The sequence below is a fragment of the Fictibacillus sp. 5RED26 genome (assembly GCF_015903895.1).
GTDB lineage: Bacteria > Bacillota > Bacilli > Bacillales > Fictibacillaceae > Fictibacillus > Fictibacillus phosphorivorans.
The window spans coordinates 1-115,343 of record NZ_JACZDU010000002.1 but is presented as its reverse complement, the minus strand read 5'-3'; the positions used below and the strand labels follow the sequence as shown (position 1 = coordinate 115,343).

Genomic DNA, 115,343 nt, shown 5'->3' with positions numbered 1-115,343 from the left:
TTAAACTTTGCTTCTGTTTGTTTTTTTGCTTCTGTTTCTGTCAGACCTTTTGAACTCATCAGGTCATAGATGCTTGCCCAATATTCGTACGCCCCGACCGTTTTGTATTTGCCGTAACGGTCAAAATAGATCGAATCGTCTCCAACATGGTTGAATACACCATCAAGAATCAAGTGCATCTTGCGTTTTTTCAGTTCTTTTGTAAAAGCCTTAAATTCTTCTGGTGATCCAAACATCGGATCCATCGCTTTATAGTCCGTCGCATCATACTTATGATTGGATGCTGCATGTGCAACTGGATTCAGGTACAGCGTATTTACGCCAAGTGACTCGATATAGTCTAATTTCTTCTGGATACCAGCAATATCGCCGCCAAAGAAATCGTTCGACCAAATCTCGTCTCCATCATAGCCTTCTGTTTCTGCTTGACGAGGGTTATCTGGCAGCTCATTCCAATCTCGGTGCTCGATCGGTTCAGTGCCACGTGCTGTTGTTTTTGCTTTGTCGTTCTTTTTGTTTCCGTTATAAAAACGATCAGGGAAAATCTGATATACAACAGACTCTTTCATCCAGTCAGGTGTTTTATAAGACGGGTCGTATACAGTCATCTGGAAGAGAGCAGCGTTCGTATCGGCTGCTGCTCCTTTGCCACCCTCACCTGTGTCTTCTCCGTATTCTTTTACCGCATCTCCATCTCGGGCAGTGAATTTATAGCCGTACACCCCTTTTTCTTCAGGTGTAACCGTAGCTTCCCACAGCTCGATGTCTTCGCCGTTTACAGTCGTCCAGCCAGCGTTCACCATATCTTTTACCGTCGTATTGCCGGAGTTATAGTTACGAAAATATAGCTTTGCGCCAGTCAGGTCGCCCTTTTTCGTTTGCAGGCGCAGTGTTACGTCTTGTCCAGCTTTGATCGCTCCAAACGGCGCACGAAATGCTTCGTTCCATGTATCATGGTGAAGCTTTCCTGCGTTCACGCTGCCATCCGGAAGACCCGCGTCATAGTTCGTGTACACTTCTTTTGTGTCATGGTTGTAGAAAAACGTGATCTCTGCGTCTTTCAGTACGTTCAACTTCATGTTGTCTGCCGGATAATTTGGCGCATCCCAATTGTTGCCGAGCACTACTTTAAATTCGTGCTTTCCTTTTGGCACTTGTGCGGTGTACGTATAGATGTTGTCACCGTCTTCATCTTGTAATAGTGCAGTCGATTCACCAGGTGTCCACTCGCCTCCTGCTCCGATATCCGGCTGGATGTCACCTACGATTCGTGGTGTTTTTTCAGCAGGAAGTGGTTCTGAAATCGTTAATTTATGAGTCGTGTCATCATAAACAAATGTAACTTCTTTTTCCGTGTCGATCGTCAACTTGTAGTTATCCCCACCTTGTTTTCCATCCACTCCATAGTTCTCGTCCCATGAACCATTGATCGCAACCTTGTATTCATAGGTCCCGGCAGGAAGAGTACCTGTTAGTCGGTATTTTCCGTTCGATTGCTGTTCCATTTTTGTAGCAGTGTCAGCCGGGTTCCAGTCACTAGAACCGCCAAGTTCAGATTGTAGATCTCCAACAAGCGTTACGTTGCGCTCCACAGCTTTTGTTGAAGAAGGTTGTATGAGTAATGCAGATGCAAACGTTTGCAAAATAAGCGTAAAAAGCAATAACCAAGAAACCGTGTTGCGAGTTTTCATTTTCCTCACTTCATTTCCCCCTTTATTGTTGTGCAAATTAGCGAAAGCGTTTGCACAACTGCTTTTAAGATAACGCTTTCATTCCTTTATTATGCCATGTTTTCTTTTCTTGGAAATGAGCCGTTCGGCTGATAAAACTGTTTATAAATAGTTAAATATTCTTATGTTTTCGACATTTCCAAGGCGTTAGAGGGTTTGGAAATATGAAGTTGATAGCTGTTTACTTGTTTTTTTAAGTCAAGAGTGAAATCTGAGGGTTATGGAGCGAAACCAGGGGTTTATTGAGCGAAACGATGGTTAATTAGAGCGGAACAAGAGATGTTTGGAGCGAAAAGCGGCCATGTTTGAGCGAACGTGTAATAAATACAAAAACACGTACCGTGAAATTTTATAAGATGCACGCACCTTGCAGTGAAATTTGCTCGTCCCATATCAAATTACTTCAAACAACAAAAAACCGGGTCCTCTCTGGTAGGTAGAGGCCCGGCACTTCTTTTATCTTATTCAGCTGACTCTTCTGTTGATTCCTCATCTGTTGAAGTTTCTTCTTCTTGAGTATCAGATTGTTCTGTGCTTGTATCTTCTTCAGTATTTGTGTCTTCCGAGTTGCTACATGCAGTGATCAAAAATATTGCCAAAAGAGATGCTCCGATTTTAGCCAAAAACGTTTTGCTCATTGTTCAATTGCTCCCTTCGGATTTTCATTATGATTTTTGCATGAGTATGGGATTTCTTTGTCCCTGTTCAGAATATATCATGAAAAAAAACCGAAAAGACGCAATTTACCAAGTCATAACCAACACTTTACAATACTAAAATCAGCTTTATATTAGCTTAATAATTATAGATCATAATGCAGCACATATTGCGGCCCGACTGGACCAGGTTTGATCTGACCGCGATCTACAAAACCTACTTTTTCGTAAAGCTTTTTTGCAGAATCGTTCTTAAAGTTTACGGCTAAAATGAGCTCGTTTACTTCCGGAAAGTGTTTGGAAACAAACAGAGGAAGCTGGAGCATCGCAACTTTTGCATACCCCTTTCCTTGCTCAGGGTGATTGATGGATAAAGCACGAATGACCATAGCGTTCGGGTTTGCGGTAAAATCTCCAATGTTCTCACCCTTATGCAGAACGAAAAAGCCGACTGTTTTGTTGTCACCCTCAATAACTACAGGATGACGCCCCTGATCTTTTTCACATTTCTTTAAAGCATCATTCGGCATAGCCGTGAATTTTTCTTGCTCCTGTGGTAAATAAAATGCATTTAACGCTTCTCGATGTATCTCGTGAAAGAATGTTAGTGTTGTGTTTGCCATCTATGTAACTCCTGTTCAGTTTTATAGGGTAACGAGTGATTCTGCCGCTTCCAACCAAGTTTTTGCCATAAGTTCGTTTCCTTTTCGTCTCATATGTACACCGTCTGTTGTTAAGGACACATCTGGCTTTTTGTTTAGATGGTTGAGAAAAATTTCATGCGTAGGTACGAGCACCGCATCAAATTCTGTTGCTAACTTTCGGACCACTTCCACGTACGGCATCAACAGCTGATTTCCTTGAGATTCTGTGTTTTCCTTTATAATCGTAGGTTCCATTAAGACAAGTTTTGTTTTTGTTGAAAGTTGAGATAACAAGCCTCGGTAAACCTCTTCAAACTGAGTAACATCGATCTGCTGCATTTGAGGGCTGTCGAGCTGTCTCCACACATCGTTGATTCCAATGGAAACAGATAAAAGATCAGGCTCAAGATCGATTACATCTCGCTGCCACCGAAAAGCGAGGTCTGTCACGCGATGTCCGTTCACACCTTTATTGATCACTGTTACTTCCTTTGGCAAGACTTCTTTAATCATGCGAACGTAACCGTCACCCAGTCGATCTGCGTCTGTGTTTTTATTTGAAGCTGTAATGCTGTCACCGATAAAAATAATCTTCATCTCCATTTCCCTCCCTGTTTTCTTTATTCTATTTTATCACGTTGAAGCGAAATGTTAGGTTTTAAAGGATTTTACATTCTTTCTTTGAATATCTATAAAAAATCCTTTTTTAAGGAGGTCGTATCATGCTTGAAACAGCAGTTCAGCAACCGAAAACGTTAGGCCAAACGGAAATGCGGCCGTCATACCGAATGGATCTGCGACAGTATAGAGACAGAAAAGAATATGAAAAGTTTGTAAAAGTAAATACGGTGAACGATTGGTCCACCGTGACTTGGAAAGACATTGGTAAGCCGTATGAGGTAACTTCTTTTTCAAAAGAAAAAACAGAGTGGGAACAGACGCACGGTGGGATGCTCCCGGTCCATACCTCATGGACGATGTTCAACCAGTCCTTTCACGAGTGGTTCTCTAAGGATGTACCCACTGAGATTGGAGATAAAAAGAACGCTTTTTTTAAAAGTTTAACAAGCTTCAAGCCTAGTGAAGTAAAAACGGCACTTGGTGATTACGTGCGGATTCACCTCTGGAATTATGTGCACCGCATTCAAGACGGCATCTGGGATCCGCGTGGAAAGAGAGCTTTGTTCGAGGGACTGGACGTTCTGAAACCTCGCATTCTATTTTTGGGTGCAGCTGAAGGCTATGAAGCGATGCAGCTGTCAGCGATGTACCCTGACGGTGAGGTAGTGATGGTGGATTATGATCCCTTCTGCCGAGATACACGGTTCGCAGAGTTTCCTGAGTCTTATCCGTTTTTGGGGAAAAATTCACGGACTGGCGGAGACAAAGTTTATTATAAAAATGACTTCAATATCTCGTATGTCGTGGATGATATTCGCAATCTCCCATATGGCAAAGAGTTTGATATCGTGCTCAGCGTAGGGTTGTTAGAACATTTTCCAGACGCTATGAAAGCTGAAGTCGTTGAGTGGCATCGAAAATTCTTGAAACCAAGTGGCTATATCGTGATGACGACACCTCGTGCGCAAATGCGTTCCAAGCTATATTACGAGATCATGGCTGATGTGATGAATCATACGTATCGGGAGCTGATGACGTTAGAGCAGATGGGGCTCTATCTGCATGAAAATGGTCTGGACATTATGCGACACGGTTACATTAAGGTGCATAATGGAATTGTGGCGAGGGCGAAATAGGAATATGTGAAACCTGGAGAAGGCTCCAGGTTTTTTTGATGTGTTCTTTTATTGTAAGGTCTTTAGAATATTTGATGTTAGTTAACAGATTGATAGCGAAACATGTCGAAAATCGGATAAATCATTTTATACACGTAATTGTTGAGCTTAAACCCGGAATTATTGAGCTTATCTGCGGATATAAAAGGAATTACCTCGTAATAATTTTACAGCGACCATCTTATGCGGACATATCGGATTAGTGTATTTTCCACATGTACACTTAATCCAATTATTTTCAGCTCTGGATTTGAATAGTTGTGTTTTTCAATATGACTTCCCTTAATTCTGAGACAGTTTTAACAATAGAAGTAGGTTTTGCATTTGTAAGTTCTTCCATTGAACCATATCCGTATGTAACTCCTATTGAATCGATACCTGTGTTATGTGCGCCGATAATATCATGCTTTCTGTCACCAATCATGATGAACGTTTCCTTTGGTTGATCGCTGTAATGGTGAAGGATGTGCTGGATGATCTCCGTTTTACTTGTACGCGTCCCATCGAGATTGCTGCCAACGATCAGATCGAAATAGTGGCAGATGTTGAAGTACTTTAAGATTTCTTCCGCAAATACGGTAGGTTTAGAGGTTGCGACTGCTACTGTATGGCCATTGTCTTTGAGTTCTTGAAGAAGTGAAGGGATATGTTCGTAAAGTGTATTCTCGTACATGCCTCTGTCCTTGAATCTTTCACGATAGTACGTGATGGCTGTTCGGATCTGCGTTTCATTAAAGGAATAGAATTCTTGGAAAGATTGCTGAAGTGGTGGTCCGATGAAAGATTCTAAGTGATCAAGGTTCTCTTCTGCAATGCCCATTCTTCTCAGGGCAAACTGAACAGATTTTGTGATACCCTCTTTTGGATCAGAAAGAGTGCCGTCTAAGTCAAACAAGATATATTCATAATTCTTCATCCTGATTTACTCTCCTTCGCAGCCATATTTTGAAGCTCAAATTTAAAATAGCATAAAAAGAAAGCTTGAAATAGGACATACACCCTAAGGGAATGCTCCATTTCAAGCTTTTATGATAATTGTGTGGGGTCAGACCCCTATTTGCCCTATTTGCCTAGTGCGAAGGTGATCTCGACTTCGCAGGCTACTTGGCCATCAACCGTTGCGATTCCTTTGCCCTTACCGATCGAACCACGCACACGTGTCATCTCAACTTCTAGACGCAGTTGGTCGCCTGGTACGACTTGTTTTTTAAAGCGGCAGTTATCGATGCCCGCGAAGAATGCTAGGCGTCCACGGTTTTCTTCTTTTTTCAGCATCGCAACTGCACCTACTTGAGCGAGTGCTTCCACGATTAATACCCCTGGCATAACCGGATACTCCGGGAAGTGACCGTTGAAGAATTCTTCGTTCGCTGTAACGTTCTTGATGCCGACAGCGCGCTCTCCTTCTTCTACTTCTAAGATGCGGTCAATCAGCAGGAACGGATAACGGTGTGGGATGATTTCTTTGATTTCTTCAATCGTTAACATATACAAACATCACCTTTCTTTTTTCACTCATGGTTTCTAATCTATTTTTATTATACTTGGTATTGTTACCTGGTACTAATTTTACATCAAAAGAAAACAATGACTATATTCATTGCCATTGTTTTTTTATTATATCTTTACCCATCTTTTTCTACAAGGTCGATGATGTGTGTCCATGTTTCTTTTTCAAACACGTTCATCGGTTTGCCGTCACCAATCACGCCATAGCCAACCATCGTACCAACAGCAAAGCAGACGATGATTCCACAGACGAGGAGCAGAAGACGAAGCCAAATTGGAAAGCTTCTTTTCGTTCGGCGTTGGTACCACTGTTTCTTCTCTTCTTTAGTAGACGTTTCTTTTTCTTGGTAACGCTGTGTTTTCGGTTTTTCGTTTTTATTCAACTCTTGCATCTTATTCGTCATACAAACCTACCTCATTTAGCGAAGCCCGTTTACTAACCCCATCATTTGGTCAGCAATTGTAAGAGAACGCGCATTAAATTGATAAGAACGTTGTGTTTGAATCATTTCCGTCATCTCGGTGGAAATGTTTACATTCGAGGATTCGAGTGCCCCTTGCTGAACGAAGTTACCTGCTCCAGCATTTACTTCCTCTATCAGTTGATTCAACGGAATGTCCTGTGGCGCTTGCAAGTTCTGCCCGACAGATACCATCAACTGCGGCCGAACCATGTTCACAATCGCTAGCTGTCCTGATTCAACAATCGCTCCATTATTTAACGTTACCGAAACTTGGCCGTTTTGTCCAATGGTAATTTTGCTATGATCAGCTGGAATCGTAATCGGTCCGTCTACACCCATTACTTTATTGCCTTCTGATGTAACAAGTTCCAACTGATTCGGGTTGTTAGCAGACGGTGATAAATAGAACGCGCCGTCCCTTGTGAACTGCTGCGTTTCGTTTCCGTTGTTATCCACGGCCGAAACCTGAAAATAAAAGCTAGGCTGTGTGAGCGCTACATCAAGAAGTCGTCCAGTCTGTTGCAGCGTGCCCGCTTCTAAACTAAGTGCAGTTGAAGAAACACGCGCTCCGCTGCCCAGTCGAATTCCGTTGGGCGTTAGTCGGCCCGCTTCAGTCGGATTCAGTGCTTCACTATTGATCTGCTGAAAAAGAATATCCGAAAATTGCGCCTCGCGTCTTTTATAGCCGTTCGTCGTGCTGTTCGCCATATTATTTGAGATGGTATCAAGCTTATGCTGCAGCTGCCCCATCGTTACTGCTGCTGAAATCATAGACTGGTTCATTTTTGATCCCCCTAGCCGATTCGGCCAATTTCGTTCGATGCTTTTTCCATGGTACGGTCATAGGCTTGAAGTACTTTTTGGTTGGCTTCAAACGCACGATAAGCCGTCAGCATCTCTGTCATCGTCTGTTCCGTGTTCACGTTCGAACGTTCTACAAAACCTTGCTGCACGTTGTACGTGATGTTCGGATTCCCAAGAGCACTCGGCGCATCCCCGTTTCCATCCAGTCTGAATAATCCTGAGCCTTCTTTTACAAGATCGTTAGGGTTCGTGATGTACGCAACATCGATCTGCCCCGCAACTGCACCGTTATCGAGCACCGTGCCGTCTTTGTTCACTGTAAAGTTGTCGCTTCTCACCGTGATTCGGTTACCATCGGTTCCAAGCACATAATTTCCTTCCGGCGTTACAAGACTACCTTCTGCATCCACTGAAAAATGACCATTCCTCGTAAAGCGTTCTTCTCCGTTCACGTTCAATCTAAAAAACAGTCCGCCCGGCTTACCTGTTTGCGGGTCAAGTGGAACTTGTCCTTGAAGAAGCGCCATATCTGTTTTGATTCCCGTTTCGCGCATGTCACCTTGCAAAAAGTTAGGTGCAGTTTCCTGAACGTATACACCTGTTGAGAGTGCCGCTGGTCCGATCGGGTAATTGTTCGGCAGCTTCTTACCGTTCATTTCCGTCTCTCCCATATGCTGAAGCAGCATCGTTGGAAACGTGCGCAGACTCGCATTGTCCGCTTTATATCCAGGCGTATTCGCATTCGCCATGTTGTTTGTTAAAATTTCTTGTTTGCGCTGCTGTGCCAGCATGCCAGCTGCAGCATTATAAAAGCCTCTTAACACGGAGTATTCCTCCTGTATTTGTAATCTGGACACAATATGTCTCATCCGTTGTATCGACAGTTTTTTACAATTATTAATAGATTTCTGTAAAAATTGTGAGATTCTTTTTTCATGATGACGGACTTGCTTTAGGAGTGATGAAGGAAGCTTGAAGTTTTCAAGAAGAGGTGCGAACCCGCTTGTTTGTCGAAAAGCCTATAAATGAATTTGAAGGACTATAAATTTTTTCAAAGGCCTATAAAATAATTTCAAGGACTATAAATTATTTTGAGGGCCTAGAAAGTTAGATTTACGGCCTAGAAGCTGTTTTTCGCGCTTCTCTAGCCTTCCATTTCTTCATACAAAAACAAAATGCCACCCACATTGGGCGGCATTTCCATCATTAAAATACTTTTCTTTTCGCGATCTTATCCATATGTTCAAGCATTAAGCCTGTTCCGTTCGCTACGGCTCTCATCGGCTCTTCTGCGATCAATACAGGTACTTTTAATTCATCTGCAAACAGCTGGTCGATTCCGTGAAGAAGCGCTCCACCACCTGTTAGCATGATACCACGGTCGATAATGTCAGCGGATAATTCAGGCGGCGTTTTTTCTAGAACGCTCTTTGCCGCTTGAACGATCACCATCACTGGCTCCATCAATGCGCGTTGAATTTCTTTTGAACCTACTGTAATCGTACGTGGAAGTCCTGATACCATGTCACGGCCACGGATCTCGAGCTCTTCGTCACGCTCGTAAACGGTAGCTACGTTCAATTTAATATTTTCAGCCGTACGTTCACCGATCAACAGCTTGTACTCTTTTTTAATATATTGAAGGATTTCAGTATCGAACTTGTCCCCAGCCATTTTAATAGAAGAGGACGTAACGATATCTCCCATGCTCAAGACCGCAATGTCAGTTGTGCCACCACCGATGTCCACAACCATATTGCCGCTCGGCTGGAAGATATCCATCCCCGCCCCAATTGCAGCCACTTTTGGCTCTTCTTCAAGAAAAATATGTTTCGCTCCGCACTTTTGCGCAGCTTCTCTGATCGCTTTTTGTTCAACGGACGTAATGTTCGTTGGTGTACAGATCAAGATTCTAGGCTTGGCAAACATGCCTTTTACGTTAATCTTATTAATAAAATGTTTCAGCATCTGCTCAGTTACTTCAAAGTCAGCGATAACGCCGTCTTTTAACGGGCGGATCGCCACGATGTTCCCAGGCGTACGGCCTACCATTCGGCGGGCTTCTTCTCCTACAGCGAGTGCTTTTCCGGTATTCGTGTCGATCGCAACGACAGATGGCTCATCGAGTACGATCCCTTTTCCTTTTACATAAATCAGTACATTAGCGGTACCAAGGTCAATTCCAACGTCCCTTGAAAACATGTTATATCCTCCCTGTTAACATCCATACGATATAATGACATTTTTAGTAAAAAATCGAAGTTCTATCCAATTTATCATTATATCACAAGTCTGTCGAACAAGGTGAAATATTGTCAAAAATTAATTATTTGATACTGGAACGATGCGGCACATAATGTAATTTTGTTTCATCTAACATCCTTCATTCTCATAAACTTACTGAACAACTTCCTCTGTGCCTTTTTTGTACTTTACGCGAGTCGCTTCTCCACCTCTCAAGTGGCGGATGGACTTATGGTATTCGAGGATCTCTTTTACGTTGTTTGCAAGATCTGGATTAATTTCAGGCAGCCGCTCGGTGAGGTCTTTATGCACCGTGCTTTTGGAAACCCCGAATTCTTTTGCGATCATGCGGACTGTTTTTCTTGTCTCCACGATATACCGTCCTATCTTGATGGTTCGCTCTTTGATGTAATCGTGCACACCACTCGCCTCCCTAAAATGGATGTGAGAGATGCGATAGAGACTTGTATGAACAAGCTACGTGACAAGTTTCGTTGTCATCTTCGGCTTATAAGTATTGCTTCCATTCCCCTTTTTCCACCGCAGCCATAGTACGATTTCTCACCGCTCACCCTCAATTGAATTATTGTAGGTTTTGTAACATCTTATTAACCAAGTTTTCGTTATATGCCTAAATCTCAACTGGGACAAGGGGAAATGTCCATATTTGTGAAAAAACCTTCATAAACAGTTGGAAAATTAAGTTATTTAATTGATAAGAATGATGGAAATATTTTTTACGGTACGTGTTTTTATATGTATGATGCGTTCGCCGGTAACCGTGCTTTTTCACCGGTAAAACTTCTGTGACCACCTGAGAACTGCTTCGTTACACCGGTAATGCAATCGAGACCACCTAAAAAAGTGAATTGGTTCACCGATAAACGGTTGAACTTTAGATAAAAATAAAAAAACTGCCTCGGATTGAACCGAGACAGCTTCCTTTTTGCTATTATTCGTTAGCGCCAGAGTCGTCTGCTGCAGGAGCATTCGTATCTTCGGCTGATTGAGATGATGATTCTTGCTCACGATTGGCATCTTTTCCATCTTTGCCATCCTTCGTGTCTTTCGTATCTTTTGTATCTTTTGTACCTTTAGAATCTTTTGTGTCCTTAGTGTCTTTAGAACCTTTGTCTTCAGCCTTTGGTGCTGGCTTCTTTTCTTCAGCAGGCTTTTTCTCTTCAGCTTTCTTCTGCTCTTCTACTGCTTTTTTCTCTTCCGCTTTTTTCATCTCTTTACGAGAGTCATCAACAGCGGTTGCAAGTTGTGCAACAGATTGATCCCAAGCCATCACTGGGTCGACTGCTTCTCCGTCTTTACGAACTTCGAAGTGTGCGTGGATCTTCGCATCAGTATCGTATGCGTTCTCACCAGCTTGTCCTAAAACTGCGCCTTGCTTCACTTGGTCACCTTGCTTAACAGAGACAGAAGCAAGTGATGAGTAGTGTGTGACTACACCTTTGTCATGCTCTACTTCTACTACGAATCCTAGTGCAGGATCTTTTGCAACTTTTACAACGTTACCACTTAATGCTGCAGTTACGTCGAATGCTTTGTTATCAGCAGTTGCTAGATCGATACCTCGGTTTTGGTAGTAGATATTGTTATAGAATACAAGAGCTGCTTCTTGTTCTTGAGCTGGAGCTTCTGGGCTAAAGAAATCTTTTACCACTTCAATGGCTTCAGGGTCAGAAACGGGCATCTGGAAAACTTCTTTTGTAAGGGATACAGGCACTGCTGCTCCATTGTCCTCTAATGCGCTATCTGGAGTATTATTATTCTCCGTATTCTTCGCATCATTTTGATACCATAGAACAGAAGTTAAAATGACTGCTGCAAAGCTTAAATATACTGCAGGATAAACCCAACGTTTTTTCATAGCACTCTTACCTTTCATCGGTACTGTTTTTTTGTTTTGTTTTTCTTCTTCTTTCATTTTTCATCACCTCAGCAACAAGTTTGAACAGAATTCTGAAAATATATACTTTGGTGCAAAACTTTTTTGAAGATTTCTTTCGACAATTGAAAAACCGCCGAATGCCTTATGACATCTAGCGGTTTCCTAACAACGATAAAGAGGGGGTCTGACCCGGGTCAGACCCCCTACAATTTCCACACAATTTACTGAGGCTGATACGCGAGCCCCTTATCAGCGAGCGGTTTATAATCCGTTATCTCTATCCCTTTGTAATAATGATTCACGATCTCTTTATACGACTTCCCTTCCTTTGCCATTCCGTTCGCGCCATATTGGCTCAACCCCACTCCATGACCGTATCCTCTGGTTGTCACGGTAACTTGCTTTCCTTTTTTCTTCATCTGGAAATCCGTCGACCGCAGCTCCAGCTTCTCTCGTACTTCTTTTCCGGTGAACTCTTTTTTACCAATCACCCACTTGCCGATTCGTTTTCCACTTGTTGTGGCTACGACTTTTCCGATCTGGCCATCTTTTGTTAGCGAAACGCCGAGTTTCTGTTCTACCGTGCTGACAGGCAGCTGGACGGTCTCTGTATATTTCGGAGACTCTTTTTTATCCCACGGACTTTCTACACTTCGTAAATACGGATATTCGTTTTTCCAATAGTCCTCGGAATTAACGGTAAAGCCATTGCTTGTGGAAAAGAAACTCGCTTGAATCGGATCTCCTTCATACGTTAAAATCTGTCCTTTTGTCTCAGAGACCGCTTTGATGATCTTCTCTATCTTTTTGTTGAAATCATCTCCCCAAAGCGTCTCTAGCTCTTCGTTTCCTTTGTACACTTGATGCATCACCGTGTCTGACACGACCGCACCTTCTGGCAGACTATCGTCTTTGCCGCGGTTTAGTAGAGCTTTTACAATAAACGTCCGTGCGGTTAACGCTTGTGCTTTCAGCGCTTCTAGCTCAAAGTCTGCAGGCATTTCAGAAGCGACCACTCCGGCTACATACTCTTCTAACGGGATGTTTTGAACCGTATCCATCGATTTTCTGAAAACAGGCACGACGATGTCTGAATGCGGGACTTCTAAAGCTAGCACTCTCTCAGATGGGAGTGCAGACTTCTCTTCTTTCCACTGGGGAGGTGCTGACGAAAATGGTAGTACGAGTATCGTCGGGAGAAGGACGATGATAGCGACAAAAATAGCTAGAATCCAAATCAGCGGCTTGATATTTACATTCACGTTCCCATGCCCTCCTAGATTGTTATCTACCATACAACTTATACAAAAAGGCGGGAATTTAGAACACGAAACTAGCATTTTTACAATGAAGAACATACCGGTTTACAAGTTTTATATACGCAGACTGAGACAGGCATTTCCTCGCATAATATGAAGAGATGATCGGCACGAAAGGGTGAACAGCATGGACAGTTTTCAACCTCCTGTCTTGGTTCGTACGCTCACGTATGCACCTGGCAATATTAAGATTTACTACCCGCAGATCGAAGGAAAGATCAATCCTCGTATTGAGCAGCAAGTAAACCGAAGAATCGTTCAGATCAACGAGCAGCTCGCGAATTACCAGAATCCCGAGGCCCGTCCAGGCATGTATGGGGAGTTTGCCGTCAAAACGAACGAAAAGAACATCTTGAGCATCGGTTTCTTAAATTTTGCCTATACGCCCATGGCCGCTCATGGAATGACGTATATCAAATCAGAGACGTGGGATCTTTCTTCAGGAAAAACGTATCAGTTAAAAGATCTATTTAAATCCGGAAGTAATTATGTGGAAGTGATCAATCGTCATATAAAAGAACAGCTTAAAGCCAGGCAGATTGACACGCTCGAACCATTCAAAAGCATCCGGCCAGACCAAGATTTTTATATCGCTGATAAATCACTCGTGATCTATTTTCAGCTATACGAGATCACCGCCTATGTATATGGCTTTCCCATGTTTCCTATCTCTGTTTTTGATCTACAGGATATCATTGATGAGAACGGACCGCTCGGAAAAATGGCCGTGAATGGTCTGTAATTTATGGGACCAGACAAAAAACATCCAGATTTTTAAGTCTGGATGTTTTTTATATCCTATCTATTTCATTAAAACTTAATCTGATAATAAATAAATGATAATGCCCATCCTGCCATATGAATCAATAAAAGCGTCCCTAAAACAGGTGCAACAGATAACTTAATTCCCATTACCAATAAAATAAATAAAACAGAAATATAAACTAAAGTGACTCTCCACCCATTCGCAAGAGCCTTCACGGCAATATTTTCATACCTTTCATCGATTCCTCTCTTTCGTGCTGCTAACTTTCTCCCCCACCAGAGCCCAAAAAGACCGCCTAATACCCCAAGTAACAATCCTAGTAATGCTAACAACTGGTCTAAACCCACTTTTTCAGTCACTCCCCTTCTCGAAAATAAAAACTTCTTCGATGCTAAGCCGAAATAATTGTGCGATGTTATAGGCAAGCTCTAATGAAGGATTGTATCGGCCGTTCTCGATTGATATTACGGTTTGTCTGGAAACCCCAAGTTTTTCGGACAGTTGTTCTTGGGTCCAGCCACATCTCGATCTAAGTTCTTTAATACGATGTTCCAAATGAATCACCCTTACGTAAAGCTAACTTTACGTAAAGTATACTTTACTTTTACATATTTTGTAAAGTGAATATTGAAATCTCAACAAAAAATCGCAACGGATTCCGTTACGATTTCAGCTCTATCTTTTTGAAACATACAATTTTTTATCTTGATCAACAGTTGCCAAATACACGGACTCCACGCAGTCCACTTGATGTGTTTTCAAGTTTTCTTTTAGCCACGTCAGATCTACGTTTGCTGTTTTAAGATTCTCTTCAAAAAGTTTCCCATCATTTATCACCACTAACGGGATGTCAACTGGAGATACTGCAGTTTTCATATCTGACGCTGTAACTGGATCGTGTGCACTGTATTTCATGATGCTCAGCTGACCATTCGGCTCTAACATGCAATACCTAACCTCTGATATATCGAAAACTTTTCTAATCCTAAGCTCAGCTAGCAAAAGATCAATATTCATAAAGTGTTTTTTTAAATGTTTCCTGATGATTTTCCCATCATCAATAATCAGCAATGGTTTTCCATTAAAAAAATGAGCAAAAGACCTGCTCTTTAAAGAAATCATACTGAGTGCGGTATGCCAGAAGAAAAGCGTTAATATAGGGGTGATCGTCCTTGTAAAAGTCACATCCCCTTCTAATAAGGGAGATACAGTAAGGGCTCCTAGTATCCAGATCAATGCAAAGTCAAAGGTCGTCATTTGGCTAAAGGACCTTTTCGTCACAAACCTTCCGACCAAGAAGACTATAACCCCTACAAGAATTGTTCGAATAACATACCCCATCAATGTAATATCTTTTAACTCACCAAAAACTTGAGGCATCTTAAACCTCCTGCCGGTTTATGTAAAGTGTTTTCTCAGGAGTGAGAATCCCAACGAAAACATCATTTATCGCTTGAATATTAAGTATTTGTAACTGCTGGTTTAACCAATCATGGTCAAGGTTGTTTTTCTTCAGCACCCGCTGATCCACTCTCCCTTCATATATGACAAGTTGAGATAGCTCATTTGGAGTCGTTGGTATACCCACAGAAGATTTAGTTACGGGCTGATCTTTACTGTCGATGGCAACACTAAAATCACCGGTTGTTTCTGCTACTAGAAACTTCACTTTTTCAAGATTAAAAGCATCTTTCACTCGTAAAATGGATAATACATTATCAAGTGTTAGCCTCGTTTTCTTTAAATTTTTCTTTATGATTTTCCCGTTTTTTACGATGATAGTAGGCGTTTGCGATACAATCGACGGTAGCTTAAGGTACCCAAAGTAAGTAAAACAAAGCATAAAAATGGTATAAACAATGATTATTGCAAAAGCATCGATCGGCCTTGAATCAGGAACTACGATTCTAGTAGCAGAAATATGACTGATACCAGCTGCCATTATGAAGTTATAAGGAGTCGTAATAGCATTCTGCTTAAAGCCCATTGCTTTATCAGACGCGAATAACAAAAAATAGAGCAAGGAAGTTCTAAAGACTTGTTCAATAATACTTAAATCCTCTGCTTCAAATAAAACATGTTTCAATTCCATATTTCATCTTCCTTTATGGGTGACCTATTAAATTTGTAACTACAGGTTAAACTTCCCAATTCTCCTAATAATTATTTGATAACGATAAAAAACCCTGACCTCTCACACAGAGATCAGGGTTTGGCAATAAAATTTAGTTCACACCAACTGCATCATACGATTTTTTAACCGCTGCTACTTCTGGAGAGGTTGCTCCATAAAGGTCAGATGCTGATTGAACAAGAGCTGCTCTTGCTTGGCTGAAGTTTGATGAAGCTGTTAAGTATACCGTGTTCGCGCGGTAGTAGATCGCTCCAACTTTTTGGTTGCCGATCGCCGGAACCGTTACACCATAATGCGTTCCACCGACTGCCAGCAAGTATGCCGCTTTGTTGATGATACCGCTGTTGATATGCACTCCGCCATTGTCACCTGTTCCTGTATAGCGAACCGAGTAATGATCAGGATCTTGGTATTTCGTCGGATCGCTCATCGAACGAAGCGCGTCATTTGGCGTTCCTGGTGTGTAGATATCTTCTCCGATCTCATAGTCCGGGTTGTTATTTTCATGGTGCTCGACTAATGTTCCGAAAATATCGGACATCGCTTCGTTCAATGCACCAGACTCGTTTTGATAGATCAGATCTGATGAGAAATCCGTAACTGCATGTGTTAATTCATGGGCGACAACATCCAACCCGCCTGATAATGAGACGAACGTCGATCCGTCGCCATCACCGTAGACCATCTGCTGTCCGTTCCAGAACGCGTTGTTGTAATTACGGCCATAGTGAACCGTTGATTTTAATGCTGCTCCTTTATTGTCATACGAGTTGCGGTTGAAGACTTCTTTATAATAATCGTACGTCGCACCTGCATAATAGTGAGCATCTACAGCCGCTCTGTCATAGGTCGCGTTCAGCTTGTTATCCGCATCTGCCCAAAGTGTGCCCGGTAGCTGTTGACGGTTCTTGGCATCGTATGTAAATACGCCGTTTCCTCGTGTGTTATCTTGCAGGTAGTACTTACCGCTCGATAATAATGTGTTGAGTGATTTCGTATCGCCAAGGACACCCGTCCCTGTACCAATCGCATTCGTTCCTACTAACGATCCTCCACCCGTTGGCGGTGCTTTATGATCACCATGCGCTTCATCCAAGTCGTTATAAGAATTCAGGATCTTGCCTGTAACGGCGTCTACAAAATAATTATAGTTTCCTGGTTCAGGCGATAAAAAGTTCAAGTTCACCAAGTAGGCATAAGTGGCTTTATCTCCATTTGTATACACAACCAGTTCAGATGTTGGATCTGCTTCATATTCCGGTGTGAAACCGAGGTCTTTAACAGCAACTGTTACCGCTTTTGCAGCTGTAATCTTTTTAGCGAACCCTAACCCTGGTTTACTTTGAAGATCAGGAGTAACCGTTCCTGAAAATACAACGAGCTCTCCCTTTTCGTTAACATGCGCAACTTGTGTCGAGCCCCAAATTGGAACTCCTTTATAGGTTTGCTGGATTCGCACTAATTGTCTGCCCAACTCATCCTTTGTAACAGACTTTACCTTGAACGAGTCCTGTGCTTTTTGAGTTCCTAATTTAAATGTTTTCGATTCTTTTTGAAGGTAATTGAATACAACATCCTTTGCCGATTTTGAAGAAGCCTCAGACAGTTTTCCAGATACAAAAGACGGTGTGCCCGTTATGCTGTTCATCTTTTTTGTTGATAAAACATTCACAGGTGCCTCCGCTGATACTTGTCCTGCTGCTAACGGACTTACGGCAAGACCAAGCGCTAAACCCCATACTGATAATTGCTTTTTCATCCCTTCCCAATCCCCTTTGCTTCATGAATTTTAAAGCCAGTGGATTTATAATAGCACCTTTCTTTTTATTTTCAAACTATTCTTAAAATTTTGATTATATCGTACTAAAAGCAAAAATTTTCAACAAAAAGCAGGTAATAAGAACTGTTTTTTTGTCTTTGTTCGAGAAAATAAGACAAAAATTTTCCATTAAAAAAAGCTGACTATGAAAGCCAGCTTTTACAGCTATTTCGATTTTCGGCCTTTAATAAAATTTAAAACAAAAACGATCAAGGCGATTACAAGTAAGATATGAATGATACCGCCGGCTACTTTAAAAATGACACCTAATAACCACAGTACAACTAATATTCCGATAATGGTCCAAAGCATGAGCTCGACATCCCTTCATTAATATAAAAAAGTATAAGTATACGGTTTAGATTTCCCGAATACGCTATGAATTAAACGGATGACGCCTCTAAAATCTTGGATCTCGGTGGAAAAATATCATTTTCAGGTGGTTGAACATGAATCACCGGTTAAAAGGGGCTGCGTTCAGGTGGAACTACACACTTTTTCAGGTGCTCACCACAAGTTTACCGGCGAACGTGTAACAAAATATAAGAACGCGTACCGTAAAATTGAAATACAGCTTTCATAACTACAGGATCACTAAGAAAACAGAAAAACCCTTCCTCCAACAATGAGAAAGGGTTCCTCTTATCATATATTATGCTAAATTACTTTTTAATGATTGCTCTTCTTTTGCAGGCGTTGTTTTCACATCTTCGTTTACACGCTCGATGTCAGCACCTAATGCAGCCAATTTCCCAGTGAAATCAACGTATCCACGGTCGATGTGCTTCAATTCAGTTACACGAGTGTAACCATCAGCGACAAGCCCAGCAAGTACCAAAGCAGCACCTGCGCGAAGGTCAGTTGAAGCAACCTCAGCACCTTGCAGATTTACAGGTCCGTTGATTACAGAAGAACGGCCTTCAATTTTAATATCACCATTCATGCGGCGGAATTCTTCCACGTGCATGAAACGGTTTTCGAATACAGTTTCCGTGATTACGCTTGTTCCGTTCGCACGAAGCAATAGCGCCATCATTTGCGACTGAAGGTCAGTCGGGAATCCTGGATGTGGCATTGTTTTAATATCAACAGGTTTCAATTCACGAGGTCCGCGAACACGAAGTCCGTTTCCTTCTTCTTGAATCTGTACACCCATCTCTTCCATTTTTGCGATTAAAGGACGTAGGTGTTCTGCGATTGCATTTTCAACTAAAACGTCACCTTGTGTGATCGCTGCTGCTACCATATACGTACCAGCTTCAATACGGTCTGGAACTACAGTGTGCTCAGCACCAACAAGTTCTTCAGCTCCGACGATGCGGATCGTACCTGTTCCGGCACCGATTACTGTAGCACCCATCGCGTTCAAGTAGTTAGCTAGACACACGATTTCTGGTTCTTTTGCAGCGTTTTCGATGATAGTCGTTCCTTCAGCAAGTGTTGCAGCCATCATGATATTCTCAGTAGCTCCTACACTAGGGAAGTCTAAATAAATCTTTGCACCTTGCAAGCGGCCATCAATTTTTGCTTCGATAAATCCGTTCCCAATCTTTACTGTTGCACCCATCGCTTCAAATCCTTTTAGATGCTGATCGATCGGACGTGATCCAATCGCGCATCCTCCTGGAAGTGCGATACGAGACAATCCAACACGAGCAAGCAACGGTCCCATAACTAGGAATGATGCTCTCATTTTGCGGACATACTCAAATGGTGCTTCAGTTTTCAATTCGTTTGTAGCATCAACAGAAATTTCACCGTTTTCAAATGCTACATCAATATTTAAATAACGTAATACTTCGTTAATCGTAAACACATCAGCTAGACTCGGCACGTCTTTAATTGTGCTTTTGCCCTTACTTGCTAAAATGGATGCTGCGATGACAGGAAGTACGGCATTCTTAGCTCCTTCAACTCGAACAGAGCCTTCTAACCGCCTACCACCACGGACAATGATTTTTTCCAACGATATTCCCCTCCGCGTCCAATTTGTATATTAATATTCAGACGTAATTATTGGTGTGCCAATTGTGACAGTTGTTCCGCTGCCCAATCCTTCAGATCGCAGTGCCACCTGAAGATTCATTTTATGTTGATGACCGGTATAAATCGCTTGTTCCCACTGCTCAGTATATGCAGAAAGCGACACAAACGTCTCTTCTTTTAGTTCCTCGACAGGATCACCAGAAAAGGCGCGTACCAATTCATTTGCTTGCGAATACAAATCAACCACCATTTTATCACCGTATGTACCGGTAACACAAGAGAAAATTTTGGGATTTCCTCCAATTGATTGTTCAACACGGCTATCAATCAGGTTCTGGATATCTTTCCAATTTTGATTTGCATTTACAAGTCCTTCAACCGCATAAATAAAATACGATGCAGTTTGTTCTTTTTGGGGGTATGTAATGACGGTCATTTTCTCTCTAACCCCGATATCATTACGTTCAAATAGTCCGGTCATTTTATAATGTCCGGCTTCATCTTCAGTTACCACCCAGCTAAATTCAGGATAATTACGTTTTAGCTCTTCTGCTTGTTTTACATACCCTAGTCCTTTGGATGCAAAACCTGTTTGACCACGAAAATACATAGTCCATTTGTCAGGCGTTGCCCCGCTCTTCTTTAGAACGTCTATTATATGTGTAACTTCATTTGTTTTTTCATCTGTTTTTGCATATCCAGAAGTAATCATAACCAATAGCAAAATCGCTGTAATCGTCATCGTCCATTTTTTCATTCCCCAGCACATCCTCTCTATTTCTCATTGTTGCCAATGAAACAGAGGATATCCGTGGAAGTTGTAGTCATATTCCGACAAGTCCACTACTTCTGTAACAGTTGTGAAATCATCCAAATAGCTGACTAAGATTTTTGGAATACTGTAGATACTTAAGAAAGAAATCGCTCGCAATGCTTGCTAAGCTGATCACTAAAAGTATATATAACACTCTAGCTTGCATGACCTTTCCTTTTTTGATCCATTTATCAAAATGAACGGCCTGCAATGCCCACCAAGAGATCACGAGAAACAATAGATGTACGATGATATGTAACAAAGCTTGTTGTCCGATTGGAATCATTTAAAAGTCTGACCTCCTCATTACATATTTCGACATCTTAAGCATACGTCTTTCCCAACATTTTAGATAGATACTTTTTCCCTAGTAAGGTGTTTTGAAAGCCCTTTCTTTCGATAAGTTCAAAAAGTTGTAACGACTAATAAATGTAAGTTCATAAAGATAGTCGTTTCACTATGATTAGACGAAGCAAAACGTAAGAAGTTACGGTAGTTTTGGCTTATTTTTTTGAGGATTTTTTTCGGGTAGGGTCGAGATTTACTTTAAAGCTGTTTTCATAAGCTTTGTTGTTTTTGGAAGTAGTTGATTTCCGTTTCAGATACTCGCTTTCCGCGGGGCAGGCGGTGAGCCACATTCGTACGTTTCACTCTTAAGTGTCTCACCTGGCTAGTTGCAGTCGCTAGCCCCTCGAGGTCAAAAGTTAAATGGTTAAGAAGGCAAAGTGCGCCTTCAAACCCATTCACCTTTTGCTTGTCGGGACTGAACGAGCCACCTCTACTTTGAGGACTGCCCACCTGTCCCGCAGGAGTCTCGCATCCTTCACTTCAATCGACAGTCAAAGTAGTAAATAAAAAGATTTAAAAGGGAACAACCTTCAGATGTATTAATTCGGCGCGGTTTTAATATAATACGGCGAATCTTCAAAAAATCGACAACGATCGATTAGCGGATACCCCTTAAGAAAACAAAAAAAAGCCCACCAACCTCCAACTAAGGAGAAGGTTGATGGACTACCTTTTGTGCTCAGCAATCAATGATCATGTGTATGAACTTCTGTTTCGATCTGCATAAAGAATTCATTCACATCAAAGTTACCGTAAAAGAAATCGAGTGCGAGATCTGGCATTATCCCTAAAATTAGAACGGATGCTGCACAGAAAGCGAGTACGGCAGCCATTCCACCTGGGATTGAAACCTTCGTTCCTTCACTGTCTCGGAAAAACATGATCGCAATGATGTTAAAGTAATACACGTACGATACGAGCGTGGTTGCCATCATTACAGCAGCCAGCCAATATTGTGGCTGCTCAAGTCCAAGCGCGCCCATAAAGATTCCAAACTTACCGATAAATCCAGCTGTGATGGGAATTCCAGCAAGAGAAAGAATAAAGAACGTCATCGGAACCGCGAGCCACGGGGAGCGTCGAAACAATCCGCGGAAAACGCCGATATCATTTGAACCTTCTTGACTTGTTAAAAGCTGAATGACGGTAAACGCGCCAATGTTCATAAACAAGTACGCCAGCAGATAGAACCAGATCAGTTCGAAAATTAATGACGAATTTGACACGAACGGTACTAAAATGTAACCCGCTTGTGCGATAGACGAATACGCAAACATTCTTTTTATATTTCGTTGACGAAGCGCTGTAACGTTACCAATGATCATCGTTGCCGCAGCCAATACCATCACATACGGCTGAACTTGCAGCAGGATTGGTTCACTATCAATGCCTGGAGCCGCAATAAAACAGATGATGATTACTCGTAGCAAGATCACAAAGCCTGCTGTTTTGGACACGACACTCAAGAATGCTGTAACCGGAACAGGCGCACCTTCATATACATCTGGTGCCCACATGTGTAGTGGAGCAGCCGCGATCTTGAACGTTAGTCCGGCAAACGTGATGATGAACGCAAAGACGATGAGAAAGCTGTGCTCTAACAACTCAACGTTCCCCATGTTCTCTGCAATCTTGAACAGATTCGTCTCTCCGGTAAGCCCAAAAATGTAACTCATTCCAAAAAGGGTGATAGCCGTAGCGATTCCGCCAGACACAATATACTTGAACGCTGATTCGTTGCTTCGTTTATTGCGCCTCTCAAGTCCCGCCATTACATAAGAAGAAAGAGAGAGAAGCTCCAGACCGACAAACAATGTGATTAAATCAGCACTAGATGCCATCATCATAGCTCCTAATAATGCTGCAAGGAGTAAGTAATAAAACTCTCCCCGGTTTTCCTCGAGATCTTCTTTTTTATAATTAGAAGAAAGAACAATCACTAATAACGTTCCTAACAAAAGCAGAATCTTAAACGCTTTTGAGAACGAATCAAGTCTGTACGTATCATACAGAATGGATGTTACTTCTATATCGAGCTGCATAAAAATGGTGATGAGGGCAGCTAGAATACCTGCTCCAGCAAGCCAAGCTAGCGGTTTCCGGCTCGATTCTTTTTTCATAAAAAGATCGATGACAGATAAAAGGGTCGCAACACCTAAGATAATAAATTCAGGAAGCATGACGCTCCATCTAAACGATAATAAAGTATCTAGATCCATGATTTAGCCCCCTAACCCTAGCAGAATACTATCTAATGTTGGACGGAGCATATCACTTAACCATGCAGGATAGATGCCGATGAACAAAATCGCTGCAAGCAAGATAAACGCCGGAATTCGTTCTGTTGATGAAAGATCATGTACGTTCGATAGTTCTTTTTCAGTACCAAACGTTATCGCTAACACCGCGCGGAGCACATAGACGGCTGTTAAGATCAGCCCTAACGTTCCTACAGCTGCTAACACGGGCATCGTCTCAAACAATCCTAAAAACGCCATGAACTCACTGATAAAACCTGACATTCCCGGAAGTCCTAATGATGCGAGTCCCCCTGCGAGCAAGACTCCTGCAAAGATCGGCATCCTTTTGGCTACCCCACCAAAGTCTTTTAACTGAGATGAACCCGACCGTTCATACAGAACGCCTACTAAGAAGAACAACAGCGCCGAGATCAATCCGTGTGAAACGACTTGGAACACTGCACCCGTCATACCCGCTTCGTTTAATGCGGCGAGCCCGATCAGAACGATTCCCATATGCGAGACAGATGAATACGCTAAGACGCGCTTCATATCACGTTGTGTGAGTGCCAAGAATGCTCCGTAAAGCAGATTGATCACGCCAAACAATCCGATGATAAAAGCGAGTGACTCAAACTGATCCGGAAACAGCCCTGCCCCAAAAACGATCAGACCGTACGCCCCAATTTTCAAAAGAATTCCTGAGTGAAGCATAACGATCGGCGGTGGCGCTTGAACGTGGACCCTCACCATCCAAGAGTGAAGCGGTGCAACCGGCAGCTTGACAGCAAACGCGAGTAGAAGTGCAATCAGCATCCCCATCTTAAAACCCTTCGTGATGTTCATCTCGTTCAGTTCAGATTGCGGAAGCGAGAATGTGTAAGCCAGCTGCTCAAAATTCATCGTTCCCGTCTTCATGAACATCGCCACGAACGCAATCAGAAGGATGGCTGAACCTACCCCGTTATAGATCAAAAAACTGTACGCAGCTTTTTCTTTTTCAAGATAACCCCATCGTCCGATGAGAAAGAACATCGGAATGAGTGTGATCTCAAAGAAAATAAAGAACAAAAATAAATTTTGTGCGGCGAACACGCCAATCATGCCCATTTCAAGCAAAAAGAACAATATGAAGTAACTTTTCCAATTCTTTTTGATCGAAAAGGATGCAATGGCAGCAAGGACACTCACTACCGTTGTTAATAAGATGAGCACCATCGATAGACCGTTAACACCGACTTCATAAAAGATCGGATAGCTCACATCACCATTCGTTTGAAAGACTTCATAAGATACCCACTGGAATTTCTCAGCTAGTTGAAGACCTTTACTCGACATATTAAAGGCCGACAATGTAACAAGTGCGGTACCTAGCGGAAACAACGTTCCTAAGATTCCAATCCATTTGATCGATTTCTCATCTTGAGATGGAGTAAAGATCAAAACCAAAACGCCTAACAAAGGGGAAAGGATTAAGATCGATAGAAGCCATGTGTTCATGTGAAGTACCCCCCTGTTAATGCGACGATCAGCAATAAAATCACGATGCCAAAGATGGCGAAAGTTCCGTAAGATTGGACCTGCCCATTTTGAAGGCGCGACCCCAGCTTACTCAGTCCTTGAACAGCACTCACAACGGCTGCCACGAGTCCGTCTACGATATATCTATCAAACAAGACACCAAGCTTGCTCAAACCCTTCGTTCCTTTAACGAAAGTTGCGTCGTATCCTTCATCAACGTACCACTTGTTGTAGATCACGTTGCTAAGTCCTGGCAACGATCGAGTGATCCAATCGCGTGAAAGCGCTCCTTTTTGGTAGATCAGATAAGCAAGCCCGATTCCTAAAAGAGACGCTGCTGTCGCCACGATCGGAATCCAGCTAGGACCGTGATGATCTCCATGCGCTAGTTCAACAGGACCTCCTGCTAAGTAATCCGTTAAAAACGTACCGAACCAAGCTGTATTCAGATAGCCTGCCACGATTGCTAGAACACCTAGTACAATCATCGGAAGCGTCATAACACTTGGTGACTCATGTACCCCACTCTGATCACCGCGTGGTTTTCCTGTAAACACAAGGAAAAATAGACGGAACATATAAAACGCCGTCATAAAAGCTGCCACGACTGCCAGCCAGAACAATCCGTAACGACCATCTGCGTACGTACTTGCTAGGATCTCATCTTTTGAAAAGAAACCGGATAATAGCGGAACTCCTGAAATCGCGAGTGCACCGATTAAAAAGAGAGGTCCTGTCAGCCGGAGCTTTTTCCAAAGTCCGCCCATCTCATCGATGTTTTGTGTATGTACAGCATGGATCACGCTTCCTGCAGCTAAGAACAATAACGCTTTAAAGAATGCGTGCGTCGTCAGGTGAAAGATACCTGCCACATAGCCGGATGCGCCAAGTGCGAGCATCATGTACCCTAGCTGACTGACCGTTGAGTACGCCAGCACGCGTTTGATGTCTTTTTGCATAAGTCCGATCGAAGCTGCAAAAATCGCCGTTACTCCCCCTACTACAGCAACGACCGTTAGTGCCGTTTCTGAAGCTTGGAAGAGCGGATACATCGCAGCGACCAAGTACACCCCAGCTGCAACCATCGTTGCCGCATGAATGAGCGCTGATACTGGTGTTGGACCTTCCATCGCGTCCGGAAGCCACGTATGAAGAGGTAGCTGACCTGATTTTCCGATCGCTCCTACAAAGATACATAAAGCCGTAAGTGTCAGCATGCCAGAAGATATATCACCATTTCGAACTGCAGCAAAAATTTCGTCATATTCAAAACTACCAACTTGCCAAAATAGCAAAACCATACCGATAAAAAGACCAACGTCCCCAATTCGGGTCATCACAAAAGCCTTTTTCGCTGCGGCTTTTGCTTCTGGTTTAAAATAGTAGAATCCGATCAACAGAAACGAACCAAGTCCTACAAGCTCCCAAAACATATAGAGCTGTAATAGATTCGGAGATAGAACGAGGCCGAGCATCGCAAACGAAAACAATCCTAAATACGCAAAGAACACAGGAAACCGTTCATCGCCATGCATGTATCCTTTTGAATAAAGATGTACAAGAAAACTGACGAGTGAAACGATCACAAGCATAAGAGCATTAAGCGGATTGACTTCATATCCCATCGTGATGGCCTGCTCACCAATCTCAAACCAAGTGCCTTCAACCTTAATTCCGTCACCTTGCCACACCGCCATCCAAACCCCGATAGAAAGAATGAGCGATAATCCGGTTAGAAGCACACCGATCCATGCAGTGCCCTCACTTTTTGATTTTCTGAAAATCAGCAATAAAACGAAGGATAAAAGCGGGAACAACGGTATAAGCCAACTATTCTGCAACATAATCGTCCATCTCCTTCCTTATCGCTTCATCGTATCCATCTCATCCACGTTAACCGTCTGTCTGTTGCGGTACAGTGCTATGAGAATCGCAAGTCCGACTGCCGCTTCTGCCGCAGCAACCGTGATCGTAAACAGCGAGAAAATCTGACCTGTTAATCCAGGGTTTATTGAGTATTTAGCAAATGCTACGAGATTGATATTTACCGCATTCAACATTAATTCGATCGAAATCAGTACGATGACTGCATTTCGTTTCGTTAATGCTCCAAACAAACCGATACAAAAAAGGATTAAGGCAAGCGTTAAGTAAGCTGCTAAAGGAACAGAGCTCATTTTTTTGCCTCCTTTTCATCGTCATCCTGCTTTGCCAGAATGATAGAACCGATCAAGGCAACAAGCAGCAAGACGGAAGTTAACTCAAACGGAATCACATAATGCGAATACAGTTCAATTCCGATCTTTTTCGTATTATCGATGTGAAGCTCTGCGTTCTGCTGACCAAAATCAAGGTCTTTGATCTTGCCGTACATGATCAGGAAGAAAAGTCCGATCGCTAGCCCCGTTAAGATGACTTTTAACCGTGGTGCACGCTTTTCTTTTTCCTGATGACGAGTGAGCATGATCCCGAACAGCATGATGATGGTAATCGCTCCTGAATAGATCAGAACCTGCACAACGGCAACGAACTCTGCTGATAGTGTGATATAGATTCCTGCAATGGCAATGAACGTAAAAATAAGAGCAACAACCATGTGAACGACATTGGATAGGTTAATAAGAAGAACGCCGCCGGCAATGGCTGTTAAAGCGAGAAAGAAAAAAGCGATCATTTCACCGGTCATGCTTTGTTCTCCTTTCTAACATTCTCGTCGTTCTCATCGAGCCACTCGAGGTTTTTGAAAAGTTCATCACGGCTGTATTCAGCAAGCTCAAACTGATTTGTCATAACGATCGCTTCAGTCGGACAGACTTCTGTACACAGATCGCATAAAATACAGATTTCGAAGTTAATGTCGTACGTATCAATGATCTTCCCTTTTTTCGCAGGATCTGGGTGCGGCTTCCCTGTTAACTGAATGCAGTCGGTCGGGCAGATCTGCGCGCATTGGTTACAGACGATGCATTTTTCGGGATAGAATTTTTGAATGCCGCGGAAACGGTCAGGCATCTGAATCGGCACGTCTGGATAGCTTGTTGTAATGTTTTGCTTTGTTAGGTTTTTGACGGTATAGCTTAAACCTTTTACAAGACCTTTCATCCTGAGATCACGCTCCTTATGCGTTGGTCTTTCGATTAAAAAACTTTTTGAGTGATTGAGCTCTGTCGTTTATGAAAGTGTTGATTTCCGCTCCAGGTTTCTCTGTAGCATTTTGAAACTGTTGATCTCCGCTCCAGGTTGCTCGCTTTCCGGGGGGCGTGCGGTGAGCCTCTTAGTGCCTTGCACTATTAAGAGTCTCACCTGTCTAGTTACAGTGGCTAGCCCCTCGAGGTCAAAAGTTAAATGGCTAAGAAGGCAAAGTGCGCCTTCAAACCCATTTATCTTTTGCTTGTCGGGGCTGAACAAGCCACTTCCACTTTTCGAACTGTCCCGCTGATCCCCCAGGAGTCTCGCACCTTGCGCTCCAATCAACTAGTCAATGAAGTTATATACAAAACCTTGATTGTAAGGAAATCTGCCTCAACTACTTAAAAAGATAGCAATGCCCAAGATCGTTCTATAAGGCTTTTTTAAAGGATTGTTGATTTTCAATATTTTTTTGTCTTCTTTGAACAGTTGATTGTAGTGGAAGATGCGAGACTCCTGCGGGACTGGCGGTCAGGTGAGACACTTATACGTGAAACGTACGAATGTGGCTCACCGCCTGCCCCGCGGAAAGCGAGCATCTGTAACGGAAATCAACACCCCTCTAGAACACCAGAGCATCTACAATACCTCTCTTATAAAAACAATTCCTTTACTGCTGCACTGACAAAAATGTTTAGCAGTGCGAGCGGCAGTAGGACCTTCCAGGCGAAGCCCATCAGTTGATCGGCGCGGAGTCGTGGAAGTGTTCCACGGATCCAGATCATGAAAAATACGACGATGCTGAATTTGACGCCGAACCACAGCATACCTGGAATAAAATCTAAGAACGGAATCGGGTTCCAGCCGCCGAGAAACAGGACAGTCGTTAAGGAAGCCATTGCAAACAGATACACATATTCTGTGAGCATGAAGAACGCCCAGCGAAACCCTGAGTATTCGACGTGATACCCTGCAACGAGCTCTGACTCTGCTTCAGGTAAATCGAACGGTGTACGGTTCAACTCAGCGATGGAAGAAATCAAGAAAACAAAAAAGCCGATCGGTGTTAAAAAGATGTACGCAATGTTTTCTTGTCCTCTTACGATATCGTTTAAGTTTAGACTTCCAGCGAACAGAATCACCCCGATCACAGAGATGACGAGCGGGATCTCGTATGAAATCATCTGTGCTGCAGCACGCATGCCGCCGAGTAACGAGTATTTATTATTCGATGCCCAGCCACCCATTAAGATACCGATCGTTGAGATTCCCGAAACAGCTACGTAATACAGAAGCCCGACACCGAGGTCTGCGAACTGCATGTTTTCTGAGAACGGAATCGTCGCGAGCACCATGAACGCTGGTGCAAATGCGATGACCGGTGCCAAGATGAACAACGGCCGATCAGCTAGTTTCGGTATGGTGTCTTCTTTTATCAAAAGTTTAAAAACATCTGCTACCGTTTGGAGAAGACCGAATCTTCCTCCAACCCGGTTCGGTCCTGTTCGCATCTGCATGAACCCGAGCACTTTTCGTTCGGCTAGAATCGCGTAGGTTACGAAACCGAGCACCGTGACGAGTAATGCCGCGCCGAGCGCAAAGAAAATCGCAACATGCGTCCAGCCTGGCTGTGCATATAAAAGCTCCTCCATCAGCCATCAACCTCCCCGAGAACGATATCAATCCCGCCTAAGATGGTAATCAAGTTGGAGATGTTTTCACCGACTAAAAGTTTTGGCAGAATCTGAAGGTTGTAAAAAGATGGCCTGCGAAACTTTAAGCGGTACGGTTCTTTTTTTCCTTCTGACGCGATGTAGCAGCCGATCTCTCCGCGAGGCGACTCAATGCGAACGAATGCTTCACCCTTTGGCGGCTTGATGATTCTTGGCACTTTTGCCATGACCGCGCCCTCTTCTGGAAACTGTTTCACCGCTTGTTCTACAATCTTGAGTGATTCTTCGATCTCTTGCATGCGGCACTGATAGCGCGCCCATGCATCGCCTGTATGAAAGACCGGTACATCAAAATCAAAACGGTCATAGATCGAATAAGGCTCATCTTTTCTAAGATCCCAATTCGTACCCGTGCACCTTAAGTTCGCGCCGCTTAATGAAAAGTTCAGTGCTTCTTCTTTCGTGTAGTAGCCGATTCCTTTAACACGGTTCAAAAAGATTTCATTGCCTGTCACAAGATCGTGATAGCCAGCAAGCTCTTCTCTCATGTACGGAACAAAATCTCGGACTTTCTCGATCCAGCCTTCTGGTGCGTCCCACTTCACACCGCCAACACGCATATAGTTGAACGTAAGGCGTGCGCCACAGATCTCGTTCAGCATATTAATGATGGCTTCTCGTTCACGAAACGCGTATAGAAATGGGCTCATCGCCCCGATATCCAATAAATATGTACCGAACCAAACGAGATGGCTTGCGATGCGGCCGAGCTCCATCACAATCACGCGCAAATATTCCGCTCGTTCAGGTATCTCTAAACTCATCATCGTTTCAACAGCATGGCAGATCACATAGTTGTTCGTCATCGCGGCTAGATAATCCATGCGGTCTGTGTATGGAATAATCTGCGTGTACTGAAGGTTCTCTGCTAATTTCTCGGTGCCTCGGTGAAGATATCCGATCACTGGCGTAGCTTCGATGATCGTCTCTCCGTCAATTTTTAGTACGATTCGAAAAACACCGTGCGTACTCGGATGCTGAGGCCCAACGTTGAGGAGCATCTCTTCTGTTCTGATCAATGTCTCTACACCTCCACGTCATGTGGTTCGTAATCTTTTCTAAGCGGATATCCTACCCAATCGTCTGGCAGCATGATGCGCGTTAAGTTCGGATGACCTTCAAAATGGATGCCTAAAAGATCATATGTTTCACGCTCTGGCCAGTTTGCTCCCTCCCATAACGGGGTAATGGAATGGGTAGTAGCGCTCGTTCTGTCTATCTTTACTTTTAATGCAACGGACTGGCGATGATTGTAGGAATACAAGTGGTTATAGACTTCAAAATGTGTTTCAAAATCGGTGCCGTGCATTTCAGATAAATAATCAAAACGAAGCTGGTCGTTATATTTTAAAAACTCCGCAATTTTATAATAGGATTCAGGTTTTGCAACTAAGGTAGGGACGTCTTTTGACAGTCTGTTAATATAGGAATCTTCGAGTACATCTTCTCCTAGATGTTCTTTGATGACTTTTGTGTAGGTATCGAGGATAGGTTGGTTTGGTGATGGTTTTTCTTCTGCGACAGGTTCAGTTGCTGCACCTTTTGCATTCGCGGCAGCACGTGCTTTTGCGGCTGCAGCTGCTTTTGCTTTGGCTGCGGCGATCGCTTTCGCTTTTTCGTCATCACCTGCTGGACTAGTTGGTGCATCTGATCCTGCTTCACGGGAAGCCTTCGCTTTTGCAGCGGCGGCAGCTTTTGCCTTGGCTGCAGCGACAGCCTTTGCTTTTGCCGCTGCTTTCGCTTTTTCATCGTCTGAAGCGGGTTCGGTGGATGCGTTGCCTCCACTCTCTCTTGCTAGTTTTGCTTTAGCGGCAGCTGCTGCCTTCGCCTTTGCTGCTGCGGCTGCTTTCGCTTTCGCGGCGGCTAGTGCTTTTTGTTTCGCAAGATCGTCTGTTGGCTCATCGATTTTTGGAACTTCTGATGTTTCTGCTTTCTCAGCCTGACGCTGTTTTGCAAGTTCAAGCGCTTTTGCCTTCGCTTCTGCAGCAGCCTTCTTTTTTAGCTCTTCTTTTGTTAGCTCTGGCTCGGCTGCGGTCGGCTCTGTTACTTCTGCAGCTTTTGCCTTTTCAGCCTGGCGCTGTTTCGCGAGCTCTAGGGCTTTCGCCTTTGCTTCTGCGGCAGCCTTCTTTTTTAGCTCTTCTTTTGTTAGCTCCGGTTCGGCTGCGGTCGGCTCTGTTACTTCTGCAGCTTTTGCCTTTTCAGCCTTACGCTGTTTCGCGAGCTCGAGGGCTTTCGCCTTTGCTTCTGCGGCAGCCTTCTTTTTTAGCTCTTCTTTTGTTAGCTCCAGTTCGGCTGCTTTCGGCTCTGACTGTTCAGCCGCCTTTGCCTTTTCAGCCTGACGCTGTTTCGCAAGCTCCAACGCTTTTGCCTTCGCTTCTGCGGCTGCTTTTTTCTTTTGTTCTTCTATCGATAATCCTTCATTAGAATCATTTTGCTTATCTGTCATTCGCTCATCACCTTCTTGCCTGTCTTCGCTTCATAACGGATTTTTTCTTGAAGCTTATTGATGCCATAAATGAGTGCAGCAGGGTTAGGTGGACATCCAGGTATGTATACATCCACGGGTACGATTTGATCGACGCCTTTTACAACCGCATACGATTTGATGTAAGGGCCGCCAGCTGTAGCGCATGAACCCATCGCGATGACCCACTTTGGTTCTGGCATCTGTTCATATAATCGTTTTAATACGGGCGCCATTTTCTTCGTCACGGTTCCTGAAACGATCATTACATCAGATTGACGAGGTGACGTACGGAATATGCTTCCGAAACGGTCTAAGTCATAATGAGACGAACCTGTGCCCATCATTTCGATCGCGCAGCAGGCGAGTCCAAAGGTTAACGGCCATAGCGAGTTACTTCTGGCCCAGGCTTTCACTTGTTCGAGTGTTACCATGAATACGTTGCGGTCTAGTTCGGCGCGTTCCTCTGCCGTAAGTTCCCACTTTATGTCCATTTCAGCACCTTCTTTTTCCAAGCGTATACAAGACCTAACGTTAAAAGAACAACAAAAATCCCCATCTCAATCAGAGCGAACACACCTAGCTCTTCATAGGCAACGGCCCAGGGGTATAAAAATACGGTTTCAACATCAAAAATAACAAACATGAGCGCAAACAAATAATAGCGGACATTGTACTGAACCCAACTTTGATGAAAAGGTTCGATTCCGCTTTCGTACGTGGTGTATTTTTCTGCTGATGGTTTATAAGGGCGCAATAAACGGCCTGCAGTCAATGCGACAACCGGCAAAAGGACCCCTAAAAATAAAAATACAGCCACAATGAGGTAATTGTTTTGATACAGATGATAAAAATCCATTCTGACTACCTCCTAATCTTCAGAATTTTTTAAATTCTGTAACCGCTTTAATTATAGCAAATTCCATATTTTGTGTCGATGTGCTTCTTCACATATGGTACTTACACTATATTAAGGTCTACCCCTTATTTTTCTATAGAAATGTTCATAATCCTGTAAATTTTTTGGATGTGACGATACACTGTTAGCAGTATGATAGGTGTAAAGGGGAGATTCGTAATGGATATATGGTGGATTGCTTATTTCTTGATTGTCGTAATCTCGATCGCTGGGTTAGTCGGTACGATCATGATTTCTAAAACACAGGACGAAAAATACGGAAGTTCAACGCGTCAGAACCTCGTGCGCCTTACACTCATCTATGCAGTGGTGATCCTTGTTTCGATCATCGCACTTGCTCTCTACATTTATCTTTAATGAAATGTCGTTATTAAAGGATGTGATCTCAATTGAAAAAAGAGACCGAGCAGCTGTGGGCGAGTGAAAAATACACCGTGATGGCTAAGGGATATAACCTTTATAAAGAGGTTCAAGGGCAGATGAGAGAGGCTCAATCTGACTCTGACTATGAAAAAGTTAAGCTGTTGATTGCTGAGTATAAGGAAAAACCTTTTGAGCGTCGTGCTTTATGCAACACATTAGAACATGTTTGGGGTTATTTTAAAAAATCTGCTGAAGAAGTGGATAAGCAGCACTTTTTTTCACTGTTGGACACGTTGAGAGAGTCAGATGAAGAGTATTATGATGAAATGCCTTATGAAATGGATCTTTTTTTGCAATATTTGCTGCAAAAATATCCTTCAGATTACTTATCACGTTCAACATTTATCAAGAATTGAGGATGCTCCCGTCGTGTTGTGGGATCATCCTTTTGTTTTGTCTAATATAGGTGCAGTTTCGGTGAACGAAACTGTTTGTTATATATACCCTGTTGGGTATCTTTGAGAACCAATCCATAAATTTTAGCCTCCAATCCACAAAATCCAGTGTGCAATCCACGAGTTTTTAGCTTGAATCCAAAAGTTTTGGCTATTTATCCTCAAGTCGACAAACCTCGACACCTGTCAGACACAAATAACCCCTCATATACCCCACACATAAAAAAACACCCCGCTCAACCAAGCGGGATGCCTTTCTGCTTTCTGCCATACCTATATACTTTTATCAGATCGCCTCAACAGACAATCGTAATTGCTCTTCGAAATCTTCTGCATGCTCACGTTTTTGTTCTGCGTTCCAGCCCAATTTGTCGGCCATGCAGTTGATCACATTTTCTTTCCACTCATATACCGTATCGATGTCAAAGTATAGAGCAGACGTACGGCGGATCAAGAAGTCAGATGGCGTGGACGTCATCTCATACTCTAATGCATAAAGTAGGGATGCGTACAAACTTACTGGTAAGTTGTAGCTCTTCGCTTCTGCACCGCGTTCTTTCATGTAACCATATACGATATCAATGTTCGTTCCGTAGCGCTGAACGAGCTCGCGAGCTTTTGCTTCATCTAAACCTAACGCTAAGCCTTCTTGTACTTTCGTACGAAGGAAATCTGCAAAGTTTTGACTTCCACCCATCTTACCGCCGGATAACTCCATGTGTTGCGTGCGGCATCCTGGGAATTTTGCCCCTTCTTCCTCACCAAGCTGATCACGAACAATATCAACGACTTTTTCAGCCATTTTACGGTAACCTGTCAGCTTACCACCAGCGATTGTTAATAATCCTGATGGTGAGTGGAACACTTCATCTTTACGAGAAATTTCTGAAGGTCCTTTTTTCGGTTCATGAATCAATGGACGTAGTCCTGACCATGAAGATTCAACATCGTCGCGCGTGATCTTCACGTCTGGGAACATGAAGTGGATCGTGTTCAATACATATTGAAGATCCTCTTCCGTCATACCTGGGTTTGCAAGGTCTCCTTTATAATCTGTATCTGTCGTACCAATATATGTTTTACCCGCACGTGGAATCGCGAAAACCATACGGCCATCTTCTGTATCATAATAGACCGCTTGTTTTAATGGGAACTTTGAGCCATCAATAACAAGGTGAATCCCTTTTGTGTGGTGGATCTCTTTTCCTGTTTTCGAACGGTCTTCTTCGCGAAGCTCATCTACCCATGGACCTGTTGCGTTTACGATCTTTTTCGCGTAGATCTCATGAATTTCACCAGTGAGTTGGTCTTCCACTTTTACACCGACCGCTCTTTTTCCGTTATAGATAAAGCTTGTAACTTTCGCGTAGTTCACAGCAGATGCTCCGCGTGCTACTGCTTCTTTCATGATCTCAAGCGTTAGACGAGCGTCATCTGTTTTGTATTCAACGTAATATCCGCCGCCAAGTAAGTTATCCTTTTTCAAAAGTGGTTCACGGCGTAATGTTTCTTCAGCTGAAAACATCTTTCTGCGTTCTTTCCGTTTTACGCCTGCTAAGAAATCGTACACTTTAAGACCGATGGATGTGGAGAACTTTCCGAACGTACCGCCTTTATAAAACGGAAGCAGCATCCATTCTGGTGTCGTTACGTGTGGAGCGTTCTCGTACACGATCGCACGTTCTTTACCAACTTCTGCAACGAGTTTTACTTCGAATTGTTTTAAATAACGAAGTCCGCCGTGAACAAGTTTTGTAGAACGACTGGATGTTCCAGCAGCAAAGTCCTGCATCTCAACAAGACCTACTTTCATACCACGCGTTTGGGCATCTAAAAGAATTCCCGCTCCTGTTACGCCTCCTCCGATTACAAGAAGATCAAGCTTCTCTTGTTTCATACCTGTGATGATTTCTTCTCTTTTATATGTTGAAAATGATGCTGTCATTTTCTCTTCACTCCTTCTGTACAGAACCGTTGGACAAATATAATACGGGTAGTTTTCCCGGAATCAGCGAACCCAACACACATTTTTAAACATTTCCGTGTATTGGCACGCAAAAAAGACCACAAGAACCCCGCATCGTTTGTACGAGGTTTTGTGGTCTCTCCTGATCTCCAACCGGTTCAATATCAACTTGTGATTAGTATAACGCAGTTTTCTAGATTTTGAAAGGGTTATGCTTTAGGTTTATACGCAATCGTTGCTTCAACAGCTTTTTTCCAGCCATCATAAAGCTCTTTACGCTCTTCCTCTTTCATGTTTACGTCGAAGTCTCTGTCCACTTTCCATTTATCTGCAATTTCTTGACGATCGCCCCAGAAACCGACTGCTAGACCTGCCAGATATGCAGCACCTAGTGCCGTCGTTTCATTGATTTCTGGACGCTCAACCGGAACGTTTAAAATATCACTTTGGAACTGCATCAAGAAATTGTTCTTAACTGCTCCGCCATCAACACGAAGCTTCTTCAGCTCGATACCTGAGTCTGCTTCCATCGCTGTTAATACATCTGCTGTTTGATAAGCCAGTGACTCAAGTGTTGCACGAACGAAATGCTCTTTTTCTGTACCGCGTGTCAGTCCGAAAATCGCACCGCGTGCTTCTGAATCCCAGTAAGGAGTTCCGAGGCCAACGAATGCTGGCACAACGTACACGCCATCTGTTGATGCAACGCGCTCTGCATAATCTTCACTGTCTGCCGCATCTTTTAACATACGAAGTCCGTCACGCAACCATTGTATCGCTGAACCTGCTACAAAGATACTTCCTTCAAGTGCGTACTCGACTTTTCCGTCCACACCCCAAGCAATCGTCGTTAAAAGGCCATGCTCTGACTTAACAGCTTTTTCTCCTGTGTTCATAAGCATGAAACAGCCTGTTCCATACGTGTTCTTCGCCATTCCTTTTTCAAAACAAGCTTGTCCGAAAAGTGCCGCTTGCTGATCGCCCGCGATACCTGCGATCGGAATATTTTTACCGAAGAAGTGATAATCGATCGTTTCACCGTATACTTCTGAAGATGATTTTACTTCTGGAAGCATTGATTTCGGAACGCCTAAGATATCAAGAAGTTCGTCATCCCACTTCAGATCGTAAATGTTGTACATTAGTGTACGAGATGCGTTGGAATAGTCCGTTACGTGCGCTCTTCCGCCTGTTAGCTTCCAAACCAGCCATGTATCGATCGTACCGAATAACAGGTCACCGTTTTCCGCTTTTTCTCTTGCACCTTCAACATTATCAAGGATCCATTTTACTTTTGTTCCTGAGAAATAAGCATCGATCAACAATCCAGTTTTATCACGGAATTTATCGTTTAAGCCTTGGTTTTTTAGCTCATCACAGATTTCAGCGGTTTGACGAGACTGCCAAACGATCGCGTTGTGAACAGGTTTTCCAGTGTTTTTGTCCCAAACGACCGTTGTTTCACGCTGATTCGTGATTCCGATCGAAGCAATCTCGCCTGGGTCTGTATCTGTTTTTGATAAAACTTCAGCAACTACTGCTAAAATCGTTCCCCAAATTTCTTGTGCATCATGCTCTACCCAGCCTGGCTTCGGGAAGTGCTGCTTAAATTCCTTTTGTGAGATCTCAACGACTTCTCCTGCTTTGTTAAAAAGGATCGCTCTTGAGCTTGTCGTTCCTTGATCGAGTGCAATGATATATTTCTTTTCCATAGGTAAACCCTCCCAAAATGGTTTGTTCTTGTTTTAGTTTTCTATTTCATCTCCATGAGGCAGTGCATGTGTGCCTTTGCTTCCTAAGAAGAACGTTATAGCAAAGATTGCTAGTGATACCACTGTCCAAATCCAGAATAACGTTGTAACTTTTCCTGTAAAAACAGCTTGATAGAACAATGCTCCGAAAACTCCTCCAAGCACTGGTCCTACAACTGGAATCCACGAGTACGTCCAGTTGGATCCACCCTTACCTGGTATAGGCAAGATAAAATGTGCGATCCTTGGACCAAGGTCACGTGCCGGATTGATGGCATAACCTGTTGGTCCTCCAAGTGACAACCCGATTGCTACGATTAGGAATCCGACGATCAGTGGATTTAACCCGTCTGAAAATTTATTCGCTCCAATTGACAATAATCCTACTAGTAAAACCGCAGTTCCAATGAATTCTGATAAAAGATTCGAAAATGTATGTGGAATTGCAGGGTCCGTTGAGAAAACTCCTAATTTTACCGCTGGATCATCTGTTGCTTTCCAGTGAGGAAGGAAGTGGAAGTATACGACCATTCCTCCTAAGATACCACCGATTATTTGTGCAATGATATATGCTGGCACATCCGACCAAGCAAATTCACCGATTGAAGCAAGACCTAGTGTTACTGCCGGATTAAGGTGTGCACCGCTAAAGCTTCCGACTGCATATACCGCCATTGCAACAGCTAACCCCCAAGCAAGTGCGACAACGATCCATCCCCCACCTTGGGCTTTTGATTTATTCAAGGAAACGTTTGCAACAACGCCCCCGCCAAATATGATTAGAATCATTGTTCCTATCAGTTCTGCCATAAATGTTGACATGTATTTTCCTCCTTTTGTGCAATCGCTATCAAATATAAGTGCAATGATGTGTCCGGATTTCATCAAAAAAAGACCCAGCAAAAGATACCTATAGTTTTGCTATAAGTAACCCTTGTGGATCTCCATGTTCTCCGTCACGTTTATGAACTTGTCTCTATTATAACAAGGATGAAAACGTTGTCAAACGTTATTTCACAAGAACATTAGATCCACAATTCCGGGTTTGAAGTCGTCACAGCCTCTGCACCTGCTTCAAGTGCTTCCATTACGTTCACTTTTGTACGAATTAATCCACCAGCAATTACAGGTATACCCGCTTGCTCACTCACTTCTCTTATTATTTCCGGCATGATGCCTGGCAAAACCTCTAAATAGTCTGGCTGAGCACGTTCGATCACTTTATAACTCGTTTCAAGTGCTAATGAATCTAATAAAAACAAACGCTGAACAGCAATCATGTTCTTCTTTTTTGCACGAATAATGCAGTTAGATCGCGTTGAAATGATTCCTGCTGGTTTCATTTCTTGTGCTAAAAAATCCACCGCATATTCGTTTGCTTTCAAGCCGTTAATAAGGTCCAGATGAACCAAAACTTTCTTCTTTCTTTCGTTCGCCATAGCGATCATGAATTTCAACTGACTGATATGCGTATCCAAACATACGATATATGTGTATTTGCTGTTTAGCAGCTTCTCAAAATCCTTCATCTTTCTCGCTGCCGGCAAAACTTTTTGTCCATGGAAGCTCATCTTGCACACCCCTTACGTTCTTATCATTCACCAGTTCTCACATTTTATTGCAAAACCCCGGTAAACCGCCTTTTTTACATATTAAGTGATAATAACACATACAACTACCGACGGACGAGCATTAAATAGTGTATAGCTTTTAAATGAAGCTATATTTTAAGCACTTCCTTTGCTTGAGGAGGTGAAAAGCATGATTAAAAAGAGAAAAAAACCTGTGCTCTCTCCTGTTGGCGACTTTCAAAATCCTTTTGGTGATGAAGTGGTTCAAATGGAAGAGGTAACAGAAACGAACGCGATGACTGATGAAAATGGCGATCAATTGTGGGTACGTAGGGTTTCATGTGCTCCGCCGATTTTTGGAAGAAACTAAATAAAAAACGATTCATCCGATGTTCAACCTTCTCAAACTGAACGTGATGTCCTCGTATAGAACCCCTTTGACTTTATTTTTGGACAAGTCAGAGGGGTTTTTGATTTCTGAAAAAGGTCAGGTACAGTTTCGGTTCCCGAAACTGTACAATCGATATACCTTATGGGGTATAAAATTTGTGCAATCCAAAAGTTTAAGCTGTTTATCCAGAAGTTTTCCCTGTTTATCCACGAATTTTAGCCTTCAATCCCTTTATCCACGAGTTTACAATCCTCGACATCGCTCGCACTCCCTATACCATCACATACCCCCTACAAACACAAAAAAAGCCCTGCAACTCTCTATAAAGAGAGCTACAGGGCTTAATCATATTAACGTTTTGTTGCTATGTCGATACGGTTCATTGCGCGTTTAAGCGCAAACTCCGCACGAGCTGCATCTAGGTTGTCTTGTTTGTTGCTTGCAAGACGCTGTTCGGCACGCTCTTTTGCTGCACGTGCACGATCTACTTCGATGTCGCCAGCGATCTCAGCAGCTTCGGCTAAAATCGTGACTTTTTCAGGTCGCACTTCAATAAATCCACCGCTAACGGCCACATATTGTGTTTTCCCATCAACGTCGTGAACACGCACGGCGCTGATCGTTAAAGGAGCTACAAGAGGGATATGGCCTGGAAGAATTCCAAGCTCCCCACTTTTTGCTTTCGCGCTGACCATTTTCGCATTTCCTTCAAACACAGGACCATCAGGGGTTACTACGCTGACTTGAATGGTTTTCATCCAATCTTACCCCTTTCAGGCATTAGGCCAAAGTTTTTGCTTTTTCAATAGCATCCTCAATAGAGCCTACGAGATGGAACGCTGATTCCGGAAGATCATCGTATTTTCCTTCAAGGATTTCTTTGAATCCACGAACTGTTTCTTTAACAGGAACGTATGAACCTTTTTGTCCTGTAAATTGTTCTGCAACGTGGAAGTTTTGAGATAAGAAGAACTGGATACGACGCGCACGGTGTACAACTAGCTTGTCGTCTTCAGAAAGCTCGTCCATACCAAGGATTGCGATGATATCTTGAAGCTCTTTATAACGCTGTAAAGTCGCCTGTACTTTACGAGCTACTTCGTAATGCTCTTCTCCAACGATCTCAGGAGAAAGTGCACGTGAAGTTGAAGCTAGTGGATCTACCGCTGGATAGATACCCATAGCTGTAAGTTTACGCTCAAGGTTTGTTGTTGCATCTAAGTGGGCGAACGCTGTAGCTGGAGCCGGATCCGTATAGTCATCGGCAGGTACATAGATCGCTTGGATAGATGTTACAGAACCTTTTTTCGTAGATGTGATACGCTCTTGTAATTGACCCATCTCAGTTGCAAGAGTTGGCTGGTAACCTACCGCTGATGGCATACGGCCAAGAAGGGCAGATACTTCAGAACCTGCTTGCGTGAAACGGAAGATGTTATCTACGAAGAAAAGAACGTCTTGTCCTTGCTCGTCACGGAAGAATTCAGCCATTGTCAAACCAGAAAGAGCGATACGTGCACGTGCTCCAGGTGGCTCGTTCATCTGTCCGAATACCATTGCCGTTTTCTTGATAACACCAGAGTCACTCATCTCGTGGAAAAGGTCATTTCCTTCACGAGTACGCTCACCAACACCTGCGAATACGGAGATACCACCGTGTTCTTGTGCGATGTTGTTGATAAGCTCCTGGATAAGAACTGTTTTACCTACACCCGCACCACCGAAAAGACCGATTTTTCCACCTTTTACGTATGGAGCGATAAGGTCAACTACTTTAATCCCTGTTTCAAGGATCTCCGTTTTTGTTGTTAATTCTTCAAAAGAAGGTGCTGAACGGTGGATCGGGTCACGGCGAACATCTGCCGGTACTGCCTCACCAAGGTCAATGTGATCACCTGTTACGTTAAATACACGTCCAAGAGTTGCTTCACCTACTGGTACAGAGATCGGCTTACCTGAGTCAGCGATTTCCATTCCACGAACAAGACCATCCGTTGAATCCATTGCGATTGTACGAACCATGTTATCACCAAGGTGAAGTGCTACTTCTAGTGTTAAGTCAACACCCTCAGCGCTAACAGTTAAAGCGTTAAGCAATTCTGGAAGCTGGCCTTCGAACTTAACGTCAACGACCGGTCCAAGAATTTGAGTAATATAGCCTTTATTCATCGGTTTCCCTCCTATCTTACTTTGCAAAATAGCTGCTAGAATCACTTATAAAAGTCTATTCTAGAGCTGCTACACCGCCGACGATTTCCGTAATTTCCTGAGTGATGGCTGCTTGACGCTCACGGTTGTACGAGAGGTTCAATTGGCCGATCAGTTCATTAGCGTTATCCGTTGCATTTCTCATCGCAGTCATACGAGAAGCATGCTCGGCTGCTTTCGCATCAAGTAAAGCACCATAAATCAAGCTCTCCGCATATTGAGGAAGAAGCACTTCAAGGATCTCGTCCTCTGATGGTTCATACTCATAGGAAGATTTTGATTTTGTTGCAGCGATATCTGTTAACGGAAGAAGCTTCTTCTCCGTCAGATCGCTCTGAATGGCACTTACAAAATGGTTGTAATACATGTAAAGCTCATCAAATGTTCCGTCCGCATAAAGACCGACTGCCTTTGATGCGATTGCCTTGATCTCAGCAAAGGATGGCTGGTCTGCCACGCCTGTGATGCTGTCCAAGATCGACATCTTACGGCTTTTGAAAAAGTTCACACCAACTTTACCGATCACGATCAATGCATACTCATCTGCTGATTTGTGACGCTCTTGAATCGTACGGTATACGTGGCGCAAAATATTCGAGTTATAAGCTCCTGCTAATCCACGGTCAGCTGTAACGACGAAGTAACCCGTCTTCTTCACTGGACGTGTTAAAAGCATAGAGTGTTTCGCGTTGCTTCCAGATGCGATGCTTCCTACCACTTCTTGGATCTTGTCCACGTAAGGGCCGAAAGATTTCGCATTTTGCTCAGCGCGGTTTAGCTTTGCAGCTGAAACCATCTCCATCGCTTTTGTGATCTGCATGGTCTTTTTAGTGGAGTCTATACGTGCTTTAATATCTTTTAATGCCATTCATTTTCACCACCTTTATTGGTAGTTTAAAAATCGGTTAACCTCATTTTAAACATAGTAAGCTGGTTGCAAGGCGCAGCTCATCACTGCAACTGCACCTCTGCTTTTAAAGTCTATATATCTTACGCGAATGTCTTTTTGAATGCTTTGATCGCTTCGTCTAGGCTGTCACCTTCAGGAAGTTTACCAGTCGTTTTGATTGCATCAAGAACGTCTTTAGAGTTAGCTTCCATGTGAGCGTAAAGCGCTTCTTCAAAGCGGTTTACATCTTCAACAGCTACATCATCGATGTAACCACGAGTCAATGCATAAAGGATTGCAACTTGGTGCTCAACTTTTAGTGGCTTGTGAAGTCCTTGCTTAAGTACTTCAACTGTACGTGCACCACGGTTAAGTTTTGCTTGAGTCGCTTTATCAAGGTCAGATCCGAACTGAGCGAATGCTTCTAGTTCACGGTATGAAGCAAGATCTAGACGAAGTGTACCAGATACTTTGCTCATCGCTTTGATCTGAGCTGCTCCCCCTACACGAGAAACGGAGATACCTGCGTTGATCGCCGGACGAACACCGGAGAAGAACAAGTCAGATTGTAAGAAGATCTGTCCGTCTGTGATAGAGATAACGTTTGTTGGAATATAAGCAGATACGTCAGATGCTTGCGTTTCAATGAACGGAAGCGCTGTGATGGATCCGCCACCTAGCTCGTCATTCAGCTTCGCTGCACGCTCTAACAGACGTGAGTGAAGGTAGAATACGTCCCCTGGGTAAGCTTCGCGGCCTGGAGGACGACGAAGTAGCAAGGAAAGCTCACGGTATGCAGCAGCTTGCTTAGAAAGATCATCATAGATGATCAATACGTGCTTGCCAGCCCACATGAATTCTTCAGCCATAGATACCCCAGCATAAGGAGCTAGGAACAACATTGGTGCAGGTTGAGAAGCAGATGCTGATACAACGATTGTGTAATCAAGTGCTCCGTGTGCACGAAGTGTTTCTACTACGCCCGCAACTGTTGATTCTTTTTGACCGATCGCTACATAGATACAGATCATATCTTGATCTTTTTGGTTAAGGATCGTATCGATCGCTACAGCTGTTTTACCTGTTTGACGGTCACCGATGATAAGCTCACGTTGTCCGCGTCCGATTGGCACAAGTGCGTCAATCGCTTTAATACCTGTTTGAAGCGGCTCATGTACAGATTTACGAGCCATTACGCCTGGAGCTTTTTGCTCGATAGGACGTGTTTTTGTAGTCGCAATTGGACCTTTGCCATCGATAGGCTGTCCAAGAGGGTTAACTACACGACCTAAAAGCTCTTCACCTACAGGAACTTCCATGATGCGTCCTGTACGTTTTACTTCGTCACCTTCACGAATTTCTTGGTAAGGCCCAAGAATGATGATACCTACGTTGTTTTCTTCAAGGTTTTGGGCCATACCCATTACACCGTTAGAAAATTCAACTAGCTCACCAGCCATTACGTTATCTAATCCATGGGCACGGGCAATACCGTCACCGACCTGGATAACTGTACCCACATCATTAACTTCGATCTCAGATTGATAGTTTTCAATCTGTTTTTTAATTAAAGCACTGATTTCTTCAGCTTTAATGCTCATGAATTTCACCCCTATCCTCTCAGCTTCCGTTAGAAGCTAATTGACGTTCCATTCGATTCAACTTTCCGCTGATGCTTCCGTCAAAAATACGGTTGCCAATGCGGATCTTAATTCCTCCAACAAGAGAAGAATCTACAATATTATTAATGCGCAACGCTCTTTTGCCGACTCGGGCAGCAAACGTTTGCTCCAACTTCTGTATCTCTGAGTCTGATAAAGGACGTACAGAATATACATTTGCGTCGGCAATGCCTTGTGCTTCATTTGCTAATTCAATGAACTGCGCTGCCATCTCTGTGATGTATGTGTAACGGTTACGGTCTACCATCAGATAGATCGTGTTCATTACAGCGGTAGAAAGTTCAGCTCCAACGCTCTCTTTGATCAAAGATTTCTTTTGATCCTTCGATACTTTTGGATGTGATAGAACTTTTTGAAGCTCTTTGTTAAGCTCCAGTACGTTCTTCACAAGACGCAATTCTGAAACTGTATCTTCAAGTTTCGTAACACCAACTACTTCAAAAAGTGCTAATGCATAACGTTTTGCTACGATTGCTTGATCTTTGCTCATCGAGACTCGCCTACCTCTTGAAGGTATTCGTTAATAAGCTTCTCCTGAGAGCTCTCATCAAGTTCTTTTGCAATAACTTTAGAAGCGATCTTAACGGATAGAGCAGCAACTTCTTGACGAAGTGTAGCAACTGCTTTTTCTTTTTCAGAAGCGATCTCAGCTAATGCAGCTTCTTTCACACGCTCAGCTTCATCACGAGATGCTTTAATGATTGCTTCACCTTGTGCTTCGCCTTGCTTTTTAGCATTGTCGATAATAGACTTTGCTTCTTCTTTCGCTTTCTTTAACTCAGCAACTTGAGACTCAAGATAGCTCTTAGCTTCTTGACGGGATTTTTCAGCCGCATCAATTTCGCTGTTGATATGTGATTGGCGCTCCTTCATGATTCCCATTAACGGGCCCCATGCGAATTTACGCAATAATACTAGTAGGATTAAAAATGCAGCTAATTGGTAAAGAATATCACCTGTGTTCAGGCCTTCACCTGCAGCAGCACCTAGAATTAAGTTTTGCACACCATTTCCTCCCTTCAATCAATCATACATAAGGAATGGCGAAGGGTAGTCCCTATAGGGAAACTTGCTTCGCCATTATAGAAATCGTAATAAACAGTGGTTGTTTTAAGGATTAAGAACCAAGCGCGATGAACGCGATAACCACACCGATGATTGGAAGTGCCTCAACTAATGCAACCCCGATGAACATTGTTGTTTGAAGAGTACCACGTAGTTCTGGTTGACGAGCGATCCCCTCAACTGTACGTCCTACGATTAAACCGTTACCAATACCAGCACCAAGTGCCGCTAGACCTACCGCGATTGCAGCTGCAATAAGATTCATGATAAAATTTCTCCCTTCTGAATTCCCTTAAAGTTTTTATGAAAATGGGCTTCTTATTATAGAAGCTTGATATTTCCTGAAGATTAGTGATCGTGACTTACTTTATGTGCCAAGTAAACCATTGTTAGCATCGTGAAGATAAATGCTTGGATTGCACCAACGAATACTGAGAAGCCTTGCCACACGATTAATGGGAAGATTCCAAGTACGCCAGCAAAAATACCCATCTTAGTCAAACCTACCAATAGACCTAAAAGCATCTCACCTGCGAAGATGTTACCGTAAAGACGAAGACCAAGCGTTAATGTGTTCGCAAACTCTTCAATAATCTTTAGTGGGAACAAGAACTTCATCGGCTTGAAGAATTCAGCTCCATATTCCTTGAACCCTTTCATTCTCACACCGTAATAGTGTGATAGCGCCACTACCATAACTGCTAGAGTCAAAGTAATAGTTGGGTCTGCAGTAGGGGATTTCCACCATAGATTATGGTCGACTACTACTGCAAAAGGTAATCCCAGCATGTTGGCAACGAAAATATACATGATTAATGTAAGTCCTAAAGCTAAAAAGCGTCCGCCCGTATGCCAATCCATTGTGCTGTTGATGATTCCTTTTACGAAATCGACTACCCATTCAAGGAAGTTTTGCATTCCTCCTGGTCGCATTGACAGGGTTCGAGTAGCGAGTACCGCAATAAGGAAAACAATAACGGATGAAACTGTGATCATTAGTACGTTTGACAGGTTAAACGTCAAACCTAGAAAATCAGCTGTAACTGCACCATGTTCCACCTATGTTCACCTCTTTTCCTTTGGAGTACGTGTAACTTGAGTTAGTGAATCTATTAACATGATAATGTAGACTGACATCAATCCCACTACCACACTTAATAAATGAAAATGTTCCGGGTATTTCATCGCGATGAGCACCGCTAACCCTGCAAAGAGGAGCCTTGAAAGTGAACCGAGTGTTTTCACTCTTTTCTGCTGAATCACTGCTTGTCCCATGCGGTCAATCTTTGAATACATGCTCCAAAGATTGTAGAGGCTAAAAGCAGTTCCTAGAGCTAGTCCTAAAAAGATAGCTTTGTAAGGAGTGACAGCATAACCGACGAAAAAAAGAGAGAGAAGATACAATGTGTACTTTATGTATTTGAAAAACACCGATTTGTACTCATTCATCATTGCCCGTCCCCTGAAAACTTCGATATTAAGCGGATCATCCCGTAAACACCTGTTCCAAGACCTAGAAACAACCCGATGATAAGGAAGATTGGAAATTCATTGCCGACTTTCTCGTCCAGCCATTTCCCTCCAAAAAGTCCAACTAAGATACATCCAACAAGCTGAGAAAGAATGCCAGACATTAAAGCCATCGCTTTATAAGGGCGTTTCCCGTTGCTCATATCGTATGGACTCCTTCCTTCTGGAAATTTGGTAATAATTTTCTTGAAAACCCTTGTAAACACAAGAATGTAAACCTTACCATATTCCCTTTGTAAGAATACAATAGTGCCATTTCTATGTCAACGACTTCCGGGACGGTTTATTAAATAAATTGTGGAAATTTTGTGGCTTGTTTCAATGGTTTATTATTCACTTTGTTTACTACTTCTGCCTGCACTTTCCATATTCCTGAATAAATCACCCTATTTGATAAATACTTACATTAAATATATGGAAGGAGCTTGTTCGACATGAAACAAAAATTAATTATTTTCTTCGCGTTGACTGGAATTTTAGTGGCTGGCGGCTGCATGAACAATGACAAAAAGCCTACAGAAGAATCTACAGATATGAGAAATAATGTGGAAAAAGATCGTACCAAGCCATTGAACGTTCAGTATAATGACCAGACCCCGTCAGAAGATTTAAATTCATCTGTGACACAAAAAGACTATGCAAAATGGGGCAAGATGGCTCTGGCTGAGACGAGGAAAAAATATCCGAACAGCAGAGTAAGTGATTATCAGTACGATACACGGAACATCAGTCCGGACGGCACAATCTCGGATTACTTTGACTTCACGTTGTATCAACAAGATAAGATGCACCTTGTAAAAGTAGGCGTAATGCATGATGACAACAAGCTTATAGATATGAAGTTCGAGGAAATGAATTAAATAAGCGTTATGTGCAGGCTGACGGATGTCAGCCTTCTTTTTTCGGTTTTACGGTACGTGTTCTTTTATTTATTACACGTTCGCGCACTAGACCATGAGTTTCGCTCAGTTTGATCTCCGTTTCGCTCAATGTAGTCTGGTTTTCGCTCAGGATTACTTGCGTTTCGCTCACAACGAAGATTTAATCCTTTTACGAACAAAAAAACTGCCCCGAAAGAGGGTTTACACCCGCGATCAAGTCAGTTTTTTATTTACTGCTTATTTAGTTCCGAATAAACGGTCTCCAGCATCGCCTAGACCTGGAACGATGTAGCCGTGGTCATTTAATTTTTCATCAAGTGCTGCTAAGAAAATATCAACGTCTGGGTGCTCGTCTTGAATTACTTTAATACCTTCTGGAGCTGCTACTAAACACATAAGCTTAATGTTTTTCGCGCCGCGCTTCTTGATTGATTCAATCGCTGCTGCTGCAGATCCACCTGTAGCAAGCATCGGGTCAATCACGATAAAATCACGCTCTTCTACATCAGAAGGAAGCTTCACATAGTATTCGATCGGTGTTAGTGTTTCAGGATCACGGTAAAGCCCAACATGTCCAACTTTTGCTGCTGGAATAAGTTTAAGGATTCCGTCTACCATTCCAAGCCCTGCACGAAGGATCGGTACTAGCCCTAGTTTTTTCCCAGCGATCGTTTTCATAGTCGCTTCAGCAACCGGCGTTTTCACCGTTACCTCTTGCAATGGAAGATCACGTGTAATTTCAAAAGCCATAAGCCCCGCTACTTCATCAACAAGCTCACGAAATTCTTTCGTACCCGTACGTTCGTCACGGATGTATGTTAATTTATGCTGAATTAACGGATGATCAAGGACATATACCTCACTCATGTTTTAAGCACCTCTCCTTATGTAACATTTATTTTCGTTCAAAAAGCATCTCTAGCATTGTACAGAAAAACAACCTTCACTTCAAGGGAAATCAGCATAGAAACGATAGTTTTCTGCCTCCAAATTTTACATATAAACTCCTCTACTACTATTCCCTGAATTTAGAGGTGAAATCCTGAAAACTTTCGCTAAGCATCCTGCCTTATAGTACTCAAATAAACTTTACTGTCCGCTTTTCCTGTTTTACTGTCGACTTCTTCAAAAATACTGTCCACTTTTCGTATTTTACTGTCCACTTCGGCATAAATACTGTCCACTTTCCGCTTTTTACTGTCCACTTCGTTTTCAGCACGCCAAAAAACACCCACATGAATGGATGCTTTTGGGTAATGATCTACTCAGCTGCTTTCAACTCTGTATAAATAACCAATCTCTCTTCATGTGTCCCTTCATCACGATTAAAGTTACCCGTACACGTGATTAGGTTAAGCTTGCTGCCGTATGAATAGTCGAATATTTTATCAACTGGTGCTGTTTTTCTGTTGTATTTTTCTTTATCAGTTACTACAAAGGTGAACGTCTTCCCATCTTGATCCTTAACGATAACTTCATCACCAGCTTCAAGGTCTTCAAGCTTATAAAACACAGCTGGACCTGACTTACTGTCTACATGGCCTGCCATTACCGCGTTTCCTGGAGATCCCGGTTTCACCCCGTCGCTGAACCAGCCTACGGTATCCATTCCTTTTGGAACACCCATCTGACCGTTGTCTAGTCTGCCTACCTTCTCGATTTCGGTATTGATTTTTAATGATGGTATTTCAATCGTTGTTGGAACAATTCCTTCTGTATCTGCTTTTAATTTTAACCCTTCAGGTGGTGTTAGTTCAGTTGATGAAGATTTTACTTCTTTCTCTTGTTCTTGACCTTCTTTAATCGTTTCACTAGATTCAGAAGCTTTATTATTCTTCGTATCTTCTGGAGCCGAACAACCGGTTATTAATAGTCCAATGAGCAATAGACCACCAAGCACCTTCTTCATAAAAACCTTCCTCTCCATCTCAAATAGATAAAAAAGATGGAGGACATGTTTGCTGCCCTCCACTCTTTACTCTTAAGAATGGTTCGTTGCTTTTCTACGAAGAATCATTGCTGTTGTTGCAGAAGCTAAGATCAATCCGAACAAGCTCCAAAGAATAGCATCGTTTGTTGATTGGCTCATTCCGCCCATACCTGTTTTCGGCATATCAGATGGCTTTTGACCAGCAAACTTATCTGGGAACTGATCAACGATCGCACCTGATAGAGATTGTCCTACTCCAAACATGTGAGCATAAGCTTCAGAGATATTTTTGTAGGCATCAGGATAATCTTTACCCGTATAACTGTTGAAAGCTGCTAGTAACTGGTCAACGTGTACTTTTAATCCTTCTTCTAAGTCAGCTGCTTTTAGTCGTCCTTCTGTTGCTGTGTCTAGGAATTTTGCTTGTTCCATACGGTACTCATCGAGTTCAGCGATCGCTTGCTTTTTGCCATCTTCATTCTTTTCTGCTGTAGCTGTTACATAGTCAACGAAGTAACCGATGTGGCTGCTCCAGATTTCTTTAAATTGCGCTGCACCCTCAGCACCATATACAGATTCTACAGCTGCTGTGATGTCATCTGTGTTTTCGTTCAATTCAGCTGCCGCTGCTTCAAAGTCTTTAGCGCCATCAATTCCTTTTTGCATTGTTAATGCTGCTAATGCTGCATGGGCTGAGAACACACTGTTCAAATCAGCACGAAGATCAGCTGCAGGTGTATCTACTGATTTGTTTTCAAACTTGTCAGGGAACTGATCCGTGATCGCCCATGAAAGACCCTTACCTGTCATAAACATGTGGTGCATCGCTTCTGAAATGTTGTCATACGCTTTGTCATAATCACCAGTTCTATAACTTTCAAACGCCCAGATCAATTGGTCCACGTGTACTTTCAAACCTTCTTCTAAATCAGCAGCTTTTAATCTTCCTTCTGTTGCTTTATCTAAGAAATCAGCTTGTGTTACACGATATTTATCCAATTCAGCGAGTGCTTGTTTTCTGCCTTCTTCATTATTTTCAGCAGTTGCTGTTACATAGTCTACGAAATAGCCGATGTGGCTGCTCCAGATTTCTTTGAACTGCGCTCCAGCTTCTTCACCATAAACAGATCCAACCGCTTTAGACAGTGCCTCAGTATTTTGGTTCAGCTGTCCAGCCGCTGCTTCAAAGTCTTCTTTTCCGTCAATTCCTTTTTGCATCGCTACTACAGCTAAGAATGCATGCTCTGAAAGAAGAGTATCCAATGAAGCGCGAAGATCGATTGCCGGGTTAGATACTTCAGCAGACATTGGTCCTTTGCTATGATTTTCATGACCATGTGCATTTGCTACTGAGAATGTAGGTATTAATAAAGAAACACTTAACGGTACGGCTAAAAGTGCTTTTTTCATTTTCATTTGAAATCTCTCCTTTTTTGTTTATTGCATTAAGCTAACGAAGAGATTTTTATATTGGATCACTCTTAATTAAAATTTTTTTGGGATTATGTCGAAATAAAAAAAGTATCGGCTAATATAAGTCCAATACTTTTTCATAAGTTTAACCTTCTATTATTCCGCTTTTCCGCTCCACTTAAAGAACACAGACGACAACACGATTGAAACCAGAGCAATAGAGCTTAGCACCAAAACAGGTGTCCAGTTTTCCCAAAGTGGAGATGTGTTCCATGTTGCACGCAGCAGCTCGATCACATAATAAAGTGGTAAAATCTTTGCAATATATTGCAGAACGTCAGGCATCATCTCTAACGGGAATGTGGCTCCTGATAAAAACAGCATAAGGTTTAGAAAAAGCGAGCTGATCGCTGCTGCTGTTCCTACGTTTTTCGCTAGGGATGTTAAGAAGAGTGCGAACGGAAAGAAGGCAAGGATGCTTAGCAACAAAGCGACTAGCGTACTTCCTAAATAGACAGGGGCATGAAGGTCAAACATGAGCGTTCCGAACACCACAAGAACAACTGCTGAAAAACTAAAAATCACCGTTCCTTGAATCGTGTGAGCAAAGAGAATCTTCCATGGAGCGAGCGGTGTTGATTGATATCTGCGAAGAACTCCAGTTTCCCTGTATCCTGTGAGGACCGTCCCCAATGTAAAAAAGGCGGTTGTTACGATATTTACCCCAATCCATGAGGGGATATAAAGACTCGCAAATGAGAAGCCTTCGGGAGCTTGGTTTTCAAACATCGAACCGAACAACCAAATCATGAGCACGGGGAACAGAAACGTCCAAAACACCTGCAGCTTATCTCGAAAAAACATCTTCGTCTCAAGCAGTGTTAGTTGCCATAGGGCTGTCATGCAGATTCCCCTCCTTTTAGATAGTGAACGAACAAGTCATCGAGTGTGCCTCTCTCAAATTTGTAATCCGAGATATGATAGTTTTCTTCATGTGCTGTTTTAAATAAGAAATAAGAGCAAGATTGAAGATCTTCGGCATAAAGCTTGAACGCATCTAGCTCTTTATCATGTTCCACCTCTATGACACCGGCAATCTGATGAAGTAGAGTGACAGGAAAATCGGGACTTCGGAAACTGATGAAGTGAGAAGAGATATCTTCTACTAACCGGCTCGGTTCATCTAAAGCACGCAGTTCACCGTTGTAAATCATCGCCACCCTGTCACACAGTTTTTCCGCTTCCTCCATGTAATGTGTGGTTACTACAATCGTTGTGCCTCGATCTCTCAACGAACGAATAATGTTCCACATCTCACGCCTCGCATGCGGATCGAGTCCCATGCTCGGCTCGTCTAAAAAGATGATTTCGGGCTCATGTAAAGTAGCTAGGGCCAATGTTAATCGCTGCTTTTGTCCACCGGAAAGATCATCAAAGTATGTATCCATCTTCTCCTCTAAACCGAGCAGCTTCAGCATCTCATCGCCTGTATGGCTTTTATTGTAGATCGCTGCAAATAACTTCAGCGCCTCTTTTACTTTCATCTTCTTTTGAATAGAAGTTGCCTGAAACTGAACACCAATCCTGTGGTTCAACACCTTCCGATCTTTTTCCGGATTCATGCCTAAAATAGACACTTCACCGCTATCCTTTTTCCGAAGACCTTCCATGATCTCGATCGTGGTCGTCTTTCCAGCTCCGTTCGGTCCGATAATGCCAAAAATTTCACCCTTTTTAACAGAGAAAGAAAGATTGTTAACTGCTTTTTTTGTTCCGTAGGACTTCATAAGTGAGCGTACTATAATTACGTCTTCCACGTTATCACTCCTTTACCTTAATTTTACATTACGAGTATAACTAACAATAGTTTCATCCTATTGCAAATCAAGCAAAATCATGAGTAAAAAAAAGAAAACCCCTCTGCTGGCAGAAGGGTCTTCATCATATCTATCTTATTCGTACAACTTATATTTTCCTGCTAGCTTCTCAACGCGTGATTCAGCATCCTTCAACACCGATTCGTCCTCGATGTTTTTCAATACAGACGCCATGATAGACGCGATCTCGTCCATATCTTCTTCAACAAAACCACGTGATGTAACAGCAGCTGTTCCGATACGGATACCGCTCGTTACGAACGGGCTTTCTTTATCAAACGGAATCGTGTTCTTATTAACCGTGATTCCGATATCATCTAATGCTTTTTCAGCCACTTTTCCTGTTAGTGCAAGTTCACTCACATTGATCAGAATCAAGTGATTGTCTGTACCATCAGAAACGATAGTAATGCCTTCTTTTTTCAAAGATTCTGCTAAGCGCTTCGCGTTCTTCACGATCTGCTCTGCGTAGCTCTTGAACTCATCTGTTAACACTTCACCGAACGATACCGCTTTTGCTGCGATAACATGCATCAAAGGACCACCTTGGATGCCTGGGAAGATCGATTTATCAATTTTTTTCGCGAATTCTTCTTTACAAAGAATCATACCGCCACGAGGGCCGCGAAGTGTTTTATGTGTAGTCGTTGTTACAAAATCTGCATAAGGAACTGGATTTTGGTGAAGGCCTGCTGCCACTAAACCTGCGATATGGGCCATATCCACCATAAGGTAAGCTTCAACTTCATCAGCGATCTCGCGGAACTTTGCAAAATCAATCGCACGCGGATACGCGCTCGCTCCAGCTACAATTAGCTTCGGACGGTGCTCTAGTGCTTTTTGACGAACATCTTCGTAATCGATAACATTCTTCTCTGCATCTACGCCATATTCCACAAAGTTATATTGAATGCCAGAAAAGTTAACGGCACTTCCGTGTGTTAAGTGACCGCCATGAGAAAGGTTCATACCTAGAACGGTGTCGCCTTGCTCGAGAATCGTAAAGTATACAGCCATGTTTGCTTGTGCACCTGAGTGAGGTTGAACGTTAGCATGCTCAGCACCAAAGATTTGCTTGGCGCGGTCTCTTGCTAAATTTTCAACAACATCCACATGTTCACATCCGCCATAATAGCGTTTGGACGGGTAGCCTTCTGCATATTTATTCGTAAGTACAGAGCCTTGCGCTTCCATTACGGCTTGACTTACAAAGTTTTCAGAAGCAATCAATTCAATTTTCGTACGCTGGCGGTGCAATTCATCCATGATGGATTGGTAGACTTCTTGATCAGCTGTTTTCAAATGGTTCAATTTCGCTTCCCCCTTACCTTATGTGAAAAATAATTATGATTGTAACATACCCCTCTATCTTACACGTTAAAGCTTTAAGTTGTAAGAGGAAATGCACAAGTGTGAAAATTCATTTTATTTGATAGGGATGAACATGGTATGATGATACATAATAGAGAGAAAGAGCTATTTATAAGGGGTGTTATCAACATGATGAAGAAGTGGTTTGGAGCGAGTCTCCTTATTTTTGTACTAGCTTTGGCTGGCTGTAGCGAAGAAAAAGCAAAGCCTGAAGCAAAGGAAAAAGTAGAAACACGAGATAACGAAGATCAAAGCACAACGGATGATCTTGCTGGTCAACAAGCTGAGATCATTAAGAACATGGAAGAAAAAGCCGTTCAGTTAGATCCAAAAGCACTTGAAGCAGACCCAAAAGCGTACGAAGAAAAAATCGTTAAAGCGACTGGAAAAGTGCTAACGGATAATGAAAAAGGAATGGGCGGAAGCTTTGAGTTCCAAGTTGGAGAAACAAAATTTAGAGTGATGAACTTTACGATGGGCAGCGGCTTTGAAAAGGGTTCTGAGGTCACAGTATTCGGAAACGTTAAGACAGGTAAGGATGCTAAGACCGGACTTCCGCTGATCAACGCGACATATATCAACTAAGAAACAAAGAGCGGAATCATTCTCCGCTCTCTTTTTTATGTTTATTTTGAAAATCATGAAGGGCTTTATATTGCGTCTGCATCGTGTCAGATAGAGATTGATAAAGTTGAAACAGCTCTTCGTAGATTGTCTTGTGATCAGGATTAGGCGTGACTTCTTCGTACTGCTTCGTCTCAACAGGCGCTTCTTCTAGCATTTTTGTTTCACCGATCGCGAATCGGCCGAGCAAGACCGCTCCTAAGCACGAGCTCTCCGTATGTTCAGGTATACTCACTTTCGTTTGAAAAATATCTGCTACTATCTGTTTCCAAAGCGGCGAGTTCGTAAAGCCTCCAGTTGCAAAGATCTTCACTTCCATGTCTGCCACTTGACCTTTTATTAGTGAGTACACGCTGAATAAGTTAAGAATCGTCCCTTCAAGCACAGCCCGCACCATATGATTATGATTATGGCGAAGTGTTAGACCAATAAACGATGCTTTTGCCTGTGCATCCCATAATGGTGCTCGTTCTCCTGTCAGATAAGGCAGGAATACTAAGCCTTCTGCACCAGGCTGTATCTGTTCGGCATCTCTAGACAGCTTTTCATGGACCGCACTGTCACTGTCTTTTTGCAAGATATCATGAATCCATTGAAACGCGATTCCACCGTTGTTCACTGGTCCGCCTGATACCCAATGATTTTCCGTGAGCGGATAACAGAACGTGCGGCCATCTGTATCAAGTATTGGTGTAGCTGAGGTAGTTCGAATCGCACCGCTCGTACCTATCGTTACCGCAACATCTCCAGGTGAGATCGCGCCGACACCAAGGTTAGACAACGGACCGTCCGTTGCACCAATCACCACTTTTACAGAGGAATCGAGACCCGATTTCTTCGTGAGAACGTCAGATAATTGCTCCCAATAATACGTGGATGGTTGCAATGTCGGAAGTTTTTCTGGAGTGACATCTGCAAGTTTCAACGCTTCTTCATCCCACGTTTTTGTATGCATGTTCCAAAGGCCTGTCGCTGCGGCTGATGCGTGATCTGTCTTCCACTCACCGAACCAACGGAACAGTATGTAATCTTTTATGCCAACAAATCTTGCTGCTTTCTGAAAAATATCGGGACGATCATTTTTTAACCACTGCAATTTAAAAAGAGGTGTCATCGGATGCTGCGGGACACCGGTCCGTTTATAAAGTTCAACTGCTTCATCACCGTAATCTGATTTATAAGCTGCTACGTATGGTTCACTTCGAATATCAGCCCATGTGATGCTGTTTGTAAGGGGTGTCCCATCAGAATCCACTGCAATTAATGAATGCATGGCTGTGCTAAAAGAAATGAAGCCGATTCTTTCCGCGAGATCTCCACTTTTTCGCACTGTTTCTCTTAGCGATTCATTCACTGCTTCATAAATTTCATCCGGCTTCTGCTCTGCAGCTCCTGGTTCTTCCGACAGCAACGGGTAATTTTTTGAATGATGTGCGACAGCCGCTCCTTTTTCATCAAAAAGAACAACCTTCGTACTTGTTGTACCAATATCTATTCCGATCGCATAATTTCTCAAGATCTCTTTCTCCTTTCACATAAAAAAGGAAGCAAACATAGTATGCCCTTCCTAAACAATGCCCGATTCTACTTTGACTCATTCATCATACTATTCAGACCAGAAAGAATCACTTAATATAGATGTAAAATGAATGGTTCTTTTGTTAAGGAAACCAGATTAGAGGAGATGGATAACGATGACTAGTTTTAGAGTTCGCCCTGTTATAGTAGATGATTTAGAACAGTTGAAGTGTCTGATGCATCGTTACATTGTTGATTTTTATAAAGGAAAAACTCCTGAGGGATCAAAGTTGGAGGATCATATCAAGCATCTGCTTACTTCAGATGAAGCAGGAACTCAATTTGTTGCTGAGACAGAGGATGGCCGATTAGCGGGATTCGCAACCCTCTACTTTTCGTTCAGTACGACCCGGCTGCAGAAGATCGCCATATTGAACGATCTTTTTGTAGATGCTGAATTCCGTGGTGCTGGTTTAGGAGAAAAACTGTTTTTGCATGTGCTGGAATACACGAAAAAGGAAGGCTACGCGTACATGTCTTGGCAAACCGCGATTGATAATACATCCGCTCAAGCACTTTACAAGAAGATGGGCGGAAAAAACATCAATTCAGAGTGGATTCATTACGAGATTGAACACAACTAATAAGAATGAATCCACGAGTTTTGGCTTGGAATCCACAAGTTTGGGTGTTTTATCCACGAGTTTTGCCTCTGAATCCAAAAGTTTTGGTAGTTTATCCGCGAGTCTACAGTCCTCGACACATAACGACAACACGTCATCGTTGCAAGGCACGACCACAATAGAAAAAAGCCCTCACTAGGAGGGCTTTCCACGGATTAAAAACACCGTATGTCTTCTTTACTCGGATACACCGCGCGTTCGCCGCCGATCAACTTCGGACGTGTCTTTGCCAACGTCACGTGTGCGGCGCCGACCTTTTTCACTTCACTGCGAACCGGCACGGCTACATGCTTTAAGTGCATACCGATAAAGGTGTCACCGATGTCGATGCCTGCGTCGGCTTTTATATATTCAACGATCACGGGTTCATTCATATGGTGGTAAGCATGTGTTGCCAACGCACCTCCAGCTGATCGCGCTGGAACGACCCGCACTTCTTCATAGCCTCGTCGTTCTGCTTCTTCGCGCTCGATGACAAGCGCACGGTTCAAGTGTTCACAGCATTGCACGGCTAGTGCCACGCCTGTTTCCTCTTGAAACGCTAAGATACCACGGTAAAGTGCACCCGCTGTATCCATCGTGCCTGATGTGCCAATTCGTTCACCAATTACTTCGCTCGTGCTTGCGCCTACTACTAATAATTGTGAAGGTCTTAATTGTGCATGCTTTTGCAGATCTTGCAAAACATTCAGGACTTGGTCTTGAATTTGTTGGAGCTCATCGCTCATGAGATGGTCTTCCCTTCATTTTATAGGTTTATAGCTTTTTTGCTATTGGCCTTCATATTGAGAGATTTTATCTACACGGCGACCGTGACGTCCGCCTTCATATTCTGTCGTCAGCCATACTTTTGCGATTTCGAGTGCGAGACCCGGCCCGATGACACGTTCACCCATTGCAAGTACATTGCTGTCATTATGCTGTCTTGTAGCTTTTGCGCTGAATAGATCATGAACAAGCGCACAGCGGATTCCTTTGACTTTGTTCGCTGCGATGCTCATTCCAATGCCCGTACCGCAGATTAGAATTCCGCGATCAGCTTCACCGTTGGCTACTTTTTCTGCTACAGGAATCGCATAGTCTGGATAGTCTACAGATGTGTCGCATTCACAGCCGACATCCTCCACTTGCATACCCAGCTCTTCAATCATGCTGATTATTTCTTTTCTTAATTCAACTCCGGCGTGATCTGATCCAATTGCTACTTTCATGTTGTGTGCACCTGCTCTCTCATACTTTTTTTCATTATATGCTGTCCCCATTCCCTATTCAATGTCACTCCTAGGCAATTTAGGACAGCCTTACCTCATTTTGTCTTACTACTTCTTGCTATCGTCTTTTTTCATTAGTTTTTCAATAAGCGCTTCAATCTCATCTCTTGTTTCTTGGTAAAGATGAAGCGGTCCACCGAAAGGATCTGTAATGTCTATAGAAGGTACTTCACTTTCTAGCTTCATCCTTCTTTCAACGAGCGGCCTAACTTCCCTTTCAAACGCCTGTCTCACTTCTTCATCTGCAGAATCCTTTGACATGTATTGAAGCTTCAGCATCTCGATCTCTGTGTAGAGCTCATAGATCTCTTCAATCTTCTTCTGCTCATCGTCGTCAAGAACATACTCTTTTAATGTGTACGTCTTATTCACCGCATCTGGCCAACGTCCGACGAGCGCATGCTTGTGGCTCTCGGTCATCGTTAAGATAAGATCTGCCCACTCAATCAAATAATCGGACACGCCTTGTGACTGATGACTTTCTTTAATACTTCTTTCTGAAAGAGCTTGTGTCGCGTTCGAACTCATCACGGCACCGTTTCCAGCAAATACACCAGCTGATTTAACGTTGAACTTACCTTTTCCTTTTTTGCGTAAAATGGCCTCAGCCATCGGGCTGCGACACGTATTGCCTGTACAAATAAATAAAACATTCATGGTGAATTCACCTCATATTCTATCTTTCCCTATTTTTCTATAGGTTAACGCTCTTATTAGTAAGTATATCATCGGATCAGTGAATTAAAAATATAGGAAGTTGCTTCGTTTTTCACCTTTAAGTCATGCACAAGTGACGATAGTAATAACTCACATGAGCAACATAGTTTCACATTCTTCATCACGCTTACTTTTGTCTTACAGTACCGCTGACTTCATTGACAAGTTGATTGGAGAGAAAGGTGCGAGACTCCTGGGGGATCAGCGGGACAGGTGAGACTATTAACAGCGCAAAGCGCTAATAGGCTCACCGCACGCCCCCCGGAAAGGGAGCACCTGAAACGGAAATCAACTCTTCCTTGCAGCATCTGCGTTTTTCTAAAACGGCAGAAGAATCTTCACCCCAAATGCAAGCAGGATGCAGCCGCCGAACGCTTCTCCATACGAGCCGAGCCACTTCTGCACTTTTTTTCCCATCATCAACCCTGCCCAGGTTAAGATCATGCTCATCATTCCGAACATCACAATGGTGAGCCATGTTTTTGCTCCATAGATCCCTAAAGATAACCCAACTGAAAAACTATCTAACGAAGCACTCAACGCAAAGACGAATAGACCAAACCCAACCGGACGCACGAACGGTTCATCATCATTTGAAAAGGACGACCGAATCATCGTAACACCTAGGATAACGAGCAAAATCCCACCAATAATGGCTGCGATACCTCCAAAATGCACAGAGATCTGTTTACCGATCGACATTCCAGCGAGCGGCATGAGCATATGAAAAAGCCCTATCGTTATTCCTATTTTCATAATTTGTTTGAATCGAAGTGATAACATCCCCATCCCTAGGCCGATCGAAAAAGCGTCCATACCTAGGGCAACAGACATAAACAAAAGTGTCATCCATTCTCCCATGGTTGCCAAATAGTTCCCACTCCCTTAACCATCATACTTTCAGACTATGCATGTCTACTTTTAAAAAGACTAAAAAACAAACAAGCTGTTGAGCGGATGAAAAAATGAACTCTTTACCGCTTTAGAGGAAGGGATAATGTGATTTATATCGTATATAAAAGGAAGTGAATCTGTACGTAAAGGAGAGGAACAAGCATGGTCCATAACGCATCGGCCATTACGAAAAATGAAAATGACATGTGGCGATCGTCACCATTCCCGACTGGCCTTTCACGCCAAAAAAGCATGACTTTTCGATGTATGAAGCATAATGAAGATCTCATTATGACCGAGAGCGAAGGTGAACTGTTTGACTTGTTTGGCCTCAAACGAGAAAACGTACTGCAAAAGAGAATAGAAGACATCTTTCCTAAAGAGATGGCAGACTTTAAAAAAGAAATGTACGAAAGAGCACTAAACGGAGAGAGCCTTACGTACGAATCTGAGCTGAACGGCATTCCTTTTCTAGCTGCGATCGGACCTATTTATAAAAGCGATGGTACCGTTTCTGAGGTTTATGGATTCTGTGTCGATCTGACAGAGAGAGTATCTGTTGAGACTCAGCTCGCCGAAAGTGAACAGCGTTTTCGATCCTTGATGGATCATAACATCGATGCTCTTTTTTCACTGGACCTCGAAGGCAAGTTTACGACGGTCAATAAAGCGTGTACGACATTGAGCGGTTATAGTGAGACGGAGCTTTTGAACATGACCTTTAACCCGTTCATGTTGCCTGACCGAAGAGCCGCTGCGATCGATCAGTTTAAGGATGCGCTAAACGGCCAATCCAAAATGTATGAAACGCGAATTCAGCAAAAGAACGGTGGAACGCGTCAGATCATGTTCACCCTTACCCCGATCATCGTGCTCAATAAAGTTCTCGGTGTTTTCGGGATCGCTAAAGACGTAACCGCAAAACGAGAATCAGAAAAAGAACTTCGAGAAACAAAGGATCTGCTGGAATCTGTTATCTATCATTCTAGTGACGCGATTTCGGTCGTCCACTTAACCGACTACTCTGTAAAAGTGAACCCGGCGTTTGAATTTATATACGGATGGTCTCAAGACGAGCTCAACAACCTGACTTCACACATCCTTCCCGTAGTACCTGAAGATAAAGAAGCTGAATCCGAAAGACTGATGACGATCGTCAAGCATGGAGGATATGTAAAAGGTGTAGAGACTATACGATTGACGAAGTGTGGCAAACGATTAAATGTAAGCCTTTCCTTAAGCCCCATTTATGGCGAAAACGGTGAAGTCGTCGCACTTTCTGCGATTTCAAGAGATATTACGGATAAAAAACTAAAAGAAAAAGCGTTGAAAGAAAGCGAAGAAAAGTATCGAATCATTGCAGAGAACACGACTGATCTAGTAGGTGTCGTTGACCTAGAAGGAAACGTCAAATATGTATCTCCTTCAAATCGTCTCTTACTGGGCTTTGATCCTTCGCTTTATGATGGAAAAAAGATTCAAGGATTCTTTCATTCAGATGACCGGGCAAAAGTAAGAATGGCGATGAACGAGATGGTTCAAACGCAAAAGCCTGTGAAGTTTGAAGTTCGATGCAAGCACGCACACGGACACTGGGTAACCCTTGAAGCAAACGCAACCCCTATCGCAAACGATTCTGATCAGCCTGACTCGTTCGTTGTTGTAGCACGTGACCTAACCGAACGAAAAAAGACTGAGGAAATGCTAAGAAAATCTGACAAGCTCTCTGTACTCGGTCAGCTTGCCGCTGGTGTTGCGCATGAGATCCGCAACCCGCTCACCTCGATTCGCGGTTTTTTACAGCTTCTGCAGTCTAGAGCATCAGAGCACGAGGACTATTACGAGATTATGCTTTCAGAGATCGATCGAATCAACAGCATCGTCGGAGAGTTTATGTTACTCGCCAAACCGCAAGCGATGAACTTTACACAAACAGACCTTCGCCAATTGTTGCGACACGTTATATCGATTCTTGATACACAGGCGATTTTAACGAATGTCCAGATCTATTTCGAGAGTGAACCTGATCTGCCCGAAATATGGTGTGTTGACAATCAGATCAAGCAAGTATTTGTGAACATGCTAAAAAACGCGATCGAAGCGATGCCAACCGGCGGCTCTGTACATATTCACTTAAAGAAAGAAGGCGGATATGTGATCGCTTCATTTATCGATCACGGCTGTGGAATTTCAGAAGAACGCTTGCCAACGTTGGGTGAACCGTTTTATACCACAAAGGAAAAAGGTACCGGCCTCGGCCTCATGATTTGTTACAAAATCGTAGAGAACCACCACGGTAAAATCTTGATCAATAGCAAGATTGATGAAGGAACGACCTTTTCGATCCTGCTTCCGATCGATAAAAACAAGCCAGCGTCTTAAGTAGACGCTGGCTTGTTTTTCTTGTATTTGGACACTTGGTGTAGCCTCTATTTGTCGAAAATCGTTTAAATAATTTTATCCGTGAAATTATTAGCACTATCCGTGAATATATATTGTGTTACCGTGAAAATAAAATGAATTACCGTGAAATTATTTAACTTTACGATTTCCACTAACAAAATTTTCAGTGCATACTAGATCAAACAGCCACTTCAGCTTCCATTAAAAACAAAAAAAGCTCTTATTCAATCAATAAACATTGAATCAGAGCCTTAATTCTACTCTTTTATGATATTTCCACCGGCCGATTTTTCAAGTCTGTTCATAATCGCGACTCCAACGCCTGTTTTCGGAAAAACCTCTCCGAAAATCTGATCTACACCAGCTTCGTTAAATGCTCGTAACGCTTCGTATAGATGTTGAGCCACTGTTTCAGGATTGGAACGATTTCCAGCTGGAATCACACAATCCGCTTTATAAACACCAGCTCTTTCTTCTGTCGTCAGAATTCCAATCCGTTTTCCTGCTTCGCGTTCTTTATCCACAAGTTTCTGCAAAAACTCCTGGCTTCCATCCACAAGAACGAACGGTGCGTCAGGTGCATAGTGTGTATATTTCATACCTGGCGATTTAGGAGCATGCGTTTCGTTCTCCAATCCCGGATCTACCACAACTCGTCCTGCACCCACTACTTTTTTAAGCTTCTCTAACGTTATTCCGCCAGGTCTTAAAATCGTGACAAGGTCATCTGTACATTCAACGACCGTAGATTCTACGCCAACACCTGTTGAACCGCCATCTACAATGCCCGGAATCCTACCCTTCAGATCTTCATATACATGCTGAGCTGAAGTGGGACTTGGTTTTCCAGAAAGGTTCGCGCTTGGTGCTGCAAGTGGAACATCTGAAGCTGCGATGACAGCGAGCGCAATCTCGTGGTCTGGCATCCTTACAGCAACTGTGGATAACCCAGCGGTTACTCGTTCACTAACGTTTTCTCCTTTTGGTAATACAATCGTTAAAGGTCCCGGCCAAAAAGCATCCATCAATTTCTGAGCGGTATGTGAAACAGAAGAAACGAGACCTTCCAGTTGCGAGTTATCAGAGATATGAACGATCAGAGGGTTATCACTCGGTCTTCCCTTCGCTTCAAAAATGCGTTTGATGGCGTCATCGCTTCTCGCATTTCCAGCCAATCCGTAGACCGTTTCTGTTGGGATAGCGACTACTTCGTTCTTATTTATCCACAGGGAAGCTTGAATAATATGTGGATGATTTACTAAAGATTTTTCTGTTTTATCCACAGGCCAGCGTTCCGTTTGGAATGATTTCATATGATAAATCCTTTCTATTACTCAGGCCGACATGATATGAAAAGGTCGATTACAAAACTTTTATATCCACAGAGTTATACACAATTTGTCGGAAATTGTGGACAACTTGTTGACAAACACTTGTTAATCCAGTGCATAAGCTAAAAGTTCTGCTCCTGATGTTGCGTTATTTTTTATATGATCCGCACTCTCAATGTGTGGAGGCACTTTATCTTTAGGAATCGTTTTAAAAGAAAGTTGCTCAAACATGTGCACAGCTTTCGTAAGTAAATAAAGGGTTTCGACTCCTTTATCTTTTGAGTATACCAAAATTTTATCAATGAGTTTAAGCAGAAGCGTCTCTGAGGAATATTTCTGCTTCAGTACGAAAGAACGGAGCAAGCCGTCGTTTCCGATTCTCTCCAAACCTACCGTACCGATCGTCTCACCCTGATCGTTTACAACCACTAAATAATTTTCGATGCTGTCTTTGATCCCTTCAGACTGAAGTCCAGCTTTTCCGACTAGCTGTAACAGATCTTTTGCTTCGTGTTGCATAGCCTGCCTTAAAATAATCGTCATCACTAACTCCCCTATTCCTATATAATTTCAGCCTTCATTCAGCTGTTTTTCACCTTCATCGCAAAAATCATTTTAAAAAAGAAGGCTAACCACCACTAGGTCACCTTCTTTGTTTTCTATAATCTATGAAAATAGGGAGGAAAATATGCACATTTTACGAGAATAAGGAACCTACAAAGCTGAAGAGGCTATCAAATAGTTCTACCACAAAGAATTTCGTCTCGATTTCCTCAGCTTCATCTGCTTGAACCGCTTCATCCGCACCTGCATCAGCAGCCGTATCCACTACCTCACCTTTGCCACCTTTGTTCTCTTTTACAGCATCGCCATTTTCAAAATCTAGGAAGCATAATGGCGGGAAAAGTACACACCACCAGTTCTTCCCTTCACCTTCACCAAGTGTGATCAGTACTGCTTCATATTGTCCTGCCGGATAGATGAAATCGCCATACATTTTAGTAGGGAAAGCTACTTTGTTTAATTCTACAGAAAACGTCTTCTCAAGCCCTGCTTCATCCAGCTTACTTTGAACGATCTTTTCAATCGTTGGCAGTTGTTTACGAATGATCTCACGTGCTTCTGAAATTGTAGATAACTCATCCACCCAAGTTGTGATCTGGGCGTTCACTTCGTCACGGATCTCGCGCTTCAGCTTTTGGTCAGCATCCGTATTGCTGTTTGCTAGAATGCGAAGTCTGATTGATTCTTCCGGTATTTTAACAGAGGCGTTCATTGTTGCGTTCGCCACCTTGGTTTGTGTTTCAAAGAATAAGAACATCACCGCTAAAGAGATAAGAACTAGAATAAAGAAATGATTGCGCTTTTTCATTGTTTTTCCTCCCCCGTCGTATCTAACCACAGTTTGGACACGGTGGGATTTTTTCATACTAGTAATCTAGTAATTTTCGTTCTGTCTGATTCGACAAAAACACTTCTGCTAGTGCTTTGTCGTGATGAAAGTGGTTGATTTCCGTTACAGGATGCTCGCTTTCCGGGGGGCGTGCGGTGAGCCACCTAGCGCTCTGCACTGTTAGGTGTCTCACCTGTCCCGCTGATCCCCCAGGAGTCTCGCACCTTTCACTTCACTCAACTTTTCAAAGATGCGGGAGAGTAAGATCTGAAGAAAGTCTTTTTAAACACAACCAAACTAGAGAAATATTTACCAACTTGCATGCTGCTTCTTTTTCTGTTAACTTAAATGTGTAAACGGTTACATATTTGTTTTAGAGGAGGCGGAAATTTGGTTACGATTCGTGATGTGGCAAAGAAATCAGGTGTATCGGTTGCGACGGTATCTCGCGTTTTGAATGCGAATGGATACGTTCATGAAGATACGCGTAAAAAAGTAATGGCTGCCGTTGAAGCGCTGAAGTACAGCCCAAATGAAGTCGCCCGCTCCCTCTATAAAAAGAAATCCAAACTGGTCGGCTTATTGCTGCCAGACATCACGAACCCCTTCTTTCCACAGCTGGCAAGAGGTGTGGAAGATGAGATGCAAAAAGGCGGTTATCGTATTCTTTTTGGAAACAGTGATGAAAATGCGGAAAAAGAGCTCGATTATTTGAACACGTTTACTCAGAACAATGTAGTCGGCATCATCTCAGCCACCAACAATAAAGCAAAGAACAACTATAAAAACCTGTCCATTCCCGTAGTCTTTCTAGACCGAACTTCAAGTGATTATCCATCGGTCTATGCGGATGGAAAAGAAGGCGGAAGAATAGCTGCAGAAGAGATCGTAAAAAGAGGCAGCAAGCGGATCACGATTTTAAAAGGTCCCGCGCACATCCAGCCAGCTCAAGACCGTTTTCAAGGCGCGTTAGAAGTGTTAAGTCAATCAAACATTGATTTTCATGTGATGTCGACGACTTCTTTTGCATTTGAAGATGCAGAGAAATGGGCGAAAGAACTTTTTGCAACGTATCCTGATACAGATGGTGTGCTAGCGAGCAACGATATTGTGGCTACAGCCGTCTTACATGAAGCTCTTCGTCTCGGAAAATCAATTCCGGATGAACTGCAGATCATAGGGTTTGATGATATTCCACAAAGCAGTTTGTTATTCCCTTCCCTTTCTACCATCCGCCAACCCGCTTATGAGATGGGAAAAGAAGCGGCACAGCTGCTTATGAAGATTATCAATCAAGAAAAGATTCATCAACAGCAAGTTCAACTGCCTGTTACATTTATAGATCGAAACACAACAAGAAAGGTTGATACAAATGGTTAAAATTGTAGTCATCGGAAGTTCTTCGATGGACCTCGTCGTTACATCTGATCAACGTCCAGGAGCGGGAGAAACGGTTTTGGGACGTTCGTTTAAAACCGTACCCGGAGGAAAAGGAGCGAACCAAGCAGTCGCGGCTGCTCGTCTTGGTGCAGAAGTTTACATGATCGGATGTGTGGGTGACGATCATTATGGAACAGCGATTCTAGAAAATTTTAAACAAAACGGTGTTAATGTAACAAATGTGGAACCGGTTACAGATACAGAGAGTGGTACGGCTCATATCATTTTAGCTGAAGGTGATAACAGCATCGTCGTTGTCAAAGGTGCGAACGATCATGTGACTCCCCATTATGTAAAAAAATCAGAAGCACTTATCAAACAAGCGAGTATAGTGCTCATTCAACAAGAGATTCCGGAAGAAACGGTTGAATATGTAAGTGAGCTTTGCAAGGAACTTGATGTTCCATTGTTATTGAATCCAGCACCTGCTCGCCCACTCTCAAAAAAAGTGATCGACTGCGCAAGCTATATTACACCGAACGAACATGAAGCTGCTGTTCTTTTCGATGGACTGTCAACAGAGTCAGCACTGAAACAGTATCCGAACAAAGTATTTATTACAGAGGGAAAAGAAGGCGCTCGTTATTTTGATGGTAAAAAAGAGATCACCGTTCCTTCTTACACAGTAGAGGCGATAGATACGACAGGTGCTGGAGATACATTCAATGCGGCATTAGCCGTTGCTTTAGCAGAAGGAAAAAGCATCTCTGAAAGTTTGCGGTTTGCTAACCGAGCCGCTTCCCTATCCGTTACAAAGTTCGGTGCTCAAGGCGGCATGCCGAATCGATCGGAAGTGGAGGCATCTCTATGAAACGACACGGCATCTTAAACAGTCATATCTCTAAAGTATTAAGTGACCTTGGACATACAGACCTTATCGTGATCGCGGATGCTGGCCTTCCGATTCCAAGCGATGTTCCGCGGATCGATCTCGCACTTACGCTTGGGGTACCGAGCTTCTCGGATGTTGTTTCTGCTGTATCAGAGGATATGGTCGTGGAACAAGTGATACTTGCGAGTGAGATTAAAGAGAAAAACGAAAAGACTTTAACGTTTATGAACGAGACGTTTTCTGAATCTGAACAAAAATTCGTTTCTCATGAAGCGTTTAAACAATTAACAAAGCAGGCGAAAGTAGTCATTCGAACTGGTGAAGTCACTCCGTATGCGAACTGTATCCTGCAAGCAGGTGTAATCTTCTAAAAAGAGGTGATCGTGTTGCACATTCAAATGAACGACATATATAAAGCATTTGGTGCCAATCAAGTCTTATCAGGTGTTGACTTCGACCTTCAATCAGGCGAAGTGCACGCCTTAATGGGTGAAAACGGCGCAGGAAAATCTACATTGATGAACATTTTAACCGGCCTTCATAAACGAGATTCAGGAACCATCCGAATCGATGGACAAGAACGATATTTTGATAACCCAAAAGAAGCCGAGAAGCACGGGGTCGCGTTCATCCACCAAGAATTGAACGTATGGCCTGACATGACCGTGCTTGATAACCTTTTTATCGGAAAAGAGCTGCGGTCACCGTTCGGTCTATTAAAAACAAAAGAAATGAAAGCGTTGGCAAAAAAGCAATTTGAAAAGTTAGCCGTTACCATTCCACTTGAAAAAGATGCAGGACTCTGTTCAGTTGGTGAACAGCAGATGATCGAGATCGCGAAGGCGCTTATGACAAACGCCAAAATCATCATTATGGACGAGCCGACCGCTGCTCTTACAGAGCGTGAGATCGAGAAATTGTTTGACGTGATCAACGCTCTACGAACAGAAGGTGTATCGATCGTTTACATCTCACACCGCATGGAAGAGATCTTCGCGATCTGTGACCGTATTACGGTGATGAGAGATGGTAGAACGGTTGATACGAAAGCGATCTCAGAGACTAGCTTTGATGAAGTGGTACGAAAGATGGTTGGCCGCGAGCTTACAGATCGCTTTCCAGAGCGAAATCCACAAGTTGGTGAGACCGTTTTAGAAGTAAAGAACGCGACAAGAAATGGAATCTTTGAAAATATTAATTTTTCCGTGAGAGCCGGTGAGATCGTTGGCGTTTCAGGACTTATGGGTGCAGGTCGTACAGAGATCATGCGCGCATTATTCGGTCTCGATCAGCTTGATTCGGGCGAGATCTGGATCAGCGGTCAGAAGGTTTCTATTAAAAACCCTTACGAGGCCGTAAAACGCGGAATCGGTTTTATCACAGAAGATAGAAAGAACGAAGGCTTGGTGCTCGATTTTTCGATACGTGAAAACATGGCACTGCCGAACTTACGAAGTTTTTCTAAAAATGGCGTGATCGATTATAAAACAGAGTCTGACTTTGTTGACATGCTCATCAAACGTTTACAGATCAAGACCGAATCGAGCGAAACAAACGCCAAGAACCTTTCCGGAGGTAACCAGCAAAAAGTTGTAATAGCAAAATGGGTTGGAATCGGACCTAAAGTATTGATATTGGACGAGCCAACAAGAGGTGTTGATGTTGGTGCAAAGCGTGAGATCTATCAGTTGATGAACGAACTCACCGATCGAGGTGTAGCGATTATTATGGTCTCGTCAGAACTTCCAGAAGTTCTTGGCATGAGTGATCGCATTCTTGTCGTTCACGAAGGACAGATCAGTGGTGAGCTCACGAAGACTGAAGCCACGCAAGAAAGAATTATGACATATGCAACGGGAGGACAATAAAATGAAAACGTCACCGGCTAAAGTAAATCATGTAGAAAATTTGATGCAAAAACTTGGACCTCTATTAGGACTGCTGATTCTCGTAACGATCGTCTCAATCCTTAATCCTAGTTTTCTAGAACCCCTTAACTTATTAAACTTGCTGCGCCAAGTCGCAATTAACGCATTGATCGCCTTTGGTATGACATTCGTTATTCTAACGGGCGGAATCGACTTATCCGTTGGTGCCATTCTCGCGTTATCAAGTGCATTGATGGCAGGTATGATCGTATCCGGCGTCGATCCGATGCTAGCAATCTTGATCGGATGTTTGCTAGGTGCTGTAATGGGTGCGATCAACGGCCTTTTGATCACAAAAGGAAAAATGGCTCCTTTTATCGCTACACTCGCAACGATGACCATTTTCCGTGGATTAACGTTAGTGTATACAGACGGAAATCCGATTACGGGTCTAGGCGAAAGCTATATGTTCCAACTGTTTGGACGAGGTTATTTCTTAGGTATTCCGGTACCAGCGATCACGATGATGCTTGCATTTGCAGCGTTTTGGGTGATCCTTCATAAAACACCATTCGGACGAAAAACGTATGCGATCGGCGGAAACGAAAAAGCTGCGATCATCTCAGGAATCAAAGTAACAAAAGTAAAAGTTATGATCTATTCCCTAGCAGGACTATTAGCAGCACTAGCTGGGGCCATCCTTACGTCTCGTTTGAACTCTGCTCAACCGACTGCTGGCACATCGTACGAACTCGATGCGATCGCAGCCGTTGTTTTAGGTGGAACAAGCTTATCTGGTGGACGTGGCCTAATCGTCGGAACACTGATCGGTGCATTGATCATCGGAACGTTAAACAACGGTTTGAACTTGTTAGGTGTATCATCATTCTTCCAAATGGTCGTTAAAGGGATCGTGATTTTGATCGCGGTATTGATCGACCGTAAAAAAGCAGCTTAGGAGGGTTTCTAAATGAAAAAAGCATTATTACTCATCATGTCTTTATCTGTTTTCTTATTGGGTGCCTGTTCTTTAGAGCCCCCTTCATGGGCAAAGCCGGCTAAAAAAGGTGACGGAGAAAAAATTAAAATCGGTCTATCCGTTTCAACGCTTAACAATCCGTTCTTCGTATCGATGAAAAACGGCGTGATCGAAGAAGCGAAAAAGCAGGGTGCGGAAGTGATTGTTGTCGATGCACAGAATGATTCTGCGAAACAAGTAAACGATGTAGAAGATCTTTTGCAGCAAGGCATTGACGCTCTGTTGATCAATCCAACCGATTCTGCAGCAATCTCCACTGCTGTTCAATCTGCAAACAACCTTGATGTTCCGGTTGTTACACTAGACCGCTCAACAGATAAAGGAGATGTCGCCACTCTTGTTGCCTCAGATAATGTAAAAGGCGGCCAGATGGCGGGTGACTTTATCGCAGAAAAGCTTGGTGAAGGTGCAAAAGTAGCTGAATTAGAAGGTGTACCTGGAGCTTCTGCAACACGTGAGCGTGGAAAAGGGTTCCACAATGTAGCGGATCAAAAGTTAGATATTGTTGCCAAACAAACGGCTGACTTTGATCGAACAAAAGGATTAAACGTTATGGAGAACGTTCTACAAGGAAATCCAGATATTAAAGCCGTATTCGCTCATAACGATGAGATGGCGCTAGGCGCACTTCAAGCGATCAACAGCTCTGGTCGAGATGTTCTTGTTGTTGGTTTTGATGGAAATGATGATGCGATCAATGCTGTTAAAGAAGGAAAACTCGCAGCAACCGTTGCACAGCAGCCTGACCTGATCGGTGAACTTGCAGTGAAAGCCGCATCCGACGTACTAGCAGGAAAGAAAGTAGAAAAGAAGATTGCAGCACCACTTAAGTTGATGGTGAAAGAATAAGAGCTAGGTGAAGCGTAGAATGGTATGAAGTTAGATAAGGCCGACTGGGTGTAAGCGATACAAGCTTGGACTCAGTCGGCCTTTTGAATTGTGTGTAAATTGTTTGGGGTCTGACCCGGGGTCAGACCCCATTTCCCACGTTATTTCCCGAGGATGGCGAACACCATGCGGTCCTTGCCGCTGATGTCTTCCTTTACATACACATCCGCACCAGGGAACGTGACACGAAGCATACTCGCTACCGTCTCGCCCTGCCCTGCTCCGACTTCAAAGCCTACGATCGCTTTTTCTTTCAGAACGAGCGGTAATTCTTCCATAAATCGTCGATAGAACACATAGCCGTCTTCCCCACCGCTTAGTGCTCTCATCGGTTCACGGTCTTTTACAATCGTTTCAAGGACGGCGATCTCATGATCAGGAATGTACGGCGGATTCGATACGACTACATCAAGTTTTTTCCCTTTAGCGATAAAAGGCTGTAAAAGGTCTCCGTGCAGGAATGTAACCTCTGCACCAAGTCGATCTGCGTTTCCTTTCGCTACTTCAATCGATTCCTCTGCAATATCAACCGTGTATACGTTTAGTCGATTATTTTCCAATGCTAATGAAATCGAAATGGCTCCGCTGCCTGTTCCGATATCTGCAACAGCAACAGTCTCATCCTCACGAAAATGTTCAGAAATCAGCGTTAGGATGTGCTCGACCAACTCTTCTGTTTCTGGTCTTGGAATTAATACTTCTTCGTTCACAGAGAACGTCCGACCGTAAAATTCTTCTTTACCGATAATATATTGAACAGGCTCTCCTTCAACGTGGCGAGCGACCACAGATTTAAGCTGCGCTTCCTTCTCCTCACTCATCACATCATGAAGGCGCATGAGCATCTCTGTTCGATTCACATCCCCTAAAACATGTCTCATCAAAATTTCTGCAGCAAAACTTTCACGTCCGTTTTCGGCTAAAAAAGAAGAAGCCCACGCGAGGGCTTCATGAACTTTTGTACTCATTTTACGCGTCCGCCTGAGCTTTCATCTTGCTTGTTTGATCTTCTGTAATAAGTGCTTCAACGAACTCATCCATCTTACCAAGAAGGATTTGATCAAGCTTTTGAATCGTTAAACCGATACGGTGATCGGTCACACGGTTTTGCGGGAAGTTGTACGTACGAATACGCTCTGAACGGTCTCCAGAACCAACTGCACTCTTACGTGTCTCATCGTACTCTTTTTGAATTTCGCGCTGAATTTTATCATATACACGCGCACGAAGAACCTTCATCGCTTTTTCTTTGTTCTTGATCTGTGATTTTTCATCCTGACACGAGACCACTGTACCTGTAGGAACGTGTGTTAAACGAACCGCTGATTGTGTCGTGTTTACAGACTGCCCTCCAGGACCTGAAGATGTAAACGTATCAACGCGAACGTCTTTTTCGTGAATCTCAACCTCTACTTCTTCAGCCTCTGGCAGTACAGCAACCGTCGCTGTAGACGTATGAATACGTCCGCCTGATTCTGTTGAAGGGACACGCTGAACACGGTGTGCGCCGTTTTCATATTTAAGCTTCGAATAAGCACCAGCACCATTGATCATAAAGATGATCTCTTTGTATCCGCCAAGCTCTGTGTAAGAAGCTTCGATTACTTCAGACTTCCATCCTTGCATCTCTGCATAACGCGTGTACATACGGTAAAGGTCACCAGCGAAAAGTGCCGCTTCGTCTCCACCTGCTGCACCACGAACCTCGACGATAACGTTCTTGTCGTCGTTCGGATCTTTTGGAAGCAATAGAATTTTTAACTGAGCAGTAAATTCTTCGATCTGTTGGTTTAGCCCTGAGATCTCTTCTTTTACCATCGCTGTCATTTCAGCATCAAGCTTATCTTCGAGCATTAATTTTGCTTCATCTAATTGCTCTTTCGCTTCTTTATACTCACGGTAAACCGCTACTGTATCTTGAAGGGAAGATTGCTCTTTTGAATAATCGCGCAGCTTATTCGTATCATTTATAACCTCAGGGTCACTGAGTAATTCATTTAACTTGTCATATCTTGCTTCGATCGTCTCTAAACGTTCTAACATGGTTTTTCACCTCTGTTTTATATGCATAACATTATAATTATAGACTATTACAGGTGTTACAGTCAAAAGCAAAAAGGAACGAAATCAATAAAAAAGGCCGCCCTTTCCTTAAAAAGAGAGCCTTTATGAAACTTGAGACGATATTTACATTTTTCGTTTTTGCAGCGACTCTCTCATCGATTCAGCCAATTCTTTCACTTCGATCAGTCTTTGAACTTTTTCAGTATCTTTCAAAAACCCATACTTGATTCTGTTCGATTCTGTTATAGAAATGTGTGCAGGGTGTTTTTCAATCAGCAACATCTCATCACCTGCTGCAACCAATCCTTCTTTTAAAACTCGAAGGTAATAACCGGTTCGCCCCGTATCAACAACCTTTTTGATCATATCTGGCCGACAAAGAATAGAAGCTAACGTCTGACAAGGCTGACGAGGCTGTGTGATCTGCACGATCGCTTCACCCACAGAAAACACGTCACCAATACAAACATCATCCTCTAAAAGACCTTTAACAGTAAGGTTTTCTCCAAATGCTGGGACAGACAACGGCGCTTCTAAATTCAGCTCAGTCGTCCATTTTTCATAATGCTCAAACGGGTACACACATACCGCTTTATCTATTCCACCATGGTGCTTCGTATCCCCTACTCCGTCACCTTCAAAATGAGTTTTATGTAAAAAAACAGGTTGCTGCTGCGGCTTTTTATTGTAGGCTGTAAAAAAAGTTTTAGTTTGTGTCTTAACTTCTTCTGGCAGCTTAATGTTTAACGAAGCTATATTGCCCATCATTCCCCTCACCTCACAAAAAGCATAGCATAGGACAAAAGGAAATTAATAGGAAAAGATATTGCGACGCAACTGCTCGTAATCGATGCGTTCCTGGTTCATTCGAATCGCTTTCGTCAGCTCCTCGATCACCACTTTTTCGTTCGTGATCACATTGAACACATAAGGGATGGTCGCAAAATGACCTAGAAAATGCGTACAGCCAACATAACGCGGATTGTCCGTTTGATTTTGATTCTTATATTTAATAATAAAATTGCCCATGCCTTCATAGACAGGATCCAATGGTTTTTGTTCAAGCTTTTTTATCAGTGTATGAATCGGCTGAACCGGTGCGTTCCAGTCCGTTCCGTTCGATTTGATCTCTAGCACAGTCCACCACCTCTTTCTACTATCATAGTTCGTTTTAACTCTGTACTTCTTGTTGGTCAAAGTGAAGAGAGTTGTGGCATCATACTTATAAACGTTACTTTTTTCGCAACAATGGGAATACTATATGGTTAGAGAGACGTAAGGAGCTGATCAGATGAAATATTGCATTATTGGTGGAGATGCGGCTGGTATGAGTGCCGCTATGCAGATTGTTCGAAATGAAAAAGATGCTAACATAACCGTTCTTGAAAAAGGCGGTATCTATTCTTATGGACAATGTGGACTTCCTTATGTAGTAGGCGGGCTCATCCCTTCTACTGATGAACTTATCGCTCGCAGTATTGAGACGTTCCGGGAAAAATATGGCATGGATGCTCGTACGTTTCATGAGGTAACAGCTGTAGATACCACCTCTAAAAAAGTGACTGGTATACATACGAAGACAGGGCAATCGTTTGAGGTGCCATATGATAAGCTCTTAGTTGCGACAGGGGTTAGTCCGATCATACCGAAGCAATGGACAGGATTGCATCTACAGGGAATCTATCCGCTTAAGACGATTCCTGATGCCGAGAATCTCATGGCTGGGTTAAAAAATGTTCAACACGTAACCATCATCGGTGGAGGATACATCGGTCTTGAAATGGCTGAAAACGTACTAAGACTCGGTAAAAAGGTACGTATCATCCAGCGCAGCAATCAGCTTGGAAATATCTTTGATCCTGATTTTGCTCCATTCATCCATGAAGAAGCAGAGAAACATGGGATCGAACTTTGTTTAGAAGAAGAAGTTCTCGGTTTTAAAGGCGACGATCACGTTCAATTCGTAAAAACAGCTAAAAAAGATTATCCAACAGACCTTGTGATCGTGTCAGTCGGTGTGTCACCCAACACAGGCTTTTTAAAAGAAACGGACGTGGCACTCAATGAACAAGGAGTCATCGTCGTAAATGAGGCGATGGAAACGAGTGTGGATGGTGTGTATGCCGCTGGTGATTGTGCGACTCACTATCACCGTGTAAAAAAACTGAATGATCATATTCCACTTGGAACGACAGCGAACAAACAAGGGCGGATTGCCGGATTAAACATGGTTGGTGTGAAGAAACCGTTCAAAGGAATCGTCGGAACGTCCATCATCCAATTCATGGACCTAACACTAGGAAAAACTGGATTATCGAATAAAGAAGCAGAAAAACTGAACATTCCTTTTGCAGAGATCAAGATTACTTCGAAAAGTCATGCCGGTTATTATCCTGATCCAAAGAAGTTAGAAATAAAATTAACGTATCACAAAGAAACAGAGAAATTACTAGGTGCACAAATTGTCGGTGAAGAAGGCGTAGATAAACGGATCGACGTCCTCGCAACAGCACTTTATCATGAGATGAATGTAGAGGAATTGGCAGATTTGGATTTAGCATACGCCCCTCCTTATAATGGTTCATGGGATCCCATCCAGCAAGCTGCTCGAAGACTTGGGAAATAAATTGGGAAATGGGGTCTGACCCCATTTCCCGTTTTATTTCCCACATTAATGATCGATTTTTAATGAGAAATTATATCGTGGAACAGCTCGTTCTACAGCGTTCATAATTTTACGATGCGTAGCTGCCCGTTCTTTCTTGGACATATCATGCGGCACATTCACATGAATGTGTGCATAATTCCCGTTTACTGTGACCATCTGCGGATTGATCCCAGATGAATCAATAACAGCCTGACGAATCATATCTTGATCATCGGAAAGATCAAATCGTGTGGTATTCATCGTCCGATAATCATTTGGATTCATATTGGTGTCATAGCTGTAGTTGTTTCGTGGTTCGTTTTTGGTTAGGTGGTAGTTGATAATCCCATGACCAAACAGGTTATCCCGAATATCCCGTTTATCTTCATGAGCGGCAGGCTCAATTTTAGCCCCTTCTTCTTTATAAGACTGCATAGGTGAACATGCTGTTGTTACCAATAGTGCTAAAAGCGGCGCATAGATTGCCTTTTTCACTATAAACACCTCCCATATCGTTAGGATTTCCTGTTTAGGAGGTGATTATGTTAAGTTGGTAGACGTTTTTAGGCTGGATGATTGTCAAAGGTAGCGATGAATCCACAAGTTTGGAGCTTGAATCCAAAAGTTTTGGCCTTCAATCCATAAATTCCTTCGTTCAATCCACAAGTTTTGGCCATTTATCCACGAGTCGACACACCGCGACATGTTTCGACTCCACTCCAACTGCATGCTGCCTTCCGCAAGCACCACCAACATCAAAAAAAGCCCGAGAGCACAAAGCTCCCGGACTATATCTAATCAGATCACACTATATTATTTCAACCGACCTTCTAAGCCCTCTGCGCTTGATAGGAGGTTTCTTTTTTTTCCTGGTACTTCATGACAATGGCGGCAGCGCGGCTCATAAGACTCCGATGCTCCCACTAGGATCACTGGATCATCGTAAGAAGCAGGTCTGTTATCGATCAAACGCTGTGTACGGCTCGCAGGTGATCCGCAAACCATGCAGATTGCTTGAAGCTTTGTCACATGTTCAGCAAGAGCCATCATCTTTGGAACGGGTCCAAACGGCTCGCCTTTAAAGTCCTGATCTAGTCCTGCAACGATAACGCGCATTCCTTGATCCGCTAATTCTTGAGCAACTGGGATGATATCTTCATCAAAGAATTGCACTTCGTCGATCGCTACGACTTCGGTTTCAGGCAATACGTTTTTTAAGATCTCAACAGAACGTCCGACTGGTTCAGCCATAACAGCGGTTCCGTTATGAGACACAACCGATTCCTCGCTGTAGCGGTTATCGATCAGCGGCTTAAACACCTGTACTTTTTGCTTTGCATACGTCGCTCTTCTTACGCGGCGAATAAGTTCTTCTGATTTTCCAGAGAACATGCTGCCGCAGATCAATTCGATCCAGCCATTTTGATTCATCACATACATGGCCTGCTCCCCCTTTCGCAACAATCTTTTCCTTAGTATGTACGAAATGTATGATGTTTTACCATACATAAACGTTCGTTACAGGAGTCCTTGACTCCTTTTAAGGCGTATAAAAAACCCGGTCCATCAAAACAGTTACCGAGTTCTTGTTTTCTATAAAATACAAAAGAAAAAAGGGCAAGAAAGACTCCTGCCCTTTTACTTGCAACAAATTACTTAAGGTTGTATTTCTTCTTAAAGCGGTCAACACGTCCACCAACATCAGAGAACTTCTGACGGCCAGTGTAGAACGGGTGAGTGTCAGAACTAACATCCACTTTAATTACTGGATATTCGTTACCGTCTTCCCACTTCATTGTCTCGCTTGAAGACAAAGTTGATCCTGAAAGGAAGCTAAATCCGCTTTGAGCGTCAACAAAGATAACCTTTTTATAATTCGGATGAATTCCTTGTTTCATTCTAATTCCACTCCTTCTGCCCTGTTTCCTATGCGGAGACAGAGTTATAAACACATAAAAATAGTATAACAGGGACAAAACCCATTTGCAACCATACTTTTTCGTTAGTTTGTTACGGGTTTAGCTCGCTTTGGCGCACCCTTTTTTTCACTTTCAAAAAGCTCGAAAAACTCTTCATTATTCTCCGTTTTACGCATGCGTTTCATGAACTTGTCTACGAAATCGAACGAGTCATCCATCGTTTTACGGATCGACCAAAGTGCCTCAAGATGATCCTTTGCGATAAGCATCTCTTCTTTTCTCGTTCCAGAACGGCGAATGTCGATCGCAGGGAAAATACGGCGCTCAGCCAGCTTACGGTCTAAGTGAAGCTCCATGTTTCCTGTTCCTTTGAACTCCTCGTAGATGACATCATCCATACGAGATCCCGTATCGACTAGAGCCGTTGCTAGGATCGTTAAGCTCCCACCTTCTTCGATGTTACGAGCAGCACCGAAGAAACGCTTCGGACGGTGGAACGCAGCAGGGTCGATACCACCAGATAGTGTACGGCCGCTTGGCGGAATAACAAGGTTGTATGCACGTGCCAGACGAGTGATGCTATCGAGCAGGATAACAACATCCTTTTTGTGCTCAACAAGTCTCATGGCACGCTCTAATACAAGCTCTGCCACTTTAATATGGTTTTCTGGCACTTCATCAAACGTTGAGCTTACAACGTCTCCTTTAACAGAACGCTCGATATCTGTTACTTCCTCAGGACGCTCATCGATAAGCAAGACGATCAGCTCCACTTGCGGGTTGTTCGTCGTCACACTATGTGCGATTTCCTTTAGCAAGCTTGTCTTACCCGCTTTTGGAGGAGCGACGATCAGACCACGCTGACCAAAACCAACAGGCGCCATCATGTCGATGATCCGCGTTGAAATGTTGTTCCCCGTTGTCTCCATAACCATTTTCTTTTCTGGATATAAAGCCGTCAGTGCAGGGAAATGCACACGCTCTTTTGCCGTTTCAGGGTCCTCACCATTAACCGCGTTAACTTGTAAAAGTCCATAATAGCGTTCGTTTTCCTTTGGAGGACGAACTTTCCCTGATACTTTATCTCCGTTTCTCAAATCGAATCGACGGATCTGGGAAGCCGAGATGTATATATCTTGAGAACTCGGTGAGTAGTTGATCGGACGCAAGAAGCCGAATCCTTCGTTCGGGATGATCTCCAAAACACCTTCCATGAATGAATAACCATCAAGTTCTGCTTGTGCTTTCAAAATTGAAAACATCAATTCACGCTTTGTTAATTTACCGTAATATTGAATATTATATTGTTTGGCAAGCTCATAAAGCTCTTTTAATTTCTTTGTCTCTAATGTTGCTAAATCTATCCCCATAGTGACACCACGCTTTTCTATTAATAACTAACTAAACATCTATTAAAAATTATGATGGGATTTTTTTGTTTGTTTTGTTGGTTTGGTTTTGGTTTTTTTAATGGAAGGAGTTCCTTTGAAAGTTAAGGGTATTAGTGGGTATGAAGAAAATGTATCGAACAAAATGAATCATACTTCTTATTTTAACCACATATTCGGTCTTTAATCAAGCAACAGAAACTCAGAAGTAAATCACTTCTAACGAGAATTTACAATACATCTCGAGCTTTTGCAACTGAATCTAAGATTAATTCATATAAATGTAACGGAAAGACCGGACGAAGTTGTCCGGCCTCACTCGTTATTTATGGTTTGATCACAAGATCTGGTTTCTTCTTCAAACTGTGTCTTCCATCGATAAATCGTACGGTTCCTGACTTTGCACGCATAACAACAGATTGCGTTGTACCTGTCGATCCGTCAAAACGTACTCCTTTTAAAAGCTCGCCGTCTGTAACACCTGTTGCAGCAAAGATCGCGTCGTCCCCTTTTACAAGGTCGTCCATGTACAATACACGATTAACGTCGTCGATGCCCATGCGTTTGCAGCGTTCTAATTCTTCGTCGTTTTGAGGAAGCAGCTTACCTTGAAGTTCTCCGCCAAGGCATTTTAACGCAACAGCTGCGATTACACCTTCAGGAGCTCCTCCTGAACCGAATAAAATATCAACACCCGTATCGTCAAACGCCGTATTGATCGCCGCTGCTACATCGCCATCTGAAATCAGCTTGATACGCGCACCAGCTTCACGAATATCTTGAATGATCTGCTCATGACGTGGTCGGTCTAGGATTACTGCTACCAAGTCCTCGATATTCTTGTTTTTCGCTTCTGCTACTGCTCGTAAGTTATCGATAACAGGTGCGTTAATGTCAATCTTGCCAACACTTTCGCGTCCAACTGCAATCTTGTCCATATACATGTCTGGTGCATGAAGCAGGTTTCCGTGATCAGCGATCGCTAAAACAGCTAAAGCGTTCCACGTTCCAGATGCAACGATGTTCGTTCCTTCTAACGGATCTACTGCAACATCAACACGAGGACCATAGCCTGTCCCAAGTTTTTCCCCGATATAAAGCATAGGAGCTTCATCCATCTCGCCTTCACCGATCACAACTGTCCCTTTCATCGGAACCGTATCAAAAACGTTACGCATTGCAGTTGTTGCTGCGTCGTCCGCTTCGTCTTTCTTTCCTCTTCCCATCCAACGTGCTGATGCAAGAGCTGCCGCCTCTGTTACACGAACAAGCTCCATCGATAAACTTCTTTCCATGTGTGTTTCCCTCCCCATACTTTAACCGCTTACATAATTATCCTGAAGAAAAATCACCAGGTGATGGTGATTTCTCGTTTTAACTTATGAATTCTTAAGCTCTTCCAACTCTTCAGCACCTAAGCTCTCACGCCATACCTTAGCTCCAAGTCCTTTTAACTTGTCTACTAAAGATTCATAGCCGCGATCGATATGCTCAAGACCAGAGATCTCTGTTACACCTTCAGCCATAAGACCCGCTACAACAAGAGCTGCTCCTGCTCGAAGGTCAGAAGCTTTCACTTTTGCCCCTTCAAGCTTGGCTGGCCCATTTATTATAGCAGAACGTCCTTCTACTTTCACATTCGCTCCCATACGGCGAAGTTCGTCGATATGTTTAAAACGCGCACTGTAGATCGTATCTGTTACAATGCTCGTTCCTTCTGAGCTTGTTAAAAGTGAAGTGAACGGCTGCTGAAGGTCCGTCGGAAACCCTGGATAGACGAGCGTTTTGATGTCAACGCTCTTGAGTGGATCTTTTCCACGATAAACGAGCACTTGATCATCTTTTGTTTCAATGTATACACCCATCTCTCTCAATTTAGCAATGAGAGATTCTAAATGTAGAGGAATCACATTATCTAGCAATACTTGCTGACCCATAGATGCTGCTAGGATCATGTACGTTCCCGCTTCAATACGGTCAGGTATGATGGAGTGACGGCAGCCATGCATCTCATCGACACCATCGATACGAATAACATCCGTTCCTGCTCCTTTGATCTTGGCACCCATGCTTGTTAAAAGGGTAGCCACATCAATGATCTCAGGTTCTTTAGCCGCGTTTTCGATGATCGTTTGGCCTTTTGCTCTTACTGCTGCGAGCATGATATTGATGGTCGCACCAACACTAACAACGTCCAAGTAGATTTTTGCACCAACGAGCTCGTCCGCGCGAAGATAGATCGCTCCTTGCTCGTTCGTTACTTTTGCGCCTAACGCTTCAAAGCCTTTGATGTGCTGATCGATCGGACGAGGTCCTAGGTTACAGCCTCCTGGCAATCCAATGACCGCTTTTTTGAAACGGCCAAGCATCGCTCCCATCAAATAGTACGAAGCACGAAGCTTTTTCACTTTTCCGCTCGGCAGCGGCATCGCAATCATTTTTTCAGGGTTAACCGTTAGAGTCTGATTCTCATCCAGGTAAGCTTCCCCTCCGATTTCCTCTAACAGATCACGTAGAATACGAACGTCTGATATGTTAGGCAAACCTTCAATGGTAACGGTAGATTCTGCTAATATCGTCGCGGGGATCAAAGCCACCGCACTGTTTTTTGCTCCGCTTATATGGACCGTTCCTTCTAGAGGATAGCCCCCTTCAATCATCAGTTTTTCCATGGTAAACTCCTTTCAGTAAGAGTCACAAAAGTTGTGATTGCATTACCTTTTTAGATAGTACTATTATTTACCAATATTTTCTTTTCATGTATGAAAATTTGAGTGTTGCTTTGTTGCGTTTGAAAGTAGTTGATTTCCGTTTCAGGTGCTCGCTTTCCGCGGGGCAGGCGGTGAGCCACATTCGTACGTTTCACTCTTAAGTGTCTCACCTGCCCACCTGTCCCGCAGGAGTCTCGCACCTTTCACTACAATCAACTTATCCAGGAAGTTATAAAAACACCTTTTATTAAAGAAAAAGAACTAATAAATTACTTTCTGTTAGCAGCGTCCCAGTCAGCTAGGAATTTTTCGATCCCTTGATCTGTTAGCGGGTGCTTTACTAGTCCTTTGATTACGTTTGGCGGAATTGTTGCGATGTGCGCGCCTCGTAGTGCCGCTTCTGTTACGTGAACAGGGTGGCGGATCGATGCTGCGATGATCTCTGTTGGGATCTCATGAATCGCAAAAATTTGTGCCACTTGTGAAACAAGCTCCAAGCCATCTTGACCGATATCGTCTAAACGACCTAAGAATGGTGATACATACGTTGCACCTGCACGAGCTGCAAGCAAGGCTTGGTTTGCATTAAAAATAAGCGTTACGTTTGTTTTGATGTTTTCATCAGAGAACGTTTTTACCGCTTTTAATCCGTCCAGTGTCATTGGAACTTTTACCGTGATGTTGGGTGCGATCTTCGCTAGTTCGCGACCTTCTGAAACCATTTCTTCATAAGAAGTTCCGATCACCTCAGCACTAACAGAACCCGATACTAGGCTCGTGATTTCCTTCAGTCTTTCATGAAAATCAACGCCTTTTTCTTTAGCGACTAAAGAAGGGTTCGTCGTTACTCCAGATAAAATGCCCAGGTCATAGGCTTCTTTAATATCATCAATGTTTGCAGTATCAATAAAGAATTTCAAAAATGATCACTCCTGTTTTTTTTGAGTATGTCTATCTTTTATATTCTTTTATAACATGTTCGTCTTCATACACGAAGGATTACGCTTACAAAACTTCGTATCATACTTTTATTATCTATACGTGGATCGTGTTTTTGCACTCTTATAGTGTAAATGAAACCGCCTATGATGTATAGGCGGTTTCATGAGAAAGGTTATATTAAGCTTTGTTAGAAGAACCAAACTCACGCATTTTTCCAGCTACAGTAGCTTGGATCGCATCACGAGCTGCAGTTAAGTAGCTACGAGGATCATACTTGTCTGGGTTAGATCCGATGTATTCTTTAACTGCTTTGTGAGAAGCAATTTGGTTTTCTGTGTTTACGTTGATTTTAGCAGTTCCTAAAGAAATTGCTTTTTGGATATCTTTTGTTGGGATACCAGTACCACCATGAAGTACAAGAGGTACACCAGTTAGTTCCATTACTTCTTTCATGCGGTCAAATCCTAAGTTAGGCTCACCCTTGTAAGGTCCGTGAACAGATCCTAGTGCAGGCGCGAAGCAGTCAACACCAGTTTCACGAACAAGTTGATCACACTCAGATGGAATCGCGTAAGCTGCATCTGCATCTTCAACAACTAGATCGTCTTCTTGTCCACCGATACGGCCAAGTTCTGCTTCAACAGAAACACCGTGGAAGTGAGCAAGCTCAACTACTTTTTTAGTAAGAGCGATATTCTCTTCTAATGGGTGGTGAGATCCGTCGATCATTACAGATGTGAAACCTGCATGAATCGCTTCAGCACACTTTTGGTAGCTAGAACCGTGGTCAAGGTGGATCGCTACAGGTACAGTTACTTTGTACTCTTCGATAAGAGCTTTAACCATAGCTACTACAAGCTTGAATCCGCCCATATAACGAGCAGCACCTTCAGAAACACCAAGAATTACTGGAGATTTCTCTTCTTGTGCAGCCTTAAGGATCGCTTGAGTGAACTCAAGGTTGTTCAAGTTGAATTGACCAACTGCATAATTTTCCGCTTTTGCTTTTTCAAGCATTTCTTTCATTGAAACTAAAGGCATAGTAATGTCCTCCTTAGATATTGGCACGAGCAGACCAACTACATTTTTGTATAGTATATTTGCTGAAATGCGCATACACAGCAAAAAGAAGCCACTTTAGTTTACCTTTCATGGCGTCTTGCTAAACATTTCATTATGCTCATATTTCATTCTAGTATAGCATACCAATATCGCCTGAAAACCGCAACACATCAACGTTTTCGGGGTGTAACCGCTATCATTGCCGACACACCAGCATTTCTTAATCTTTTATGATGATGGCGTGTTTAATGGAAGTTCTTTCCTAACCGCTGCGCGAATCTCATCAATATCAAAAGGTTTTGCAAAATGAGTGATAGCTCCCAGCTTCATAGCCTCATGAATCATGTCCAGCTCACCATAAGCGGTCATGATGATCACTTGAATCGTTTCATCATGTTTTTTTACACGACGAAGGATCTCTAAGCCATCCATTCCAGGAATCTTCATATCTAAAATGACAAGATCAGGGCGGTCCTTCTCCACAATTGAAAGAGCTTGTACACCGTTCGCTGCCTGATACGTCTTATAACCTTCTTTTTGAAAGATTTCGTTCAAAAGAATTCTGATGCCATACTGATCGTCTACAATTAAAATTTTCCCGCTCATTATTGCTCACCTCATCTAGAGTTTCTTTACAAAACCATTTTGTCCCTATACCATTCGAGACAGAGGATACCAATTCCTGCTGTTCCCGATGATTTGTATTGTTAAATTAAGTATACTAAATTAATAAACAAAAACACGATGATTTGAAAAAAAGTAAGGAGTTCTTTTTCATGTTAAAAATATTTTCAACACAAGTTGCAGGATTGCTAAAATCCATTTCAGATAAAGAAGAACAGTCGATCGAAGAAGCTTCACGTTTGTTGGCACAAAGCGTACTTTCTGAAGGAACTGTATATTTTAAAGGCTTTGATGAGATGGAAGCCGTTGTGAGTGAAGCACTGTTTGGAGAGAATAAATTTCGCGCCGGGGCTAATTTTTCAGATGTAGCGTTGTCTGATCTGCTCCCCGTCGATAGTGTAGTAGTGGCTTCGCGCTTTTTAGATGACGAAGAAGCAGTATCACTTTGTTCAGAATTACGTAAAAATGTTGATTGCAACGTCATTTTGATCGGCGGACGACGAAAAGATGCTGAAATGGATGTGAATGTGAATGTGAATGTGGAGGAATTAGCCGATATCGTGATCGATACGAAGGCCGTTCGCGGATTAGTACCGCTGGATGATGGCTCACGACTCGGTTTTCCATCTGGATTGACCGCTTTATTCGCGTATTACGCCTTATTTTTAACGACGGAAGAGATTTTAGAAGAATATGATGAATAACATGAAGCCTGGCTGTATGCCAGGCTTTTAAAATTATGTACTTCTAGTCGCCATAAAAACTCAATCACATAAAAAGCATAGTTAATCACATAAAAAGCGGCATCCATCACATAAAAATTAGAGCTCATCACATAAAAATAGACAAACATCACATAAAACGCAAAAAAACGGCAGCTCCCACTCAGAAAGTGAAGCTGCCGGCCATAATTAGTTCTTCAATTGTGTTACTGCACCGATAAAGTCACGGAATAGTGCTTGCGGGCGTGTTGGTCGTGATGTGAATTCTGGGTGGAACTGTGACGCAACAAACCACGGGTGATCTTCTAACTCGATGATCTCAACAAGACGTCCATCAGGAGATGTTCCTGAGAAGATGAATCCTGCTTTTTCCATCTGTTCACGGTATTCGTTGTTGAACTCATAACGGTGACGATGTCTTTCGTAAACAACTTCATCGTTATAAGCTGCGAACGCTTTTGTATCTTCTTTAATCTTACATGGATACAGCCCAAGACGTAGTGTACCGCCTAGGTCCTCAATATCCTTTTGTTCAGGAAGTAGATCGATAACCGGGAACGGTGTGCCAGGCATAAGTTCTGCTGAGTGCGCACCATCAAGTCCTAAGACGTTACGAGCAAACTCTACGGAAGCCAGCTGCATACCAAGACAAATTCCTAAGAAAGGAACTTTGTTCTCACGCGCATATTGAGTAGCTAGAATCTTACCTTCTACCCCTCTGTCACCGAATCCACCAGGAACTAAGATACCATCAGCATCTTGAAGAAGTTCGTGCACGTTTTCAGCTGTCACGTTCTCAGAGTTGATCCAATCGATCTCGATATCTGTATCAAATTGATAACCCGCATGACGAAGCGCTTCAACAACAGAAATATAAGCATCTTGTAACGCTACATATTTTCCGACTAACGCGATCTTCGCTTTTCCTTTTAAGTTCGTTACGCGGTTGATCAGTTCTTTCCACTCCGCCATTTCCGGCTCGTGTGTTTCAAGCTTAAGGTGTTTACAAACAAGCTCATCCATCTTCTGCTCTTGAAGATCGATTGGCACTTGGTAAAGCGTATCTGCATCTCTAGCTTCGATAACCGCTTTAGGATCGATGTCGCAGAATAGACCGATCTTGTCTTTCATCTCTTGAGGAACCGGCATCTCTGTACGAACCACGATGATGTTCGGCTGAATACCAAGGCTGCGAAGCTCTTTTACACTATGTTGTGTTGGCTTCGTTTTCAGCTCACCTGCTGCACGGATATAAGGAATCAGTGTACAGTGGATATACATTACGTTTTCTGAGCCTACATCACTTTTGATCTGACGGATCGCTTCTAGGAACGGCAAGCTCTCGATATCCCCAACTGTTCCGCCGATCTCTGTGATCACGACATCTGCATTTGTTTCACGGCCAGCACGGAAAACACGTTCTTTGATCTCGTTCGTGATATGCGGGATAACTTGAACCGTTCCGCCAAGATACTCACCGCGACGCTCTTTTCTAAGAACGGTAGAATAGATTTTCCCAGTCGTTACTGAGCTGTATTTATTTAAGTTAATATCGATAAAACGCTCATAGTGACCTAAGTCTAAGTCCGTTTCCGCACCGTCATCCGTTACGAAAACTTCACCATGCTGATAAGGGCTCATCGTCCCTGGATCCACGTTGATGTAAGGATCGAATTTTTGCGTCGTCACTTTCACTCCGCGGTTTTTTAATAAACGGCCTAATGATGCTGCAGTGATTCCTTTTCCTAAAGAAGAAACAACACCGCCTGTAACAAAAATATATTTTGCCATGTTTTCAATCCCCCTAAATTTTCTAAAATAAGTATGTGCGTTTAACGCTTTTTCTACTATCGGGAGAGGCGGTGTACGTGAAGTGTACACAGACTCATCCGTAAAAAAATAAAAAGCAAAAGACACTTCCCCTATGGTTAGGGGGCACTTTTGCTTTTGATATCATATAAAATTAGTCTTTTAAATAAAAGATACAGGAATAGCCCAAAAAGAATATTACCCGAGTATAGAGCCCATGTCAAGATGATCTGTGAGAATCCAATTTTTAGTGGACAAGCTTGAGAAATGGCGCTTAGCCTAGGCAATCGGCGAGTTTCGGCCTGCAATCCAAGAGATTAGGCTCTGAATCCAAAGTTTTTGCCGTTAATCCACGAGTTTCCGCCCTGAATCCAAAAGTTTTTGCCTGCAATCCACAAGTTGCATCTAAAAAACAAAAACCAGCGCCAAAAGGCACTGGTTCTAATGAGTCACAAAGACTTACAGATTTTCTTCCTCATCTGCATCTTCATCTTCGTCGTCTTCGTCGAAGTCTTCATCTTCTTCATCGAATTCTAATTCTTCTTCTTCATCGTCATCATCGTCATCGTCATCAGCAAGATCGTCGTCTTCATCAACGAACTCATCTTCTACTTCTAACTCATCGAAGTCTTCATCATCGAAGTCCTCTTCAAAGTCATAGTCATCTTCAGACGCTTTTTTACGTTTTGTTGGTTTGTTCGTTGCACCAAGTTCCTCTTCAGAGCTCTCAACCGGGTACCACGTTTTTAATCCCCATTTATTATCGCCTAATGAAACGAATCGGCCGTCAATATTCATATCTGTGTAAAAATACGCAATTCGATTTTCAACTGCAGTTTTAGACAAACCTTTGATTTCAGCAATCTGTTTTACTAAATCATAGAATTGTACAGGTTGCTTAGCATTCTGCAAAATTTCAAATGCGATTTCGACCATTGACATTTCAACGACTTGTTCTTTCGTGTACGTGTTCAGCATAGCCACATCGGCACTTCCTTTCCTTCTCCACACTCATTTATATCAACACATTGTGCTCATTCTTTAGAAGAATCATACTCTTCATTATAAACAAATCCCATGGGTATATGCCAGTAGTAATCTATCTTTTTTCCATAAAAGGTTTTGTAAAAGGTGTAAGGTAGAGCTTCGATGCTCTAGAAAGTAGTTGATTTCCGCTCCAGGTTTCTCGCTTTCCGCGGGGCAGGCGGTGAGCCACTTGCCGCTTTGCGCCCTTAAGTGTCTCACCTGTTTAGTTGCAGTGGCTAGCCCCTCGAGGTCAAAAGTTAAATGGTCAAGAAGGCAAAGTGCGCCTTCCTGGCCCATTCACCTTTTGCTTGTCGGGGCCGAACGAGCCACTTCCACTTTTCGAACTGCCCACCTGTCCCGCAGGAGTCTCGCAACCTTCTGCTCCAATCAACTTGCAAATGAGGTATAAATAAAGATTAAAAACAATAACCTTCAAAAAACTACATTTCAAGAGAGTAGTTCTATAGCAATCATACAAACCTCTCTTGATTGATATTGAGACATAAATGCAAGATCAAAGAGCAGAGATTTAGGAAATCAATCTCGCAAAGAAAAGAGAACCGCTTAAACCGGCGGCTCTCTCCTCATCACACTACATGTTTCTTCTATACTTTCCGCCTACTTCATAAAGCGCGCTCGTGATCTGACCGAGACTTGCAAATTTTACGGTATGCATGAGCTCATCGAAAATGTTTCCGCCGGATAAGGCAACATTTTTTAAACGTTTAAGAGCGTCACCCGCTTGGTCTTTGCTTGACTCTTGGAACGCGTTTAGATTTTGGATTTGCTGCTCTTTTTCATCTTTCGTCGCACGTGCGAGCTGCATATTGAACTCTTCTTCTGACGGTGGATTCGGGTTCAGATACGTGTTCACGCCGATGATTGGAAGCGATCCGTCATGCTTTTTCATTTCATAATACATCGATTCTTCTTGAATCTTTCCACGCTGATACTGCGTTTCCATCGCACCAAGTACGCCGCCTCTTGTGTTCATGCGCTCGAACTCTTGAAGAACCATCTCTTCTACAAGATCTGTTAACTCTTCAATAATAAAGGAACCTTGAAGCGAGTTCTCATTACGAGCCAAACCAAGCTCTTTTGTAATGATCATCTGAATCGCCATCGCGCGGCGAACGGATTCTTCCGTTGGCGTTGTGATCGCTTCGTCATACGAGTTCGTGTGAAGCGAGTTACAGTTATCATAAAGTGCCATCAACGCTTGAAGCGTCGTACGGATATCGTTAAAATCAATTTCTTGTGCGTGAAGTGAACGTCCAGATGTTTGGATATGATACTTCAGCTTCTGGCTGCGCTCGTTCGCTTTGTATTTATCACGCATTACCGTAGCCCAGATTCGGCGAGCAACACGGCCGATTACGCTATATTCTGGATCAAGTCCGTTTGAGAAGAAGAACGATAGATTGGGCGCGAATGCGTTAATATCCATTCCACGACTTAAATAATATTCAACGTACGTAAAGCCGTTCGCAAGTGTAAACGCGAGCTGAGTGATCGGGTTCGCACCAGCTTCTGCGATATGGTAGCCAGAGATCGAAACCGAATAATAATTACGCACTTGGTGGTCGATAAAGTATTGCTGAATATCTCCCATCATGCGAAGCGCGAATTCAGTAGAGAAGATACACGTGTTCTGACCTTGATCTTCTTTTAAGATGTCTGCTTGAACGGTTCCACGAACAGAAGCAAGAGTCTTCTCCTTAATCTCGCTGTACTCTGCTTCGTTCGGTTGTCTGCCGTTCGTATACACAAAGATCTTCACTTGCTGATCGATCGCCGTGTTCATGAACATGGCGAGAATGATCGGTGCCGGACCGTTAATCGTCATTGAAACTGATGTAGAAGGTGCGATCAGATCAAAGCCGTCATACAGCTTCTTCATGTCGTTGAGCGTACAGATGCTCACACCGCTCTCTCCGACTTTTCCGTAGATGTCCGGACGGTGATCCGGATCTTCTCCGTAAAGGGTTACTGAATCAAACGCTGTACTCAAACGTTTTGCGTCGTCATCTTTTGATAGATAATGGAATCGGCGGTTCGTACGTTCAGGCGTTCCTTCTCCAGCGAACTGGCGCTTTGGATCTTCACCTTTACGTTTAAAAGGAAACACTCCCGCTGTGTATGGGAACGAGCCTGGAACGTTTTCTTTCATGATCCACTTTACAATGTCTCCCCAGTCTTCAAACTTCGGAAGAGCCACTTTTGGAATATCAAGACCAGAAAGACTTTTCGTCGATAGCTCGGTCACGATCTCTTTGTCTCGAATCTTTGTTACAAACTCTTTTTTGCTATACATTTCTTTTAACGCTGGCCATTCTTTGAGCATTTTTGAAGTCGTTGGCAACAATTGCTCTTCAACTTTTTCCAGTGCTTTGTTTAACGACGTTTCTACTTCTTCACCTGCAGCGTCGTATTCTTTTACCGTTTCAAGCGTTCCTTGAATTTGGAACGACTTGCGAGCTAGTTTCGCTTGCTCATTCACCGTTTCATGGTATTTACGAACCGTTTGTGCGATCTCATTTAAGTACTGAGCACGTTCACCTGGTATGATTACGTTCTTTTTCGCGGTCATCGCCTCTGCTGCAGGCTGAATGCCCCAATCCACGCCTGACTTTTCTTCGATCACCTTCATCAAGTGATAAAAAAGGATGTTCGTGCCCGCATCGTTAAATTGGCTCGCAATCGTTCCGTAAACAGGCATCTCATCTAAATCTCTATCAAACCAATTGCGAGAACGCTGATATTGCTTCTTTACATCACGAAGCGCATCTTCAGAGCCTTTGCGCTCGAACTTATTGATCGCAATAATATCTGCGTAATCGATCATATCGATTTTTTCTAATTGTGATGGTGCACCAAACTCACTCGTCATCACGTATAGAGAAGCATCAGAGATTTCTGAAATCCCAGCGTCCCCTTGGCCGATTCCGCTCGTCTCAACAACGATCAGATCAAATCCAGCTGCTTTCGTTACTGCGATTGCGTCCTTGATCGCATCGGACAGCTCAGAACGTGAACCACGTGTAGCAAGTGAACGCATGTACACACGTGGATGATAGATCGCGTTCATTCGGATTCTGTCACCTAAAAGCGCTCCCCCTGTCTTTTGTTTGGTCGGATCGATAGAGATGATCGCAATCGTCTTGTCTTCACACTCGTTTAAGAAGCGTCGAACGAGCTCATCGGTTAATGAACTTTTTCCCGCTCCTCCTGTTCCTGTGATTCCAAGAACCGGCACTTGTTTTTGCAGACTTTTCAATTCGTTTAACGTCTGTTCAGCCGTTGCTGCGATCTCTTCTGGCGCTTGCTTCACATTTTCTGCTAACGTGATCAAACGTGAAACAGAGCGAACGTCTTTTTCTACTACTTTTTCGATCTCATCTGTTAAAGAGGTAACCGTCGGAAAATCACACTCTTCTACCATCTTATTAATCATGCCTTGAAGTCCTAGCAATCTTCCATCTTCAGGAGAAAAGATGCGTGTTACACCATAAGCATGCAGCTCCTTGATCTCAGGTGGGATTATAACGCCCCCGCCGCCTCCAAAGACTTTGATATGTCCTGCACCTCGTTCTTTTAATAGATCGATCATATATTTAAAATACTCAACATGTCCGCCTTGATAAGAAGAGATCGCGATTCCTTGAACATCCTCTTGAATGGCAGCACTCACCACTTCATCTACGGAACGGTTGTGTCCAAGGTGGATCACCTCACAGCCGTTCGACTGAATGATTCTTCTCATGATGTTAATCGACGCATCATGACCATCAAAAAGGCTGGAAGCGGTTACAAATCGAACCGGATTTTTCGGCCTGTAAATATCGGTCTGAGTCATTTCATTCATCCTTTCTTATGCTCCTTTTATGCCGTACAACAATTGCTGAATCTGTAATGCCGTGTATTCTTCTAACGTATACATCTTCTGCAGCGCCCAGCGTCTGAACGTCCACATCTGTCCAATGATCAAAATATTGTGAGCTGCTGCCTGTATTTCTTTTTCACTTAAATGAAGTTCACCTTGCTTTACCACTTTAAAAAGCAGTTCTTCAAAGATCGCCGTCATCTCCAGCTCTTTTTTGAGCACATACGGAAGAGCTTCATGAGAAAGTGACTTTGCTTCTTGATACATGACGAGCACCTCATCCTGCATGTCGTCCATCACTTTAAAATAAGCAGAGATTGCACGTTCAACACCTTGAATCCCGCTATCTTCCCCTTTGATATCCTGCTGCAGCCTCAGCTTTACCCCATCATAGATGCTGTCGCAGACGAGATAGAGAATATCTTCTTTTGACCGGATATACTCGTAGAGTGTGCCGATACTGAAGCCAGAAGCTTTGGCGATCTCCCGAGTTGTCGTGCGGTGGAACCCATTCTCTTTAAATAGAGAGACCGCCGCTTTCACCATCTCTTCCCGTCGTCTCTGAATCAGTTTTTCATCTTTTACGAGCGACGGCACTTCTTTCTTACCCAATTGGCCTCCCTCATTTCTGTTTCCCGTCAGCCGGCTGCAATCGTTTTATTAAAATCTTTTCTGCAGCTGTATAAGGGTCTGTCGTACCTGATTCTAAGTCGGCCAGCCAGGAGAACCCATTTTTCTGTTCTTGTTTCAACACTTGCTGATAGATTTCATGCTGAACCACTTCCATCACCTCACGCTTCAGGTTAGAAAGCTTTCTTTCCTTGCCTTCACCGCTCTTCTCTAGATATTCACGGTGTGCTAGAAGAGAGTCCCATAATTCTTGCAATCCTTTATTTTCAGTAGAAACCGTCTGAACCACTGGCGGGCGGTACGGGCTGTCGTGTTTCACAAGATCAAGCATCGCTTCAATCTCAGCGAGAAGCTTCGGAACCCCTGGCATATCCGCTTTGTTCACAACGAACAGATCCGCGATCTCCATGATTCCCGCCTTAAACACTTGAACAACATCTCCGCTACCTGGGTTCAATACAACTGCAACCGAATCTGCTAGCTTCATAATATCGAGCTCAGACTGCCCTACTCCTACCGTCTCTATTAAAATCACATCAAAACCATAAGCATCCATCAGCCTTACCGTCTCTTTCGTCGACCGTGAAAGGCCGCCGAGACTGCCGCGCGTCCCCATGCTTCGGATAAACACACCCGGGTCGGTAAAATGGTCAGCCATCCTTACGCGGTCTCCAAGAATAGAGCCGCCGCTGAACGGACTCGTCGGATCAACGGCAACAACGGCAACCGTCATCTGCTTTTGACGCAAAAAAGAGATGAGACGATTGACGAGCGAGCTTTTCCCTGCACCCGGTGAACCGGTGATGCCGATCCAATGAGCACCTTTTTGCTGCGGGTAGATGCTCTTTAAAAGCTCGAGTTTGTCTTCACCGTTGTTCTCGGCAAGCGTGATCGCTTTTGCGAGAGCACGTTCCTCTCTTTGCTGGATGCGCTGTGCTAATGGATGCATGGTTTCCTCCTAAAAATTTCAGTAACTGTTATTTGTAAAGGTTAATCTCTAAAAGATTTATGCCTTGGGTTTTGCTACATTGAAAAGTTGATTGGAGCGCAAGGTGCGAGACTCCTGCGGGACAAGCGGTCAGGTGAGACACTTAACGGCGCAAAGCGGCAAGTGGCTCACCGCCTGCCCCGCGGAAAGCGAGCAACCTGGAGCGCAGATCAACCTCTCACAACCCACAAATTAATCTTTCAAAAGCATCTTAGAAATAACGAGACGCTGAATTTCTTGTGTACCTTCGTAGATCTGCGTAATTTTTGCGTCACGCATGTAACGTTCTACTGGATATTCTTTCGTGTAGCCGTATCCGCCGAACACTTGAACCGCGTCTGTCGTTACTTCCATTGCGATGTCTCCAGCAAATAGCTTCGACATTGCAGACTCTTTTCCGTATGGAAGACCTTCAGACTCTCTCCAAGCCGCTTGATAAGTTAAAAGGCGAGCCGCTTCCACTTTTGTTGCCATATCTGCAAGCTTAAAACCGATTCCTTGGTTTACACCGATCGGCTTACCGAACTGCTTGCGGTCTTTTGCGTAATTTACGGAAGCATCTAGTGCACCTTGAGCGATTCCAACCGCTTGAGCTGCGATTCCGTTACGTCCGCCATCAAGTGTCATCATCGCAATCTTAAAGCCTTCTCCTTCTTTACCTAGAAGGTTTTCAGCTGGTACACGGCAATCTTCAAAAATGATCTCTAATGTTGGAGATGAACGGATGCCGAGTTTCTTTTCTTTTTTACCGAAAGAAAAGCCTGGTGTTCCTTTTTCTACGATGAACGCAGAAACTCCTCTTGATCCTGCTTCAATATCCGTACGCGCAAACACCACATAGATCTCAGCGTCTCCAGCATTCGTGATGAAGATCTTTGAGCCGTTAATGATATAGTCATCGCCGTCTTTTTTCGCTGTTGTTTTCATGTTTCCTGCATCTGATCCGGATCCTGGTTCTGTTAAGCCGTATGCTCCGATTTTCTTACCTTCTGCCATCGGACGTAGGAACTTTTGCTTTTGCTCTTCGTTACCAAACTTAAAGATCGGCCATCCTGCAAGAGATGTGTGAGCAGATAGCGTTACACCGACTGACGCGCAAACACGTGATAGTTCTTCAACTGCTATCACATAGCCTAAATAATCGCCGCCAATTCCGCCGTACTCTTCTGGCCAAGGAATTCCGCAAAGGCCAAGTTCACCCATCTGATCAAAAATTGCGCGGTCAAAACGCTCTTCTTCGTCACGTTCTGCAGCTGTAGGCTCTACTTCATTTTTGGCAAAATCACGCACCATCTTACGGATCATTTCATGTTCTTCAGATAACATAAATTGCATTTCTATCTCTCCCTCTTATCCTAGTAAATGTTTGCTTAATACCATGCGTTGAATCTCACTTGTTCCCTCATAGATCTGACACACCTTCGCGTCTCGGAACAGTCTTTCTACCGGATACTCTTTTGTATAGCCGTACCCTCCGTACACTTGCACCGCTTCGATCGCTGATTTCATTGCCGTTTCTGATGCAAAAAGCTTTGCCATCGACGCTTCTTTTCCGCATGATTGGTTGTTTGTCTTTAGATCAGCCGCACGATAGGTTAAAAGTTTTGCCGCTTCAACGGCAGTCGCCATGTCTGCAAGCTTAAATCCTAGACCTTGATTAGCACCGATCGGCTTTCCGAACTGCTTTCTTTCTTTTGCATAGTTCGTCGCAAATTCTAATGCCGCCTCAGCGATACCAAGTGATTGAGCAGCAATTCCGATCCTGCCCACATCGAGGTTGCTCATCGCGATCTTAAAGCCTTCCCCTTCATTACCTAGAAGATTTTCAGCAGGTACACGCGCATCTTCGAAAATGATTTCGCACGTGTTTGATCCGTTCAACCCCATTTTTTTCTCTTTCTTTCCTACTGAAAAACCTGGTGTATCTTTATCGACGATGAAGGCCGAAATCCCGTAGCTTCCTTTATCAGGTGCTGTTGAAGCAAAAACGATGTACACGTCCGCTTCTCCTGCGTTTGTGATAAAAATCTTAGAGCCGTTCAAGATGTAATGATCGCCCTTTTTAACGGCTCTCGTCTTTAAGCTTGCTGCATCAGAACCTGAACTCGGCTCTGTTAATCCGAACGCACCAAGGTACTCTCCACTTGCTAACTTAGGAATGTATTTTCTCTTTTGTTCTTCATTCCCGAAATAAAGGATTGGATTCGTTCCAACACTCGTATGGACGGATAAAATAACGCCGATCGTCGCGCTCACTTTAGAAAGCTCATTGATCGCGATGATGTAGGACGTAAAATCCATCCCTGCTCCGCCATACTCATCCGGAATCGGTATGCCCATCAGCCCGAGCTCTGCCATCTTCGTAATCAGATGACGCGGAAACTCTTCTGTTTCCTCCATATGCTCAATGGCCGGTGCTATCTCTTTCTGTGCAAAATCCCGTACCATCTTCTGCATCATTTTTTGTTCTTCAGTAAATAAGAGGTTCATGGTCTCTCCCCATTCCTATATTGAAATGCCGACTAGTAGTCTCTCTCCGTGAGTTATCTCTCTATTTGTTCTTTCTTTACTCGCTTTTTCTCTGTGGTTGCTATTTTTGTTTGCTGTCTCTTCCACAAAGACAAAAATGGAATTTTTGTCTTTGTGTGGGGTCAGACCCCGTAGTTGTAGAATCCTCTGCCTGACTTCTTGCCGAGCCAGCCTGCTTTTACGTACTTTCTTAGCAGCGGACACGGACGGTACTTGTCATCACCGAAGCCTTCATGAAGTGTCTCCATGATGTAGAGGCACGTGTCGAGCCCGATGAAGTCTGCTAGTGTTAACGGACCCATCGGATGGTTCATTCCGAGTTTCATAATCTCATCGACCGCCTCAGGTGTAGCCACTCCTTCATACACCGAGAAGATTGCTTCGTTGATCATCGGCATAAGGATACGGTTGGAGATGAAACCAGGGAAATCGTTCACTTCCACTGGTACTTTTTGCAGCTTCTTAGATACCGATTCGATCGTCGCGTATACGTCATCCGCTGTTTGAAGTCCACGGATGATCTCTACGAGTTTCATAACAGGAACCGGGTTCATGAAGTGCATGCCGATAACTTTTTCAGGTCGGTCCGTTGCAGCCGCGATCTCTGTGATTGGAAGGGAAGATGTGTTTGACGCTAAGATTGTGTGAGCTGGCGCGTATTGGTCGAGCATCTTGAAGAGTTGTGTTTTCACGTCCATATTTTCCACGACTGCTTCAATCACAAGATCTGCGTTTGACGCGTTCTCTAGAGAAACAGAAGCTGTGATGCGGGACAGAATGGATTCTTTCTCACTTTCATCCAGACGTCCTTTTTCCACTGAGCGGTTTAAGTTTTTAGAGATGATTCCGATTCCTTTTTGTACGAACTCTTCTTGCATGTCATGCAGAACAACGGAATAGCCCGCTTGTGCACAAACTTGCGCGATTCCTGAACCCATCTGTCCTGCACCGATCACCATAATGTTTTGAATGCTCATGAATATTGCTCCTCCTTATTTCTTCACTTCTACTAAGATCGCGTCACCTTGCCCGCCGCCTGAACAGATCGAAGCGATGCCAAGTCCGCCGCCACGTCTTTTCAACTCGTGGATCAACGTTAGTACGATGCGCGTGCCGCTCGCCCCAATCGGGTGACCCAACGCGACTGCTCCACCATTCACGTTCACTTTTTCAAGATCTAATCCAGCAAGCTCAGAGCTCGCTAACGCAACGGCTGCGAATGCTTCGTTTATTTCAAAAAGGTCAATTTCTTCTAATGATTTTCCTGTTTTTATCAAGAGCTCATTGATGACGAGACCTGGCGTTTTCGGAAAGTCTTTCGCTTCCACAGCAAGTGCCGTGTGACCAAGGATCGTCGCCATCACTTCTTTGCCTTCTTTTTCAGCGCGCTCATCGCTCATCACGACTACAGCCGCTGCCCCATCGTTCACGCCAGGTGCGTTTCCTGCTGTAATCGTTCCATCTTGTGAAAAAACAGGTCTTAATTTTGCAAGAGATTCGATAGACGTATCTTTACGCGGTGATTCATCTTGGGACACGACAACCGGCTCGCCTTTTCGTTGAGGCACTTCCACAGGTACGATCTCTTCTGCAAAAATTCCCTTTTCAATCGATTCAATAGCACGGCTATGACTGCGGTACGCCCACTCGTCTTGACGTTCACGTGAGATCTCCATCTCTTTCGCTACGTCATTTCCGTAGATTCCCATGTGAACACCTGTAAACGTACACGTTAGTCCATCGTGGACCATGAGATCTTTCACTGAGCTATCTCCCATACGAAGCCCCCAGCGCGCTTTCGGTAAAATGTATGGTGCGTTGCTCATCGATTCCATTCCACCTGCTACGATGACTTCTTCATCACCCGCGCGAATGATCTGATCTGCCATCGTGATCGCACGAAGGCCTGACGCACATACTTTGTTGATCGTTTCTGTTTTCGTCTTCCAAGGTAATCCTGCTTTTTCAGCCGCTTGACGAGAAGGAATCTGTCCTTGCCCACCTTGAAGAACACAGCCTAAAATGACTTCATCCACCGATTCTGGAGCAACACTTGCTCGTTGAAGCGCTTCTTTAATCGCGATTCCGCCTAGGTCTGACGCTGTAAGAGAACTTAATCCGCCACCAAATTTCCCTACAGGTGTCCGTACACCACTGACGATTACTGATTTTGTCATAAGAAAAACCTCCCGATTCGTATAGTAGAGCTGCGAAAATTATGTTAACGCTTACAAATTTGTTTAAAGACGAGCCGAGCGAACGCTCAGTCGACCAACTTCCAAGCATGAAGCTGCCAACTCATATGCGGGCAGCTTAATCACATGCTCAAAAACTACTGAAGAGCCTCTTGTTTCTGTGAGCCAAACATCGATTTTTCTAGGATTTCAACAACATCTAGCGTTTGAACTTGCTCTTCTACTTCTTTCGCTTTCGTTCCGTCACTCAACATCGTTAAGCAATACGGACATCCGCTTCCGATCATGGTTGGATTTACAGCAAGAGCTTGTTCTGTACGCGCAACGTTCACACGAGACCCTGCTTTTTCTTCCATCCACATCATTCCACCACCCGCTCCACAGCACATTCCGTTCTGACGGTTGCGATCCATCTCAACAACCTTCACACCTGGAATTGCTTTTAAAATATCACGAGGTGGTTCATACACTTCGTTATAGCGGCCGAGGTAACAAGAATCGTGATACGTGATCGTTTCATTCACCTCGAACTTCGGCTTGATTCTTCCTTCTTTGATCCAGTCTGCTAAAAGCTCGGTATGGTGATACACTTCTGCTTCTAGGCCAAACTCAGGGTATTCGTTTTTGAACGTGTTATACGCATGCGGGTCGATCGTGATGATTTTCTTAACATTATGCTTTTGGAACAACTCGATGTTCGCATTCGCCATCTCTTGGAATAAAAACTCGTTTCCAAGTCGACGAGGTGTATCACCAGAGTTCTTTTCTTTGTTTCCTAAGATCGCAAACGTGATTCCTGCTTCGTTCATGATCTTCGCTAAAGAAAGTGCGATTTTTTGTGAACGGTTGTCATAAGCACCCATCGAACTTACCCAGAACAGGTACTCAAATTCCTCACCCGCTTTTTCTTTTTCTTTTACAGTAGGAACGTGGATATCTTCTTTCAGCTCGCGCCAGTTCTCGCGTTCCTTTTTCGAGATTCCCCAAGGGTTCCCTTGCTTCTCGATATTTTTAATCGCACGCTGCGCTTCTGCATCCATCTTACCTTCTGTCAGCACAAGATAACGGCGCATGTCGATAATCTTATCTACGTGTTCGTTCATGACTGGACACTGATCTTCACAGTTACGGCAAGTCGTACATGCCCAGATCTCTTCTTCTGTCATAACTTCACCGATCATCTCAACATCATAAGCAAGTGCAGATGATCCATCAGTTGTCGCAGCAGTTTCCTCAGCGCCCTTTCCTCTCGCTTCAAAAGCGATCTGGTTGCCTGTTGTGTTCGAAAAAGCGAACGCTGGCATCCAAGGTGTGCGAGATGTAACCGCCGCTCCTTTTACCGTTAGATGATCACGAAGTTTAACGATCATATCCATCGGCGAAAGCATCTTACCAGTACCTGTTGCCGGACAAACATTCGTACAACGGCCACACTCTACACATGCATAGAGATCTACAAGCTGCTTTTGATTGAAGTCTTCAATCTTATTCACACCGAAAACTTCTTGTGTCTCGTCTTCGAAATTAATCGAAGAAAGCTTTCCTACTTTATCTTTGCGGCCAAGCCAAACGTTTAGTGGACCTGCGATCAAGTGAGCATGCTTTGATTGCGGAACATACACTAAAAACGTTAATAAGAACAATAAATGAATCCACCATGAGATAAAGAATACGACTGCAGCACCTGTTTTTCCTAGGAAACCAAGAGCCATTGCAATTACGGACGCGATAGGCGCCGTCCACTCGTAAGGTAGGTCATGCCAGATAATCTCTGCTCCGTTCCCAACTAACACGGAAAGCATCAGGCCCCCGATAAAAAGAAGAACCAAACCAGATTTAAATCCGCGCTTCAATCGAACAAGCTTTTCAACATATCTTCTGTAAAAAGCCCAAACGACTGCAATCATGATCATCGTCGTTACGATTTCTTGGAAAAACGTGAATCCCGGATAAAGCGGGCCTAAAGGCAGATGCGACCCAGAGTTGAGTCCTTTCCATATAAAATCGATCGCTCCGAACTGAACGAGAATGAATCCATAAAAGAACATGATATGGATAATTCCACTCTTCTTATCTTTTAACAGCTTCTTTTGACCAAATACATTCACTAAGACTGCTTTAATTCGTTCTTGAACCGTATGATCAAACTCTACTTTTTTGCCGAGCTTGATGAATTCAAACCTTGTTTTTACGACATAAGCAAATAAAAACAGTGCGTAAGCGGTTACAAAAAGAAATGCAAGCCAGTTTGCTACCATTAAGCCGTCCATCGCTCTCTCTCCCTTCCAATGCTCCTATTCCCTAATTCTTTCTCTTTTAATAATTCTAAATGAAATTAATTTTCTGACTTCATTATAGCATAAAAAAATAAATGAATGAGCATTCAGTCAACATCTGTTAAAAAAATTTTTTTAGTGGTTTTATATGGCGAGGGTATACTATATAAAAGTTTGCTACAGAAGGAGGAGAAGAAAATGTGGATCGTCTTATTTGTTATTGTCATTGGATTTTTGGTATGGATCGATTTTTATTTAGGACATAAGCAAACGATCGCAAAAGAAGAACCTCCTGTAACTACGACAGGCAATATGCATCTTTTAACGACAGGTTCTCATTTTTTCGATTCACTGTTTCAAGACATAGATCAAGCGAACAAATCGATCTACATACAGTTTTACATATTACGAGATGACGAACTCGGACAAGAGCTATGTAAGAAGTTGATCGCAAAAGCACATCAAGGCTTAGAAGTTAGACTACTTCTTGATTACATGGGGAGTTACGGGCTGAAAAAAAAGACGGTTAACAGTCTTAAAAATGCTGGCGTTCATTTTGAATACAGCAACAAGCCACAGTTTCCGTATCTGTTATACCGGATCAATCATCGAAATCATCGTAAGATCACGATCATCGACTCAGAGATTGGTTACCTAGGCGGCTATAACGTAGGAAATGAATATATTGGCAGAGTCACACGATTTGGAGATTGGCGCGACTATCATTTAAAATTAAGAGGTAACGTTGTAAGCGAATTGCAGCGTCTATTTTGTGATGATTGGAACGGTTCAACAAACGAAAAGATGACGCAAAGTGTTTCATATATTACTCAGGAAGTAGAAGAAAAAGACCTGTTGCTCCTTCCTTCAAAAGGACAGGCTGGGTATCACTATTTTTATGAAAAAATAAAACAAGCGAAAAAAAGCATTTTTATAGGTTCACCATACTTTATTCCGGGTAAAAAGATGAACAGAGAGCTTTTGTCAGCACTCGATCGTGGTGTCAATGTGAAGATACTCGTTCCCATGAACCCAGATCACCCTTTTGTCCAAGAAGCTTCTTATCGTTATGTCAAACCGCTCTTAAAAGCAGGTGCTGAGATCTATCAGTTTCATGAAGGGTTCTATCACTCCAAAATCGTTATGTTTGATGATTCAATCTGTGATATTGGTACCGCAAACTTCGATCTTCGCAGTTTTTTTTATAACGACGAGTTAAATTGCATCTTTACAGATAAATCGGAGATCCAAGCGGTGAAGCAGGTGCTCGATTCAGATCTTGAACGCTCTGAGAAGTTGACGCTAGCCCGTTTAAAAAAGACGCGCCGTTCCGTGAAAGTTCGCTTAAAAGAAGTGGTGGGTTTTGTGCTATCGCCTTTTTTATAAATTTAATGGGGATCAGCTCCCTTTTTGTGAACTTTTTGATTCGACATCTCTGATTAGTTGATTGGAGCGTAAGGTGTGAGACTCCTGCGGGATCAGTGGGACAGGTGAGACTCCTAAGGTCGCAAAGCGACGAGGATGCTCACCGCACACCCCGCGGAAAGCGAAGCACCTGGAGCGGAAATCAACATCCTTCACCAGCACTTATACCAAAAACATACAAAACAACAGGGGGCCAAACATGTTAACATCTTTCGGATTTGTATCTACGGCTCTCAATTTATATGAGGCCTCACCTGCAAAAACAATGACTTTTGCTACTTATCAAAAACGTGATGAAAAAGAACGCACTGCACAGCTGCTTGCGATCACGAAAAACAATCTACAGCGCACACTGCGCGTTCTTCATTATTGTATCGCGCACGAGCTTCCTCTTCATCGCATGTCATCCTCCATCGTCCCTTTAGCTACTCATCCTGAAGCAGCTTGGGATTTTTTGAAGGAGACGAAGAAAGAATGTAAAGAGATCGAGAAGCTCGTAAAAAAATACAACATCAGAACGAGCATGCATCCTAATCAGTTCACCCTGTTTACAAGCCCTCGTGAAGAGGTGACGTTAAACGCGGTAAAAGATATGCAATATCATTATGATCTGCTTAAAGGGATGGGCATCGAGGACCGAAGCTATATCAATATTCATATCGGTGGAGCTTATGGTGATAAACCGTCTGCTTTAGAACGTTTTTATGAAAATATTAAACTTCTCCCTTCTGACGTTAAAGCAAGGATGACGCTTGAGAACGACGATAAAACGTTCACAACCCAAGAGACATTAGAAGTCTGTGAAAATGAAGGCATTCCACTTATGTTTGATTACCATCATTACATGGCGAATCCGGATGACGATGGTTCTCTAGAGGAACTATTGCCTAGGTTCGTGAAAACGTGGGAGAATACAGGTCGACCGCCGAAAGTTCATCTTTCCTCACCAAAAGACGAAAAAGCATACAGAAGCCACCATGATTTCGTTAGTAAGGACTATGTCCTGCCGTTCTTTAAATTGATGTCTAACTATACAGATGAGCTGGACGTTATGATCGAAGCCAAACAAAAAGACCGCGCTGTTCTTCAGCTCGTGGATGAACTGGAGAAAGTGCGCGGCTTCAAGAGGATGAGCGGTGGAACCATCCTTATGTAAGGCAAGGAATAAATTTTTTAATCTCTGCATTAAAGCTTGCATAATGTTTGATCGGAAGCTGATGCAGCGCTTTGTTTAAGAGAACGAACTTTGCTTTCGGGTGAACATTCCTTGCGTAGATTCTTCTGTAAGGATGCATATATTCCGCTTGTTCCCCGTAAATGAACAACAACGGAAAGCGCCACTCTTTTAGCTGATCCGTACATTGGAAGGAAAGACTTTCTTGGTAGAACCTTTGACACATTTTAAGGTCTGTCTGTTTATGGTAAGTTAACATTTCTTTTCGATCTTCTGTAGAGTTCGAATGTGTGGTGACAAGAATTCGATTGAGTAGGGCTGGTGCATTTTTTGCCAGCCTTATTCCAGTTTGAAACTGCTTTTTCAGTGCGAATGTAGAAACTTGAGAAAAGCCTCCACTCAAAATAAGACCCTTTGTGCGATGCGGATATTTTTGAACAAACGCTTGTGCAACCGATCCACCTGCCGAATACCCACAAATGTACGCCTCTTCTAATAATAAGTGGTCCAACAGAGACGCAACATCATCTGCTAAGTCCCAAATCGTAAACGTTTCTTTGTCCTTACTTGATGAACGACCGTGTCCCCGACAATCGAGAAAGATCGTCTGATAATCGGTCGCTAGTTCTCTTTGATACTTGAACACGAGATGACTCATACCTGGCGGGTGTAAAAAAACGATTGGCGCACCGGTTCCCAGCTTTTCATAATAGATTTGCAACTCAGAGGTCAGTCCGGCTAATGCCATGTTCTCCTCACTTAAGAAAAGTACCTGCCATCCAGATGTAAGCTTGATAGCCTAAATAGATGCCGATGATGCCCATGATTCCAGGTAATGCGGGTGGTGCCGGAATCGGTAGTTTTAACAGGGCAAACACAAAGCCTACGAGGGCGCCTGTTATTAGTGATAATACGATCAACTTCATATATGTACCCCCTCTTTCAAACGAGTTTCCAAACCTATCTCTTATTAATATGGCATGTTATCCCTACATTATCCCAATTTTCGTTGAGATTACGATTGCGTAGAAGATTTCGTTGTAGCGAGCTCGTACTGCTTTTTTATAATACGAATCTGACCGCGATGACTCAGTTCATCTTCAAAAACATGAAACCATTTAAAGTAATTGTTACCGAGCTCATTCCCCCACCACGGTGTTGTTTCATAGAGCCATGAATCTTCAAGCTTTTGAAAATGCTGCAAGGTAATTTCACGAGTCTTTCTTAAGTCTTCTAGATAAAATTCTGCTGTATTGCCATGGATGATTGTCGCAGCTTCACCTAGATCGAGTGCAGGCTGGAGTGTTTCTGCATAACGCTCGATCTCCTCCTCTGGCAGATCTTTTCCCTCAAATGTGATAAATTGATAAATCTTTTCTACAGCCACAAGATGAGCGAGCAGCATGCCGATTGAATTCCCTATTCCGTTTATTCGATAATCTAGCTCTTCAACGGATAGATCTTGAACGTCCCAGATCGTCGTTTCTCTCGTGTAGTCCATCATGGATATTAAGTTTGAAAATTCTTTCGAGTACCCTTCAATTTTTCCGATAACAAAAGGGCTTTTGTTGGATGATGTCATTTTGGGAACCTCCTAAGCAATCATGTGCTTCAATAGAATTCAAGAAAAGCTTTGGAATTCCTTTTTTGATTTGGATGCGTTCGTGATTCGTTGGTAATTGAGCATAGCTTTGGAATCGCTCATAAATCCCTAGAATCGCTCATAAACCCCTGGAATCGCTCACAAATCCCTAGAATCGCTCATAAATCCCTGGAATCGCTCACAAATCCCTATATTGGCCCCCAAATCAAAGAAAACCACTCTCCAAAACACGAAAAAACCTGTCCAAAGACAGGTTTTTCCTATATATTACATACGCTCTGGTGCTTCTACACCGATGATGTTCAATGCATTTTCAATCGTTACTTGAGTAGCTTTCATCAATGCGTAGCGCGCTTGTGATTTTGTTTTGTTTTCTGGGTCGAGTACACGCTCTGCGTTATAGAAGCTATGAAGAGCAGATGCGAGCTCAAACACATAGTTCGTTACACGGTGCGTTAAAAGTTTTTCAGCCGCTTCATTAATAACTGCAGGGAATTCTCCGATTTTCTTCAACAGCTCGAATTCTTTTTCAGAATCGATCTGAGAAAGATCCAGTTCTCCATCATAAGAAAGACCCATCTCTTCCCCTTGGCGAAGCATGCTGCATACGCGAGCATGTGCGTATTGTACGTAGAATACAGGGTTTTCGTTCGATTTCGAAACCGCTAAGTCCATGTCAAAATCAAGATGAGTATCGTTAGAACGCATCGCAAAGAAATAACGAGTCGCGTCGATGCCCACTTCTTCCATCAGTTCACGTAGCGTTACAGCTTTACCCGTACGCTTACTCATACGGACTTTTTCGCCGTTTTGGAACAGAGAAACAAGCTGGATGATCATCACTTCAAGTTGATCTTTTTCATAGCCTAACGCTTGTATTGCTGCTTTCATACGAGGAATGTAACCGTGGTGGTCTGCTCCCCAAATGTTGATCAACTTTTCAAATCCACGCTCAAACTTATCGTTATGGTACGCGATATCTGGCGTTAAATATGTGTAAGATCCGTCGTTCTTGATAAGTACACGGTTCTTGTCATCATCATAATCTGTCGTACGGAACCAAGTCGCGCCTTCTTCTTCATAAACAACACCTTTAGCTTTTAACTTCTCTAGTGCTGCATCAATTTTTCCGTTTTGATAGAGCGAAGTTTCTGAGAACCACACATCAAAATCTACACGGAATTCAGCGAGATCAGCTTTTAGTTTTTCAAGCTCTCGTGTAAGACCGTATTCACGGAAAAAGCTCACACGCTCGCTCTCTTCTTTTTCTAACCAAGAATCGCCATACTCTTCGGCTAGATCTTTACCAAATTCGATAATATCCGCTCCGTGGTAACCATCTTCTGGCATCTCTTTATCCTTGCCTAGCGCTTGGAAGTAACGAGCTTCGATTGACGTAGCTAAGTTGTTGATCTGATTCCCTGCATCGTTGATGTAGAACTCACGAGAAACGTTATAGCCTGCATAGTCTAGAATATTACAGATCGTATCACCAACAGCCGCACCACGTGCATGTCCTAAGTGAAGCGTTCCTGTAGGGTTCGCAGATACGAACTCGACTTGTACTTTTTTACCGCCGCCATGCTCCGTACGTCCGTAATCCTTGCCCGCTTTTAGAACAGTTGGTACAAGCTCTGTTAAATATGAGTTATCCATGTAAAAGTTGATGAAACCAGGACCTGCGATCTCAACTTTTGCGATAGATGCTTTACTTTTATCAAAATTTGCTACAAGATCGTCTGCGATCATGCGAGGGGCTTTTTTAGCAACACGCGCTAATTGCATCGCCATGTTCGTTGCGAAGTCACCATTCGCTTTATCTTTTGGTACTTCAAGAACGACTGCAGGCAGTTCTTCTTTTTTAGCGAGTCCTGCTTTTACGACCGCTTCTTCGATCTCTTCTTTTAACAGCTGCTTGACTTGGTCAAGGATATTCATGCTTTTGCCTCCTGAAAATTAATCTTGATTCGATGTGTTCCTGTATGTTCACCCTGCAGAACCAGCTCATAAGCGAGATTAAGATCCCCCGTCTGTTTTTGCTGATTCCAGCGGAAATTCATTTCATGTGTAGTCGTTTCCATCCAAAGCTGGCCATATGGGCTGTCGTACATGCCTTTTGTAGTCTGGCCGATTAAATATTTCTGTTTCATAGATACACTGCCTGAGCGGATAATCAGAATACCAGCGTGCGTTATCTTAATCACATTATTGACAGAACCTGCACCTTCTATCTCTTCCTTATATTGAAGATAGGTGACGTCCCCACGTTTATAGAGCTTACCTTCTGTCTCGGTGAAATGTTTCTCTTGTTCACCGCTGAAATGTACTTCTGAACTTATCGAAAGCGCAACAGACAATTCCGTATCTTGATCCATGCGAACAACACTTCCTTTTTTGATGTACCTCTTTAACTTACCTATTATAAAAGATTTCACTGCTTCCCTTCAACCTTATGGGTGTCTTTTTAAAAATTCATGGTTCTAATAGGTAAATATATCCTAAAAACACGTTTTCATGAGTGGATGATTTGGAATGAGGGTCGTTAATGACGTATTATACACTCGAGAAGATGAAATAGAAATGAGGAGGATTTTAAATGAACAACGAAAGAATTTTACTTGTGAATCGTCCAAAAGGCGCGCCGCAAAAGAGTGATTTTCGCTTTGAGGAGACTTCGACCCCTGCTCTTGAAAGTAATCAGGTACTTTTAAAAACGATTTATCTATCTGTAGATCCGTACATGAGAGGACGCATGAGTGATCGTAAATCTTACGTGCCTCCATTTCAGTTAAACGAACCGATCTCTGGTGGAATCGTTGGACAAGTTGTTGAATCTCGTTCAGGCGAACTATCAGAAGGCGATTTCGTCATCGGTAACTTAGCGTGGCAAAAATACAACGTAGCAAGTGATGCTGAAGTTCGTAAATTAGATCCATCTCTTGCTCCGCTTACTGCAAACCTTGGTGTGTTAGGCATGACTGGCTTAACTGCATACTTCGGTTTACTAGATATCGGTAACCCTCAAGAAGGCGAAACGGTTGTTGTCAGCGGCGCAGCTGGTGCTGTTGGTACAATCGTCGGTCAAATCGCTAAGATCAAAGGTGCACGTGTTGTCGGAATCGCAGGTTCAGACGATAAGATCTCCTACTTAAAAGACGAACTAGGTTTTGATGCTGCGATCAACTACAAGACGGAAAATGTATATGAAGCACTAAAAGCAGCTTGTCCAGACGGTGTTGATGTATATTTTGATAACGTGGGCGGAGAAATCTCTGATAGCGTACTTGCATTGATCAACAAAGGCGCTCGTATTCCGGTTTGTGGCCAGATCGCCCTTTACAACCTTGAAAAAGCAGATGTTGGTCCACGTATGCAAAGTCAAATTCTGATCAACAGTGCGCTGATGAAAGGATTTATCGTTAGCGATTATGCGGCTCATTTTGAAGAAGGTGCGATCGAACTTGCTAAATGGGTAAAAGAAGGCAAAATTTCTTATAGCGAAAACATCGTAGACGGATTTGAAAATACGATTGATGCATTCTTAGGTCTGTTTTCTGGTGAAAACACAGGAAAGCAGCTAGTAAAAGTAGCTGAGCCGGAGAATGTGTAACAACAGGGAATAAATCAGGGAGCTTTTCACTCAAAAAGAAGTGAAAAGCTTCTTTTTTTTATGTAATTGGGGAGAAGTCGTCCCAAAGAATTCGAGAAAATATAAAAATAATACGGCGTAAATCTAATATATTTCGGCGAGTTTCAATCTTAATACGGCAACTTTTTAAGATATATCGGCGAGTTTACAAAAAGCGACAAAGCCACTCGAAAAAAACTTGAGCTGTAAACATCACCATCAGCTCAAGTTCATTACATTACACAGGCAATACCATGCTAGCCGTGGTTCCCTTGCCTACTATGCTACTAAACCGGAGTTCACCGTTATGCTCTTTCATGATCTTAGAGCTGATCATCAGACCGAGCCCTGTCCCTTTTTCTTTTGTCGTATAAAAAGGTTCACACATTTTCTCGATTCGATTTCTCGGAATTCCACAACCCTGATCTTTGACGGATATATGAATCTGGCTATCCATCATTTGAGCTTGAATCGTGATCTCGCCGCCATCACCCATCGAATCGATCGCATTTTTCAATAAGTTGATCAGCACTTGTTTCAGCTCATTTTCTTCCGCATGAATATGAGGCATAACATCAGGGATCCTCGTATTGATCTGTATATTTTGGACGATTGCTTCAGGCTGTAGAAGGGTTTCTACAAATTCGATGATTTCTTTTAAACACGTCTTCTTATATGTTCGAACTTGAGGTTTTGCCAACAATAACAGCTGCCCCATGATCTGATCGATGCGGTTCAGTTCTTTATCCATGATGCTGTAGTAGTTGGATGGATCGATCTCTTGGCTTTCTTGTAAAAATTGAATGAACCCTTTTAATGAGGTGAGCGGATTTCGTATCTCATGAGCCACGGATGCCGCAAGCTGTCCAACGATTGAAAGCTTGTCGGATTGACGAAGCAAGTCTTCTGATTTTTTTCGATCAGAGATATCACGTGTAACCCCAATGATCTCTACGACTTTACCTGTGTCATCTGTGATGCTTTTACATGAAGTTTCGAGCCACACATAGTGCCCGTCTTTATGCTGTAATCGAAAAGGAACGGTTTTCGTGCACGGTCCTGAAATTAAATCTTCATGAGCTTTTCTTGAGATCTCTTCGTCATCCGGATGAAGCATTCCATAGCCTGTATCTCCTAAAATCTCTTCAGGTCTTTTTCCTAATAACGCAAACGATGCAGGTGAAATGTACGTAAATGAACCATCTGCTTTATGTGTTGTGATCATATCCATCGCGTTTTCAGCCAACAGCCTGTATCTCGCTTCACTCTCTTCTAACAGCTGTCGGGACTCAATCTTTTCCGTTACCTCCCGGCCGAATACAAGCAAGTTCTTACGAGTTCCATCTGGATGAAACACTGGAATTTTGTATACATCAAAAAAACGTGTGCTGCCGTCTCGCGCAGGCACGAACTCTTCACATCGAACAATCTCTTTCGCCTGCCACACTTGTTCATCTGTCTCGATACAATATTGAAAGACTTCACGAAAGTTAGGCGTGATCTCGGCTAAGTCAGCATCAGTCTTACCAGTAAAATCAAACCCCGGCAGTTCAAAAAGCTCACCTACAAATTCATTCGCAAACACAAAACGCCCATCTCCATCTTTTATACCGATAAAATCCGGAACGATGTTCATTAACGTTTTCATAAGAGGCTCCTGACAAGAATGAACGACAGCGGGCAATTCTTTCAAGATATAATAGCGAAACGGACTGTCAGCAAACGGCAAAAAACCTTCACTCACTTTTACTGAAATAAAACCATTTACAGCAAGTAAAGTTCCTTCATCACCATCTGAATGACGTAAAAGGATTTCATCCATCGACTTTCCTGTTTCAAAAGCTGCCTGATCTGTCAGATCCAAATAATGTTGATTCACTCCTGTTATTTCTTCATTCTGATCCACAACCACTACGGCATCAGAAAGCTGATCGATGAACGTTTGAAAATACTCCATCTCTTTTGAAATCGCTGTCATTCTATTTGTCCCCCCTTTATCCACCTAATTCTCTACTGTAACTATAGCAAAAAAGACTTAATGATATAACAAATTTCGACAAATTTAGCTAAAAACAGTTTAAGTCAGTTCCTTCCTACTATTTTTCTTCAGATTTCCATTGCTTTACACTTAAGAATTTACTATATTTGATTAATGTAAGAGGTCTGACCTCTAAAAACTATCTTATAGAGTAATGAGGGAATAATTATGGGTGCTATAGGTTTGCTGTTTTCAGGTGGAGCTTTATTCTTAAACAGCTTAATGTTGCTCGGAAAAGCTGAAGAAAAAAGTGTCGCGTTTTTCAATATATTAGTCGGATTACTTCAAGTCATCACACCGATCTATCTCATCATCACGTCTGATGGATCAAACTGGTCGATGTTCAATAACGGTGCTGTTTTCTTGTTTGGGTTCACATACCTTTATCTAGGTGTGACGATTCTAAAAGGATTCGATTCCAGCGGCCTTGGTTGGTACTCCCTGTGGGTATCGATGATGGCTATCGTTTATGCACTTGTGTTTTACGTTCAAGAAAATGACGTAGTCAATGCCCTTACGTGGGTGTTGTGGGCGTTCCTTTGGTTTCTGTTCTTCTTGTCGTCCGCACTTAAAAAACCATACGAAAACTATATCGGGAGAGTCGCTTTCGTTCAGTCTTGGGTAACGTTAACACTTCCTTCCCTATTCATGTTGCTTGATCTTTGGCAAAACGCCAAGCTTCAAGAAATCTGGACGTATGTATGCATCGGATCAATGGTTTATTTCGTGGTAGAAGCGATTTTGTTTGCAAAATACATCAAAAAAGAAAAATTAGTTGAAGAATTAGCTTAACATTCGCCGGTCTCGATGATTCGAGGCCGGTTTTCTTATGTTTGGGCTCTGTTGCATGTTGTGTGATAGGGGTGGCGGATGGCAATTAAGTCGATTTGATGAGTAATTAAGTCTGTGTGTGGTTCAATTAAGTCTATTTCGAAAAAATTAAGTCAAAATCCATACCAATTAAGTCTAATTCAGCAAATAAAGGCGATTCGACACAGCTCGACATACACACACGCTAAAAATTCATACACAATAAAAAAACCCTGTTCGACGGCTGCAAACAACAGCCTTCAAACAGGGGCTACAATTCAATTATTTTACCCAGCCTAACAAAATTTCGCGAAGGAACTTGCTAGCTGCGATCGGTGTTTGCTCGGAGTGGTCATAAACGGGAGCTACTTCTACTAAGTCTGCTCCGATTACGTTGATGTCCGCTTTTGCGATCAACTGAATCGCTTCAAGAAGCTCTTTTGAAGTGATTCCGCCGGCTTCTGCTGTTCCTGTTCCTGGAGCTGCAGACGGATCTAACACATCGATATCGATCGTAACGTACACGTTGCGTCCCTTTAATGTTGGAAGAACTTCTTTTAAAGGCTCAGCTACATCGAATTTGTACATGTGCATACCGCTCGTTTTTGCGAATTCGAACTCTTCACGCATACCAGAGCGGATTCCGAACGAATACACGTTTTCCGCGCCGATCAGATCGCAAACTTTACGGATCGGTGTTGAGTGAGAGAGAACTTCTCCCTCATACTGCTCACGAAGGTCAGCATGTGCATCGATATGAATCACGACATAGTCATCATACTTTTGCTTCAATGCTTTAAATACCGGCCAAGTCACAAGGTGCTCTCCACCCATTCCAAGCGGAAACTTGTTGTCAGCGAGTAACGTTGAAACGTACTCTTCGATCATATCAAGTGAACGCTGAGGATTTCCGAACGGTAACGGGATGTCTCCCGCATCAAAATAGTTCACTTCTTCAAGGTGCTTGTCCATGTATGGGCTGTACTCTTCAAGACCAAGAGATGCCTCACGAATACGAGCAGGGCCAAAACGGCTACCTGGACGGAATGAAACCGTCCAATCCATCGGCATGCCGTAAAGAACAGCATCAGCCGTCTTATAATCAGGCTTACTTAAAATAAATACATTTCCAGAATAAGCTTCGTCAAAACGCATGATTTTACACTCCTTATGTAAAATACGGGACCGTCGCGAAAGTAAGTTTACACTCACTTTTGACGGCCCCTAATTTTCTTATTTTTTAACTGTTTTCGTTGATTGTTGCTTGCGGGCTTCCTTTTCGCCAAAAGAAGCTTCATCGAACAGTGATTGTAGTGTAAGGTGCGAGACTCCTGCGGGACAGGCGGGTAGGTGAGACACTTAAGAGTGAAACGTTACGAATGTGGCTCACCGCCTGCCCCGCGGAAAGCGAAGCACCTGAAACGGAAATCAATCACTTTCAAAAGCAACAAAGCTTATTACAGATTTATTTTTTAATCAAATCACTCACAAACTTCGGTAACGCAAAAGCAGCTGTGTGAAGTTGTGGCGTCCAATATTTCGTTTCGATATCGTGGAAACGCTCAGCCGGTACTTCTAGTGGATCGTGTTTCTTAGATCCAATCGTGAACGTCCAAAGACCACTTGGGTAAGTTGGGATGTTCGCTGTGTAAAGACGAGTGATCGGGAAGATCTCACTAACATCACTGAATACTTGAGAGATCAACTCAGGCGTGAACCAAGGGTTGTCCGTTTGCGCAACAAAGATTCCGTCTTCTTTAAGTGCTTTAGAGATTCCTTCATAGAATCCTTTTTCAAAAAGCTTAGCAGCTGGTCCCACTGGCTCAGTTGAGTCAACCATGATAACATCGTACTCGTTATTGCTTGTTGCAATGTGCATGAATCCGTCATCTACTTTTACTTCAACGCGTGGGTTCTCTAGGTCCCCAGCGATTTCAGGCAGATATTGCTTAGAATACTCGATTACTTTTCCATCGATCTCAACAAGAACGGCTTTTTCAACAGATGGGTGCTTTAGCACTTCACGGATTACTCCACCGTCTCCGCCGCCTACAACTAAAACGTTCTTCGGGTTAGGGTGCGTGAAAAGAGGTACGTGTGCTACCATCTCGTGGTAAACGAACTCGTCTTTTTGTGTAGTCATAACCATGCCATCAAGGATCAGCATGTTTCCGAACTCTTCTGTTTCTACCATATCTAGCTTTTGGAATTCTGTTTGCTCAGATACGTACGTTTTGTTAATTTTCATCGTAATTCCGAAATTTTCCGTTTGTTTTTCAGTAAACCAAATACTCATGTTGGTCTCACTCCTACTATATATTTTGAAATGCCAGGCATCGTTGTTTCGAGATTTTACAAACAAAATGATTATAGCATTCTGGGACCTAAGATTCCAATTCAATTTTTGTAAGAATGCAGCTATTTTCAAATAACCACTTCTTATCCATACCACATTCCTGTTTTCTTAATCTTCAACCAATAAAAATAGTTCGATTACCCTGTTTCTTTAGGCTGACTATTCTGACTATTAAAGTGGTATAATGAAAATAGCGTTCAGAAGGACAGACGGTCGGCGCATTCCCTTTTTTAAACTGAAGCTGGACATCTTGCGGGTATCCGCAGCTTACAGTTAAGGGGGGTGATGCCTCTGACGATCTTTGAGGCGTTGATGTTCGCGGTCGCTTTCAGCTCGCTTATCGTTACTGTCCTTACGTCTAAAAATAAATAGGCCTCTGTCACACGTGTAAAAGCACCGGCTTTTCGTTCCAGAAAATCCGGCCTCGCTTTACCGACTCGTGTGTCCCTTCTGGCGCCCCATTCGTCCGTGTTTCGTGCACGGGCGAATTTTTGCTATAATAACCGGAATTTTGATCATATATCGGAGAGTTGACAAAATTGACTCCATTACCCAACTCTATCACCCTGACAAACAGCACTACTCAAAAATAAAAAAACCATGAGCAGCCTTCCCGCTCATGGTCTATAACCCTTACTTTCCTACAGAACTATTCCTTACAATCGCTTCTATAATAATCTGCCAATCGTCTGTATGCAGCTCATGTCCAGACCCTTCGAGCGTGATGAGTTCAGCATGCGGAATCGCCCTCGCAAGCGCTTGACCGTGTTCGAACGGAAGTGCCGGATCTTCATTTCCATGAAGAATGATTGTCGGAACTCCAATTTCACTCATACGATCCAAATACTCTTCACCGCCACCTAGATACATATAATTAAATCTGCTTTGAATCTGTTTGGCACGCGTGTATTCTCTTTCTGCCAATGCGTACATTCTTTCCTTTTCAAAAGGCTTGGATCCTGAAAGGACTGCCCATCCCTCTGCTAAATAAGCAACAGACGCCTCTTGGTCAGACCAATCAATAGAAGCACTTTTTCCATGGAAATCTAAAATTTTCTGATCCATTTGAGGCAGCTCAGCTTGCTCTGAACCGAAAACACTTGACCCAAGAATCGTCAAGCTAAGCACACGTTCAGGATGCTTAATCGCCATAATCTGCCCGATCATTCCTCCGAGAGACATCCCCATGATATTCACTTTCTCTATGGAATAGGCATCTAGAATTCCAAACGCATCATCAGCAAGGTCCGTAATCGTATAGTTTGATGTTCCAGGTTCATAGACGACGGATTGGCCGAGATCACGGTGATCATACCGAATCACATATCTTCCGGCTGCTGCAAGACGCTCACAAAACTCTGAATCCCACCAATCGAGCGAAGACATTGCACCCATAATGAGAAGAACAGCAGGATCGCTAGGGTTACCGAAGCTTTCTGTGTTTATATCCACCTTATTTGTTTGTAAAAGTTGTTGTTTCATTATTGTTTCCTCCGTGATTTTATTTTTTGCCTTGTGAAAAGCGCAGAGCAATAAGTACTCAACGGAGTCATCTTGGCCTGCACTTGTCATTATCGAAGTTTGATCCATTTAATGATCATGACGCGTCGGCCTCCTTCTTTTATTTAGTGGTATTAAAACCTTGTTTATTTTAACATAATTTTCTGAACTTTTTAACCGAAATAAAAAAAGCAACCCGCTTCTACCACTC

Annotated in this window: 115 protein-coding genes (1 of these 115 running past the window's edge); 21 read left to right on the top strand and 94 right to left on the bottom strand. The window is 43.1% G+C overall.

All coding sequences use genetic code 11. The annotated features are described in order from the left end of the window. The 4 genes from IHV10_RS08855 to IHV10_RS08840 form a co-directional block, all read right to left on the bottom strand. A protein-coding gene (locus IHV10_RS08855; RefSeq protein WP_197129882.1) for an alpha-amylase family glycosyl hydrolase crosses the window boundary here: on the bottom strand, nucleotides 1–1,691 show its 5' end (the start). It extends 2,647 nt beyond the left edge of the window; only the first 1,691 of its 4,338 coding nucleotides appear in the window; the start codon lies at nucleotides 1,689–1,691; the stop codon falls past the left edge of the window. Between the two features lie 500 nt (nucleotides 1,692–2,191). Beyond that, nucleotides 2,192–2,368, bottom strand: a complete 177-nt coding sequence (locus IHV10_RS08850) for a hypothetical protein (protein ID WP_197128335.1) — start codon at nucleotides 2,366–2,368, stop codon at nucleotides 2,192–2,194. Nucleotides 2,369–2,532: 164 nt separating this feature from the next. After that, complete coding sequence (locus IHV10_RS08845) at nucleotides 2,533–3,009, bottom strand: GNAT family N-acetyltransferase (RefSeq protein ID WP_197128334.1); 477 nt, start codon at nucleotides 3,007–3,009, stop codon at nucleotides 2,533–2,535. Nucleotides 3,010–3,030: 21 nt separating this feature from the next. Beyond that, nucleotides 3,031–3,627 carry an SGNH/GDSL hydrolase family protein gene (locus tag IHV10_RS08840; RefSeq protein ID WP_370629658.1) on the bottom strand — a complete coding sequence of 199 codons (597 nt, stop codon included), beginning with the start codon at nucleotides 3,625–3,627 and terminating at the stop codon, nucleotides 3,031–3,033. Between the two features lie 125 nt (nucleotides 3,628–3,752). On the opposite strand from IHV10_RS08840, the gene IHV10_RS08835 reads away from it, so the two are divergent. Then, the gene (locus IHV10_RS08835) at nucleotides 3,753–4,787 is read left to right on the top strand and encodes a class I SAM-dependent methyltransferase (protein WP_197128332.1); all 1,035 of its coding nucleotides are present in this window, start codon (nucleotides 3,753–3,755) and stop codon (nucleotides 4,785–4,787) included. 277 nt (nucleotides 4,788–5,064) lie between these two features. On the opposite strand, the gene IHV10_RS08830 is transcribed toward IHV10_RS08835, so the two are convergent. The 9 genes from IHV10_RS08830 to spoIID form a co-directional block, all read right to left on the bottom strand. Continuing rightward, on the bottom strand, nucleotides 5,065–5,742 hold the full coding sequence (locus IHV10_RS08830) for an HAD family hydrolase (protein ID WP_197128331.1): 678 nt from the start codon (nucleotides 5,740–5,742) through the stop codon (nucleotides 5,065–5,067). Between the two features lie 146 nt (nucleotides 5,743–5,888). Continuing rightward, nucleotides 5,889–6,314: a 3-hydroxyacyl-ACP dehydratase FabZ gene (fabZ, locus tag IHV10_RS08825; RefSeq protein ID WP_066398842.1), complete on the bottom strand. Its 426-nt coding sequence runs from the start codon at nucleotides 6,312–6,314 to the stop codon at nucleotides 5,889–5,891. Nucleotides 6,315–6,451: 137 nt separating this feature from the next. Then, nucleotides 6,452–6,739 carry a DNA-directed RNA polymerase subunit beta gene (locus tag IHV10_RS08820; protein WP_231619488.1) on the bottom strand — a complete coding sequence of 96 codons (288 nt, stop codon included), beginning with the start codon at nucleotides 6,737–6,739 and terminating at the stop codon, nucleotides 6,452–6,454. A 15-nt stretch (nucleotides 6,740–6,754) separates the two neighbouring features. Then, entirely contained in the window at nucleotides 6,755–7,582 is an 828-nt protein-coding gene (locus IHV10_RS08815; RefSeq protein ID WP_197128330.1) for a flagellar hook-basal body protein, read from the bottom strand. Between the two features lie 11 nt (nucleotides 7,583–7,593). After that, a complete protein-coding gene (locus IHV10_RS08810; RefSeq protein WP_197128329.1) occupies nucleotides 7,594–8,427 on the bottom strand; it encodes a flagellar hook-basal body protein in 834 nt (277 codons plus the stop codon). 382 nt (nucleotides 8,428–8,809) lie between these two features. Continuing rightward, the gene (locus IHV10_RS08805) at nucleotides 8,810–9,805 is read right to left on the bottom strand and encodes a rod shape-determining protein (protein ID WP_197128328.1); all 996 of its coding nucleotides are present in this window, start codon (nucleotides 9,803–9,805) and stop codon (nucleotides 8,810–8,812) included. Between the two features lie 195 nt (nucleotides 9,806–10,000). Continuing rightward, nucleotides 10,001–10,267, bottom strand: coding sequence for a sporulation transcriptional regulator SpoIIID (spoIIID, locus tag IHV10_RS08800; protein ID WP_007203593.1), 267 nt, complete (start codon nucleotides 10,265–10,267; stop codon nucleotides 10,001–10,003). A 532-nt stretch (nucleotides 10,268–10,799) separates the two neighbouring features. Further along, nucleotides 10,800–11,783, bottom strand: coding sequence for a M23 family metallopeptidase (locus tag IHV10_RS08795; RefSeq protein ID WP_197128327.1), 984 nt, complete (start codon nucleotides 11,781–11,783; stop codon nucleotides 10,800–10,802). Between the two features lie 185 nt (nucleotides 11,784–11,968). Then, entirely contained in the window at nucleotides 11,969–13,009 is a 1,041-nt protein-coding gene (gene spoIID, locus IHV10_RS08790; RefSeq protein ID WP_370629657.1) for a stage II sporulation protein D, read from the bottom strand. Between the two features lie 184 nt (nucleotides 13,010–13,193). On the opposite strand from spoIID, the gene IHV10_RS08785 reads away from it, so the two are divergent. Continuing rightward, nucleotides 13,194–13,808 (top strand): DUF3298 and DUF4163 domain-containing protein, encoded by a 615-nt coding sequence (locus tag IHV10_RS08785; protein ID WP_197128325.1) that lies wholly within the window; start codon nucleotides 13,194–13,196, stop codon nucleotides 13,806–13,808. A 68-nt stretch (nucleotides 13,809–13,876) separates the two neighbouring features. On the opposite strand, the gene IHV10_RS08780 is transcribed toward IHV10_RS08785, so the two are convergent. The 20 genes from IHV10_RS08780 to IHV10_RS08685 all read right to left on the bottom strand — a co-directional run bounded on the left by IHV10_RS08780 (nucleotide 13,877) and on the right by IHV10_RS08685 (nucleotide 32,879). Next, nucleotides 13,877–14,179 carry a hypothetical protein gene (locus IHV10_RS08780; RefSeq protein WP_197128324.1) on the bottom strand — a complete coding sequence of 101 codons (303 nt, stop codon included), beginning with the start codon at nucleotides 14,177–14,179 and terminating at the stop codon, nucleotides 13,877–13,879. 4 nt (nucleotides 14,180–14,183) lie between these two features. Next, entirely contained in the window at nucleotides 14,184–14,387 is a 204-nt protein-coding gene (locus IHV10_RS08775) for a helix-turn-helix transcriptional regulator (RefSeq protein WP_197128323.1), read from the bottom strand. A 120-nt stretch (nucleotides 14,388–14,507) separates the two neighbouring features. Continuing rightward, entirely contained in the window at nucleotides 14,508–15,212 is a 705-nt protein-coding gene (locus IHV10_RS08770; RefSeq protein WP_197128322.1) for a YetF domain-containing protein, read from the bottom strand. Between the two features lies 1 nt (nucleotide 15,213). Further along, complete coding sequence (locus IHV10_RS08765; protein WP_197128321.1) at nucleotides 15,214–15,924, bottom strand: DUF421 domain-containing protein; 711 nt, start codon at nucleotides 15,922–15,924, stop codon at nucleotides 15,214–15,216. 133 nt (nucleotides 15,925–16,057) lie between these two features. After that, the gene (locus tag IHV10_RS08760) at nucleotides 16,058–17,725 is read right to left on the bottom strand and encodes a M4 family metallopeptidase (RefSeq protein ID WP_197128320.1); all 1,668 of its coding nucleotides are present in this window, start codon (nucleotides 17,723–17,725) and stop codon (nucleotides 16,058–16,060) included. Nucleotides 17,726–17,950: 225 nt separating this feature from the next. Next, nucleotides 17,951–18,097, bottom strand: coding sequence for a lmo0937 family membrane protein (locus IHV10_RS08755; protein WP_137791095.1), 147 nt, complete (start codon nucleotides 18,095–18,097; stop codon nucleotides 17,951–17,953). Nucleotides 18,098–18,437: 340 nt separating this feature from the next. Further along, complete coding sequence (gene murA, locus IHV10_RS08750) at nucleotides 18,438–19,751, bottom strand: UDP-N-acetylglucosamine 1-carboxyvinyltransferase (RefSeq protein ID WP_197128319.1); 1,314 nt, start codon at nucleotides 19,749–19,751, stop codon at nucleotides 18,438–18,440. A 30-nt stretch (nucleotides 19,752–19,781) separates the two neighbouring features. Continuing rightward, the gene (locus IHV10_RS08745) at nucleotides 19,782–20,528 is read right to left on the bottom strand and encodes a YwmB family TATA-box binding protein (RefSeq protein ID WP_197128318.1); all 747 of its coding nucleotides are present in this window, start codon (nucleotides 20,526–20,528) and stop codon (nucleotides 19,782–19,784) included. Nucleotides 20,529–20,637: 109 nt separating this feature from the next. Then, complete coding sequence (locus tag IHV10_RS08740; protein WP_137791098.1) at nucleotides 20,638–20,871, bottom strand: DUF1146 family protein; 234 nt, start codon at nucleotides 20,869–20,871, stop codon at nucleotides 20,638–20,640. 748 nt (nucleotides 20,872–21,619) lie between these two features. Further along, nucleotides 21,620–23,152: an NADH-quinone oxidoreductase subunit NuoN gene (nuoN, locus tag IHV10_RS08735; RefSeq protein WP_197128317.1), complete on the bottom strand. Its 1,533-nt coding sequence runs from the start codon at nucleotides 23,150–23,152 to the stop codon at nucleotides 21,620–21,622. A gap of 3 nt (nucleotides 23,153–23,155) precedes the next feature. Beyond that, nucleotides 23,156–24,673 carry a complex I subunit 4 family protein gene (locus tag IHV10_RS08730; RefSeq protein ID WP_197128316.1) on the bottom strand — a complete coding sequence of 506 codons (1,518 nt, stop codon included), beginning with the start codon at nucleotides 24,671–24,673 and terminating at the stop codon, nucleotides 23,156–23,158. Further along, entirely contained in the window at nucleotides 24,670–26,538 is a 1,869-nt protein-coding gene (nuoL, locus tag IHV10_RS08725) for an NADH-quinone oxidoreductase subunit L (protein WP_197128315.1), read from the bottom strand. The genes IHV10_RS08730 and nuoL overlap by 4 nt, the downstream gene beginning before the upstream one ends. Before the next feature lie 18 nt (nucleotides 26,539–26,556). Then, nucleotides 26,557–26,871, bottom strand: coding sequence for an NADH-quinone oxidoreductase subunit NuoK (nuoK, locus tag IHV10_RS08720; RefSeq protein ID WP_066398890.1), 315 nt, complete (start codon nucleotides 26,869–26,871; stop codon nucleotides 26,557–26,559). Continuing rightward, the gene (locus IHV10_RS08715) at nucleotides 26,868–27,380 is read right to left on the bottom strand and encodes an NADH-quinone oxidoreductase subunit J (protein WP_197128314.1); all 513 of its coding nucleotides are present in this window, start codon (nucleotides 27,378–27,380) and stop codon (nucleotides 26,868–26,870) included. Before IHV10_RS08715 ends, nuoK begins: the two co-directional genes overlap by 4 nt. After that, nucleotides 27,377–27,796 (bottom strand): NADH-quinone oxidoreductase subunit NuoI, encoded by a 420-nt coding sequence (gene nuoI / locus IHV10_RS08710; RefSeq protein WP_197128313.1) that lies wholly within the window; start codon nucleotides 27,794–27,796, stop codon nucleotides 27,377–27,379. Before nuoI ends, IHV10_RS08715 begins: the two co-directional genes overlap by 4 nt. 680 nt (nucleotides 27,797–28,476) lie before the next feature. Further along, nucleotides 28,477–29,478, bottom strand: a complete 1,002-nt coding sequence (gene nuoH / locus IHV10_RS08705) for an NADH-quinone oxidoreductase subunit NuoH (RefSeq protein ID WP_197129877.1) — start codon at nucleotides 29,476–29,478, stop codon at nucleotides 28,477–28,479. Beyond that, nucleotides 29,475–30,575 (bottom strand): NADH-quinone oxidoreductase subunit D, encoded by a 1,101-nt coding sequence (locus tag IHV10_RS08700; protein WP_197128312.1) that lies wholly within the window; start codon nucleotides 30,573–30,575, stop codon nucleotides 29,475–29,477. Before IHV10_RS08700 ends, nuoH begins: the two co-directional genes overlap by 4 nt. Before the next feature lie 5 nt (nucleotides 30,576–30,580). Then, on the bottom strand, nucleotides 30,581–32,002 hold the full coding sequence (locus IHV10_RS08695; RefSeq protein ID WP_197128311.1) for an NADH-quinone oxidoreductase subunit C: 1,422 nt from the start codon (nucleotides 32,000–32,002) through the stop codon (nucleotides 30,581–30,583). Beyond that, nucleotides 31,999–32,514 (bottom strand): NuoB/complex I 20 kDa subunit family protein, encoded by a 516-nt coding sequence (locus IHV10_RS08690; protein ID WP_137791106.1) that lies wholly within the window; start codon nucleotides 32,512–32,514, stop codon nucleotides 31,999–32,001. The genes IHV10_RS08695 and IHV10_RS08690 overlap by 4 nt, the downstream gene beginning before the upstream one ends. Continuing rightward, nucleotides 32,505–32,879: an NADH-quinone oxidoreductase subunit A gene (locus IHV10_RS08685; protein WP_066398906.1), complete on the bottom strand. Its 375-nt coding sequence runs from the start codon at nucleotides 32,877–32,879 to the stop codon at nucleotides 32,505–32,507. Before IHV10_RS08685 ends, IHV10_RS08690 begins: the two co-directional genes overlap by 10 nt. Nucleotides 32,880–33,098: 219 nt before the next feature. Between IHV10_RS08685 and IHV10_RS08680 the strand changes: the two genes are divergently transcribed. Both IHV10_RS08680 and IHV10_RS08675 read left to right on the top strand, forming a co-directional pair. After that, complete coding sequence (locus IHV10_RS08680) at nucleotides 33,099–33,296, top strand: hypothetical protein (protein ID WP_066398908.1); 198 nt, start codon at nucleotides 33,099–33,101, stop codon at nucleotides 33,294–33,296. A 32-nt stretch (nucleotides 33,297–33,328) separates the two neighbouring features. Further along, nucleotides 33,329–33,718: a DUF1722 domain-containing protein gene (locus IHV10_RS08675; RefSeq protein WP_197128310.1), complete on the top strand. Its 390-nt coding sequence runs from the start codon at nucleotides 33,329–33,331 to the stop codon at nucleotides 33,716–33,718. Between the two features lie 325 nt (nucleotides 33,719–34,043). On the opposite strand, the gene IHV10_RS08670 is transcribed toward IHV10_RS08675, so the two are convergent. The 4 genes from IHV10_RS08670 to IHV10_RS08655 form a co-directional block, all read right to left on the bottom strand. Further along, on the bottom strand, nucleotides 34,044–35,702 hold the full coding sequence (locus IHV10_RS08670) for a glycerol-3-phosphate dehydrogenase/oxidase (protein WP_197128309.1): 1,659 nt from the start codon (nucleotides 35,700–35,702) through the stop codon (nucleotides 34,044–34,046). A 230-nt stretch (nucleotides 35,703–35,932) separates the two neighbouring features. Continuing rightward, a complete protein-coding gene (gene glpK, locus IHV10_RS08665; RefSeq protein ID WP_197128308.1) occupies nucleotides 35,933–37,435 on the bottom strand; it encodes a glycerol kinase GlpK in 1,503 nt (500 codons plus the stop codon). 33 nt (nucleotides 37,436–37,468) lie between these two features. Further along, nucleotides 37,469–38,296, bottom strand: coding sequence for an MIP/aquaporin family protein (locus IHV10_RS08660; RefSeq protein ID WP_197128307.1), 828 nt, complete (start codon nucleotides 38,294–38,296; stop codon nucleotides 37,469–37,471). Nucleotides 38,297–38,499: 203 nt separating this feature from the next. After that, nucleotides 38,500–39,045 (bottom strand): glycerol-3-phosphate responsive antiterminator, encoded by a 546-nt coding sequence (locus IHV10_RS08655; RefSeq protein ID WP_144696936.1) that lies wholly within the window; start codon nucleotides 39,043–39,045, stop codon nucleotides 38,500–38,502. A 190-nt stretch (nucleotides 39,046–39,235) separates the two neighbouring features. On the opposite strand from IHV10_RS08655, the gene IHV10_RS08650 reads away from it, so the two are divergent. After that, a complete protein-coding gene (locus IHV10_RS08650; protein WP_197128306.1) occupies nucleotides 39,236–39,415 on the top strand; it encodes a hypothetical protein in 180 nt (59 codons plus the stop codon). 371 nt (nucleotides 39,416–39,786) lie between these two features. Here IHV10_RS08650 and IHV10_RS08645 read toward each other — a convergent pair whose 3' ends face one another. The 10 genes from IHV10_RS08645 to IHV10_RS08600 all read right to left on the bottom strand — a co-directional run bounded on the left by IHV10_RS08645 (nucleotide 39,787) and on the right by IHV10_RS08600 (nucleotide 46,953). Further along, entirely contained in the window at nucleotides 39,787–40,194 is a 408-nt protein-coding gene (locus IHV10_RS08645) for a F0F1 ATP synthase subunit epsilon (protein ID WP_066398933.1), read from the bottom strand. A 22-nt stretch (nucleotides 40,195–40,216) separates the two neighbouring features. Next, nucleotides 40,217–41,605: a F0F1 ATP synthase subunit beta gene (gene atpD, locus IHV10_RS08640; protein ID WP_066398935.1), complete on the bottom strand. Its 1,389-nt coding sequence runs from the start codon at nucleotides 41,603–41,605 to the stop codon at nucleotides 40,217–40,219. Nucleotides 41,606–41,660: 55 nt separating this feature from the next. Then, the gene (gene atpG, locus IHV10_RS08635) at nucleotides 41,661–42,512 is read right to left on the bottom strand and encodes an ATP synthase F1 subunit gamma (protein WP_066398937.1); all 852 of its coding nucleotides are present in this window, start codon (nucleotides 42,510–42,512) and stop codon (nucleotides 41,661–41,663) included. 122 nt (nucleotides 42,513–42,634) lie between these two features. Further along, complete coding sequence (gene atpA / locus IHV10_RS08630; RefSeq protein ID WP_066398939.1) at nucleotides 42,635–44,134, bottom strand: F0F1 ATP synthase subunit alpha; 1,500 nt, start codon at nucleotides 44,132–44,134, stop codon at nucleotides 42,635–42,637. A gap of 19 nt (nucleotides 44,135–44,153) precedes the next feature. Further along, complete coding sequence (locus IHV10_RS08625; protein WP_197128305.1) at nucleotides 44,154–44,705, bottom strand: F0F1 ATP synthase subunit delta; 552 nt, start codon at nucleotides 44,703–44,705, stop codon at nucleotides 44,154–44,156. Continuing rightward, nucleotides 44,702–45,220: a F0F1 ATP synthase subunit B gene (gene atpF / locus IHV10_RS08620; protein WP_197128304.1), complete on the bottom strand. Its 519-nt coding sequence runs from the start codon at nucleotides 45,218–45,220 to the stop codon at nucleotides 44,702–44,704. Before atpF ends, IHV10_RS08625 begins: the two co-directional genes overlap by 4 nt. A gap of 112 nt (nucleotides 45,221–45,332) precedes the next feature. After that, nucleotides 45,333–45,545 carry a F0F1 ATP synthase subunit C gene (gene atpE, locus IHV10_RS08615; protein WP_066244772.1) on the bottom strand — a complete coding sequence of 71 codons (213 nt, stop codon included), beginning with the start codon at nucleotides 45,543–45,545 and terminating at the stop codon, nucleotides 45,333–45,335. Nucleotides 45,546–45,628: 83 nt separating this feature from the next. Next, nucleotides 45,629–46,339 (bottom strand): F0F1 ATP synthase subunit A, encoded by a 711-nt coding sequence (atpB, locus tag IHV10_RS08610; RefSeq protein ID WP_197128303.1) that lies wholly within the window; start codon nucleotides 46,337–46,339, stop codon nucleotides 45,629–45,631. A 6-nt stretch (nucleotides 46,340–46,345) separates the two neighbouring features. Then, complete coding sequence (locus IHV10_RS08605) at nucleotides 46,346–46,732, bottom strand: ATP synthase subunit I (protein WP_144696912.1); 387 nt, start codon at nucleotides 46,730–46,732, stop codon at nucleotides 46,346–46,348. After that, nucleotides 46,729–46,953, bottom strand: a complete 225-nt coding sequence (locus IHV10_RS08600; protein ID WP_066244770.1) for an AtpZ/AtpI family protein — start codon at nucleotides 46,951–46,953, stop codon at nucleotides 46,729–46,731. Before IHV10_RS08600 ends, IHV10_RS08605 begins: the two co-directional genes overlap by 4 nt. 291 nt (nucleotides 46,954–47,244) lie before the next feature. Here IHV10_RS08600 and IHV10_RS08595 point away from each other — a divergent pair, with 291 nt between their 5' ends. Next, on the top strand, nucleotides 47,245–47,670 hold the full coding sequence (locus IHV10_RS08595) for a DUF3889 domain-containing protein (RefSeq protein WP_197128302.1): 426 nt from the start codon (nucleotides 47,245–47,247) through the stop codon (nucleotides 47,668–47,670). 258 nt (nucleotides 47,671–47,928) lie between these two features. On the opposite strand, the gene upp is transcribed toward IHV10_RS08595, so the two are convergent. From upp to glyA, 6 genes are all read right to left on the bottom strand, one after another. After that, nucleotides 47,929–48,558 carry a uracil phosphoribosyltransferase gene (gene upp / locus IHV10_RS08590; protein WP_137791119.1) on the bottom strand — a complete coding sequence of 210 codons (630 nt, stop codon included), beginning with the start codon at nucleotides 48,556–48,558 and terminating at the stop codon, nucleotides 47,929–47,931. Nucleotides 48,559–48,952: 394 nt separating this feature from the next. Then, on the bottom strand, nucleotides 48,953–49,600 hold the full coding sequence (locus tag IHV10_RS08585) for a class F sortase (RefSeq protein ID WP_197128301.1): 648 nt from the start codon (nucleotides 49,598–49,600) through the stop codon (nucleotides 48,953–48,955). Nucleotides 49,601–49,672: 72 nt separating this feature from the next. Continuing rightward, nucleotides 49,673–51,037, bottom strand: a complete 1,365-nt coding sequence (locus IHV10_RS08580) for a copper amine oxidase (protein WP_197128300.1) — start codon at nucleotides 51,035–51,037, stop codon at nucleotides 49,673–49,675. A gap of 153 nt (nucleotides 51,038–51,190) precedes the next feature. After that, entirely contained in the window at nucleotides 51,191–51,937 is a 747-nt protein-coding gene (locus tag IHV10_RS08575) for an ABC transporter permease (RefSeq protein ID WP_197128299.1), read from the bottom strand. Then, nucleotides 51,934–52,851: an ABC transporter ATP-binding protein gene (locus tag IHV10_RS08570; protein WP_197128298.1), complete on the bottom strand. Its 918-nt coding sequence runs from the start codon at nucleotides 52,849–52,851 to the stop codon at nucleotides 51,934–51,936. Before IHV10_RS08570 ends, IHV10_RS08575 begins: the two co-directional genes overlap by 4 nt. A gap of 135 nt (nucleotides 52,852–52,986) precedes the next feature. Next, a complete protein-coding gene (gene glyA, locus IHV10_RS08565; RefSeq protein WP_197128297.1) occupies nucleotides 52,987–54,222 on the bottom strand; it encodes a serine hydroxymethyltransferase in 1,236 nt (411 codons plus the stop codon). Between the two features lie 189 nt (nucleotides 54,223–54,411). Here glyA and IHV10_RS08560 point away from each other — a divergent pair, with 189 nt between their 5' ends. Beyond that, nucleotides 54,412–54,867 (top strand): hypothetical protein, encoded by a 456-nt coding sequence (locus IHV10_RS08560; protein WP_197128296.1) that lies wholly within the window; start codon nucleotides 54,412–54,414, stop codon nucleotides 54,865–54,867. A 16-nt stretch (nucleotides 54,868–54,883) separates the two neighbouring features. Here the strand turns inward: IHV10_RS08560 and IHV10_RS08555 are convergent, their stop codons facing one another. Further along, complete coding sequence (locus tag IHV10_RS08555; RefSeq protein WP_231619485.1) at nucleotides 54,884–56,422, bottom strand: gluconokinase; 1,539 nt, start codon at nucleotides 56,420–56,422, stop codon at nucleotides 54,884–54,886. A gap of 178 nt (nucleotides 56,423–56,600) precedes the next feature. Between IHV10_RS08555 and IHV10_RS08550 the strand changes: the two genes are divergently transcribed. Next, on the top strand, nucleotides 56,601–57,068 hold the full coding sequence (locus IHV10_RS08550; RefSeq protein ID WP_197128295.1) for a GNAT family N-acetyltransferase: 468 nt from the start codon (nucleotides 56,601–56,603) through the stop codon (nucleotides 57,066–57,068). Nucleotides 57,069–57,262: 194 nt separating this feature from the next. On the opposite strand, the gene IHV10_RS08545 is transcribed toward IHV10_RS08550, so the two are convergent. The 4 genes from IHV10_RS08545 to IHV10_RS08530 form a co-directional block, all read right to left on the bottom strand. Continuing rightward, on the bottom strand, nucleotides 57,263–57,835 hold the full coding sequence (locus IHV10_RS08545) for a TIGR01440 family protein (RefSeq protein ID WP_197128294.1): 573 nt from the start codon (nucleotides 57,833–57,835) through the stop codon (nucleotides 57,263–57,265). Nucleotides 57,836–57,877: 42 nt separating this feature from the next. Beyond that, a complete protein-coding gene (rpiB, locus tag IHV10_RS08540; protein ID WP_066398975.1) occupies nucleotides 57,878–58,318 on the bottom strand; it encodes a ribose 5-phosphate isomerase B in 441 nt (146 codons plus the stop codon). 108 nt (nucleotides 58,319–58,426) lie between these two features. Then, nucleotides 58,427–59,035, bottom strand: a complete 609-nt coding sequence (locus IHV10_RS08535; protein ID WP_197128293.1) for a low molecular weight protein arginine phosphatase — start codon at nucleotides 59,033–59,035, stop codon at nucleotides 58,427–58,429. Between the two features lie 378 nt (nucleotides 59,036–59,413). Continuing rightward, complete coding sequence (locus IHV10_RS08530; protein ID WP_231619514.1) at nucleotides 59,414–59,956, bottom strand: manganese efflux pump MntP family protein; 543 nt, start codon at nucleotides 59,954–59,956, stop codon at nucleotides 59,414–59,416. A 195-nt stretch (nucleotides 59,957–60,151) separates the two neighbouring features. Here IHV10_RS08530 and IHV10_RS08525 point away from each other — a divergent pair, with 195 nt between their 5' ends. Then, nucleotides 60,152–62,371 carry a PAS domain S-box protein gene (locus tag IHV10_RS08525; RefSeq protein WP_197128292.1) on the top strand — a complete coding sequence of 740 codons (2,220 nt, stop codon included), beginning with the start codon at nucleotides 60,152–60,154 and terminating at the stop codon, nucleotides 62,369–62,371. Between the two features lie 278 nt (nucleotides 62,372–62,649). Here IHV10_RS08525 and IHV10_RS08520 read toward each other — a convergent pair whose 3' ends face one another. The 3 genes from IHV10_RS08520 to spoIIR form a co-directional block, all read right to left on the bottom strand. Further along, nucleotides 62,650–63,705 carry an L-threonylcarbamoyladenylate synthase gene (locus IHV10_RS08520; protein WP_197128291.1) on the bottom strand — a complete coding sequence of 352 codons (1,056 nt, stop codon included), beginning with the start codon at nucleotides 63,703–63,705 and terminating at the stop codon, nucleotides 62,650–62,652. Nucleotides 63,706–63,828: 123 nt separating this feature from the next. Continuing rightward, nucleotides 63,829–64,266 (bottom strand): GNAT family N-acetyltransferase, encoded by a 438-nt coding sequence (locus IHV10_RS08515; RefSeq protein WP_066398985.1) that lies wholly within the window; start codon nucleotides 64,264–64,266, stop codon nucleotides 63,829–63,831. A gap of 154 nt (nucleotides 64,267–64,420) precedes the next feature. Further along, nucleotides 64,421–65,095: a stage II sporulation protein R gene (gene spoIIR, locus IHV10_RS08510; protein WP_197128290.1), complete on the bottom strand. Its 675-nt coding sequence runs from the start codon at nucleotides 65,093–65,095 to the stop codon at nucleotides 64,421–64,423. A 411-nt stretch (nucleotides 65,096–65,506) separates the two neighbouring features. Between spoIIR and IHV10_RS08505 the strand changes: the two genes are divergently transcribed. Genes IHV10_RS08505 through rbsB form a run of 6 tightly spaced genes read left to right on the top strand, consistent with a single transcriptional unit; the run spans nucleotide 65,507 to nucleotide 71,144 of the window. Further along, complete coding sequence (locus IHV10_RS08505) at nucleotides 65,507–66,496, top strand: LacI family DNA-binding transcriptional regulator (protein WP_197128289.1); 990 nt, start codon at nucleotides 65,507–65,509, stop codon at nucleotides 66,494–66,496. Beyond that, complete coding sequence (gene rbsK / locus IHV10_RS08500; protein WP_197128288.1) at nucleotides 66,489–67,367, top strand: ribokinase; 879 nt, start codon at nucleotides 66,489–66,491, stop codon at nucleotides 67,365–67,367. Before IHV10_RS08505 ends, rbsK begins: the two co-directional genes overlap by 8 nt. Continuing rightward, complete coding sequence (rbsD, locus tag IHV10_RS08495; protein WP_197128287.1) at nucleotides 67,364–67,759, top strand: D-ribose pyranase; 396 nt, start codon at nucleotides 67,364–67,366, stop codon at nucleotides 67,757–67,759. Before rbsK ends, rbsD begins: the two co-directional genes overlap by 4 nt. Before the next feature lie 15 nt (nucleotides 67,760–67,774). Beyond that, nucleotides 67,775–69,256 (top strand): sugar ABC transporter ATP-binding protein, encoded by a 1,482-nt coding sequence (locus tag IHV10_RS08490; RefSeq protein WP_197129868.1) that lies wholly within the window; start codon nucleotides 67,775–67,777, stop codon nucleotides 69,254–69,256. 1 nt (nucleotide 69,257) lies between these two features. Next, nucleotides 69,258–70,214, top strand: a complete 957-nt coding sequence (gene rbsC, locus IHV10_RS08485) for a ribose ABC transporter permease RbsC (RefSeq protein WP_144696880.1) — start codon at nucleotides 69,258–69,260, stop codon at nucleotides 70,212–70,214. A gap of 12 nt (nucleotides 70,215–70,226) precedes the next feature. After that, nucleotides 70,227–71,144: a ribose ABC transporter substrate-binding protein RbsB gene (gene rbsB / locus IHV10_RS08480; protein ID WP_197128286.1), complete on the top strand. Its 918-nt coding sequence runs from the start codon at nucleotides 70,227–70,229 to the stop codon at nucleotides 71,142–71,144. 140 nt (nucleotides 71,145–71,284) lie between these two features. On the opposite strand, the gene prmC is transcribed toward rbsB, so the two are convergent. The 4 genes from prmC to IHV10_RS08460 form a co-directional block, all read right to left on the bottom strand. After that, nucleotides 71,285–72,151: a peptide chain release factor N(5)-glutamine methyltransferase gene (gene prmC, locus IHV10_RS08475; RefSeq protein WP_197128285.1), complete on the bottom strand. Its 867-nt coding sequence runs from the start codon at nucleotides 72,149–72,151 to the stop codon at nucleotides 71,285–71,287. A 1-nt stretch (nucleotide 72,152) separates the two neighbouring features. Continuing rightward, nucleotides 72,153–73,226 carry a peptide chain release factor 1 gene (gene prfA, locus IHV10_RS08470; protein ID WP_066399006.1) on the bottom strand — a complete coding sequence of 358 codons (1,074 nt, stop codon included), beginning with the start codon at nucleotides 73,224–73,226 and terminating at the stop codon, nucleotides 72,153–72,155. A gap of 144 nt (nucleotides 73,227–73,370) precedes the next feature. Continuing rightward, nucleotides 73,371–74,015, bottom strand: coding sequence for an MOSC domain-containing protein (locus IHV10_RS08465; protein ID WP_197128284.1), 645 nt, complete (start codon nucleotides 74,013–74,015; stop codon nucleotides 73,371–73,373). A gap of 42 nt (nucleotides 74,016–74,057) precedes the next feature. After that, the gene (locus IHV10_RS08460; RefSeq protein ID WP_197128283.1) at nucleotides 74,058–74,384 is read right to left on the bottom strand and encodes a hypothetical protein; all 327 of its coding nucleotides are present in this window, start codon (nucleotides 74,382–74,384) and stop codon (nucleotides 74,058–74,060) included. Between the two features lie 154 nt (nucleotides 74,385–74,538). Here IHV10_RS08460 and IHV10_RS08455 point away from each other — a divergent pair, with 154 nt between their 5' ends. Then, on the top strand, nucleotides 74,539–75,873 hold the full coding sequence (locus IHV10_RS08455) for an FAD-dependent oxidoreductase (protein WP_197128282.1): 1,335 nt from the start codon (nucleotides 74,539–74,541) through the stop codon (nucleotides 75,871–75,873). Nucleotides 75,874–75,918: 45 nt separating this feature from the next. Here the strand turns inward: IHV10_RS08455 and IHV10_RS08450 are convergent, their stop codons facing one another. The 10 genes from IHV10_RS08450 to IHV10_RS08405 form a co-directional block, all read right to left on the bottom strand. Further along, nucleotides 75,919–76,389, bottom strand: coding sequence for a hypothetical protein (locus IHV10_RS08450; protein WP_197128281.1), 471 nt, complete (start codon nucleotides 76,387–76,389; stop codon nucleotides 75,919–75,921). Nucleotides 76,390–76,707: 318 nt separating this feature from the next. Continuing rightward, nucleotides 76,708–77,334: a thymidine kinase gene (locus IHV10_RS08445; RefSeq protein WP_197128280.1), complete on the bottom strand. Its 627-nt coding sequence runs from the start codon at nucleotides 77,332–77,334 to the stop codon at nucleotides 76,708–76,710. 212 nt (nucleotides 77,335–77,546) lie between these two features. After that, complete coding sequence (locus IHV10_RS08440; RefSeq protein WP_066399025.1) at nucleotides 77,547–77,792, bottom strand: type B 50S ribosomal protein L31; 246 nt, start codon at nucleotides 77,790–77,792, stop codon at nucleotides 77,547–77,549. A gap of 104 nt (nucleotides 77,793–77,896) precedes the next feature. Beyond that, a complete protein-coding gene (rho, locus tag IHV10_RS08435; protein WP_197128279.1) occupies nucleotides 77,897–79,183 on the bottom strand; it encodes a transcription termination factor Rho in 1,287 nt (428 codons plus the stop codon). A 344-nt stretch (nucleotides 79,184–79,527) separates the two neighbouring features. Continuing rightward, nucleotides 79,528–80,496 carry a class II fructose-bisphosphatase gene (gene glpX, locus IHV10_RS08430; RefSeq protein ID WP_066244703.1) on the bottom strand — a complete coding sequence of 323 codons (969 nt, stop codon included), beginning with the start codon at nucleotides 80,494–80,496 and terminating at the stop codon, nucleotides 79,528–79,530. Between the two features lie 84 nt (nucleotides 80,497–80,580). Next, nucleotides 80,581–81,873, bottom strand: a complete 1,293-nt coding sequence (locus IHV10_RS08425) for a UDP-N-acetylglucosamine 1-carboxyvinyltransferase (RefSeq protein ID WP_197128278.1) — start codon at nucleotides 81,871–81,873, stop codon at nucleotides 80,581–80,583. Between the two features lie 50 nt (nucleotides 81,874–81,923). After that, entirely contained in the window at nucleotides 81,924–82,082 is a 159-nt protein-coding gene (locus tag IHV10_RS08420; RefSeq protein WP_197128277.1) for a hypothetical protein, read from the bottom strand. A 99-nt stretch (nucleotides 82,083–82,181) separates the two neighbouring features. Further along, nucleotides 82,182–82,832: a fructose-6-phosphate aldolase gene (fsa, locus tag IHV10_RS08415; protein WP_197128276.1), complete on the bottom strand. Its 651-nt coding sequence runs from the start codon at nucleotides 82,830–82,832 to the stop codon at nucleotides 82,182–82,184. A gap of 199 nt (nucleotides 82,833–83,031) precedes the next feature. Continuing rightward, nucleotides 83,032–83,895: a class II fructose-1,6-bisphosphate aldolase gene (gene fba, locus IHV10_RS08410; protein ID WP_066399034.1), complete on the bottom strand. Its 864-nt coding sequence runs from the start codon at nucleotides 83,893–83,895 to the stop codon at nucleotides 83,032–83,034. A 249-nt stretch (nucleotides 83,896–84,144) separates the two neighbouring features. Beyond that, on the bottom strand, nucleotides 84,145–84,525 hold the full coding sequence (locus tag IHV10_RS08405; RefSeq protein WP_171005594.1) for a response regulator: 381 nt from the start codon (nucleotides 84,523–84,525) through the stop codon (nucleotides 84,145–84,147). 167 nt (nucleotides 84,526–84,692) lie between these two features. Here IHV10_RS08405 and IHV10_RS08400 point away from each other — a divergent pair, with 167 nt between their 5' ends. After that, nucleotides 84,693–85,244 (top strand): DUF2529 family protein, encoded by a 552-nt coding sequence (locus IHV10_RS08400; protein WP_197128275.1) that lies wholly within the window; start codon nucleotides 84,693–84,695, stop codon nucleotides 85,242–85,244. A gap of 207 nt (nucleotides 85,245–85,451) precedes the next feature. Here IHV10_RS08400 and IHV10_RS08395 read toward each other — a convergent pair whose 3' ends face one another. The 10 genes from IHV10_RS08395 to IHV10_RS08350 form a co-directional block, all read right to left on the bottom strand. Then, a complete protein-coding gene (locus tag IHV10_RS08395; protein ID WP_197128274.1) occupies nucleotides 85,452–87,053 on the bottom strand; it encodes a CTP synthase in 1,602 nt (533 codons plus the stop codon). A gap of 477 nt (nucleotides 87,054–87,530) precedes the next feature. Next, complete coding sequence (gene rpoE, locus IHV10_RS08390) at nucleotides 87,531–88,049, bottom strand: DNA-directed RNA polymerase subunit delta (RefSeq protein WP_197129867.1); 519 nt, start codon at nucleotides 88,047–88,049, stop codon at nucleotides 87,531–87,533. Nucleotides 88,050–88,689: 640 nt separating this feature from the next. After that, nucleotides 88,690–91,953, bottom strand: a complete 3,264-nt coding sequence (gene icmF, locus IHV10_RS08385) for a fused isobutyryl-CoA mutase/GTPase IcmF (protein ID WP_197129864.1) — start codon at nucleotides 91,951–91,953, stop codon at nucleotides 88,690–88,692. 15 nt (nucleotides 91,954–91,968) lie between these two features. Further along, nucleotides 91,969–92,592 carry a TetR/AcrR family transcriptional regulator gene (locus IHV10_RS08380; protein ID WP_197128273.1) on the bottom strand — a complete coding sequence of 208 codons (624 nt, stop codon included), beginning with the start codon at nucleotides 92,590–92,592 and terminating at the stop codon, nucleotides 91,969–91,971. A 10-nt stretch (nucleotides 92,593–92,602) separates the two neighbouring features. Further along, nucleotides 92,603–93,559: a methylmalonyl Co-A mutase-associated GTPase MeaB gene (gene meaB / locus IHV10_RS08375; RefSeq protein ID WP_197128272.1), complete on the bottom strand. Its 957-nt coding sequence runs from the start codon at nucleotides 93,557–93,559 to the stop codon at nucleotides 92,603–92,605. Nucleotides 93,560–93,790: 231 nt separating this feature from the next. Continuing rightward, the gene (locus tag IHV10_RS08370; RefSeq protein WP_066399058.1) at nucleotides 93,791–94,933 is read right to left on the bottom strand and encodes an acyl-CoA dehydrogenase; all 1,143 of its coding nucleotides are present in this window, start codon (nucleotides 94,931–94,933) and stop codon (nucleotides 93,791–93,793) included. Between the two features lie 15 nt (nucleotides 94,934–94,948). After that, entirely contained in the window at nucleotides 94,949–96,088 is a 1,140-nt protein-coding gene (locus tag IHV10_RS08365) for an acyl-CoA dehydrogenase (RefSeq protein WP_197128271.1), read from the bottom strand. Nucleotides 96,089–96,249: 161 nt separating this feature from the next. Beyond that, a complete protein-coding gene (locus tag IHV10_RS08360; RefSeq protein ID WP_197128270.1) occupies nucleotides 96,250–97,104 on the bottom strand; it encodes a 3-hydroxybutyryl-CoA dehydrogenase in 855 nt (284 codons plus the stop codon). Between the two features lie 15 nt (nucleotides 97,105–97,119). Beyond that, nucleotides 97,120–98,304 (bottom strand): acetyl-CoA C-acetyltransferase, encoded by a 1,185-nt coding sequence (locus tag IHV10_RS08355; protein WP_197128269.1) that lies wholly within the window; start codon nucleotides 98,302–98,304, stop codon nucleotides 97,120–97,122. Nucleotides 98,305–98,459: 155 nt separating this feature from the next. Then, nucleotides 98,460–100,592 (bottom strand): (Fe-S)-binding protein, encoded by a 2,133-nt coding sequence (locus IHV10_RS08350; RefSeq protein WP_197128268.1) that lies wholly within the window; start codon nucleotides 100,590–100,592, stop codon nucleotides 98,460–98,462. A 204-nt stretch (nucleotides 100,593–100,796) separates the two neighbouring features. Here IHV10_RS08350 and cls point away from each other — a divergent pair, with 204 nt between their 5' ends. After that, a complete protein-coding gene (gene cls / locus IHV10_RS08345; protein WP_197128267.1) occupies nucleotides 100,797–101,984 on the top strand; it encodes a cardiolipin synthase in 1,188 nt (395 codons plus the stop codon). Nucleotides 101,985–102,222: 238 nt separating this feature from the next. Next, complete coding sequence (gene uvsE / locus IHV10_RS08340; protein ID WP_197128266.1) at nucleotides 102,223–103,179, top strand: UV DNA damage repair endonuclease UvsE; 957 nt, start codon at nucleotides 102,223–102,225, stop codon at nucleotides 103,177–103,179. Here the strand turns inward: uvsE and IHV10_RS08335 are convergent. The 5 genes from IHV10_RS08335 to IHV10_RS08315 all read right to left on the bottom strand — a co-directional run bounded on the left by IHV10_RS08335 (nucleotide 103,172) and on the right by IHV10_RS08315 (nucleotide 107,175). Then, complete coding sequence (locus IHV10_RS08335) at nucleotides 103,172–103,945, bottom strand: alpha/beta fold hydrolase (protein ID WP_197128265.1); 774 nt, start codon at nucleotides 103,943–103,945, stop codon at nucleotides 103,172–103,174. The genes uvsE and IHV10_RS08335 overlap by 8 nt on opposite strands. Nucleotides 103,946–103,952: 7 nt before the next feature. Then, nucleotides 103,953–104,123, bottom strand: coding sequence for a DUF1427 family protein (locus IHV10_RS08330; RefSeq protein WP_066399082.1), 171 nt, complete (start codon nucleotides 104,121–104,123; stop codon nucleotides 103,953–103,955). Between the two features lie 89 nt (nucleotides 104,124–104,212). Then, the gene (locus IHV10_RS08325; protein ID WP_197128264.1) at nucleotides 104,213–104,779 is read right to left on the bottom strand and encodes a DinB family protein; all 567 of its coding nucleotides are present in this window, start codon (nucleotides 104,777–104,779) and stop codon (nucleotides 104,213–104,215) included. Between the two features lie 288 nt (nucleotides 104,780–105,067). After that, the gene (gene argS, locus IHV10_RS08320; RefSeq protein WP_197128263.1) at nucleotides 105,068–106,738 is read right to left on the bottom strand and encodes an arginine--tRNA ligase; all 1,671 of its coding nucleotides are present in this window, start codon (nucleotides 106,736–106,738) and stop codon (nucleotides 105,068–105,070) included. Then, nucleotides 106,735–107,175 carry a DUF1934 domain-containing protein gene (locus tag IHV10_RS08315; protein ID WP_197128262.1) on the bottom strand — a complete coding sequence of 147 codons (441 nt, stop codon included), beginning with the start codon at nucleotides 107,173–107,175 and terminating at the stop codon, nucleotides 106,735–106,737. Before IHV10_RS08315 ends, argS begins: the two co-directional genes overlap by 4 nt. A gap of 221 nt (nucleotides 107,176–107,396) precedes the next feature. Between IHV10_RS08315 and IHV10_RS08310 the strand changes: the two genes are divergently transcribed. Continuing rightward, nucleotides 107,397–108,410, top strand: coding sequence for an NADP-dependent oxidoreductase (locus IHV10_RS08310; protein WP_197128261.1), 1,014 nt, complete (start codon nucleotides 107,397–107,399; stop codon nucleotides 108,408–108,410). A gap of 256 nt (nucleotides 108,411–108,666) precedes the next feature. Here the strand turns inward: IHV10_RS08310 and IHV10_RS08305 are convergent, their stop codons facing one another. Continuing rightward, nucleotides 108,667–110,406, bottom strand: a complete 1,740-nt coding sequence (locus IHV10_RS08305) for a PAS domain S-box protein (RefSeq protein WP_197128260.1) — start codon at nucleotides 110,404–110,406, stop codon at nucleotides 108,667–108,669. A 228-nt stretch (nucleotides 110,407–110,634) separates the two neighbouring features. On the opposite strand from IHV10_RS08305, the gene IHV10_RS08300 reads away from it, so the two are divergent. Then, the gene (locus tag IHV10_RS08300) at nucleotides 110,635–111,258 is read left to right on the top strand and encodes an AmiS/UreI family transporter (protein ID WP_197128259.1); all 624 of its coding nucleotides are present in this window, start codon (nucleotides 110,635–110,637) and stop codon (nucleotides 111,256–111,258) included. A gap of 300 nt (nucleotides 111,259–111,558) precedes the next feature. On the opposite strand, the gene speB is transcribed toward IHV10_RS08300, so the two are convergent. The 3 genes from speB to IHV10_RS08285 all read right to left on the bottom strand — a co-directional run bounded on the left by speB (nucleotide 111,559) and on the right by IHV10_RS08285 (nucleotide 115,114). Beyond that, complete coding sequence (gene speB, locus IHV10_RS08295) at nucleotides 111,559–112,431, bottom strand: agmatinase (protein WP_066399100.1); 873 nt, start codon at nucleotides 112,429–112,431, stop codon at nucleotides 111,559–111,561. Nucleotides 112,432–112,741: 310 nt separating this feature from the next. Then, a complete protein-coding gene (speE, locus tag IHV10_RS08290; RefSeq protein ID WP_197128258.1) occupies nucleotides 112,742–113,572 on the bottom strand; it encodes a polyamine aminopropyltransferase in 831 nt (276 codons plus the stop codon). Nucleotides 113,573–114,265: 693 nt separating this feature from the next. Continuing rightward, the gene (locus IHV10_RS08285) at nucleotides 114,266–115,114 is read right to left on the bottom strand and encodes an alpha/beta fold hydrolase (protein ID WP_197128257.1); all 849 of its coding nucleotides are present in this window, start codon (nucleotides 115,112–115,114) and stop codon (nucleotides 114,266–114,268) included. Between the last annotated feature and the right edge of the window lie 229 nt (nucleotides 115,115–115,343).

Bases quoted from the DNA above. Each gene is read 5' to 3' on its own strand.
- IHV10_RS08850 (WP_197128335.1), bottom strand. From the start codon at position 2,368: ATGAGCAAAACGTTTTTGGCTAAAATCGGAGCATCTCTTTTGGCAATA.
- IHV10_RS08845 (WP_197128334.1), bottom strand. From the start codon at position 3,009: ATGGCAAACACAACACTAACATTCTTTCACGAGATACATCGAGAAGCG.
- IHV10_RS08840 (WP_370629658.1), bottom strand. From the start codon at position 3,627: ATGAAGATTATTTTTATCGGTGACAGCATTACAGCTTCAAATAAAAAC.
- IHV10_RS08835 (WP_197128332.1), top strand. From the start codon at position 3,753: ATGCTTGAAACAGCAGTTCAGCAACCGAAAACGTTAGGCCAAACGGAA.
- IHV10_RS08830 (WP_197128331.1), bottom strand. From the start codon at position 5,742: ATGAAGAATTATGAATATATCTTGTTTGACTTAGACGGCACTCTTTCT.
- fabZ (WP_066398842.1), bottom strand. From the start codon at position 6,314: ATGTTAACGATTGAAGAAATCAAAGAAATCATCCCACACCGTTATCCG.
- IHV10_RS08820 (WP_231619488.1), bottom strand. From the start codon at position 6,739: ATGACGAATAAGATGCAAGAGTTGAATAAAAACGAAAAACCGAAAACA.
- IHV10_RS08815 (WP_197128330.1), bottom strand. From the start codon at position 7,582: ATGAACCAGTCTATGATTTCAGCAGCAGTAACGATGGGGCAGCTGCAG.
- IHV10_RS08805 (WP_197128328.1), bottom strand. From the start codon at position 9,805: ATGTTTTCAAGGGACGTTGGAATTGACCTTGGTACCGCTAATGTACTG.
- IHV10_RS08795 (WP_197128327.1), bottom strand. From the start codon at position 11,783: ATGAAAGAAGAAGAAAAACAAAACAAAAAAACAGTACCGATGAAAGGT.
- IHV10_RS08785 (WP_197128325.1), top strand. From the start codon at position 13,194: ATGGACAGTTTTCAACCTCCTGTCTTGGTTCGTACGCTCACGTATGCA.
- IHV10_RS08770 (WP_197128322.1), bottom strand. From the start codon at position 15,212: ATGCCTCAAGTTTTTGGTGAGTTAAAAGATATTACATTGATGGGGTAT.
- IHV10_RS08765 (WP_197128321.1), bottom strand. From the start codon at position 15,924: ATGGAATTGAAACATGTTTTATTTGAAGCAGAGGATTTAAGTATTATT.
- IHV10_RS08760 (WP_197128320.1), bottom strand. From the start codon at position 17,725: ATGAAAAAGCAATTATCAGTATGGGGTTTAGCGCTTGGTCTTGCCGTA.
- IHV10_RS08755 (WP_137791095.1), bottom strand. From the start codon at position 18,097: ATGCTTTGGACCATTATCGGAATATTAGTTGTACTGTGGTTATTAGGT.
- IHV10_RS08745 (WP_197128318.1), bottom strand. From the start codon at position 20,528: ATGAAAAAATGGACGATGACGATTACAGCGATTTTGCTATTGGTTATG.
- IHV10_RS08740 (WP_137791098.1), bottom strand. From the start codon at position 20,871: ATGATTCCAATCGGACAACAAGCTTTGTTACATATCATCGTACATCTA.
- nuoN (WP_197128317.1), bottom strand. From the start codon at position 23,152: ATGGATCTAGATACTTTATTATCGTTTAGATGGAGCGTCATGCTTCCT.
- IHV10_RS08730 (WP_197128316.1), bottom strand. From the start codon at position 24,673: ATGAACACATGGCTTCTATCGATCTTAATCCTTTCCCCTTTGTTAGGC.
- nuoL (WP_197128315.1), bottom strand. From the start codon at position 26,538: ATGTTGCAGAATAGTTGGCTTATACCGTTGTTCCCGCTTTTATCCTTC.
- nuoK (WP_066398890.1), bottom strand. From the start codon at position 26,871: ATGAGCTCTGTTCCTTTAGCAGCTTACTTAACGCTTGCCTTAATCCTT.
- IHV10_RS08715 (WP_197128314.1), bottom strand. From the start codon at position 27,380: ATGACCGGTGAAATGATCGCTTTTTTCTTTCTCGCTTTAACAGCCATT.
- nuoI (WP_197128313.1), bottom strand. From the start codon at position 27,796: ATGAAAGGTCTTGTAAAAGGTTTAAGCTATACCGTCAAAAACCTAACA.
- IHV10_RS08695 (WP_197128311.1), bottom strand. From the start codon at position 32,002: ATGACAGATAAGCAAAATGATTCTAATGAAGGATTATCGATAGAAGAA.
- IHV10_RS08690 (WP_137791106.1), bottom strand. From the start codon at position 32,514: ATGGACATAAAGTGGGAACTTACGGCAGAGGAACGCGCCGAACTAGAC.
- IHV10_RS08685 (WP_066398906.1), bottom strand. From the start codon at position 32,879: ATGGATTTTTATCATCTGTATCAAAACAATTACCTCATTGTGGCTGTA.
- IHV10_RS08680 (WP_066398908.1), top strand. From the start codon at position 33,099: ATGGATATATGGTGGATTGCTTATTTCTTGATTGTCGTAATCTCGATC.
- IHV10_RS08670 (WP_197128309.1), bottom strand. From the start codon at position 35,702: ATGACAGCATCATTTTCAACATATAAAAGAGAAGAAATCATCACAGGT.
- glpK (WP_197128308.1), bottom strand. From the start codon at position 37,435: ATGGAAAAGAAATATATCATTGCACTCGATCAAGGAACGACAAGCTCA.
- IHV10_RS08660 (WP_197128307.1), bottom strand. From the start codon at position 38,296: ATGTCAACATTTATGGCAGAACTGATAGGAACAATGATTCTAATCATA.
- IHV10_RS08655 (WP_144696936.1), bottom strand. From the start codon at position 39,045: ATGAGCTTCCATGGACAAAAAGTTTTGCCGGCAGCGAGAAAGATGAAG.
- IHV10_RS08650 (WP_197128306.1), top strand. From the start codon at position 39,236: ATGATTAAAAAGAGAAAAAAACCTGTGCTCTCTCCTGTTGGCGACTTT.
- IHV10_RS08645 (WP_066398933.1), bottom strand. From the start codon at position 40,194: ATGAAAACCATTCAAGTCAGCGTAGTAACCCCTGATGGTCCTGTGTTT.
- atpD (WP_066398935.1), bottom strand. From the start codon at position 41,605: ATGAATAAAGGCTATATTACTCAAATTCTTGGACCGGTCGTTGACGTT.
- atpG (WP_066398937.1), bottom strand. From the start codon at position 42,512: ATGGCATTAAAAGATATTAAAGCACGTATAGACTCCACTAAAAAGACC.
- atpA (WP_066398939.1), bottom strand. From the start codon at position 44,134: ATGAGCATTAAAGCTGAAGAAATCAGTGCTTTAATTAAAAAACAGATT.
- IHV10_RS08625 (WP_197128305.1), bottom strand. From the start codon at position 44,705: ATGAGCAAAGATCAAGCAATCGTAGCAAAACGTTATGCATTAGCACTT.
- atpE (WP_066244772.1), bottom strand. From the start codon at position 45,545: ATGAATCTTATTGCAGCTGCAATCGCGGTAGGTCTAGCGGCACTTGGT.
- IHV10_RS08605 (WP_144696912.1), bottom strand. From the start codon at position 46,732: ATGATGAATGAGTACAAATCGGTGTTTTTCAAATACATAAAGTACACA.
- IHV10_RS08600 (WP_066244770.1), bottom strand. From the start codon at position 46,953: ATGAGCAACGGGAAACGCCCTTATAAAGCGATGGCTTTAATGTCTGGC.
- IHV10_RS08595 (WP_197128302.1), top strand. From the start codon at position 47,245: ATGAAACAAAAATTAATTATTTTCTTCGCGTTGACTGGAATTTTAGTG.
- upp (WP_137791119.1), bottom strand. From the start codon at position 48,558: ATGAGTGAGGTATATGTCCTTGATCATCCGTTAATTCAGCATAAATTA.
- IHV10_RS08585 (WP_197128301.1), bottom strand. From the start codon at position 49,600: ATGAAGAAGGTGCTTGGTGGTCTATTGCTCATTGGACTATTAATAACC.
- IHV10_RS08580 (WP_197128300.1), bottom strand. From the start codon at position 51,037: ATGAAAATGAAAAAAGCACTTTTAGCCGTACCGTTAAGTGTTTCTTTA.
- IHV10_RS08575 (WP_197128299.1), bottom strand. From the start codon at position 51,937: ATGACAGCCCTATGGCAACTAACACTGCTTGAGACGAAGATGTTTTTT.
- IHV10_RS08560 (WP_197128296.1), top strand. From the start codon at position 54,412: ATGATGAAGAAGTGGTTTGGAGCGAGTCTCCTTATTTTTGTACTAGCT.
- IHV10_RS08550 (WP_197128295.1), top strand. From the start codon at position 56,601: ATGACTAGTTTTAGAGTTCGCCCTGTTATAGTAGATGATTTAGAACAG.
- IHV10_RS08545 (WP_197128294.1), bottom strand. From the start codon at position 57,835: ATGAGCGATGAGCTCCAACAAATTCAAGACCAAGTCCTGAATGTTTTG.
- rpiB (WP_066398975.1), bottom strand. From the start codon at position 58,318: ATGAAAGTAGCAATTGGATCAGATCACGCCGGAGTTGAATTAAGAAAA.
- IHV10_RS08535 (WP_197128293.1), bottom strand. From the start codon at position 59,035: ATGAATGTTTTATTTATTTGTACAGGCAATACGTGTCGCAGCCCGATG.
- IHV10_RS08530 (WP_231619514.1), bottom strand. From the start codon at position 59,956: ATGGGAGAATGGATGACACTTTTGTTTATGTCTGTTGCCCTAGGTATG.
- IHV10_RS08525 (WP_197128292.1), top strand. From the start codon at position 60,152: ATGGTCCATAACGCATCGGCCATTACGAAAAATGAAAATGACATGTGG.
- IHV10_RS08520 (WP_197128291.1), bottom strand. From the start codon at position 63,705: ATGAAATCATTCCAAACGGAACGCTGGCCTGTGGATAAAACAGAAAAA.
- IHV10_RS08515 (WP_066398985.1), bottom strand. From the start codon at position 64,266: ATGACGATTATTTTAAGGCAGGCTATGCAACACGAAGCAAAAGATCTG.
- spoIIR (WP_197128290.1), bottom strand. From the start codon at position 65,095: ATGAAAAAGCGCAATCATTTCTTTATTCTAGTTCTTATCTCTTTAGCG.
- rbsK (WP_197128288.1), top strand. From the start codon at position 66,489: ATGGTTAAAATTGTAGTCATCGGAAGTTCTTCGATGGACCTCGTCGTT.
- rbsD (WP_197128287.1), top strand. From the start codon at position 67,364: ATGAAACGACACGGCATCTTAAACAGTCATATCTCTAAAGTATTAAGT.
- rbsC (WP_144696880.1), top strand. From the start codon at position 69,258: ATGAAAACGTCACCGGCTAAAGTAAATCATGTAGAAAATTTGATGCAA.
- rbsB (WP_197128286.1), top strand. From the start codon at position 70,227: ATGAAAAAAGCATTATTACTCATCATGTCTTTATCTGTTTTCTTATTG.
- prmC (WP_197128285.1), bottom strand. From the start codon at position 72,151: ATGAGTACAAAAGTTCATGAAGCCCTCGCGTGGGCTTCTTCTTTTTTA.
- prfA (WP_066399006.1), bottom strand. From the start codon at position 73,226: ATGTTAGAACGTTTAGAGACGATCGAAGCAAGATATGACAAGTTAAAT.
- IHV10_RS08465 (WP_197128284.1), bottom strand. From the start codon at position 74,015: ATGATGGGCAATATAGCTTCGTTAAACATTAAGCTGCCAGAAGAAGTT.
- IHV10_RS08455 (WP_197128282.1), top strand. From the start codon at position 74,539: ATGAAATATTGCATTATTGGTGGAGATGCGGCTGGTATGAGTGCCGCT.
- IHV10_RS08445 (WP_197128280.1), bottom strand. From the start codon at position 77,334: ATGTATGTGATGAATCAAAATGGCTGGATCGAATTGATCTGCGGCAGC.
- IHV10_RS08440 (WP_066399025.1), bottom strand. From the start codon at position 77,792: ATGAAACAAGGAATTCATCCGAATTATAAAAAGGTTATCTTTGTTGAC.
- rho (WP_197128279.1), bottom strand. From the start codon at position 79,183: ATGGGGATAGATTTAGCAACATTAGAGACAAAGAAATTAAAAGAGCTT.
- glpX (WP_066244703.1), bottom strand. From the start codon at position 80,496: ATGGAAAGAAGTTTATCGATGGAGCTTGTTCGTGTAACAGAGGCGGCA.
- IHV10_RS08425 (WP_197128278.1), bottom strand. From the start codon at position 81,873: ATGGAAAAACTGATGATTGAAGGGGGCTATCCTCTAGAAGGAACGGTC.
- fba (WP_066399034.1), bottom strand. From the start codon at position 83,895: ATGCCTTTAGTTTCAATGAAAGAAATGCTTGAAAAAGCAAAAGCGGAA.
- IHV10_RS08400 (WP_197128275.1), top strand. From the start codon at position 84,693: ATGTTAAAAATATTTTCAACACAAGTTGCAGGATTGCTAAAATCCATT.
- IHV10_RS08395 (WP_197128274.1), bottom strand. From the start codon at position 87,053: ATGGCAAAATATATTTTTGTTACAGGCGGTGTTGTTTCTTCTTTAGGA.
- rpoE (WP_197129867.1), bottom strand. From the start codon at position 88,049: ATGCTGAACACGTACACGAAAGAACAAGTCGTTGAAATGTCAATGGTC.
- icmF (WP_197129864.1), bottom strand. From the start codon at position 91,953: ATGACTCAGACCGATATTTACAGGCCGAAAAATCCGGTTCGATTTGTA.
- meaB (WP_197128272.1), bottom strand. From the start codon at position 93,559: ATGCATCCATTAGCACAGCGCATCCAGCAAAGAGAGGAACGTGCTCTC.
- IHV10_RS08370 (WP_066399058.1), bottom strand. From the start codon at position 94,933: ATGCAATTTATGTTATCTGAAGAACATGAAATGATCCGTAAGATGGTG.
- IHV10_RS08365 (WP_197128271.1), bottom strand. From the start codon at position 96,088: ATGAACCTCTTATTTACTGAAGAACAAAAAATGATGCAGAAGATGGTA.
- IHV10_RS08360 (WP_197128270.1), bottom strand. From the start codon at position 97,104: ATGAGCATTCAAAACATTATGGTGATCGGTGCAGGACAGATGGGTTCA.
- IHV10_RS08355 (WP_197128269.1), bottom strand. From the start codon at position 98,304: ATGACAAAATCAGTAATCGTCAGTGGTGTACGGACACCTGTAGGGAAA.
- IHV10_RS08350 (WP_197128268.1), bottom strand. From the start codon at position 100,592: ATGGACGGCTTAATGGTAGCAAACTGGCTTGCATTTCTTTTTGTAACC.
- cls (WP_197128267.1), top strand. From the start codon at position 100,797: ATGTGGATCGTCTTATTTGTTATTGTCATTGGATTTTTGGTATGGATC.
- uvsE (WP_197128266.1), top strand. From the start codon at position 102,223: ATGTTAACATCTTTCGGATTTGTATCTACGGCTCTCAATTTATATGAG.
- IHV10_RS08335 (WP_197128265.1), bottom strand. From the start codon at position 103,945: ATGGCATTAGCCGGACTGACCTCTGAGTTGCAAATCTATTATGAAAAG.
- IHV10_RS08330 (WP_066399082.1), bottom strand. From the start codon at position 104,123: ATGAAGTTGATCGTATTATCACTAATAACAGGCGCCCTCGTAGGCTTT.
- IHV10_RS08325 (WP_197128264.1), bottom strand. From the start codon at position 104,779: ATGACATCATCCAACAAAAGCCCTTTTGTTATCGGAAAAATTGAAGGG.
- argS (WP_197128263.1), bottom strand. From the start codon at position 106,738: ATGAATATCCTTGACCAAGTCAAGCAGCTGTTAAAAGAAGAGATCGAA.
- IHV10_RS08315 (WP_197128262.1), bottom strand. From the start codon at position 107,175: ATGGATCAAGATACGGAATTGTCTGTTGCGCTTTCGATAAGTTCAGAA.
- IHV10_RS08310 (WP_197128261.1), top strand. From the start codon at position 107,397: ATGAACAACGAAAGAATTTTACTTGTGAATCGTCCAAAAGGCGCGCCG.
- IHV10_RS08305 (WP_197128260.1), bottom strand. From the start codon at position 110,406: ATGACAGCGATTTCAAAAGAGATGGAGTATTTTCAAACGTTCATCGAT.
- IHV10_RS08300 (WP_197128259.1), top strand. From the start codon at position 110,635: ATGGGTGCTATAGGTTTGCTGTTTTCAGGTGGAGCTTTATTCTTAAAC.
- speB (WP_066399100.1), bottom strand. From the start codon at position 112,431: ATGCGTTTTGACGAAGCTTATTCTGGAAATGTATTTATTTTAAGTAAG.
- speE (WP_197128258.1), bottom strand. From the start codon at position 113,572: ATGAGTATTTGGTTTACTGAAAAACAAACGGAAAATTTCGGAATTACG.
- IHV10_RS08285 (WP_197128257.1), bottom strand. From the start codon at position 115,114: ATGAAACAACAACTTTTACAAACAAATAAGGTGGATATAAACACAGAA.